92 protein-coding genes, 1 tRNA gene and 1 pseudogene (1 of these 94 only partly in view) are annotated in these 83,341 nt (G+C 60.5%); 41 read left to right on the top strand and 53 right to left on the bottom strand.

Translation table 11 applies throughout. The annotated features are described in order from the left end of the window. The 7 genes and pseudogenes from QD357_RS07405 to tsaD all read right to left on the bottom strand — a co-directional run. Positions 1-187 (bottom strand): annotated as a pseudogene (locus QD357_RS07405) (methyltransferase); the annotation flags it as partial. A 19-nt stretch (positions 188-206) separates the two neighbouring features. Then, positions 207-638 carry an EVE domain-containing protein gene (locus QD357_RS07400; RefSeq protein ID WP_107109598.1) on the bottom strand — a complete coding sequence of 144 codons (432 nt, stop codon included), beginning with the start codon at positions 636-638 and terminating at the stop codon, positions 207-209. 3 nt (positions 639-641) lie between these two features. Then, positions 642-935, bottom strand: a complete 294-nt coding sequence (locus QD357_RS07395; RefSeq protein WP_107109599.1) for a YciI-like protein — start codon at positions 933-935, stop codon at positions 642-644. A 67-nt stretch (positions 936-1,002) separates the two neighbouring features. Further along, positions 1,003-1,437 (bottom strand): type II toxin-antitoxin system VapC family toxin, encoded by a 435-nt coding sequence (locus QD357_RS07390; RefSeq protein ID WP_107109600.1) that lies wholly within the window; start codon positions 1,435-1,437, stop codon positions 1,003-1,005. Further along, positions 1,434-1,733 carry a hypothetical protein gene (locus QD357_RS07385; protein WP_107109601.1) on the bottom strand — a complete coding sequence of 100 codons (300 nt, stop codon included), beginning with the start codon at positions 1,731-1,733 and terminating at the stop codon, positions 1,434-1,436. Before QD357_RS07385 ends, QD357_RS07390 begins: the two co-directional genes overlap by 4 nt. Before the next feature lie 61 nt (positions 1,734-1,794). Continuing rightward, the gene (locus QD357_RS07380; protein WP_107109602.1) at positions 1,795-2,784 is read right to left on the bottom strand and encodes an NAD(P)H-dependent glycerol-3-phosphate dehydrogenase; all 990 of its coding nucleotides are present in this window, start codon (positions 2,782-2,784) and stop codon (positions 1,795-1,797) included. Then, a complete protein-coding gene (gene tsaD, locus QD357_RS07375; protein WP_107109603.1) occupies positions 2,781-3,878 on the bottom strand; it encodes a tRNA (adenosine(37)-N6)-threonylcarbamoyltransferase complex transferase subunit TsaD in 1,098 nt (365 codons plus the stop codon). Before tsaD ends, QD357_RS07380 begins: the two co-directional genes overlap by 4 nt. 84 nt (positions 3,879-3,962) lie before the next feature. Between tsaD and hemC the strand changes: the two genes are divergently transcribed. From hemC to QD357_RS07345, 6 genes are all read left to right on the top strand, one after another. After that, positions 3,963-4,892, top strand: a complete 930-nt coding sequence (hemC, locus tag QD357_RS07370) for a hydroxymethylbilane synthase (RefSeq protein ID WP_107109604.1) — start codon at positions 3,963-3,965, stop codon at positions 4,890-4,892. A 6-nt stretch (positions 4,893-4,898) separates the two neighbouring features. Next, a complete protein-coding gene (locus QD357_RS07365) occupies positions 4,899-5,627 on the top strand; it encodes a uroporphyrinogen-III synthase (protein WP_107109605.1) in 729 nt (242 codons plus the stop codon). 79 nt (positions 5,628-5,706) lie between these two features. Further along, on the top strand, positions 5,707-6,972 hold the full coding sequence (locus QD357_RS07360) for a COG4223 family protein (RefSeq protein WP_107109606.1): 1,266 nt from the start codon (positions 5,707-5,709) through the stop codon (positions 6,970-6,972). A 14-nt stretch (positions 6,973-6,986) separates the two neighbouring features. Beyond that, entirely contained in the window at positions 6,987-8,588 is a 1,602-nt protein-coding gene (locus QD357_RS07355) for a heme biosynthesis protein HemY (protein WP_107109607.1), read from the top strand. Positions 8,589-8,600: 12 nt separating this feature from the next. Beyond that, positions 8,601-9,086, top strand: coding sequence for a TerB family tellurite resistance protein (locus QD357_RS07350; RefSeq protein WP_107109608.1), 486 nt, complete (start codon positions 8,601-8,603; stop codon positions 9,084-9,086). Then, the gene (locus QD357_RS07345) at positions 9,079-9,810 is read left to right on the top strand and encodes a glutamine amidotransferase (RefSeq protein ID WP_107109932.1); all 732 of its coding nucleotides are present in this window, start codon (positions 9,079-9,081) and stop codon (positions 9,808-9,810) included. Before QD357_RS07350 ends, QD357_RS07345 begins: the two co-directional genes overlap by 8 nt. Positions 9,811-9,838: 28 nt before the next feature. On the opposite strand, the gene QD357_RS07340 is transcribed toward QD357_RS07345, so the two are convergent. The 3 genes from QD357_RS07340 to QD357_RS07330 are packed head-to-tail and all read right to left on the bottom strand — an operon-like array spanning position 9,839 to position 13,245. Further along, the gene (locus tag QD357_RS07340) at positions 9,839-10,939 is read right to left on the bottom strand and encodes an FUSC family protein (protein WP_107109609.1); all 1,101 of its coding nucleotides are present in this window, start codon (positions 10,937-10,939) and stop codon (positions 9,839-9,841) included. Further along, a complete protein-coding gene (locus tag QD357_RS07335) occupies positions 10,936-11,940 on the bottom strand; it encodes an HlyD family secretion protein (protein WP_245407522.1) in 1,005 nt (334 codons plus the stop codon). Before QD357_RS07335 ends, QD357_RS07340 begins: the two co-directional genes overlap by 4 nt. Positions 11,941-11,988: 48 nt before the next feature. Then, positions 11,989-13,245 carry an MFS transporter gene (locus QD357_RS07330; RefSeq protein ID WP_107109610.1) on the bottom strand — a complete coding sequence of 419 codons (1,257 nt, stop codon included), beginning with the start codon at positions 13,243-13,245 and terminating at the stop codon, positions 11,989-11,991. 135 nt (positions 13,246-13,380) lie between these two features. Between QD357_RS07330 and QD357_RS07325 the strand changes: the two genes are divergently transcribed. After that, complete coding sequence (locus QD357_RS07325; protein ID WP_107109611.1) at positions 13,381-13,674, top strand: YggT family protein; 294 nt, start codon at positions 13,381-13,383, stop codon at positions 13,672-13,674. After that, positions 13,671-14,039, top strand: a complete 369-nt coding sequence (locus QD357_RS07320) for a DUF167 domain-containing protein (RefSeq protein WP_107109612.1) — start codon at positions 13,671-13,673, stop codon at positions 14,037-14,039. Before QD357_RS07325 ends, QD357_RS07320 begins: the two co-directional genes overlap by 4 nt. On the opposite strand, the gene ppa is transcribed toward QD357_RS07320, so the two are convergent. The 5 genes from ppa to QD357_RS07295 form a co-directional block, all read right to left on the bottom strand. Further along, complete coding sequence (gene ppa, locus QD357_RS07315; RefSeq protein ID WP_028751314.1) at positions 13,964-14,497, bottom strand: inorganic diphosphatase; 534 nt, start codon at positions 14,495-14,497, stop codon at positions 13,964-13,966. The genes QD357_RS07320 and ppa overlap by 76 nt on opposite strands. Before the next feature lie 215 nt (positions 14,498-14,712). Further along, on the bottom strand, positions 14,713-15,219 hold the full coding sequence (locus tag QD357_RS07310) for a GNAT family N-acetyltransferase (RefSeq protein ID WP_104824627.1): 507 nt from the start codon (positions 15,217-15,219) through the stop codon (positions 14,713-14,715). A gap of 207 nt (positions 15,220-15,426) precedes the next feature. Further along, positions 15,427-17,244 (bottom strand): translational GTPase TypA, encoded by a 1,818-nt coding sequence (gene typA / locus QD357_RS07305; protein ID WP_107109613.1) that lies wholly within the window; start codon positions 17,242-17,244, stop codon positions 15,427-15,429. 184 nt (positions 17,245-17,428) lie between these two features. Continuing rightward, on the bottom strand, positions 17,429-19,492 hold the full coding sequence (locus QD357_RS07300; RefSeq protein ID WP_107109614.1) for a M3 family metallopeptidase: 2,064 nt from the start codon (positions 19,490-19,492) through the stop codon (positions 17,429-17,431). Positions 19,493-19,589: 97 nt separating this feature from the next. Continuing rightward, on the bottom strand, positions 19,590-20,231 hold the full coding sequence (locus QD357_RS07295; protein WP_107109615.1) for a LysE family translocator: 642 nt from the start codon (positions 20,229-20,231) through the stop codon (positions 19,590-19,592). A gap of 161 nt (positions 20,232-20,392) precedes the next feature. Between QD357_RS07295 and QD357_RS07290 the strand changes: the two genes are divergently transcribed. Then, positions 20,393-20,875 carry a MarR family winged helix-turn-helix transcriptional regulator gene (locus QD357_RS07290; RefSeq protein ID WP_107109616.1) on the top strand — a complete coding sequence of 161 codons (483 nt, stop codon included), beginning with the start codon at positions 20,393-20,395 and terminating at the stop codon, positions 20,873-20,875. Positions 20,876-20,963: 88 nt separating this feature from the next. On the opposite strand, the gene QD357_RS07285 is transcribed toward QD357_RS07290, so the two are convergent. Beyond that, the gene (locus QD357_RS07285; RefSeq protein ID WP_107109617.1) at positions 20,964-22,187 is read right to left on the bottom strand and encodes an argininosuccinate synthase; all 1,224 of its coding nucleotides are present in this window, start codon (positions 22,185-22,187) and stop codon (positions 20,964-20,966) included. A gap of 236 nt (positions 22,188-22,423) precedes the next feature. Here QD357_RS07285 and QD357_RS07280 point away from each other — a divergent pair, with 236 nt between their 5' ends. The 3 genes from QD357_RS07280 (at position 22,424) to QD357_RS07270 (ending at position 24,460) form a co-directional block, all read left to right on the top strand. Then, the gene (locus QD357_RS07280) at positions 22,424-23,278 is read left to right on the top strand and encodes an SDR family NAD(P)-dependent oxidoreductase (RefSeq protein WP_107109618.1); all 855 of its coding nucleotides are present in this window, start codon (positions 22,424-22,426) and stop codon (positions 23,276-23,278) included. Positions 23,279-23,341: 63 nt separating this feature from the next. Beyond that, entirely contained in the window at positions 23,342-23,983 is a 642-nt protein-coding gene (locus tag QD357_RS07275; protein ID WP_107109934.1) for a LysE family translocator, read from the top strand. 84 nt (positions 23,984-24,067) lie between these two features. Further along, entirely contained in the window at positions 24,068-24,460 is a 393-nt protein-coding gene (locus QD357_RS07270; RefSeq protein ID WP_107109619.1) for a hypothetical protein, read from the top strand. On the opposite strand, the gene QD357_RS07265 is transcribed toward QD357_RS07270, so the two are convergent. The 5 genes from QD357_RS07265 to QD357_RS07245 form a co-directional block, all read right to left on the bottom strand. Then, entirely contained in the window at positions 24,457-24,864 is a 408-nt protein-coding gene (locus QD357_RS07265; RefSeq protein WP_107109620.1) for a hypothetical protein, read from the bottom strand. The genes QD357_RS07270 and QD357_RS07265 overlap by 4 nt on opposite strands. Before the next feature lie 5 nt (positions 24,865-24,869). After that, on the bottom strand, positions 24,870-26,105 hold the full coding sequence (gene rlmN / locus QD357_RS07260) for a 23S rRNA (adenine(2503)-C(2))-methyltransferase RlmN (RefSeq protein ID WP_107109621.1): 1,236 nt from the start codon (positions 26,103-26,105) through the stop codon (positions 24,870-24,872). Positions 26,106-26,369: 264 nt separating this feature from the next. Next, the gene (locus QD357_RS07255; protein ID WP_107109622.1) at positions 26,370-26,933 is read right to left on the bottom strand and encodes an invasion associated locus B family protein; all 564 of its coding nucleotides are present in this window, start codon (positions 26,931-26,933) and stop codon (positions 26,370-26,372) included. A gap of 330 nt (positions 26,934-27,263) precedes the next feature. After that, positions 27,264-27,653, bottom strand: a complete 390-nt coding sequence (locus QD357_RS07250) for a YkvA family protein (RefSeq protein WP_028751329.1) — start codon at positions 27,651-27,653, stop codon at positions 27,264-27,266. A gap of 65 nt (positions 27,654-27,718) precedes the next feature. Beyond that, positions 27,719-28,024 carry a 4a-hydroxytetrahydrobiopterin dehydratase gene (locus QD357_RS07245; RefSeq protein ID WP_107109623.1) on the bottom strand — a complete coding sequence of 102 codons (306 nt, stop codon included), beginning with the start codon at positions 28,022-28,024 and terminating at the stop codon, positions 27,719-27,721. 36 nt (positions 28,025-28,060) lie between these two features. On the opposite strand from QD357_RS07245, the gene QD357_RS07240 reads away from it, so the two are divergent. Further along, positions 28,061-28,543 (top strand): low molecular weight protein-tyrosine-phosphatase, encoded by a 483-nt coding sequence (locus tag QD357_RS07240; RefSeq protein ID WP_414124124.1) that lies wholly within the window; start codon positions 28,061-28,063, stop codon positions 28,541-28,543. Here QD357_RS07240 and thpR read toward each other — a convergent pair. Together thpR and QD357_RS07230 are read right to left on the bottom strand one after the other, a co-directional pair. Beyond that, entirely contained in the window at positions 28,474-29,070 is a 597-nt protein-coding gene (gene thpR, locus QD357_RS07235; protein WP_107109625.1) for an RNA 2',3'-cyclic phosphodiesterase, read from the bottom strand. The two genes, QD357_RS07240 and thpR, sit on opposite strands and share 70 nt — an antisense overlap. Before the next feature lie 68 nt (positions 29,071-29,138). Then, positions 29,139-29,789 carry an arylesterase gene (locus QD357_RS07230; protein WP_107109626.1) on the bottom strand — a complete coding sequence of 217 codons (651 nt, stop codon included), beginning with the start codon at positions 29,787-29,789 and terminating at the stop codon, positions 29,139-29,141. Between the two features lie 74 nt (positions 29,790-29,863). Here QD357_RS07230 and QD357_RS07225 point away from each other — a divergent pair, with 74 nt between their 5' ends. From QD357_RS07225 to QD357_RS07210, 4 genes are all read left to right on the top strand, one after another. Beyond that, positions 29,864-30,574, top strand: coding sequence for an ABC transporter ATP-binding protein (locus tag QD357_RS07225; RefSeq protein WP_107109627.1), 711 nt, complete (start codon positions 29,864-29,866; stop codon positions 30,572-30,574). Further along, positions 30,571-33,117, top strand: a complete 2,547-nt coding sequence (locus tag QD357_RS07220) for an ABC transporter permease (RefSeq protein WP_107109628.1) — start codon at positions 30,571-30,573, stop codon at positions 33,115-33,117. Before QD357_RS07225 ends, QD357_RS07220 begins: the two co-directional genes overlap by 4 nt. Before the next feature lie 245 nt (positions 33,118-33,362). Further along, positions 33,363-34,106 (top strand): Bax inhibitor-1/YccA family protein, encoded by a 744-nt coding sequence (locus QD357_RS07215; protein ID WP_107109629.1) that lies wholly within the window; start codon positions 33,363-33,365, stop codon positions 34,104-34,106. A 121-nt stretch (positions 34,107-34,227) separates the two neighbouring features. Further along, positions 34,228-34,785, top strand: coding sequence for a GNAT family N-acetyltransferase (locus tag QD357_RS07210; protein WP_107109630.1), 558 nt, complete (start codon positions 34,228-34,230; stop codon positions 34,783-34,785). A gap of 40 nt (positions 34,786-34,825) precedes the next feature. On the opposite strand, the gene QD357_RS07205 is transcribed toward QD357_RS07210, so the two are convergent. The 3 genes from QD357_RS07205 to acnA form a co-directional block, all read right to left on the bottom strand. After that, positions 34,826-35,227 carry a DUF2794 domain-containing protein gene (locus tag QD357_RS07205; protein ID WP_107109631.1) on the bottom strand — a complete coding sequence of 134 codons (402 nt, stop codon included), beginning with the start codon at positions 35,225-35,227 and terminating at the stop codon, positions 34,826-34,828. Between the two features lie 334 nt (positions 35,228-35,561). Further along, positions 35,562-36,305 (bottom strand): DUF1223 domain-containing protein, encoded by a 744-nt coding sequence (locus QD357_RS07200; protein WP_107109632.1) that lies wholly within the window; start codon positions 36,303-36,305, stop codon positions 35,562-35,564. 263 nt (positions 36,306-36,568) lie between these two features. Continuing rightward, entirely contained in the window at positions 36,569-39,259 is a 2,691-nt protein-coding gene (gene acnA, locus QD357_RS07195; RefSeq protein ID WP_107109633.1) for an aconitate hydratase AcnA, read from the bottom strand. 263 nt (positions 39,260-39,522) lie between these two features. On the opposite strand from acnA, the gene ccmA reads away from it, so the two are divergent. The 5 genes from ccmA (at position 39,523) to QD357_RS07170 (ending at position 42,494) form a co-directional block, all read left to right on the top strand. Then, on the top strand, positions 39,523-40,170 hold the full coding sequence (gene ccmA / locus QD357_RS07190; RefSeq protein WP_107109634.1) for a heme ABC exporter ATP-binding protein CcmA: 648 nt from the start codon (positions 39,523-39,525) through the stop codon (positions 40,168-40,170). Between the two features lie 61 nt (positions 40,171-40,231). Then, complete coding sequence (gene ccmB, locus QD357_RS07185; RefSeq protein WP_107109635.1) at positions 40,232-40,891, top strand: heme exporter protein CcmB; 660 nt, start codon at positions 40,232-40,234, stop codon at positions 40,889-40,891. A 58-nt stretch (positions 40,892-40,949) separates the two neighbouring features. After that, a complete protein-coding gene (locus tag QD357_RS07180) occupies positions 40,950-41,711 on the top strand; it encodes a heme ABC transporter permease (RefSeq protein ID WP_107109636.1) in 762 nt (253 codons plus the stop codon). 1 nt (position 41,712) lies between these two features. After that, positions 41,713-41,886, top strand: a complete 174-nt coding sequence (gene ccmD, locus QD357_RS07175) for a heme exporter protein CcmD (RefSeq protein ID WP_107109637.1) — start codon at positions 41,713-41,715, stop codon at positions 41,884-41,886. Continuing rightward, the gene (locus QD357_RS07170; RefSeq protein WP_107109638.1) at positions 41,883-42,494 is read left to right on the top strand and encodes a DsbE family thiol:disulfide interchange protein; all 612 of its coding nucleotides are present in this window, start codon (positions 41,883-41,885) and stop codon (positions 42,492-42,494) included. Before ccmD ends, QD357_RS07170 begins: the two co-directional genes overlap by 4 nt. Before the next feature lie 232 nt (positions 42,495-42,726). Here the strand turns inward: QD357_RS07170 and QD357_RS07165 are convergent, their stop codons facing one another. The 5 genes from QD357_RS07165 to dapF are packed head-to-tail and all read right to left on the bottom strand — an operon-like array spanning position 42,727 to position 47,753. Next, on the bottom strand, positions 42,727-43,317 hold the full coding sequence (locus tag QD357_RS07165) for a DUF2585 domain-containing protein (RefSeq protein WP_107109639.1): 591 nt from the start codon (positions 43,315-43,317) through the stop codon (positions 42,727-42,729). Then, a complete protein-coding gene (locus tag QD357_RS07160; RefSeq protein ID WP_245407533.1) occupies positions 43,314-43,991 on the bottom strand; it encodes a septation protein A in 678 nt (225 codons plus the stop codon). The genes QD357_RS07165 and QD357_RS07160 overlap by 4 nt, the downstream gene beginning before the upstream one ends. Positions 43,992-44,047: 56 nt before the next feature. Continuing rightward, positions 44,048-45,553 (bottom strand): signal recognition particle-docking protein FtsY, encoded by a 1,506-nt coding sequence (gene ftsY, locus QD357_RS07155; RefSeq protein ID WP_107109641.1) that lies wholly within the window; start codon positions 45,551-45,553, stop codon positions 44,048-44,050. 23 nt (positions 45,554-45,576) lie between these two features. Continuing rightward, positions 45,577-46,851, bottom strand: a complete 1,275-nt coding sequence (mtaB, locus tag QD357_RS07150) for a tRNA (N(6)-L-threonylcarbamoyladenosine(37)-C(2))-methylthiotransferase MtaB (RefSeq protein ID WP_414124123.1) — start codon at positions 46,849-46,851, stop codon at positions 45,577-45,579. Then, positions 46,848-47,753, bottom strand: a complete 906-nt coding sequence (dapF, locus tag QD357_RS07145) for a diaminopimelate epimerase (RefSeq protein ID WP_107109643.1) — start codon at positions 47,751-47,753, stop codon at positions 46,848-46,850. The genes mtaB and dapF overlap by 4 nt, the downstream gene beginning before the upstream one ends. A gap of 264 nt (positions 47,754-48,017) precedes the next feature. Here dapF and QD357_RS07140 point away from each other — a divergent pair, with 264 nt between their 5' ends. Further along, the gene (locus tag QD357_RS07140; RefSeq protein ID WP_107109644.1) at positions 48,018-48,434 is read left to right on the top strand and encodes a hypothetical protein; all 417 of its coding nucleotides are present in this window, start codon (positions 48,018-48,020) and stop codon (positions 48,432-48,434) included. Positions 48,435-48,602: 168 nt separating this feature from the next. Here QD357_RS07140 and QD357_RS07135 read toward each other — a convergent pair whose 3' ends face one another. After that, positions 48,603-49,622, bottom strand: coding sequence for an MBL fold metallo-hydrolase (locus QD357_RS07135; RefSeq protein WP_107109645.1), 1,020 nt, complete (start codon positions 49,620-49,622; stop codon positions 48,603-48,605). Positions 49,623-49,948: 326 nt separating this feature from the next. Between QD357_RS07135 and ffh the strand changes: the two genes are divergently transcribed. The 6 genes from ffh to QD357_RS07105 all read left to right on the top strand — a co-directional run bounded on the left by ffh (position 49,949) and on the right by QD357_RS07105 (position 54,558). Next, positions 49,949-51,529, top strand: a complete 1,581-nt coding sequence (gene ffh / locus QD357_RS07130; protein WP_107109935.1) for a signal recognition particle protein — start codon at positions 49,949-49,951, stop codon at positions 51,527-51,529. Between the two features lie 17 nt (positions 51,530-51,546). Beyond that, complete coding sequence (locus QD357_RS07125) at positions 51,547-51,849, top strand: chorismate mutase (protein ID WP_034481598.1); 303 nt, start codon at positions 51,547-51,549, stop codon at positions 51,847-51,849. A 115-nt stretch (positions 51,850-51,964) separates the two neighbouring features. Further along, positions 51,965-52,324, top strand: coding sequence for a 30S ribosomal protein S16 (gene rpsP / locus QD357_RS07120; protein WP_107109646.1), 360 nt, complete (start codon positions 51,965-51,967; stop codon positions 52,322-52,324). Positions 52,325-52,446: 122 nt separating this feature from the next. Further along, entirely contained in the window at positions 52,447-53,019 is a 573-nt protein-coding gene (gene rimM, locus QD357_RS07115) for a ribosome maturation factor RimM (protein WP_107109647.1), read from the top strand. A 7-nt stretch (positions 53,020-53,026) separates the two neighbouring features. Beyond that, positions 53,027-53,719, top strand: coding sequence for a tRNA (guanosine(37)-N1)-methyltransferase TrmD (gene trmD / locus QD357_RS07110; RefSeq protein ID WP_107109648.1), 693 nt, complete (start codon positions 53,027-53,029; stop codon positions 53,717-53,719). Positions 53,720-53,910: 191 nt separating this feature from the next. Beyond that, positions 53,911-54,558, top strand: a complete 648-nt coding sequence (locus tag QD357_RS07105) for a VOC family protein (protein ID WP_107109649.1) — start codon at positions 53,911-53,913, stop codon at positions 54,556-54,558. A 95-nt stretch (positions 54,559-54,653) separates the two neighbouring features. Here the strand turns inward: QD357_RS07105 and QD357_RS07100 are convergent, their stop codons facing one another. Further along, entirely contained in the window at positions 54,654-56,108 is a 1,455-nt protein-coding gene (locus QD357_RS07100) for an NCS1 family nucleobase:cation symporter-1 (protein WP_107109650.1), read from the bottom strand. Between the two features lie 348 nt (positions 56,109-56,456). On the opposite strand from QD357_RS07100, the gene rplS reads away from it, so the two are divergent. The 5 genes from rplS to leuC all read left to right on the top strand — a co-directional run bounded on the left by rplS (position 56,457) and on the right by leuC (position 60,548). Next, entirely contained in the window at positions 56,457-56,999 is a 543-nt protein-coding gene (rplS, locus tag QD357_RS07095; protein WP_107109651.1) for a 50S ribosomal protein L19, read from the top strand. A 200-nt stretch (positions 57,000-57,199) separates the two neighbouring features. Beyond that, positions 57,200-57,997, top strand: a complete 798-nt coding sequence (locus QD357_RS07090; RefSeq protein WP_107109652.1) for a basic amino acid ABC transporter substrate-binding protein — start codon at positions 57,200-57,202, stop codon at positions 57,995-57,997. 34 nt (positions 57,998-58,031) lie between these two features. Then, positions 58,032-58,856 (top strand): amino acid ABC transporter permease, encoded by an 825-nt coding sequence (locus tag QD357_RS07085; protein ID WP_107109653.1) that lies wholly within the window; start codon positions 58,032-58,034, stop codon positions 58,854-58,856. Positions 58,857-58,945: 89 nt separating this feature from the next. Next, entirely contained in the window at positions 58,946-59,068 is a 123-nt protein-coding gene (locus QD357_RS07080; protein ID WP_280749438.1) for a hypothetical protein, read from the top strand. A 70-nt stretch (positions 59,069-59,138) separates the two neighbouring features. Then, entirely contained in the window at positions 59,139-60,548 is a 1,410-nt protein-coding gene (gene leuC, locus QD357_RS07075) for a 3-isopropylmalate dehydratase large subunit (protein WP_107109654.1), read from the top strand. Positions 60,549-60,644: 96 nt separating this feature from the next. On the opposite strand, the gene QD357_RS07070 is transcribed toward leuC, so the two are convergent. Then, positions 60,645-61,544 carry an EamA family transporter gene (locus tag QD357_RS07070; RefSeq protein ID WP_107109655.1) on the bottom strand — a complete coding sequence of 300 codons (900 nt, stop codon included), beginning with the start codon at positions 61,542-61,544 and terminating at the stop codon, positions 60,645-60,647. An 81-nt stretch (positions 61,545-61,625) separates the two neighbouring features. Between QD357_RS07070 and QD357_RS07065 the strand changes: the two genes are divergently transcribed. Further along, on the top strand, positions 61,626-62,138 hold the full coding sequence (locus tag QD357_RS07065; protein WP_107109656.1) for a MarR family winged helix-turn-helix transcriptional regulator: 513 nt from the start codon (positions 61,626-61,628) through the stop codon (positions 62,136-62,138). Positions 62,139-62,180: 42 nt separating this feature from the next. On the opposite strand, the gene QD357_RS07060 is transcribed toward QD357_RS07065, so the two are convergent. From QD357_RS07060 to QD357_RS07050, 3 genes are read right to left on the bottom strand one after another with little or no spacing between them, the layout of a single operon-like run. Continuing rightward, positions 62,181-62,894, bottom strand: a complete 714-nt coding sequence (locus QD357_RS07060) for an SDR family oxidoreductase (protein WP_245407523.1) — start codon at positions 62,892-62,894, stop codon at positions 62,181-62,183. Between the two features lie 50 nt (positions 62,895-62,944). Further along, a complete protein-coding gene (locus QD357_RS07055; RefSeq protein WP_107109658.1) occupies positions 62,945-63,934 on the bottom strand; it encodes an aldo/keto reductase in 990 nt (329 codons plus the stop codon). A gap of 13 nt (positions 63,935-63,947) precedes the next feature. Beyond that, a complete protein-coding gene (locus QD357_RS07050; RefSeq protein WP_107109659.1) occupies positions 63,948-64,343 on the bottom strand; it encodes a cupin domain-containing protein in 396 nt (131 codons plus the stop codon). A gap of 123 nt (positions 64,344-64,466) precedes the next feature. Here QD357_RS07050 and QD357_RS07045 point away from each other — a divergent pair, with 123 nt between their 5' ends. After that, positions 64,467-65,360: a LysR family transcriptional regulator gene (locus tag QD357_RS07045; protein ID WP_107109660.1), complete on the top strand. Its 894-nt coding sequence runs from the start codon at positions 64,467-64,469 to the stop codon at positions 65,358-65,360. Between the two features lie 97 nt (positions 65,361-65,457). On the opposite strand, the gene QD357_RS07040 is transcribed toward QD357_RS07045, so the two are convergent. Beyond that, positions 65,458-66,288, bottom strand: coding sequence for an aldo/keto reductase (locus tag QD357_RS07040; RefSeq protein WP_107109661.1), 831 nt, complete (start codon positions 66,286-66,288; stop codon positions 65,458-65,460). 172 nt (positions 66,289-66,460) lie between these two features. Continuing rightward, positions 66,461-67,009 carry a L,D-transpeptidase family protein gene (locus tag QD357_RS07035; protein ID WP_107109662.1) on the bottom strand — a complete coding sequence of 183 codons (549 nt, stop codon included), beginning with the start codon at positions 67,007-67,009 and terminating at the stop codon, positions 66,461-66,463. Positions 67,010-67,157: 148 nt separating this feature from the next. On the opposite strand from QD357_RS07035, the gene QD357_RS07030 reads away from it, so the two are divergent. Continuing rightward, on the top strand, positions 67,158-67,841 hold the full coding sequence (locus QD357_RS07030) for a response regulator transcription factor (protein WP_107109663.1): 684 nt from the start codon (positions 67,158-67,160) through the stop codon (positions 67,839-67,841). A gap of 9 nt (positions 67,842-67,850) precedes the next feature. Next, positions 67,851-68,306 (top strand): cyclic nucleotide-binding domain-containing protein, encoded by a 456-nt coding sequence (locus tag QD357_RS07025; protein WP_107109664.1) that lies wholly within the window; start codon positions 67,851-67,853, stop codon positions 68,304-68,306. 88 nt (positions 68,307-68,394) lie between these two features. Here QD357_RS07025 and QD357_RS07020 read toward each other — a convergent pair whose 3' ends face one another. The 6 genes from QD357_RS07020 to tesB form a co-directional block, all read right to left on the bottom strand. Beyond that, the gene (locus QD357_RS07020) at positions 68,395-69,198 is read right to left on the bottom strand and encodes an exodeoxyribonuclease III (RefSeq protein ID WP_107109665.1); all 804 of its coding nucleotides are present in this window, start codon (positions 69,196-69,198) and stop codon (positions 68,395-68,397) included. Positions 69,199-69,302: 104 nt separating this feature from the next. Then, positions 69,303-69,962: an outer-membrane lipoprotein carrier protein LolA gene (locus tag QD357_RS07015; RefSeq protein WP_107109936.1), complete on the bottom strand. Its 660-nt coding sequence runs from the start codon at positions 69,960-69,962 to the stop codon at positions 69,303-69,305. Between the two features lie 136 nt (positions 69,963-70,098). Next, complete coding sequence (locus QD357_RS07010; RefSeq protein WP_107109666.1) at positions 70,099-72,765, bottom strand: FtsK/SpoIIIE family DNA translocase; 2,667 nt, start codon at positions 72,763-72,765, stop codon at positions 70,099-70,101. A 278-nt stretch (positions 72,766-73,043) separates the two neighbouring features. Next, the gene (locus tag QD357_RS07005) at positions 73,044-74,486 is read right to left on the bottom strand and encodes an ammonium transporter (RefSeq protein WP_107109667.1); all 1,443 of its coding nucleotides are present in this window, start codon (positions 74,484-74,486) and stop codon (positions 73,044-73,046) included. A gap of 28 nt (positions 74,487-74,514) precedes the next feature. Beyond that, positions 74,515-74,865 carry a P-II family nitrogen regulator gene (locus tag QD357_RS07000; protein WP_181316108.1) on the bottom strand — a complete coding sequence of 117 codons (351 nt, stop codon included), beginning with the start codon at positions 74,863-74,865 and terminating at the stop codon, positions 74,515-74,517. A gap of 214 nt (positions 74,866-75,079) precedes the next feature. Then, a complete protein-coding gene (tesB, locus tag QD357_RS06995; protein WP_107109668.1) occupies positions 75,080-75,964 on the bottom strand; it encodes an acyl-CoA thioesterase II in 885 nt (294 codons plus the stop codon). A gap of 83 nt (positions 75,965-76,047) precedes the next feature. On the opposite strand from tesB, the gene QD357_RS06990 reads away from it, so the two are divergent. After that, positions 76,048-77,262, top strand: coding sequence for a ubiquinone biosynthesis hydroxylase (locus QD357_RS06990; RefSeq protein WP_107109669.1), 1,215 nt, complete (start codon positions 76,048-76,050; stop codon positions 77,260-77,262). A gap of 30 nt (positions 77,263-77,292) precedes the next feature. Here the strand turns inward: QD357_RS06990 and QD357_RS06985 are convergent, their stop codons facing one another. From QD357_RS06985 to QD357_RS06970, 4 genes are all read right to left on the bottom strand, one after another. After that, on the bottom strand, positions 77,293-77,481 hold the full coding sequence (locus QD357_RS06985; protein ID WP_107109670.1) for a Trm112 family protein: 189 nt from the start codon (positions 77,479-77,481) through the stop codon (positions 77,293-77,295). A 9-nt stretch (positions 77,482-77,490) separates the two neighbouring features. After that, entirely contained in the window at positions 77,491-78,150 is a 660-nt protein-coding gene (locus tag QD357_RS06980) for an LON peptidase substrate-binding domain-containing protein (RefSeq protein WP_107109671.1), read from the bottom strand. Between the two features lie 239 nt (positions 78,151-78,389). Next, on the bottom strand, positions 78,390-79,367 hold the full coding sequence (gene trxA / locus QD357_RS06975; protein ID WP_107109672.1) for a thioredoxin: 978 nt from the start codon (positions 79,365-79,367) through the stop codon (positions 78,390-78,392). 160 nt (positions 79,368-79,527) lie between these two features. After that, a complete protein-coding gene (locus QD357_RS06970; RefSeq protein WP_414124122.1) occupies positions 79,528-80,037 on the bottom strand; it encodes a prolyl-tRNA synthetase associated domain-containing protein in 510 nt (169 codons plus the stop codon). Between the two features lie 244 nt (positions 80,038-80,281). On the opposite strand from QD357_RS06970, the gene QD357_RS06965 reads away from it, so the two are divergent. Continuing rightward, positions 80,282-80,356 (top strand) — tRNA-Gly (locus QD357_RS06965). Between the two features lie 105 nt (positions 80,357-80,461). Here the strand turns inward: QD357_RS06965 and QD357_RS06960 are convergent. The 4 genes from QD357_RS06960 to QD357_RS06945 all read right to left on the bottom strand — a co-directional run bounded on the left by QD357_RS06960 (position 80,462) and on the right by QD357_RS06945 (position 82,999). After that, positions 80,462-80,746 (bottom strand): acylphosphatase, encoded by a 285-nt coding sequence (locus QD357_RS06960; protein ID WP_107109939.1) that lies wholly within the window; start codon positions 80,744-80,746, stop codon positions 80,462-80,464. A 121-nt stretch (positions 80,747-80,867) separates the two neighbouring features. Beyond that, positions 80,868-82,139, bottom strand: coding sequence for an MgtC/SapB family protein (locus QD357_RS06955; protein ID WP_107109673.1), 1,272 nt, complete (start codon positions 82,137-82,139; stop codon positions 80,868-80,870). A 184-nt stretch (positions 82,140-82,323) separates the two neighbouring features. Then, positions 82,324-82,524, bottom strand: a complete 201-nt coding sequence (locus tag QD357_RS06950) for a hypothetical protein (protein WP_107109674.1) — start codon at positions 82,522-82,524, stop codon at positions 82,324-82,326. A gap of 211 nt (positions 82,525-82,735) precedes the next feature. Next, complete coding sequence (locus QD357_RS06945; protein ID WP_107109675.1) at positions 82,736-82,999, bottom strand: hypothetical protein; 264 nt, start codon at positions 82,997-82,999, stop codon at positions 82,736-82,738. Between the two features lie 166 nt (positions 83,000-83,165). On the opposite strand from QD357_RS06945, the gene QD357_RS06940 reads away from it, so the two are divergent. Further along, positions 83,166-83,341, top strand: the beginning of a protein-coding gene (locus QD357_RS06940; protein WP_245407524.1) for a hypothetical protein. The gene runs 262 nt beyond the window's last position; 176 of the gene's 438 nt are visible here — the first part of the coding sequence; it begins with the start codon at positions 83,166-83,168; the stop codon falls past the right edge of the window.

The following is an 83,341-nucleotide window of genomic DNA, read 5'->3' as shown; positions in this document are numbered from 1 at the left end:
GCCCCTGCCCGCCCGCCCAGGCGAAAGCCCAAAACGGCGGCGGCAGACCGATCGCCTCGAGTTCTTCCTCCGTCTTCAGCCAGAGATCATGGGCTTCGCTTGCCAGATGCAGTCGGATTTCCGGCACATGCGGCGGCGCCATGAGACTGGTGTTCGCACGAATGAAACTTTCCGGATCGGTCTTCAAATCATCCTCGAGCTAAGTGTCAGACGGGCGGATTGTCGAGTTCGCCCATGCGGCAGACTTCGAGATATTCCTCGTCAGTCACCGGCTGCACGGAAAGCCGCATCGACGTGACGAGCGACATCTGCGAAAGTTTCGGATTGGCCTTGATATCCTTCAGCGAGACGGGCTTCGGCATGTCGCAAACGGCGCGGATATCCACGCAATCCCAGCGCGGATCGTCCTTGGCGGTCGAATCCGGATGCGACAGCGCGCAGACCTCGACAATGCCGACGATCTCAAGCCCGTCATTGGAATGATAGAAGAAGCCCTTGTCGCCGATCTGCATCGCCCGCATGTTGTTGCGGGCGAGATAGTTGCGTACGCCGGTCCATTCCGTGCCCTTCTCGCCAGCCTTTTTCTGGGCCTCCCAGGACCAGGAAGACGGCTCGGATTTATACAGCCAATGCGCCATGTTTCATGCCTCCGGATTGTTGAAGACCCAGTTGAACGGCTTGATCTCGACGCTCTCGAACAGGCCGACCTTTGTATAGGGATCGGCATCGGCGATCGCCTTCGCCGCTTCGATCGTTTCGGCGCTGACGATGGCGAGGGTGCCATTCGACTTTCCATCCGCATCGAGGAATGGACCCGCCATCTTCAGCGTACCCTCGGCATTGAGCTTGTTCAGATACTCGAGATGGGCGGGGCGCGTGTCCATGCGGACATTCAGGTGACCGGGCTTGTCCTTGCAGACAAAGGCAAACAGCATGTTTTCATTCTCCTATGGGAATCAGCAGATCATTGATGGTGATGGATGAAGCCTTGCACGCCGCCAGTCATCCTGTCCCTGCGCGAAGGGGGTTGACGATGTCGAGGCCCCAAAAGTCCGCCTCGTTGTCCGTTGCGATAATGCATTCATTCGCAATTGCCACGGAGGCGATCAACATGTCCATGGGGTCACGCTGTCGCCCGGCCGCTCGCCCCTCCGCCATGAGTTGCGCCCATATTAGGGCAGCACTCTCGTCGAAGGGAAGAATGCGTCCGGCAAAATATGCCAACGGTCCCTGTGCGCCAAGAAACCAGGTTTCGAGATCGTCCCGTTTGCGTCCTGCTGGCTTGATCAAAATCCCACGCTGAATCTCGGCGATCGTGGACGCTGCGATGAAGAGGTCATCATCTATCTGTGCTTGAAACCAGCCGGCAAGACTAGGCGCCGGCTCCGGCTTGACCGTATTGCTGATAATATTGGTATCGAGCAAATAACGGGTCAAAGATCGATCTCGCGCACTTCGCCGTGAACCCGTTCAAGATCGAGATCCGCTCCAACAAGCGGCGAACTGCGCAGCCACGCATAAACGCCACCCTTCTTCTTCGGCTCGCCGGCGATCGCCTGGTTCAGGACATTACGGATATGGGCCGCATCGGTCCCCCCTTCCGCCAGACGCCGCGCGAGCGAGCGAATGAGCGCACGATCGCCATCAAGGCCAAGCACCTCGAAACGGGCTAGACCACGTTCTTCAAGACGCGACCGATAATTTTTGATTGCACGCTTTTGGGAACTGCTCATCGCGGCCTCCGACTTATTACCAGTAATATATCCAGTAATCGCCCCACACTCAAGCGCCAAGTCATTCCGTCGTAATCGGCCGCGTCATCAACTGCTCGATTGCCGTCGGGATATCCAGTTTGCCGTCGATGATGGCCGAGACCGCTTCGGCGATCGGCATATCGACCCCAAGCTTGCGTGCCAGCCGCGCCGCGATGGAGGCGGCATAGGCGCCTTCGACGAGATCGCCATGCGATGGGTCCGCCGCCTCGCCGCGGCCGAGCGCGATGCCGAAACGCAGGTTGCGGGATTGGTGGCTGGTCGCGGTCAGCACGAGATCGCCGAGGCCAGAGAGCCCGCGCACCGTTTCCGCCTTGCCGCCCTTGGCGCAGACAAAGCGCGACATTTCCGCCAGACCGCGGCTGATCAGCGCCGCGCGTGCCGAATCGCCGATGCCGCGCCCTTCGACAATGCCGCAGGCAATGGCCAAAACATTCTTCAGCGCGCCGCCAAGCTGCACGCCGACGCGATCGTCGGACGCATAGAGACGGAATGTCGGCCCGGAAATCGCCTGCGCCAGTCGTTCCGCCACCGCCATGTCGCCGGCGGCGATCGCCATTGCCGTCGGCAGGCCCTTGGCAATATCGGTCGCAAAGCCCGGACCGGAGAGAACCGCGATGGCGTGATGCGGCAATTCCCGCTCCAGCATGTCGGTCAAGAGATCGCCGGAGACCTTGTCGATGCCCTTGGCACAGGTAACGACGACGGCATCCTCTGCGAGATAAGGTCCGTAATGACGTGCCGCATCCGCCTGCGCCTGCGACGGCATGGCAAACAGCACGATGCCGGCGTCCGAAACCGCGTCCGGCTCGGCGGAAAATTGCAGCGAATCCGGCAAATCGATACCCGGCAACGCCGCATCATGGATCCGGTCAGCGCTGAGATCGGCCATGACAGCCGCATTGCGCCCGACCAGTGTCACCTGGCTCTTACCGGTCAAGGCGATGACGGAGGCGAGCGCCGTGCCGAAGGCGCCGGCGCCGATCACTGCAATGCGTTCATTGCCGCTCATGCCTTTGCTCCTCGTTTGCCATGCCCCAAAAGAGTCTCCGCCTTCTGATCGAGCGGCCAGCGCGAGCGCGGCTGCACATCGAGGCCGTCGGGTGCCGCGCCTGTCGCCATGCGCTCCAGCCCCGCCCAGGCGATCATCACGGCATTATCGGTGCAGAGCCGCAGCGGCGGCGCGATGAAGCGGAACCCATTGAGATCGCAGAGTTCCTGTAGCGTGCGCCGCAGCTCGAGATTGGCCGCGACCCCGCCGGCAACCACCAGCGCCGGCTTGTCCGCCGTCTTCGGAAATTCCTTCTTGAAGCGCTGCAGGCCGCGCCCGATCCGGTCCTTCAAGGTGCGCGAAATCGCCTTCTGGAAGGAGGCGCAGATGTCGGCGATATCCTGTTCGGTCACCGGCGCGATCGCCGTTGCCGCCTGCCGCACCGCGGTCTTGAGGCCGGAGAAGGAGAAATCAAGGCGGGTCTCGCCGACCAGCGGCCGCGGAAAATCGAATCGATCCGGATTACCGTTCTTCGCCGCCTCTTCGACCGCCGGACCACCGGGATAGGGAAGACCGAGCAGCTTCGCCGTCTTGTCGAAGGCTTCGCCCAGCGCATCGTCGATGGTCGTGCCCCAGCGCTCGTATTCGCCGACGCCGCGCACCAGGATCAATTGCGTATGGCCGCCGGAGACGAGCAGCATCAGATAAGGAAAGGTGAGACCATCCGTCAGCCTTGCCGTCAGCGCATGGCCCTCTAAATGGTTGATAGCGTAGAGCGGCTTGCCGGTCGCCCTCGATATCGCCTTGCCGGTCATCAGCCCGACGAGCAGGCCGCCGATCAGACCGGGACCGGATGTGGCAGCGATGGCATCGACATCGGACAGCGACACATTGGCGCGCTTCAGGGCCTCGTCGATCAACGTATCCAGCGCCTCGACATGGGCCCGCGCAGCAATTTCGGGCACGACGCCGCCATAGGCGCTATGCTCATCCAACTGGCTCAAAACCACGTCGGAGGCAATCGTGGCCGTGCCGTCGTCCCGGCGCTCGACAATGGCCGCGGCGGTTTCGTCGCAGCTTGTTTCGATGCCGAGAATGCGAAGAAATGGCGCCATGGAAGCTGTTCGTTGCCTGTTGGTCGATTGCGATGAAGCGGAAATATGGTTACGGGAACTGTCGGTAACAACGGATCAAAGCGGATGCAAACAAAACCTTTCCGGATCGGCACGCGTGGCAGCCCACTTGCGTTGGCGCAGGCGCACGAGACCCGCGACCGCCTGATGGCGGCGCATGGCTTGCCGGAGGAGATGTTCGAGATCGTCGTTCTGAGCACCAAGGGCGACCGCATTACCGATCGTTCGCTGGCGGCGATCGGCGGCAAAGGCCTGTTCACGGAAGAGCTGGAACAGAAACTGATCACAGGCGAACTCGACTTTGCCGTTCATTCGGCCAAGGACATGGCGACGAAGCTGCCCGAAGGGCTGTCGCTATCTGCCTATCTGCCGCGCGAAGATATCCGCGACTCCTTTATTGGCCGCACCGCGCCGAAGCTGATCGAGCTGCCGCACGGCGCGACCGTCGGCTCTGCGTCGCTGCGCCGCCAGGCGCTGATCCGGCGCCTACGTCCCGATATCAACGTCATTGTCTTCCGCGGCTTGGTCGAAACGCGGCTGCGCAAGCTGGAAGAAGGCCAGGCGGACGCAACCCTCTTGGCGCTTGCCGGCCTGAAGCGGCTCGGCAAGGTGGATGTAATCACCGACATTCTCGACCCGGACGAATTCCCGCCAGCGCCGGCACAAGGTGCGATCTGCATCGAAAGCCGCATCGGTGACGACAGGACGAACGACCTGCTCTCCGCCATCAATGACGGACCGACCTTCGACACCGTTTCGTGCGAGCGCGGTTTCCTGGCAGCGCTCGACGGCTCCTGCCGCACGCCGATTGCCGGCTATGCTGTCTGCGAGGGCGATCACATCAGGTTCTTCGGCATGATCCTGACGCCCGACGGCCAGCAGGTGTACACCACCACCATCGAAGGTCACCGTCGGGATGCCGAGGCGCTCGGCACCAATGCCGGCCAGGCGATCCGCGCCGAAGCAGGCACCACCTTCTTCGAAAACTGGACCTGATACCGGATGCGCGTCGTCGTCACCCGTCCTGAGCATTCGGGTGAACGCACCGCCCGCAGGCTTGCGGAGATGGGGCATGAGGCAGTGCTCCTGCCACTATCAAAGCCTGTCCGCCATGTCGACGCGACCCGACAAGCCCTGTCGAACACCGAGGGCACTGTTGCCGTTACCAGTGCCGAAGCTATCCGCACATTGGGCGCGATAGGCCAGCCCCTCAAGCCTCATCTCAGCCGCCCGCTTTTCGCAGTCGGCAAAGCGACCGCTGACGAGGCTCAAAAACTTGGTTTCATCCATGTTTTCGCATCCGAGGGCAGCGGCGCCGAGCTGGCGGAACTGGTTTCCCGCGAATGGACCGATATTTCTCAAGCCCCGCTGCTCTATCTCGCAGGTTCACCACGCGCCGCAGGTTTCGAAGCAAGATTGAAGGGGCTGAATATCCCGTTCCAGACGGTCGAGTGCTACCGGATGCAGGATATCGTCATCGACGACGCGACCCTTCGCCGGCTCTTTCTCGATGCTTCCGCCGATGCGGTGCTGCTCTATTCGCATCTGACGGCGAAACGATTCTTCAGCCTGCCTTTCCTGCAACGCCACTCGAACCTCCTCACTTCGACAAGATTCCTCTGTCTTAGCGAAGTGATTGCCGAGGCCGTCCCGACTTCGCTGCATTCTCATGTGGATATCGCTAATATGCCGGATGAAGACAGCCTTCTGGCGCTTCTTGCCGCGAAGTGAGGTCGCAATTTTGATCTAAGCTCTTTCCATAATCGACTTGTCTGTCTACTTTCGCTGCAGCGCATGAAAAGAGGACCTCATGGTATCGGGAAATCCGCCAAACCATTCGAAGCCCAACGATGAGCCGATCACGATTGATCTGGAAGCTGAGGAAACCGCTCAAGCCGCGGCTTCCGAAGAGATGACGGAGCGCCATCACAGCGAACCCGGCAGCTCGTCCGCCAATGAGGTGGAAATACCGCCGGAAACGGAAAAGGAGCCGTTAGAGGAGGAGGCCGATCGGCCAGTCGCGGAAACTGCGGCGGAAGATGAAAAGGTCGCAACCGCCCCCGAACCAGAACCCGCGCGTTCCTATGCCGAACAACCCTCCGCGCCCCAGCGGCAGCCCGGCGCAACGTCTGGCCTGATCGCCGCGGGCATTGTCGGCGGCCTGATCTCCCTCATCTGCGTCGGCGCCATCCAATATGCCGGCCTCCTGCCCGGCAGCAGGCCGGCAAAAGATCATTCCGCCGATATTGCCGCGCTTAGCGACGAAATCGACGGCCTGAAGCAGACCGTGTCCAAGCTCGCCGGTGCTCCATCGCCCGACGCCACCCTTACCGCCCGCGTCGCAGCCCTCGAGACAGCGGCCGCCAACAATACGGCCGCAGGCGGATCGTCGGGTACGAGTAGCGGCGATGCCGACCAGAAGATCGCCGCGCTCAGCGCCGAAGTGGATCAATTGAAGGCGAGCCTCGCCCAGGCGACGCAAAGTCAGGCCTCATCCGACGCCGATGTCAGCAAGCGTCTTGAAGACGCTGAAAAGAAGCTGAACGCGCCTAGCCAGGAAAGCGCAGTCGCCCGCGCTATCGCGGCGGCGGCCCTGAAGGCGGCGATCGATCGCGGCGGCCCATTCCAGCCGGAGCTCGATACCTACGCCAATGTCGCACCCAATGACCCCGCAGTTGCTGATCTCAAGGCTTTCGCCCAGACCGGCATTCCTTCGCGCGCCGATCTCATTCGCCGGGTATCCGACGTTGCCACCGCGATCGTCAGCTCGACGCAGCAGGACGATCCCAATCAAAGCTGGAGCGACCGGTTGCTGACCAGTGCCAAATCCCTGGTGCAGGTGCGCCCGGTCGGCAACGTCACCGGCGACAGCGTCGAAGCCATTGCCGCCCGCTTCGAGGACAAGGTGAAGAATGGCGATCTGCCCGGCGCGGTCACCGAATGGAATAGCCTGCCGGACGCCGCCAAATCGGCCTCCGCCGCCTTCAAGCAATCATTGGAAGCTCGCATCCGGGTCGAGGACCTGGTCGGCGACGCGCTGTCGAAGGCGATCGCCGACACCGGAAAACAAAGCTGAGGGCGGGGAAGAGAATGATCAGACTGCTTATTTTCGCCGTTCTCGTCCTGGTGCTTGGCTATGGCTTTTCCTGGCTTGCGGATCGCCCCGGCGATCTTTCGCTGGTCTGGGGCGGCGAACTCTATCAAACCAGGCTTATCGTCGCCGCCGGCATCCTGATCGCGCTGATCGCCGCCGTCATGGTGGTCTGGTGGTTCATCCGCCTGATCTGGACCTCGCCGCATTCCGTCACCCGCTATTTTCGCGCCCGCAAGCGCGACCGCGGCTATCAGGCTTTGTCCACGGGGCTGATCGCCGCCGGCGCTGGCAACGCGTTGCTTGCCCGCAAGATGGCGGCGCGCACGCGCGGCCTCATCCGCGCCGATCAGGAGCCGCTGATCAACCTGCTAGAAGCGCAGGCTGCGCTGATCGAGGGTAAGCATGACGAGGCCCGCCAAAAATTCGAGCTGATGGCCAACGACCCGGAAACCCGCGAACTGGGTCTGCGCGGTCTTTATCTCGAAGCCAAACGTCTCGGCGCGCATGAAGCAGCACGGCACTATGCCGAAAAAGCTGCCGACCAGGCGCCCTATCTGCCTTGGGCAGCACAGGCGACGCTGGAATATCGCAGCCAGGCCGGCGATTGGGACGAAGCCATCAAGCTTCTCGACCAGCAGAAGATCGCCCGTGTCATCGACAAGGACACTGCCAACCGCCAGCGTGCTGTATTGCTGACCGCACGAGCCAATGAAAAGCTCGAAGGCGATCCATCCGGCGCCCGGGACGATGCGCTGGCCGCGCTGAAGCAGTCCCCTGATTTCGTGCCGGCCGCGCTCACCGCCGCCAAGGCATTGTTTCGCGAAGACAAAGTCCGCAAGGCCGCTTCTATTCTTGAACAGGTCTGGAAGGCGGAGCCGCATCCGGAGATCGGCAGAGCCTATGTCCGCGCCCGCAGTGGCGATTCCGTCGCCGATCGCCTGAAGCGTGCCGAGCGACTGGAGGCGATCCGCCCGAACAACGTCGAAGCACTGCTGATCACGGCAAAGGCCGCACTCGACGCCCGTGATTTCGCCAAGGCTCGCACCAAGGCGGAAGCCGCGGCCCGCATCGATGCCCGCGAAGGCGCGTTCCTACTGCTCGCCGACATCGAAGAGGCCGAAACCGGAGATCAGGGCCGCATCCGCCACTGGATGGCGCAGGCATTGCGCGCGCCACGCGATCCGGCCTGGCTAGCCGATGGCGTCGTTTCCGACAAATGGCTGCCGCTGTCGCCGATTACCGGCCGCCTCGACGCCTTCGAATGGAAAGCGCCCTTCGGCCAACTCGAAGGCCCGGTGGAAGAGGGTACGATCGCCTCGGTCGACGCCGCGCTGCGGTCGCTGCCGCCGGTGCGCGAGGCAGCTCCCGCAACCGCCGCGGCGCAACCGACCTCACCAACAGTTGCTTCGCCGGCTGCCGATACATCTGTTATAGAATTGGAGCCGGTCGCAACGAAGCCGGCTCCCGCGCGTCCCGCCAAATTCGAGCCGGCGAAGGAGCCGGAACCAAAGCCCTTCTTCGGCGGTGCGCCGGATGATCCGGGCGTGAAAGATCTCAAGCTTGAACCGGAACCCAAGACACGGCTGAAGCTCTTCTAAGAATGGAATCGAATGTTTGAACGCTTTCAGGAATTCTTCCAAAATCTGACCAGGGAAAACCCCAAGTCCGGTTTTGCTCCCGACGATCCGCGTATCGCGGTTGCCGCGCTCTGTTTCCAGGTGATGGAGGCGGATGGCAAGATCGAGGAAAGCGAGAAGAAGCGGCTTCGCAAGCTGCTGAAGAGCCAATACGGTCTCGACGGCCGCCAGCTCGACGCGCTGATTGCGGCCGGTCAGGAGGCCGAGAGCGAGGCGGTCGATTATTACCGCTTCACTTCCGATCTGAAGCGCCATCTCAACAGCGAACAGCGCCTCGAACTTCTCGGCATCCTCTGGGACATCGTTTATGCGGATGGCGAACGCAGCGAAATGGAGGACCATGCGATCTGGCGCATCGCCGATCTCTTGGGCATTTCCGATCGTGATCGCGTCGTCAAGCGCCAGGAGGCAGCCGCCCGCGCCCCGGGTCCCAGGAAGGAAACCGGGGATGATGATTGAGGCGCCGCGGGGTGGTAGACGCGGCCCCGTATTGATCGTCCTGCATCAGGAACGCTCCAGCGCCGGCCGCGTCGGCCAGATGCTTTTGGACAAGGGCTACGATCTCGACATCCGTCGGCCGGTGCTTGGCGACCGGCTGCCGACAACGCTGGAAGGTCACGCCGGCGCGGTGGTCTTCGGCGGCCCGATGAGCGCCAATGATCCCGACGATTTCGTCAAGGCCGAGATCAATTGGCTCGACGTGCCGCTAAAGGAAAATCGCCCCTATCTCGGCATCTGCCTCGGCGCGCAGATGCTCGCCCGCCACCTCGGCGCCAAGGTCAAAGCCCGCGATGACGGCAAGACCGAAATCGGCTGGTATCCGCTGCAGCCGACGGAAAAAGGCCGGCTTTTGATGCGCCACTGGCCGCAAATGGTCTATCATTTTCACCGTGAAGGTTTCGAACTGCCTCACGGTGCCGATCTGTTGGCGACAGGCGAGACCTATCCCAACCAGGCCTATCGCTACGGCGCCAATGCCTGGGGCCTGCAGTTCCACGCGGAACTGACCCGCGCCATGATGCAGCGCTGGGTCGTACATGGCGAGCACCGCTTCTGCATGCCGAACGCCCAGAAGGGCCGCGAGCATCTGGAGGGCCGGATGATTTTTGACCCACCGCTCAAAGCCTGGCTATCCGAATTCCTCGATCTGATTTTCGAGGGCAAGCAGGCGATCGCGGCCTGATCGGCTCCGCCTCATCCCATCCTTCGCGTCAGCTCTGCTTTTCCTCCGCCGTTGATTGGATGCCGAGCGGCGGACCAACCAACAGGTTGATGAGCACCAAAAGCCCTATGGCTCCAATCATGCCGGCGATGCGGTTCATGGCCGGCAGTAGGCTGTCCGCGGGGCCTGTATCCTGCACAAGCGTCAGGATCAATGCGACGCCCGCCTGCGAACCAACGCCGGCGATGCCATACCGCCCGCTCTGGATCTGCATGGAAAGCCAGGTGCCTGCCATCAGCAACAACAGCCAGGGTACGAAGGATTGGCTGATCGGGAAGAACAGCACCATGGCGCCAAAACAGCCGCCCAGTATGCACCCGGCTATCCGCTGCAACATGCGCTGAGCAATCGCCGATTGGTCCCTTTCCGAAATCCCGGTCAGCGTCGGAACAGCCATGACAGCGCCGATCGAAATCGCCATCTGGCTGAGGTTAGGCAACTCCAGTTGCCGCCAGACCAGTGGCACCGCCGCAACCGCCATCCCCGTTCGCATGGCATGCGACAGCACATGCCAGTTGGGACCGAACAAACTATGCCAACCGGGTGGCGGCGCCACCGCCTCGCCTTCCGCAGGCGCCAGTAGCCGTGTCACCAGAAGCGCCGTGGCAGTACCGAGCACGATCTCGACGGCACGATAGAAAGCGATGGAAAGCGCCAGCGTCGGATCATCCAACGAACCAAGCGTCACCATCATGGCCGTGATCCCACCAAGCAGCCAGGCCTGGCCGTGGGGGCTCAGCAATGAGCCGAGGATGGCAAGCGTACCGGCGGCAAAAAGAAGCAGCACCGTCGCCAAAGGATCATAGACGACCCAGGGTGCAAGGACGAAGCTCAGCGCCGCGCCGACGAGCGTTCCCACCATCCTCATCCCGCCTCTCTGCCAGGATTGCGGATGGCTCGCCTGCACGCACAGGAAGGCGCTGATCCCGGCCCACCAGGGATTGTTGACCCTCAGCATCAAAGCAAGGACGAGCGCGAGTCCGACCGCCAGGGCGGCGATATTGGCTTGCCACACGCGGGGGCCGGAAAGGCTGAGCTCTGCCAGCTCGCCGCGGATCGCATTGACGAGCTCGGCGATAGCCTTCCTCATGGGAAGATCAGTGTGCTGGCATCCGATCCCATATAAAGGGTGAGGTCAGATGGGGGATCGGCCAGCTTCAGCGTTACCGGGAAGCGGCGTCCCAGCCGGATCCAGTCGGTGGTCGGAGCGACATAGGGCAATATTCCATCCTGATTGGGGCCTCTGCTGATGCCGCGCGACACGCCTTCGATACGAGCGCGATAGAGGCGCCACGGATGCGTGTCGAGCCATACCCAGGCTGCCTTGCCGGGCTTAAGGCTCCTGATGTAGTTCTCCTTGTAGTTCGCAACGATGCGCCAGCCCGCCGCATCGACGATGCCGACGAGCGCCTTGCCGGCCGAGGCCGTATCGCCCACGCTGACGGAGAGATTGTTGACCGTGCCGTCGGCGGGCGTGTGGATTTCGGTCTGGCTGAGCTGCCATTCCGCCAAGGCAAGCGCGGCCTTAGCCTGCGCGGCGACAGCGTCCTGATTGACAACCGACTGCGAAGCCTTATCGACCGCCTCGCGGGCGGCCACCTGCTCCCGCTGTTGGGCGGAAACCATGTCGGCAGCCGTCAAGGCCACCTGCTTCTGATCACCGCTGGCCTGTTGTAATGCGGCCGTCGCAGCCGCCAGCCGATCCTGAGCAGCCTTCAGCTCATCGTTGACAAGCTTGTGATTCACAGCCGCTTCCTGAACCGCTGCTTTGCGTTGATCGACGACGAGCTGGAACGGCACCTTATCGATGACAGCCAAAAGATCGCCGCGCCGTACCTCCTGGTCGTTGGCGACGTTGACGCTGACGATCACGCCCGTGACCTGCGGGGCAATCGTCACGAAATTCGTGGTGACATAGGCATCGTCCGTATAGGCGACGAACGACGTCAGAACCTGCCAAACCGCCAATAGCGCCAGCAGGCAGGCTATACCCACGACGAGCCGGAACGCGCGCTGGCGCTCGGTGGACGCAGCCGGCAGCGGAGCAGATGGCTCCGGCTCGATCGGTTCGTTGCTCGTCATGTTGCTCATGGCGACAACATGCGCGCGCACTTGCCATCATGACAAGAAAATTGTGGCTTACGCCACCTGCGGCTCGCCCTCGCGGTCCGGCGCATTCAGGCTATCGATCTTTCGCAGTTGCGGGAAGCCGCTCGCCCAGATGATCGCGACGGCCAAGGTGCCGATGCCGCCGATGACGACGGCAGGGACGGCGCCGAAATAGCGCGCCATAGTGCCGGCGCGGAATTCGCCGAGTTCGTTCGACGCACCGACGAAGACCATGTTCACGGCATTGACGCGGCCGCGTACGTGGTCCGGCGTCCAGAGCGTGATCAGAGTTTCGCGGACGTAGACCGAGATCAGGTCGGAGGCGCCCATGATGGCGAGCGCCGCGATCGATAGCCACGGCGTATGCGAAATGCCGAAGATCAATGTTCCCAAGCCAAACATTGCGACGCCGCTGAACATGTAGATCCCGGCACGATGCCGGATGGGATAGGTCGCCAGAAACAGGCCCATGGCAATGGCGCCGAAGCTTGGCGCGGCGCGCAGCAGGCCGAGGCCCCAGGGACCGAGCGTCAGGATATCGCGCGCATAGACCGGCATCAGCGCCACGGCTCCGCCAAGCAGCACGGCGAAGAGATCGAGCGAGACGGCGCCGAGCACCACCTTTTCCGACCAGATGAAATGGAAGCCTGCGAGGATCTCCTTCAAGCTTCTCGATTCATGCGCAACACGCTGCTGCGGTTTCGGAATGAGGAAAGTCAGCAGCGAACCGGCGGCGAAGAACACGACGGCGACCGTATAGGAAACGCTCGGGCCGACACCGTAGAGCAGACCGCCCGCGACGGGGCCGAGAATGGCGGCCGCATCCCAGGACATGGAATTCCAGGTCACCGCGTTCGGCAAATCCCTCGGCGGAATGAGATTGGGCGCAAGCGACTGCGTCGCCGGCGTCATGAAGGCGCGCTCGATGCCGAAGACGGTAAGGATCGCGAAAACCGGAAGCGGCGCGAAGGTGCCGGAAACCGTCAGAAACAGTAGTGCCGCAGTACAGATCGTGCCGACGAAAATGCAGATGGCGGCCACCATGCGCCTGTTGTAGCGGTCGGCGACGGTGCCGGTCACCAGGATCAGGAGCAGCGAAGGCAGGAACTGCACCAGGCCGATCAGGCCGAGATAGATCGGATTGCCGGTATGGTCATACATCTGCCAGCCGACGGAGACGCTGACCACCTGTGTGGCGAAAGCCGTCAGAAATCGGGCAAAGAAGAAATAGGTGTAGGCGACGTGCCTGAAAGCGGCAAACCGGTCACCGCTCGGAACCGACGACATGAGATGAGGCTTTCCGGCCGGAGCTGTAGAGAACGCTCGGCCTGTTAAACATGATTCAGCGTGCTTCAAAGCATGGGACTTGCCCGTTAAGTCGCCAATGTCTACATGTCTGTCAACCGCGAAATGGAGACGGATATGCTCGCCTTATTTCAAACCATTGATCTGGCTTTGAATCTTTATACTTGGGTACTGATCGCCAGTGCCATTTTTTCATGGCTCTATGCATTCAATGTCATTAATTCGAGCAATCAGTTCGTCAACTCGGTCGGAAGTTTCCTCTATGCGGTCACGGAACCGGCGCTCCGTCCGATCCGGCGCATCCTGCCCGATCTCGGCGGCATCGACATTTCGCCGATCATCCTGCTGCTGATCATCTTCTTCTTCCGTTCCCTGATGTGGAACACGCTTTATCCGCTCGTCGGCCGGTGAGCGATGCCTGGCAGGCTTTTGCCGACCATGTGAGATTGTCCATCCGGCTCACGCCCAATGGCGGGCGTGATGCGATCGACGGGTTCGAGACCGGCGCCGATGGCGAAGCCTATCTCAAGGCGCGTGTCTCCGCCGTGCCGGAAAAGGGCAAGGCCAACAAGGCGCTGATCGCGCTCATCGCCAAGAGCTTCGGCACCTCCAAATCCTCGGTCAGCCTGATTTCCGGTGAGACCGCGCGTAAAAAAATCCTCCGGATCGATGGCGACCCGGAGGATTTGATAAGACCTGATCACTTCGCCTTCTTGGCGCGCTCGATAGCTTCGAGAATGAGTTCGCCGGCTTCCTTCGAGCCTTTCCAGCCGTAGATCTTCACCCACTTGCCGGGCTCCAGATCCTTGTAGTGCTCGAAGAAGTGCTCGATCTGCTTCACCGTGATTTCCGGCAGGTCGGTATATTCCCTAACCTTCTCGTAGCGCAGCGTCAGCTTCGGCGAAGGAACGGCAATGATCTTTTCGTCCTTGCCGGAATTGTCTTCCATCATCAGCACGCCGATCGGGCGGACGTTGATGACGCAGCCCGGAACCAGCGGGCGGGTGCTGGCGATCAGCACGTCGATCGGGTCGCCGTCTTCGGAGAGCGTGTGCGGGACGAAGCCGTAATTGCCCGGATAGGTCATCGGCGTGTAGAGGAAACGGTCGACAACCAGCGTGCCGGCGTCCTTGTCCATTTCATACTTGATCGGATGACCGCCGACCGGAACTTCAACGATGACGTTGACGTCTTCGGGCGGGTTCTTGCCAATGGAAATCGCGTCGATGCGCATGCGTGTCCCCTAATAAGGATGGTTGCTGCCAGCCAAATAATCGGAATCATGACGCAACGCAACAAGGCATTGGGACGGTGCGGGATTTTAATCGATTGTCGCAGCGGGCGTCTTAACGCATGTCCCGCAAAAGTGCGCAACGGTTTTGCGATAACGACATGCGCAATATCAAGAGCCTAGAGCGCAAGGAGCGAGTTTGAAAGATCGCGACCGCTTTAGGGCCAGACGAAGCCGATCTTCTTGAGCTGCTTGCGGTCGAAGGTCTCGATACCCTCGCAGAAATCGGCGCCGCCCTGACCGCGATAGAAGCGGTCGGCATTCTCGTTTTCCTCGAGGCACCAGACGACCAGTCCCTTGCAGCCAAGCGACTTCAGGAGCCGGCGCGCCTCGCCGAAGAGAAGCCGGCCAAGGCCGATGCCCTGATATTCCGGGCGCAGATAGAGTTCGTAGATCTCGCCTTCCTGAGGCAGTGCGCGGGCACGATTGAGACCGAGCGTGGCGTAACCGGCGATCTCGCCGGCGACATCGAGAACCAGAAGCGTTGCCGGGCCACTGGTCGCCTTGCGCCACCAGGCTTCGCCGCGGCGCTCGATCATCTGGCTGAGCGCACGATGCGGAATGATGCCGGTATAGGTGTACTGCCACGACTGGCGGTGCACCTCCGAAATGGCTCGGGCATCATGCGGTTCAGCCCGCCGAACATCAATCGACAACGTCTTCATAACGTCTACTCTGGTCCCGCCAGCGAAAATTAACCATCCACAAATCATGCGGACAGACGATTTGCCCACAGTCTTTACCTGTGGACGGCTACTGAAAATTAACCCCTTTTTAACCTTTGCAACAAGGGCTCAAAAATCGAACACACAAAATAAAACCCCGGCACAGGGGCCGGGGTCAATTCGTCCGAAGCGGTACAAGTCGCTCTATTATGCGTAGCGAGCCTTCTCGAAACGCTTACGCTCGTTCGGATCGAGGTACATTTTACGCAGGCGGATCGACTTCGGCGTGACTTCGACGAGCTCGTCGTCCTGGATCCAGGAGAGTGCGCGGTCGAGCGTCATGCGGATCGGCGGCGTCAGCTTCACGGCTTCGTCCTTGCCGGCGGCGCGGATGTTGGTGAGCTTCTTGCCCTTCAGCACGTTGACTTCGAGGTCGTTGTCGCGGGAGTGGATGCCGATGATCATGCCGGCATAGACCTTCTCGCCGGCGTCGATGATCATCGGGCCGCGGTCTTCCAGGTTGAACAAGGCATAGGCCACGGCTTCGCCGGCTTCGTTGGCGAGCAGCACGCCGTTCACACGGCCGCCGATTTCGCCCTTGTACGGCTGATAGTCATGGAACAGACGGTTCATGACGGCGGTGCCGCGCGTGTCCGTCAGAAGTTCCGACTGGTAGCCGATCAGGCCGCGGGTCGGCGCGAAGAATACGAGGCGAACGCGATTGCCGCCCGACGGACGCAGCTCAGCCATTTCGGCCTTACGCTCCGACATCTTCTGCACGACGATACCGGAATGCTCTTCGTCAACGTCGATGACGACTTCTTCGATCGGCTCTAGAAGCTCACCGCTCTCATCCTTGTGCATGACGACGCGCGGACGCGAAACGGCAAGCTCGAAGCCTTCGCGGCGCATGGTTTCGATCAGGACGGCGAGCTGCAATTCGCCACGACCGGAGACGTAGAACGAGTCCTTGCCTTCGGCTTCTTCGATCTTCAGCGCAACGTTGCCTTCGGCTTCCTTGAACAGACGGTCGCGGATGACGCGCGAGGTGACCTTGTCGCCTTCGGTGCCTGCATAGGGGCTGTCGTTGACGATGAAGGACATGGTGACGGTCGGCGGGTCGATCGGCTGCGCGACGAGCGGCTCGCTGACCTGCGGATCGCAGAAGGTGTCGGCGACCGTGCCCTTGGAAAGGCCGGCGATGGCGACGATATCACCTGCCTGCGCTTCTTCGATCGGCTGACGCTCGATGCCGCGGAAGGCGAGGATCTTGGAGATACGGCCGGTTTCGATGAGGTTGCCGTCAGCGCCCAGAACCTTGACGGCCTGGTTCGGCTTGATCGAGCCGGAATGGATGCGGCCGGTGATGATGCGGCCGAGGAAGGGGTTGGCTTCCAGGATGGTGCCGATCATACGGAACGGGCCTTCGCCGACGGTCGGCTCCGGAACGTGCTTGACGACGAGGTCGAGCAGCGGGCCGAGACCTTCGTCCTTCGGACCTTCCGGCGAATAGTTCATCCAGCCGTTACGGCCGGAACCGTAGAGGATCGGGAAGTCGAGCTGCTCGTCGGTGGCGTCGAGATTGGCGAAGAGATCGAAGACTTCGTTGATGACTTCGTCGGCGCGGGCGTCCGGACGGTCGATCTTGTTGATCGCGACGATCGGGCGAAGACCAACCTTCAGCGCCTTGCCGACGACGAACTTGGTCTGCGGCATCGGGCCTTCGGCAGCGTCGACGAGAACGATCGCGCCGTCCACCATCGACAGGATGCGCTCGACTTCACCGCCGAAGTCGGCGTGGCCGGGGGTGTCGACGATGTTGATGCGTGTATCCTTCCAGACGACCGAGGTCGCCTTGGCGAGAATGGTGATGCCGCGTTCCTTTTCCAGGTCGTTCGAGTCCATGACGCGTTCGGCAACGCGCTGGTTCTCGCGGAAGGAGCCGGACTGCTTCAGAAGCTCGTCAACGAGGGTGGTTTTCCCATGGTCAACGTGCGCGATGATCGCGATGTTGCGAAGTGCCATAATCTTGTATCTCTGAGGCTGGGGCGCGGTATGAAGTGAACACGCCAATTACATTTGGCGCGCTCATACCCTTTTTTTCGCGAATGCGAAAGGGGGGAGGCACGAAAGCGCGCAGCATGCCCGCTTTCGCATATCCCCAACATGTCGATCTTGTCACCGAACCTTCACGTCCGGGGATAAAGGATCAGGCCGCCAGCCCCTTTTTCCTCAGCATCGCGTCCGGGCTCGGCAACTTGCCGCGGAAGGCCTTGTAGGCATCCTCCGGATCGATCGAGCCACCCACGGAATAGATATTGGCCTTCAGCTTTCCAGCCATATCCGGATTGAACGCGTCGCCGGTTTCCTCGAAGGCGGCGAAAGCGTCGGCGTCCAGCACTTCCGACCACATGTAGGAATAATAGCCGGCCGAATAGCCGTCGCCGGAAAACACATGTTGGAAGTGCGGCGTGGCATGGCGCATGACGATCGAATTCGGCATGCCGATTTCCGAAAGCACTTCGGTCTGCACTACCATGGGGTCCTCGACAGCGCCACGGGTATGAAAAGCCATATCGACCAGCGCCGAGGACGTGAATTCCACGGTGTTGAAGCCGGCATTGAAGGTGCGGGCGGCAAGAACCTTGTCGAGCAAAGCTTGCGGCATCGGCGCGCCGGTCTCGTAGTGCACGGCATATTCCTTGAGGATTGTCGGCACGGTCAGCCAGTGTTCGTAAAGCTGCGACGGCAGCTCGACGAAATCGCGGGAAACGCCGGTGCCCGACACCGACGGATAGGTGACGTTGGAGAGCATGCCGTGCAGCGCGTGGCCGAATTCATGGAACAGCGTGCGGGCATCGTCGAGCGACAGTAGCGCCGGCTTGCCTTCGGCGGGCTTGGCGAAATTGCAGACGTTATAGATGATCGGCAGCTCGCCGACATGACCATTCTTCAGCGGCAGTTTATGCTGCGATTGAAACGAGCTCATCCAGGCGCCTGAGCGCTTGGAATTGCGGGCGAAATAATCGCCGAGGAACAGTGCCACCAGCCTGTCCGAGCGATCGCGGATTTCGAAAACACGCACATCGGGGTGATAGGCGGGAACACCCTTCTGCTCGACGGCGCGAATGCCGAAGAGGCGACCGGCAACGTCGAAGCAGGCGGCGATGATCTTTTCGAGCTGCAGATAGGGCTTCAGTTCCGTCTCGGAGAAATCGAACTTCCGCGTCCTGATCTTCTCGGCATAATGCCGCCAATCCCAAGGCATGACCTCGTGATTGCGCCCTTCCTCGGCGATCAGCGCGGCGATATCGCCCTCTTCCTCGCGAGCGCGCTCGATCGCCTTCGCCCAGACCGCCCTCAGCAGTTCGTTCACCGCCTCCGGCGTCTTGGCCATGGTGTTGTCGAGCTTCAATTCGGCAAAGTTGCCGTAGCCGAGCAGCTCGGCCTTCTCGGCTCTCAGCGCCAGCGTCTCTTTGATGATCTTGCGATTGTCCGTTTCGCCGCCGTTGGCGCCACGCGCTACCCATGCCTTGAAAGCCTGCTCACGTAGATCGCGACGCTCGGACGAAGACAGGAACGGCTCGATGATCGAGCGCGACAGCGTGACGACAAATTTGCCTTCTGCGCCATGTTCGCGTGCGGCTGCGGCCATCGCGTCCCTCAGAAAATCGGGAATGCCGGCCAGATCGGATTCTTCGGAGAGGATCAGTACCCAGCCTTTTTCGTCGGCGAGAACATTCTGCCCAAACTGCGCGCCGAGGCCCGCCAATTTCTCATTGATCTCGGCGAGCCGCTCCTGTTCTGCCTTCGCCAGCTTGGCGCCCGACTTCACGAAACCCTTCCAGTGCCGTTCCAGCACGCGAGTTTCTTCCACTGTCAGGCCAAGCTCCTCACGCGCTTCCCATAGCGCATCGATGCGAGCAAACAGCGCGGCGTTCATGCCGATCTTCGAATAATGCCGCGACATCTTCGGCGCGATCTCGCGCTCCAAGGCCTGGATCAGCTCGTTGGTGTGCGCCCCGGCCCTGTTCCAGAACAGAGCGGAGACCCGCGACAGCTCGTCGCCGGCGATTTCGAGCGCGGTAACGGTGTTGGCAAAAGTCGGCGCCTCGCCGTTGTCAGCGATCGCATCGATCTCCGCGTTATGCGCCGCAAGAGCGGCGTCAAAGGCAGGCGCAAAATCGGCGTCTTTCACGGCATCGAAACGCGGTAGGCCCTGATGTCCGGTCCATTCGACGAGCGCTGGGTTGACGGCGGTTTGGGAAGACATGCAAGGCATCCTTTCGGCAGGCATCTGATCGAAGCACGATATAAGACCCTCGCCGCCAAATTGGTATGGCGAGGGTGGAACAAATAATGAGGAAAGGTCAGGCCTTGCGCCAACCGAGCAAGCCGGGCGTCGCATGCCACAAAGCCTGCGCAGCAAAGCCCATGAACAGCACGCCGGAGCAGCGTACGATCAGCCGCTCGTGAGCGCGGTAGAAACGCCTAACGGCGCCAGCGCCGATAACGCCGATGAGGATGATATCGGCGGTGATGAAGCCGACGAAAGAAACGGCGAGCAGCAGCGGCAGCGCGCTGAAGGTCAACGCACCCGCCGAACCTGCCACCAGCGCGGTGAACGTTGCCAGTGCCACCGGATATCCTTTCGGATTGGTGACGCCAAAGATCAGGCCACGCCGGAAGGGACGTTCGACATTCAGCAACGCCTTGCCATCCTTCTTCGGCTTGGCGGTGAACGCATTCCAGCCGATCCAGGCAAGATAGAAGCCGCAGAGCAAGCCGAGCACGTCGAATACGACGGTACCGATAGTTTTTGCGCCGATGATTGCAATCAAAGCGAGTGACGACCAAATGATATCCCCGACCAAATGACCGCTCACGAAGAAGGCGCCAGCCTTGCGCCCCTGCCCCGCGCCGATGCCGAGCAGCGCCAGGAAAGCAGGTCCGGGAATGAGCACATAAAACAGCGCCGCCAAGAAGGCGCCGACGATAAGGGATTGCGTCATATTGGAAGTTCCCGCTGATAATCAGGGCAGATTAGCAACGCTTCGAATCGGGTCAAGCGGGACAAGTCTATTGAAAAAGGAAGAATCCGTTGAATTCGGGGGGCGAAATCAATAAAGATTGGTTGGGGCCTAAAAAACAAAGCGTAAGTAGGGAAGCGCTTATGAGCAGCAGGATAGATACGGATTCGCTTGCCTTTCTCGTGGCGGATTGCGCCCGATTGATGCGAGCGGCCTTCGAGCGGCGCATTATGGTCGCGGGGCTGGGTTTGACGGCGGGTGAAGCGCGCACGCTCATCCAGGTCGCCGCCGTCAATGGCAGCCGTCAATTGGATATTGCCACTCGCATGGGGTTGGAGCCGATGACAGTCAGCGCCTTCCTCGACAAATTGCAGGCGCGCGGCCTGATCGAGCGTCAGCCCGATCCGCTTGACCGTCGCGCCAAGCGCATCGTGCTGTCGGAGGCGGCCGGTGCCAAGCTGAAGCAGATCGGTTGCGAGATCTACGCGGTGGAAAAGGATGCAATGCAGGGCTTCGATCACGGCCTGCAGGATGAACTCCATCATGCGCTCCGCGCCTTCCGCAGCAATCTGCAGAATGCGGAGCTGCCGGCGGAGATCGAACGGGAATTAAGGGCCGCGGAGTAAATCCGGCCCTTTTTTCTATCTAACCATCCAGAAAGAAAAAACCCGCCTCCGGCAACCGGAAGCGGGCTTTTCATCATCTTGATGCCGATTACTTCGACAGATTGCGCTTGCCGAGCGTGCGCAGGCGCAGCGCGTTGAGCTTGATGAAGCCGGCCGCATCCTTCTGGTCGTAGGCGCCCTGGTCGTCTTCGAAGGTCACCAGCTTGTCGGAATAGAGCGACTTCGGGCTTTCGCGGCCGATGACCATGACATTGCCCTTGTAGAGCTTCAGCGTCACTTCGCCCTCGACATGCTCCTGGCTCTTGTCGATCAGCGCCTGCAGCATTTCGCGCTCCGGCGAGAACCAGAAGCCGTAATAGATCAGCTCGGCATAGCGCGGCATCAGCTCGTCCTTGAGGTGAGCTGCACCACGATCGAGCGTGATGGATTCGATGGCGCGGTGGGCGGCGAGCAGGATCGTGCCGCCGGGGGTCTCGTAGACGCCGCGCGACTTCATGCCGACATAGCGGTTCTCGACGAGGTCGAGACGACCGATACCATTGTCACGGCCGTAATTGTTGAGCGTTGCGAGCAGCGTCGCCGGGCTCATGCGCTGGCCGTTGATCGAAACGGCATCACCCTTTTCGAAGCCGACCTTGATGACGGTCGCCTTGTCGGGAGCAGCTTCCGGCGAAATCGTGCGCATGTGCACATATTCCGGTGCTTCCTGCGACGGATCTTCCAGAACCTTGCCCTCGGACGAGGAGTGCAGCAGGTTGGCATCGACGGAGAACGGCGCTTCGCCCTTCTTGTCCTTGGCGACCGGGATCTGATGCGTTTCAGCGAATTCGAGCAGATCGGTGCGGCTCTTGAACGACCAGTCGCGCCAGGGAGCGATGATCTTGATGTCCGGGTTCAGCGCATAGGCCGAAAGCTCGAAACGAACCTGGTCGTTGCCCTTGCCGGTCGCGCCATGCGCGATCGCATCGGCGCCGGTCTTCCTGGCAATATCGATCAGATGCTTGGAGATCAGCGGCCGGGCAATCGACGTGCCGAGCAGGTAGACGCCTTCATAGACGGCATTGGCGCGGAACATCGGGAAGACGAAATCGCGCACGAATTCTTCGCGCACGTCCTCGATATAGATTTCCTTGATGCCGAGCATCTCGGCCTTCTTGCGCGCCGGCTCAAGCTCTTCGCCCTGGCCGAGATCGGCGGTGAAGGTGACGACTTCTGCGCCGAGCTCCGTCTGCAGCCACTTCAGGATAATCGAGGTGTCGAGACCGCCGGAATAGGCGAGAACGACTTTCTTCACGTCTTTATGTGATGCCATGGTGATGAGGTCCGTTTCAATGCGAGCCCGCGGAGACGCCCGCAAACCCTGTGTGGCGGCACTTTTAGCGAGATTATCACGAGGCGCAAGGGGAAGCACTGCCAGTTCGTGTCGCGTTCATGACATGGAGAAGCGGCAAGACCTCTGGTTCATGGACACATGATTTCGATTTGACACATCAAATCGAGGGATCATATCTGCCAGTATCCAAACAAGGCCTAGGGAGGGCAACGCCCGTGACGGATATTCGAGAGATTTTCAAGAAAGCCAATGTGGCCGTCATCACCGGCGGCGCCTCGGGGATCGGCCTTGCGGCGGCGAAATATTTCGCAAAGCTCGGCATGAGCGTCGCCATCGCCGATCTCGGCCGCGACCGGCTGGCCGCTGCACGCGCCGAACTCGTAGCGATCGCCGGCGAGGACCAGGTCATGGCCGTCGAGACCGACGTTGCCCATAAGGAGCAGTTGGAAGCTCTCGAACGTGCCGTCCTGCAGCATTTCGGCCGCGTGCATGTGCTGATGAACAATGCCGGTATCGGGCCGGAAACCTCGATCTTTAGCCCGCAGCCCGGGTGGGACAACATCCTTGGTGTCAATCTTTTGGGGGTCATCAACGGTACGCGCGTTTTCGGACCCGGCATGCTGGCTCATGGAAAACCCGGCCTGATTATCAACACCGGTTCGAAGCAGGGCATCACCACACCGCCCGGCAACCCGGCCTACAACGTCTCCAAGGCGGGCGTGAAGGTCTTCACCGAGGCGCTCCAGCACGAACTGCGCAACACCGCCGGCGCCAGGATCTCCGCGCATCTCCTGATCCCCGGCTTCGTCTTCACCGGCCTCACCAAGGGCGACCGCCAGGAAAAGCCGGCCGGAGCCTGGACGCCGGAACAGACGGTCGATTTCATGGTCGAGAGCCTTGAGCGCGGCGACTTCTATATCCTCTGCCCGGACAATGATGTTGCGCGGCCAACGGACGAGCGCCGCATGCTCTGGGCCGCAGGCGATATCATCGAAAACCGCCCGCCGCTGTCACGCTGGCATCCCGACTATGCCGAAAAGTTCAAGGCATTCCTCGAAAAGAAGGATTGATTGGCAAAGATCAGAAAGCCGGATAAAACCGCTGATCCTTTTGTCCGGCTTTCGGAGCATGCCATGGACTTCATACCCAGCTTGCCGACCCTTCTTGCTTTTTCGGCCGCGAGCCTGCTGCTGGCGGCGACCCCCGGCCCCGACATGACCCTGTCGATCAGCCGTGCATTGGCGCAGGGCAAGAAGGCAGCACTTTTCGTGGTCCTCGGCACCAGCCTCGGTATCGTCGTGCATACGTTCCTGGTGGCTTTTGGCGTTTCGGCGCTGATTACCGCATCGCCGCTGGCCTTCACCATCCTGAAAACCGGTGGCGCTGCCTATCTGCTGTGGTTGGCGATCCAGGCGATCCGCTTCGGCTCCAGCTTGACGGTGAAGAAGGTCGATATCGCAAAAGGCACGCCGCTCGCCAACGTTTCGACCGGCTTTTGGGTCAATCTGCTGAACCCGAAGGTCATCATCTTCTTCATGACCTTCCTGCCGCAGTTCGTCACGGCGGGCGATCCGGCCGTCACGCAAAAGCTCCTGTTCCTGGGTTTCTTCTTCATCATGATCGGCATGCCGGTCAACGCGCTCGTCGTGCTTGCGGCCGACGGCCTGTCGACCTGGCTGCAGAAGAACCGCGGCATCATGCGCGGCCTCGACTATGCCTTTGCGAGCGTCTTTTCAGTCTTCGCGGTGAAGATCTTCCTCACGCATTCCCGTTAAGTGCGGCACGGCTTGAAAAGCGGGCGAACTATCCGCACATATTATGCATGTTTAAGTTGGGAAGCGGTAGCAAACCTTGAAACAATGCATAACGATCCAAAGTCTTCTTTTTGGCTGCGCGTCACCGACACCGAAATAAAGGTAATGCTTGTCGCCCTTGAATTGGCTGGCTTTTTTTTCGTTATGTGGGCAGTGCATGAAGCCAACGTCTGGCGGGTACATCACTTTCCACACGCTGAGGCCACCATTACCCGGATGTGGAACGAAGAGGTGCATCCAAGCAAGGGTGCCCCCTATACCGTGACGTTGGCGGAGATCATCTTCGTAAGAACGCATCTCGGCAAATCATACAACTGTGACGAGACAATCGAAATCGGACGTCCTCCAGTGCACGTTTTAGTAGGCGACCATCTCGACATCGTTCCGAAATCAGGCACCTGCTACAATCCTTTGATTACCAAGGATGTCCTGGGTTAAGGCAGCCCGGCGAACCGGCCGGCGATCCACCAATAGACGGTGCCGCAGACGGCACCAAGGAAGGCAAAACAAACGACGATGGTGATCAGATTGAGGGTCTGTGGTCCTTCCACACTCCCCGAGATCAGCACCGATGCCGCCGCTGACAGCAAGGCGCCGTAGAGGGCGTAACCATACCAGCGGCGCATGCCGCGCCATTCGAAAATCGCAATGACGACGAGCGATGGCAGGATGCTGACGATCATCGCGAGCTTGGTCAGCGCCACGGTGAGCGCGAAGAGTTCGGGGGCCGCCGTTCCCGGCATGGTCCAGGCTGCAACGCAAGCCAGCACGAAACCCATCAGAACACAGGCGCCGAGATAGCCCCACAGGAGCCGCATCGGCCCGCGTAGACCAAGCAGCATCGATCTCAATCCTCGCCGTGGTTGGCGATCATCATGGCTTCGAAAGCGAGCCGTTCAGTCTTGCGCATGCGCTCGGATTCCGACTTCAACTGGCCGCAGGCGGCAAGAATGTCCCGGCCGCGCGGCGTGCGGATCGGCGAGGCATAGCCCGCCGAATTGATGAAATCGGCAAACTTCTCGATCTGCTCCCAGTCAGAACACTGGTAATTCGTGCCCGGCCAAGGATTGAAGGGGATGAGATTGATCTTGGCCGGAATGCCCTTCAGGAGCTGAATCAGGCCTTTCGCATCCTCGAGGCTGTCGTTGACGCCCTTCAGCATCACATATTCGAAGGTGATGCGCCGGGCGTTCGAAAGGCCCGGATAGGCGCGGCAGGCGTCCATCAATTCCTTCAGCGGATATTTCTTGTTGATCGGCACCAGCATGTCGCGCAGATCGTCGCGCACCGCATGCAGCGAAATCGCCAGCATGACGCCGATCTCATCACCTGTCCGATAGATTTCCGGCACGACGCCGGAGGTGGAGAGCGTGATGCGGCGCTTGGAGAGCGACAGGCCGTCACCATCGGAAGCGATCAGCAACGCCGTCTTGACGCTGTCGAAATTGTAGAGCGGCTCGCCCATGCCCATCATCACGATGTTGCTGACCTTGCGGCCTTCGGCGGGCATGATCGTCCCCTGCGGCGCTTCGCGGTCGGGGAAATCGCCCAGCCGATCACGCGCCAAGAGGAGCTGCGACAGGATCTCCTCGGCCGTCAGGTTGCGGACGAGGCGCTGCGTGCCGGTGTGACAGAAGGAACAGGTGAGCGAACAGCCGACCTGGCTGGAAATACAGAGGGTGCCGCGGCCCTCTTCCGGAATATAGACGGTTTCTACTTCGACCGGCCGGCCGGCGCCCCGCGGCGGGAAGCGCAACAGCCATTTGCGGGTGCCATCGTTGGAAACCTGCTCCTCGACGATCTCCGGCCGGGCGATGGTGAAATGCGTCTTCAGCATTTCCCGCATGTCCTTGGAGACATTCGCCATGGCATCGAAATCGGAGACGCCGCGCACATAGATCCAGTTCCAAAGCTGGCTGACGCGCATCTTGATCTGCTTGTCGGCGACGCCCTTTTCCTTCAGTGCCGCCCCCATCTCTTCACGTGTCAGGCCGATCAGCGACGGTTTCGGCGAAAGCTCGACCGGCTGCGACACAGGCATCGGCTTCAGCTTGGATGGGGTCATGACATCGATCGCGGACATAGCATCATTCCAATGGTTCATATCGGCGATGCCCCAAAGCCGGAAAGCTGCGGGCGCGGGCAAGGCACTGAGATCAGAAGGTTCATCTGGTAGCGGGGCAAAAAATTGCAAATACACCGCTCGTCGGCGCGGCCTTTAGCATTAATTTCAGCCCGCGTCATCCCTCTTCAAGAAAGGCAAAAGGCCAGCCATCAAGGCCGGCCTCGTTGCGTCGGTTTCGAGAGAACCTTTGATCACTTTGACGTGATCACGGCATCATCGATCTTATTTGCAGCTTTCGATCTGCTTTAGAGCGGCGGAAACGCCCTTCAGCGAGTAGGTGTAGGAGGTGCCGGTGCCCTTCTTCGAGGTCGCGGTGACCTTCAGCGAATGGCCGGACTTGAGCGCTGCGACGAGCGCCGGCTCCTGCGCGGCATTTTCGACCCAGGCAGCCTTGTCCTTGGTGAACATCACGAAAGTCTTGTTGTCGATGACGACGTCGACCTTGGAATTTTCCTTGAGCGGATAGCCCATCATCGCCTGCGGTTCGTAAGAGATGTTCTGACCCGGACGCTGGGAAACGATGAAGAAGTTGTCGCCATGGTCGATGCCCGAAGCCGGCAACTTTGCCGTCGGCACCGAAAGGACGTAGCAGACCTTGCCCGCGCCGGACTGGTAGGAATAGGCGCCCCAGGCATCGAATTGCTGGATGCGCGTCGGAGCCGCCGGTGCTGCCGCCTGCGCCTGTGGGGCGGGCGCTGCCTGCTTCTTGGTCTTGGTCTGCGCGGACGCGATGCCGGTGCCGGCCAGAACGAGCGAGAGGGCGATTGCGAAGCTTTTTACAAACATGGTTTCCTGCCGATTTCTTGCGGTCCAGAGCTCAAGGCGATTTAAGTAACGCACGCCTATGCTCGTGAGCTGCCCTATTTTGACTTTATTTAGGTTACCAAACCGTCAACGGGGCGGTAATTGCCCCTGATCTGTGCCGTTTCAGCCCAAGTGGGCCGGGCCTGAAACACATCAGGAGGAATTGGAAAACCCGGATGGCGGAACACCACCCTATGGGATCGATTTAAGACAGAAAGATTCGGGCAAGAGTTTGACCTCTCTAAAATCAGGAAGACCGCATAAAGGTCTGGAAACCCGGCAGGAATCCTGCCGGCGTCGATCGGAGGGGGATCAAGCCGTTTTTACGGCCTCGGGTTCGTTGGCCAAGGCCCGGTCGGCGGCGTCATAATGCTCCTGCCGGATGTGGCCTTTGATCATGCCGAAGGCGAGCGTCAGCACGGCAACATCGTCCGAAAAACCGATGACGGCGAAGAAATCCGGGATGATGTCAACCGGCATGACGAAATAGCCGAGCGCGGCCAGCAGAATGCCGCGGACGCGGGTCGGCGTCTGCGGATCGAGCGCGCAATAGAAAGCTGCGACGACATCGCGAGAAAACGGGATATACCGTGCTGCCTTGCGTAAGGTCGGCCAGAACTTGCTGCGCACCGACTTCTCCTGCCGTTCTTGGGTCTCTTCGTCACCAGGCATCAGGATTTCCCCGTACTTGATGTCATCCATTCCGCTCATCCCTTTAGGAAGCCCTTGCTGGGCCGCTTAGACATATGGTGATCGGCACCCGCGATTCAATCAGCTCGCCGAGCCGCAGCCTTTTCCATCGCTTTGGCGAGTTTGATGTCATGGTCCGTCAAGCCTCCGGCGTCATGCGTCGTCAGTTTCACGTCGACGCGGGAATAGACGTTGAACCATTCGGGATGGTGATTGAACTTCTCCGCCGCCAAGGCTGCCTCGGCCATGAAGCCGAAAGCTTCGACGAAATTGCGGAATTTGAAGCTCTTCGACATCGAAAGGCGATCGGCAGCCAATGTCCAGCCGCTAAGGCCAGCCAGGTTTTCATCGATTGCCGCCGGTTCCAGCTTTTCGTATTTCATGGCAAGATTACTCCTCTTTATCGATTGAACGATACTATGGACCGTCACAGAATTCTGTTTGTTTGCGCCGGCAATATCTGCCGTTCCCCGCTTGCCGAAGGTATCTTCCGGCATCTTGCGACCGAAGCCGGGCGAGCTTCCGAGTTCGAGATCGATTCGGCCGGCACCGGCGGCTGGCATCAGGGCGAGAAGCCTGACCGCCGCTCCGTGGAAGTCGCGTCAGGCCACGGCGTCGATATCTCCGCTCAACGCGCACGCCGCATCGAGATAACCGATTTTCATCGGTTCGACCTGATCCTGGCAATGGATCAAGACAATTTGAAGAATTTGAGCAAAATTGCGCCTGCCGATGCACTCGGCAAGCTGCACCTCTTCAACGCCTTCACGCTTGGTAGCCCCAAAGACATCCCAGACCCCTATTATGGAGGCCACGAGGACTTCGAAGCGGTCTATACCATGCTCTTGGCTGGCTGCAGAGCGTTGTTGCCCATGGCGGGGAAAGCGCTGCGAGCCTCGTGAAGCGGGAAAATCTCTTCGGTGAGGTAGGGACCGCCGCCGACCGATTCGCGGGAAGACAGCAGCACGAAGCGTCCAACCGTGAACGGCGCCGTGTGGAAGTTACCGCGGCCGGAGAGATAGTGCACCACATCATCGACCCGCGACGACTTCAGCCGTGCGAGCGTGACATGCGGTGTGAACTTGCGCGGGTCCGGCGGCAGGCCGATACGCTGGCAGATGCGCTCGATTTCGCCCTGCAGCGCGTACATATCGGGCGTCTGCGTGACGCCGGCCCAGACCGAATGCGGTTTCTTCGAGCCGAAGGAGCCGATGCCTTCCAACCGAAGCTGGAATTCCGGCCGATCGATGCGGTCCAGTCGCTCGACGATTTCATCGGCGGTACGACCGTCGACATCGCCAATGAAACGCAAAGTGATGTGATAATTTTCAACGTCGATCCACCGGGCTCCGGGAAGACCGCCGCGCAACAACGAAAGGCTCATGGCCGCGTTGCGCGGAATTTCGAGGGCGGTAAAAAGTCTCGGCATAACGAGCACTCCCCGAATCTCTTGCAGATAACAGCAGGGAATCATGCATTTGCAGTCGGTGCAAGCTCCTATTTCGCGTGTGCGACAATCGTCCCAATGAAACTCGTCGCTACGGGCTGAAAACGTTGCACCATCACATCGACACCCTGCGGGTTCGGATGCATACCGTCGCTCAATTGTAAGTCCGCATGCGTCGCGACGCCATCGAGAAAAAATGGATAGAGCGGCAGTTGATATTTTTCGGCGAGCCGCTTGTAGATCGGGTTGAACTTGGCTGCATAGTCCGGACCCATGTTCGGCGGCGCCAGCATGCCGGCGAGCAGGACGGGAATGTTGCGCTCCTTCAGCCGGCTGATGATGGCGTCGAGGTTCTTTTCCGTTTGTTCGGGCGGAATGCCGCGCAATGCGTCGTTAGCGCCGAGTTCGAGGATCACGCCGTCGGTCCCGTCCGGCACCGACCAGTCGACGCGCGACAGGCCGCCGGAGCTGGTATCGCCGGACACACCGGCATCGGCAATCGCCACATCCAGACCCTTGGCCTTCAGCGCCGCCTGGAGCTTGGCAGGAAATCCATCGCCTGGCGGAAGCTGGTAGCCGGCCATCAGGCTGTCGCCGAGGCCGACCAATTGGATCGTCCGCGCATCGGCGGCACCCGCAACGCCAAAGAAAAGACCGAAAGCAATGACAGCGAAGTGAAACACCGCAACTTTAAAACTCATGATCCATTCCCTAAATTCGCCGTAAGGGCCAAATCGCGCCCGCCACGGTCTCTGACGTATATAGGGCGTTCGCATTGGCAAAAACCATCATCGAGCTGAAGAAGGCGGATTTGACGCTCGGCAACGCTGCCGCCTCCGTCCATGTGTTGAAAGGCATCGACCTCACCGTTGCCGAAGGCGAATCCGTCGGCATCGTCGGCCCCTCCGGCTCCGGCAAGTCGACTTTGCTGATGGTGCTCGCCGGCCTTGAAAAGCTCGATAGCGGCGAATTGTTGATCCGCGACACGCCCCTGCATAGCCTGAGCGAAGATCGCGTTGCCGATTTCCGCGGCCGCAATATCGGCATCGTGTTCCAGTCCTTCCATCTCATCGCCAATATGACCGCGCTGGAAAATGTCGCCGTACCGCTCGAGCTGGCCAATGTCCGCGACGCCTTCGACATCGCCCGGCGCGAATTGCAGGCCGTCGGCCTGGGCGAGCGGCTGAGCCATTATCCCGGTCAGCTTTCGGGTGGCGAGCAGCAACGCGTGGCGATCGCCCGCGCGCTCGCCCCGTCGCCTGCCCTGTTGATCGCCGACGAGCCGACCGGCAATCTCGACACCGACACCGGCCGGCAGATCGCCGACCTGCTTTTCGCCCAGCAGGCCGAACGCGGCACGACGCTGCTGCTCGTCACCCACGATCCGGCGCTTGCCGCCCGCTGCTCCCGCCAGATCCACGTTCGCTCCGGCGAAATCGAGGGCGACAGCGCCCACGCACGGACCAATAAGGCGGCAATGGCATGACTGCGGCGGGAGCGCGTCTGACGCTTGCCTTTCGCCTGGCGCTGCGCGAATTGCGCGGCGGTCTCGGCGGTTTCTATATTTTCCTCGCCTGCATCGCCCTCGGCACCGGCGCAATCGCCGCCGTCAACTCCGTCTCGCGCTCGATCACCGACGCGATCTCGACGCAGGGCCAATCGCTGCTCGCCGGCGACGTCCGCTTCGAGCTCAACAATCGCGAGGCGACGCCGGACGAATTGGCCTATCTCAACAGCCTCGGCCAGCTCTCCCAATCCACCGGCCTGCGCTCCATGGCCCGCCTGCCCGACGGCTCCGATCAGGCGCTGGTCGAAGTCAAGGCAGTTGACGGCGCCTACCCGCTCTACGGCACCTTCGAGGCCGATCCAGATCAGCCGCTATCGACGCTGCTCGCGGCCAAGGAAGGAACCTATGGCGCCGTCGCCGCGCCTCTGCTGCTGGAACGACTGAACCTCAAGATCGGCAGCGAGCTGCTGCTCGGCAATACCAGGCTCCGAATCACCGGCACGGTGAAGACCGAGCCGGATTCGGTATCGGAAGGTTTCGGCTTTGCGCCGCGCTTGCTCACCAGCCGTAACGCGTTGGTCGCCTCGGGCTTGATCACGACCGGAAGTCTGGTCGAGCAGGTTTACAAGATCCGTATGGACGATCCCGCCAACGGCCTGAACAACATCGCCGCCCGCGCCAATACGGCTTTCCCGCAGGCCGGCTGGTCGGTCCGAACGAGCGACCGGGCAGCGCCCGCGCTTGCCGACAACATCACCCGCTTCTCGCAATTCCTGACCCTGGTCGGGCTGACCGCCCTCATCGTCGGCGGTGTCGGGGTCGCCAATGCGGTGCGCGCCTTCCTCGATTCCAAACGCACCACCATCGCCACCTTCAAGTGCCTCGGCGCGCCGGCCTTGGTCGTGGTGATGATCTACCTGATCCAGATCGCCCTGATTGCGCTGGCCGGCATCGCCGTCGGTCTCCTCCTCGGCGCCATCGCGCCGTTGCTCGCCTCGCAATTCATGGCCGAATTTCTGCCGATTTCGACCGCGCCGCGGCTATATCCCGGTCCGCTCACGCTGGCAGCACTCTTCGGCCTGCTGACGACGCTCGCCTTTGCCATCCTACCGCTCGGCCATGCCCGCGAAGTGCCGGCGACAGCGCTGTTCCGCGAGCAAGGCTTCGAGGCCCGCCGGCTGCCAAGCTGGCCCTACCTGCTCGCCGCCTGTCTGCTGATGGCGGCACTTTCGGCGCTTGCGATCTTCACCGCCTATGATCGCTTCATCGCGGTCGTCTTCGTCGTCTCGATCGCCGTCGCCTTCGTCGTGCTGCGTGCCGTCGCCGCCCTGTTGTCGTGGCTTGCCCGCCGCAGCCCACGCGTCCATTCGCCCGCGCTGCGATTGGCGATCGGCAACATCCATCGGCCGGGCGCGCTCACCGCCTCCGTCGTCCTCTCGCTCGGTCTCGGCCTCGCGCTGCTGGTGACCTTGACGCTCATCGACGGCAATATGCGCCGCGAACTCACTGGGCGCATGAGCGAACAGGCGCCGAACTTCTTCTTCGTCGATATCCAGGGCTCGGAGCTCGATGGCTTCCGCAAGGTCGTGCAGGCGCAGGCGCCGCAGGGCAAGCTCGTCGAAGTGCCGATGCTGCGCGGCCGCATCGTCGCCTTCAATGGCGAGGACGTGAGCAAGAGGAAAGTGCCGCCAGCTGGCCAGTGGGTATTGCGCGGCGACCGCGGCATCACCTATGCCGACACCATCCCGGAGAATGCTGCGCTTACCGAAGGGCAATGGTGGGGCAAGGATTACAGCGGCGAACCGCTGGTCTCCTTCTCCGACGAAGAAGGCAAGGCGCTCGGTCTGAAGCTCGGCGATACCGTGACCGTCAACGTGCTCGGCCGCAACTTGACGGCCAAGATCGCCAGCTTCCGCAAGATCCAGTGGCAATCGCTGTCCATCAATTTCGTCATGATCTTTTCGCCCAACGCGTTCAAGGGCGCGCCGCATGCCTGGCTCGCGACCCTCACCGACCCCAGCGCGACGTCGGCGCAGGAAGCCGCCATCCTGAAGAACGTCACCAACACCTATCCGACGATCACCAGCGTCCGCGTCAAGGATGCTCTCGATATCGTCAACACGCTGGTCGGCCAGCTTGCCGCCGCCATCCGCGCTGCGGCGTCCGTGGCGCTGATCGCATCCGTGCTTGTTCTTGCGGGCGCGCTCGCAGCCGGAAATCGCGCACGCACGCATGATGCGGTCGTGCTGAAGACCCTCGGCGCGACGCGAGCCATGCTGATCCGCGCCTTCAGCTACGAATATCTGATGCTGGGTGCAGCGACCGCCGTCTTCGCCCTGCTCGCCGGTTCCGTGGCGGCCTGGTACATCGTCAGCCGCATCATGCACCTGCCGTCGACCTTCCTTCCCGACGTCGCCTTTTCGACCCTCATCATCGCACTGCTGCTGACGGTCGGAATCGGGCTGATCGGCACCTGGCGCATTCTCGGCCAGAAGGCAGCGCCGGTCCTGCGTGAACTCTGAGCACAGAACACGAAAATCGCCGTGGATTTTCGGAAAGGCATGTCCGCTGCCAAGATGCTTGGACGTTAACCGAGCATCCCGAAATTGCTCGATATTACGCCGATTTAACCCTGCCGCCCCCGCTTAGCCCTTGTGCATAGGGCGTGAAAGCCTCATATTCTGTGCAGGCATGCTGGAGCTCCGCAGCGGCGCCTGGGACAAAGTGCCCGACACGCTACTCACATCGGAGCTTGAAAGAGGAAAACATGGCTGACTTCCGCAATTACCAAAACCGGGCGCCCCAGAGCGGTGCGCAGACCGGTGCGATGATAGATGAGGGCCTTCGAGCCTACATGCTCAAGGTCTATAACCTGATGGCGCTGGGTCTGGCGATCACGGGTTTGGCCGCCTATTTCGCATTCACCCTCGCCTTCGCTGACGGGCAGCTCACAACTTTCGGTCAGGCGATCTATCTGAGCCCGCTGCGTTGGGTCGTCATCCTCGCTCCCTTGGCGATGGTGTTCTTCCTGAGCTTCAGGATCAATAGTATGAGCGTTGCCGCCGCGACGACGACCTTCTGGGTCTATGCCGCGTTGGTGGGCCTGTCGCTGTCGTCGATCTTCATCATCTACACCGGCCAGAGCGTCGTGCAGACCTTCTTCGTGACCGCCGCCTCCTTCGGCGCGCTGTCGCTGTTCGGCTACACGACGAAGCGTAACCTGTCCGCGATGGGCTCGTTCATGATGATGGGTCTTTTCGGCCTGATCATCGCCATGCTCGTCAACATTTTCCTGCATTCGTCCGCCCTGCAGTTCGCCATCTCGGCGATCGGCGTGCTGATCTTCGCAGGCCTGACCGCCTGGGATACGCAGCGGATCAAGGAAATGTACTATGAAGCCGACGACGTTGCCGTTGCTGGCCGCAAGGCGATCATGGGCGCGCTGACGCTTTACCTGGACTTCATCAACCTGTTCATGTTCCTGCTGCAATTCATGGGCAACCGCAAATAATTGCTGCGACATGAATGATCGTTCGAAAAGGCGGCTCCGGCCGCCTTTTTTGTTTGCCTTGCAGCTTCACACGCGGCTTTATATCTGCGTTTTGGAATCGCAGATCAGGCAATAAACGCAGATGTCCTTCCGCCTTCGCAACGCCACCTCCGCCGACCTTCCCTTTATCACCGCCATCTACCGCGACTCCGTTTTGAACGGCACGGCAAGCTATGAGATCACCCCGCCGGGCGAAGAGGAAATGGCTGGCCGCTTCCAGGGTATCCGCGACAAAGGCTACCCCTATATCGCCGCAGAAGGCGAAGACGGCGCCTTCTTGGGCTATGCCTACGCTTCCGCGTTCCGCACGCGGCCGGCCTATCGCTGGATGGTGGAGGATTCGATCTATCTCGCGCCTGAAGCGCGCGGCCGCGGCATCGGCAAAGCGCTGCTGGCAGCTCTGGTGGAAAACTGCCAGACCCTCGGCTTCCGCCAAATGATCGCCGTCATCGGCGGCGCCCACCCAGCCTCCGTCGCCCTCCACCGCGCCGCCGGTTTTACGGAGACGGGCCTGTTGAAAGGCACCGGCTACAAGCACGGCCGCTGGCTGGACACGATGCTGATGCAAAAGGCGCTGGGCGAGGGTGTAGAAACCGACCCCGATCCATCGGTCTATCCGGGGACTTTGTTTGGGGGGTAGTATCGCCTTTACCTTCTCCCCGAGGGGAGAAGGAACAACGCTACTTCTCCACCAGCTTGAGCTGCTTATCGAAAACCTTCAGCACCTGGTTCAGGTCGTGGCCACGCTTCAGGATCATGCCGTTGGTATTGATTACGGCAAACGCGCCCTGCTTAGCGGCCAGCTTGGGGTTTTTCTCGATGCGGAAGAGAGGCAGCTCGCCTGCGCGCTTGAAGACCGAGAAAACCGCCTTTTCCCTGAGATGGTCGATGGCGTAGTCACGCCATTCGCCTTCGCCGACCATGCGGCCGTAGATCCATAGGATGGCGTCCAGCTCCCTGCGATGGAAGGTCACCGGCAGCGGGTCCTTGCTCTGTTTGTATTCTCTGAGATCAACGACGACGGAAGAAGTGGTGTCGACGGAACGGCTTTCGCCGTGTCGCAATTCCGGCTGATCAGTCATCAATCCCCCAGGGGTTGCGTCATGACAAGAAGATGACAGTTTGCCTCAGCCACATTAAATTGCAAGACCAAGAGCTACTCACAATTTCTTGCGCTTGAAAGGACGCATCTTGGCGGCGCCGCATTTCAGTCAAAACGACGCCCCATTTACCGGAACTATAGGGCCCGGTTTGGCGCCGCCGCGCTAAACCGAGCCCGGCCGGGGCGTATCGACCGAACCCCAGCCCCGAATGCGCCCTCGCCGGGCACTCCCTCTTTTTGGTGCCAGCCAAAATAGAGAACTTTCGGCAAAAGCCGAAATTGGGACCTTTTCGACTGACGTCGGAAAATGCAGATCAGCCGTCGGTCCCGATCGTCAAGACCGTCGCGCCGATGATCGCCGCCGGGTCGCCCGATGGCGTCGAGGACTGCAATAGAACCGCCAGGCCGCGCCGACCGGCTTTGTCCAATACATTGGCGGGCAGCACGACATTCATGGCCTTGCCGTCCCACATGCCAACGGTTTCGACGTCCGAAACCGCGTGCAGATAGGTGATTTCCTGGCCATTGTTTTCGCCGGCCTTCGGAGCAACCTGCTGCTCCCTGTCGAAATAGGCAACGACGACATTAGCCTTGCCCTGGCCAGCGCCAATCTTGATCTCCAGTTCGTCGCCCTTCATGGCGGCACTGACCGGGACCGTTAGGCCCTTGCCCTGGCGCTGGAAGTCATCGAGCTTGAAATTGATGGCGTTTAGATCGGCACCGTTCAGATGGTCGCGGCCATTGATGATCGCCTGCGGCGTATAGACCCCGCTGCGGCCGAGGGTGCGGGCATAGGCATATTGCCGAGCCGTATTGTCCTTGGACGCCATCGTGTCGTTCCAGCCGAGATAATTCCAATAATCGACGTGATAGGCGAGTGCGACGACATCGCCCTGGCGGATCAGCTTCTGAAACGCAGCATCGGCCGGCGGACAGGAGGCGCAGCCCTGGGACGTGAAGAGTTCGACAACGCCCTTGATTTTGGCAAGCTCCTCCGCATGCAGCGAACTTGCGAGCGCGATGCCTGCTAGAAGTGGAACCAAAAACCGTAAGCGCATGCCGTTATACCTCTTTCTCAGACCTTGAAGGCCTTGTGCTGGCACGAACCCCGAAACCGCGTCGCGCTTTTCAGGATGTCCGTAAGGCCTCATCAAGCCTGATAAATCTGAAACAAGAGATAATAGCTAAGCACGATGACGCAAAGTCACGAAGGGGTGAGACGAAGGCCCGGAGACGTTAGCGTCGTACACATCGGCGTGAAAAACAAGACGCCGCCGGAGAGCTATGCTCCGGCGGCGTGTATAGGCAGTTTTAATGCCAATCAGGCCGCGAGATCGCGCAGAACGGTCTGCAGGATGCCGCCATTGTTGACGTAGGTCACTTCATCCAGCGTATCGATGCGGCAGATGATCGGAACGTCCTTCACGGAGCCGTCGCCATAGGTGATCTTGGCGATCTTGCGCTCGCGTGGCTTGATGTGTTCCAGGCCCTCGATCGTCACGAGTTCGTCACCCTTCAGGCCGAGGCTTGCCCAGGTGGTGCCGTCCTCGAAGACGAAGGGGATGACGCCCATGCCGACCAGGTTCGAGCGATGGATACGCTCGAACGACTGGGCGACGACGGCGCGCACGCCGAGCAGGTTCGTGCCCTTGGCTGCCCAGTCACGCGACGAGCCGTTGCCGTACTCGACACCTGCGAAGATGACGAGCGGAACGCCCTCGGCCTTGTACTGCATGGCCGCATCGTAGATCGACGTCTCTTCCTTGGACGGATAGTGGATGGTGTAGCCACCTTCCTTGCCGTTCGGGCCGAGCATATGGTTGCGGATGCGGATGTTGGCAAAGGTACCGCGCATCATGACTTCATGGTTGCCGCGGCGCGTGCCGTACTGGTTGAAGTCGGCAACGCCGACGCCATGACCGATGAGGTAGGAACCGGCCGGCGAGGCAGCCTTGATCGAACCGGCCGGAGAAATGTGGTCGGTGGTGATCTTGTCGCCGAAGAGGCCGAGAACGCGGGCGCCCTTGATGTCGGAAACGCCGGCGCCGGTCTTGCCCATGCCCACGAAATAAGGCGGGTTCTGCACATAGGTCGAGTTGTCGTCCCAGGCATAGGTCTGGCCCGGAGGAACCTGCACGGCCTGCCAGTTGGCATCGCCTTTGAAGACGTCGGCGTACTTGGTTTCGTAGAGTTCGCGGGTGACGTACTTCAGGATGAATTCCTGCACTTCCTGCGAGGTCGGCCAGATGTCCTTGAGGTAGACCGGCTTGCCGTTCTGGTCTTCGCCGATCGGCTCCTTCGTCAGGTCGAGCTGCACCGTGCCGGCGAGCGCATAGGCGACGACGAGCGGCGGGGACGCCAGGTAGTTCGCCTGGACATCAGGCGAAATGCGGCCTTCGAAGTTACGGTTGCCGGAGAGAACGCCGGAAACGATCAGGCCCTTGTCGTTGATCGTCTTCGAGATCGGCGCCGGCAGCGGGCCGGAGTTGCCGATGCAGGTGGTGCAGCCGAAGCCGACCAGGTTGAAGCCGAGCTTGTCGAGATCGGCCTGCAGGCCGGACTTGGCGAGGTATTCGCCGACAACCTGCGATCCCGGTGCTAGCGAGGTCTTGACCCACGGCTTGCTCTTCAGGCCCTTGGCAACGGCGTTGCGGGCGAGAAGGCCGGCAGCGATCAGCACCGACGGGTTGGAGGTGTTGGTGCAGGAGGTGATGGCGGCGATTGCGACGTCACCATGGCCGATATCGAAATCCGTGCCTTCGACCGCATAGCGGTTGGAGAGCTGGCCGGGCTTCTTGTATTCGGTGTCCATCGATGTGGCGAAACCGGACGCGATGTTTTCCAGCGCGATACGGCCTTCCGGGCGCTTCGGACCGGCCATCGACGGCACGACATCGTTGAGGTCGAGTTCCAGCGTGTCGGTGAAGACGAGGTCGGAACCATCATTGTCGCGCCACATGCCCTGAGCCTTCGAATAGGCTTCGACGAGCGCGATACGATCCTTCGCACGACCGGACATGTTGAGATAGTTCAACGTTTCCTTATCGACCGGGAAGAAGCCGCAGGTCGCGCCGTATTCCGGACCCATGTTGCCGATGGTCGCGCGGTCGGCGAGCGGCATGTTGTCGAGGCCGGGGCCGAAGAATTCGACGAACTTGGAAACGACGCCCTTCTTGCGCAGCATCTGCACGACGGTCAGCACGAGGTCGGTCGCGGTGACGCCTTCCTTGAGCTTGCCGGTGAGCTTGAAGCCGATGACTTCCGGCAGCAGCATGGAGACGGGCTGGCCGAGCATCGCAGCTTCAGCTTCGATACCGCCAACGCCCCAGCCGAGAACGCCGAGACCGTTGATCATGGTCGTGTGCGAGTCGGTGCCGACGCAGGTGTCGGGATAAGCGATTGTTTCGCCGTCCTCTTCCTTCGTCCAGACAGTCTGGCCAAGATATTCGAGGTTCACTTGGTGACAGATGCCGGTGCCGGGAGGAACGACGCGGAAGTTCTGGAATGCCTGCTGACCCCACTTCAGGAAGCGGTAGCGCTCGCCGTTACGCTGATATTCCAGCTCGACGTTCTTGGCAAAAGCCTGCGGCGTGCCGAATTCATCGACGATGACAGAGTGGTCGATGACGAGATCGACGGGAACCAGCGGGTTGATCTTTTCCGGATCGCCGCCGAGCGACACCATCGCGTCGCGCATGGCAGCAAGGTCGACAACGGCCGGAACGCCGGTGAAGTCCTGCATCAGCACGCGCGCCGGGCGATAGGCGATTTCGTTCTCGACGGTACCCTTGTTGGTCAGCCATTCGGCGACGGCAAGGATATGTTCCTTGGTGACCGACTGCCCGTCTTCGAAGCGCAGCAGGTTTTCCAGCAGCACCTTCATCGAATAGGGCAGCTTGGAAACGCCAGGCAGACCATTGGCCTCAGCCTTGGGCAGGCTGAAATAGACGTAGTCTTTCCCGTTCACGGACAGCGTGGAACGACAATTGAAACTGTCAAGAGATTTAGACACGAGATACCCCGTTTCTGATAGCCAACACAGTCGTGCGAACGCCTATGCACTTTATGCACATCAGGATGCGGGTACGGCCATTTCCGCTGTCCGCACGTAAGGCAGAAAACCTTATGTTCGGCGCAAGGATGAAATTCACGCCGACCGCTGGCGTGGTTGCGGGTCTTATAGATAATTTCGTAAAGACTTGCCAGAGTGGCAAAGCGCAAATTCGGACAATTTTTTGCGCGCTGCGATAACGAAAACGGGGAAAGCCTGAGCAGATGCATCTAAGCGCTGAAAACCTGGCGGCAAGGCGGGGTGAAGACCTGATTTTCGTAAATGTTTCCTTTAGCTTGAGCAATGGCGAGGCCCTGATCCTGACAGGCCGCAACGGCTCAGGAAAATCGACGCTTCTGCGTGTTGTCGCGGGCCTCTTAAAGCAGGAAAAAGGCCGCGTCGTTTTCACCGATTCCAAGGGCGAATCAGACCGCCCGGCATACGAGGCCAGCCACTATCTCGGCCATCGCAATGCGATGAAATCCGAGCTCACCGTGGCCGAAAATCTGTCCTTCTGGAAAACCTTCCTGGACGACATGCCAGGCGGCTTCGGTGTGGATGTCGATGAAGCGGCCGATGCCGTCGGCCTTGCCGGCATCACCCACCTGCCCTTCGGCTATCTCTCCGCCGGCCAGCAACGCCGAATAGCCTTCGCAAAACTGCTGGTCGCCTATCGCCCGATCTGGATCCTCGATGAACCGACGGCAGCATTGGACGCGGCAGCAGACCGGCTGCTTGCGCAGCTCATCACAGCCCATCAGAAGAATGGCGGCATTATCCTTGCCGCAACGCATCAACCTCTGGGCTTGGAGAATGTGCAGGAAATGCGGATGACGGGGTTTGCCGGAGTGAGCGAAGGGGTGTGGGGATGAGTTCGACAATGCAGAGTCTGCCGAACCTGCGATACCCCCCTCACCACGGCAGGATATCCCCATGACCGCCCTCTTCCTCCGAGACTTAAAACTTTCAGTCCGCGCCGGCGGTGGCGCGCTCATCGGCATCCTCTTCTTTCTGACCGTCGTCGCCGTCATTCCCTTCGGCGTCGGCCCCGACTTGAAGCTTTTGTCGCGCATCGGTCCGGCCATCGTCTGGATCGGCGCGCTTCTGTCCGCCCTGCTCGGTCTCGACCGCCTGTTTCAGGCCGAACGCGATGACGGATCGCTCGATCTGCTGGTCATGCAGGAAACGCCGCTGGTGCTGACCGTGCTCACCAAATGCGCCGCACATTGGACGGCGACCGGCCTGCCGCTGGTCATCGCCTCGCCGTTGCTCGGCCTCTTCATGAACATGAACGAGATGGCGATCGGCGCGACGGCGCTGACTTTGCTTGTCGGCTCGCCGGCTATCACCTTCATCGGCGCGGTCGGCGCCGCCGTTGCCGTTGCCTTGCCGCGTGGCGGACTGCTGGTATCGATCCTGGTGCTACCGCTGACCATTCCCGTGCTGATCTTCGGCGTCAGCGCCACCTATGCCGTGGTCGAAGGTCCGCAGCCCTTCCTGCCGCCCTTCCTGATCCTGATTGCACTTACCCTGTTCTTTGCCGTGCTCGGCCCGGCCGCAGCAGCTCTCGCCTTGCGCAACACGACGGATTGATAGGCCTGAGACAATGCGATCGATTGCCGTAAAAGCGATATCGGTTTAAACAGGCGACATGAGCGATATCAGCCCCGCGATCAGCCGATTTTCCGACCTCGCCAACCCGACACGGTTCCTGGCGCTTTCGGCGCGTCTTATTCCCTGGTTGGCGGCCATATCAGCCGTGCTCTTCGCGATCGGCCTCTATCTCGCCTTTTCGACCGAAGGCGACTACCAGCAGGGCGATACCGTCCGCATCATGTATATCCACGTGCCGGCCGCATGGCTGTCGATGATGTGCTATACGATCATGAGCATGTCGGCGATCGGTACGCTGGTCTGGCGCCATCCGCTGGCCGATGTCTCCGCCAAGGCCGCAGCACCACTCGGCGCCGCCTTTACCCTCGTCGCCCTCGTCACCGGCTCGCTCTGGGGCAAACCGATGTGGGGCACCTATTGGGTCTGGGATGCCCGGCTCACTTCGGTCTTCATCCTCTTCCTGATGTATCTCGGGCTGATTGCGCTCAATCGCGCCATGGACGATCCGTCGAAGGCAGCGCGCGTCAGCGCCGTGCTGGTCCTCGTCGGCTTCATCAACATTCCGATCATCAAGTTCTCGGTCGACTGGTGGAACACGCTGCATCAGTCCGAAAGCATCATGCGCCTGGATGGCCCGACCATCGATGCACAATTCCTGTGGCCGCTCTTCGTCATGGCGCTTGCCTTCACGCTGCTGTTCTTCACGCTGCATTTGATGGCGATCCGCAACGAGATTTGGCGTCGCCGCATCGCCGCGCAGCGTCGTCTCGCCGCCCGCATGGCCGCCCGGGAGGAATAGCATGACGCATCCTTTCTACGTCTACGGCTCCTATGGTTTTACCGCCGCCATGATCATCGCCGTCATCGCCTGGACATGGATCGACGGACATTTGCGGCGCAAGGAAATCGCGGCGCTCGAAGCCTCCGGCATCCGCCGCCGGTCACAGCGCACCCCGGAAAGCAAGACGAAATGAGCCTGGGAACTGAAGAAGGCAACAAGCCGAAGTCCGGCAATACCGGTCGCTACCTGCTGGCGCTCATTCCACTGATCGTCTTTGCCTGCATTGCCCTTGCCGTCGGCAAGGTGATGTACGACCAGGAAGTCCACGGCACCGATATTTCCGCCATCCCCTCGGCCCTGATCGGCACGAAAGCTCCGACCCTGGCGTTGACACCGCTCGAGGGCTCCAATCTGCCGGCGCTGACCGACGATGCCATCAAAGGCAAGCTGACGCTCGTCAACGTCTTCGCCTCCTGGTGCCTTCCCTGCCGTGAAGAACACCCTGTCTTGAAGCAACTCGCCAAAGACGGCCGGCTGAACATCGTCGCCATCAACTACAAGGATACGAGCGAAAACGCCCTGCGTTTCCTCGGCGAACTCGGCAATCCCTATAGCGCCATCGGCATCGATCCGAACGGTTCGGCCGCGATCGACTGGGGCGTCTACGGTATTCCCGAATCCTACCTCGTCGGCCCCGACGGCACGATCCTCTACAAGCAGGTCGGGCCGTTTACCGCGAACAGCCTCAAAGAGGGGCTGTATCCGGCGATAGAGAAAGCTCAGGGGAAATCTGCGTCTTAAACGCCGCGCCCGCGTCGAGAAACGACGACAGCGATAACCACCCGCCCTCGTGGTTCGAGGCTCCAGCCCCCCTTCGGCAGGCTCAGGGCACTTCCGCACCTCACCAGGAGGGCTGATCTTCGCCGCCCTGCGCAAGAGGCACTCCACCTCATGGTGAGGTGCTCTGTTGCCGAAGCCTTGGCGCAGGCAATAGGGCCTCGAACCACGAGGTGGCCACGGGTTCAAAGTTCTCTTAAAGCCCACCCTGCCAGGTCTTGATCGCATCGATCGGCCAGACCAGCATGATGATGTTCAGCGTGAGATTGTCGCGGATCAGCCAGCCGGTGAGCAGCTCGAAGAAGATGGCGATCACGATGGTCAGCGCCACCGGCGCGCGCCATGCGAACAGGAAGCCGACGACCATGAACACCGCGTCCATCGCCGAGTTCAGGATGCTGTCGCCGAAATAGTCGAGCGAGATCGTCGCCGTGCGGTAGCGGTTGATGATGATCGGCGAGTTCTCGAGCAGCTCCCAGCCGGATTCGATCAACATGGCGACGAACAGGCGCATCGACAGCGGCTTGCGGCGCATGATTAGATGCGTCAGCCCGAAGAACAGGAAGCCGTGAATGATGTGCGACGGCGTATACCAGTCGGCGATATGCTGCGAATTGCCGCTGGATTTCACGACGGGTTCGAAGAGCTTGACATAGCCGCAGGTGCAGATCGGCACCCGGCCCATCATATATTCCGCAACGATCTGGACTAGCAGGACCATCGCGCAGGCAATGAACCAGAAGCTTTGCTGCCGATAGCGATTTTCGGCGTCCGTAAGCGTCGTCATTCTTCGGTTTCCGCCGGCGGATTGACCGTGTGCTTCATGATCAGCGGCATCTGCGACAAGGTGAAGATGATGGTGATCGGCATCGTGCCCCAGACCTTGAAGAGCACCCAGAGATTATCCGCGGCTTTCACATCGGGCAGATAGTACCAGTTCGATCCACGCCAGACGACTTCGTTAAGCACGGCGAGAAACAGGAAGAAGATGCCCCAGCGCAGTGTGAGCTTGCGCCAGCCTTCGCTATCCAACTGGAAGGCAGCATTGAAGACATAGCCGAGCAGCGATCTGCCGAAGGCGAGCCCGCCGAGCAGCACCACGCCGAACAGGGCGTTGATGATGGTCGGCTTCATCTTGATGAAGGTCTCGTTCTGCAGATAGATGCCGAGCGCGCCGAAGGTGACGACGACGATGCCGGAGACGAATGGCATCAGCGGCAGATGGCCGAGCATGATCTTCGAGACGACGAGCGAGGTCACAGTCGCCGCCATGAACAGGGCGGTTGCGACGAAGAGCGGACCGCCCAGCGCCGAGAGCGCCGGGAAATGCTGCACCAGCCAGTCGCCACGCAGATTGCCGAAGAAGAAGACGAGCAGCGGCCCGAGTTCCAGCACCAGCTTCAGCAGCGGATGATGCTTGTCGGCAGCACTTGGGGTCAGATCACTGTCGCTGGTCGTCATTGCGGCACTCTCACTGTCATCGGATTTGGCACTGTCATCGAATTTGGTCTTGTCGTTCATTGACCGATCCCGGCGATGGCATGGGCAAAATCCTCAGCCTCGAACGGCTCGAGATCGTCTACACCCTCGCCGACGCCGATGAAATAGACCGGCAGCTTGTGCTTGGCCGAGATGGCTACGAGGATACCGCCGCGCGCCGTACCGTCGAGCTTGGTCATGATCAGGCCGTTGACCCCTGCGACATTGCGGAAGATTTCCACCTGATTCAACGCATTCTGGCCGGTGGTCGCATCCAGCGTTTGCAGAACGGTATGCGGCGCGTCGGGATCGAGCTTGCCGAGCACGCGGACGATCTTTTCCAGCTCCGCCATCAGCTCCGCCTTGTTCTGCAGGCGGCCGGCGGTGTCGATGATCAGCACGTCGCTCTTGTTGGCCTTGGCCTGCTGGAAGGCATCGAAGGCAAGACCGGCGGCATCGGCGCCGAGCTTGGTGCCGATGAATTCCGACTTGGTGCGGTCGGCCCAGATCTTCAACTGCTCGATGGCCGCGGCGCGGAACGTATCGCCGGCGGCCACCATGACCTTCAAGCCCGCACCAGAAAGCTTCGCCGCCAGCTTGCCGATCGTCGTCGTCTTGCCGGTGCCGTTAACGCCGACGATCAGGATGACATGCGGCTTATGACCGAGATCGAGCTGCAATGGCTTGGCGACCGGCTTCAGCACCTTGGCGATTTCCTGCGCCATGATCCGGCTGACATCCTCGCCGGTCACATCCTTGCCGTAGCGTTCCGAAGCCAGCGTATCGGTGACCCGCATGGCGGTCTCGACGCCAAGATCGGCCTGGATCAACAGATCCTCCAAATCCTGCAGCGTCTGATCGTCCAGCTTGCGCTTGGTGAAAAGCGCCGTGATCTGGCCAGAGAGCTGTGACGAAGTGCGCGCAAGACCGGCGCGGAGGCGCTGGAACCACGAAAGCTTCTGCTTGGGGGCTTCCGGAATGGGAGCTGGAGCGGGCGCGGCGGTGGAGAAGCCTTTAGGGAGGATGGGGGATTCGGTGTTTTCCGATGGAGGTTGCGAGTCTGTTGGAGATTCTGTGCTTTCCGACGAGAACTCCGAGTTTGTCGAGCCTGCGTCACCCCCCTCCGTCCTATTGGACATCTCTCCCTTAAGGGGGGAGATCGTTTCGGAGGCGGTCTCGTCAGACTCATCACCAACTTCAGTCGCCACAGGATACTCTGCCGTAGCAGCTTTCTCAGCCTCGATCACCTGAGCATTCAACGAAATGCGCAAGTCGTCTTCTGCTTGCGTATCGGCCCGCTCGTCTTGTTCGGAAGGCGCATCACTCTCCAAACGATCTCCCCCCTTGAGGGGGAGATGTCCCGAAGGGACAGAGGGGGGTGACGCAGGCTCGACAAACTCGGAATGAACGGAAGGCTCCGCAGCAGGCGCCTCTTGCTCCGGAACGGGCGTTTCAACCTTCGTCGAATCCTCGACGGGCGCCTGTTCTTCCGTCGGCTTTTCGCGGCCGAAGGTGAAGACTTTTTTGATGAAATTGAGCGCCATGAAAATTCCGTGAGCGAGTAGGATCAGGCCGCGTCGGCGGCCGCAAGTTGCATGTCGAGATGCTTGCCATTGTGGCCGGTGATCGCCACCTGCACAAGGTCGCGCGGCCTGAGGCTTGGGGCTGCGACAAGCGTGAAGTTTTCCGTATGCGCCAGCCCGTTATTCTCCACAAGCAGCCATTGCCGCGTGCCGACCATGGAGTCGAGATGGGACTGATGCAGCTTTTGTCCAGCCAAGCGCAGCCGTGCAGCGCGTTGCTTGATCAACGCGCGGTCGAGCTGCGGCATCCGAGCGGCCGGCGTACCGGGACGCGGGCTGTAGGGAAAGACATGCAGATGCGCAATGCCAACCTCTTCCGCCAGACTGACGGCGTTTTCGAACATCGCGTCCGTTTCGGTCGGAAAACCGGCGATCATATCGGCGCCAAAGCTCATCTCCGACCGAAGACGGCGAGCATCCTCGATAAAACGGATAGCATCGGCGCGTGAATGCCGCCGCTTCATCCGCTTCAGGATCATGTCGTCGCCATGCTGCAGCGACAGATGCAGATGCGGCATGAAGCGCGGCTCGTCGGCGATCAGATCCATCAGATGTTGGTCGGCCTCGATGCTGTCGATCGAGGATAGCCGCAGGCGGCGGATCTCGGGAACCTGCTTCAGCAGCGTCTTTGCCAAGAGGCCGAGCGTCGGCGTTCCCGGCAGGTCGGCGCCGTAACTGGTGGCATCGACGCCGGTCAGAACGATCTCGCGGTAACCGCTTTCGACGAGATTGCGCGCTTGGCTCACCACCGCACCCATCGGCACGGATCGCGAATTGCCGCGGCCATAGGGGATGATGCAGAAGGTGCAGCGATGGTCGCAACCGTTCTGTACCTGAATGAAGGCGCGTACGTGCCCGTCGATATGCCTGATCATCTGCGGCGCGGTCGCGCGCACGCTCATGATGTCGTTGACGCGCAGCTTCTCTTCGGCTGAAACGCCGAAATCCGGCACGGAACGATAGGAAGCACTCGTCAGCTTCTCCTCGTTGCCGAGCACGGCATCCACTTCAGCCATTTCGGCGAAAGCATGTTTTTCTGTCTGCGCGGCGCAGCCGGTGACGATGATGCGAGCATGCGGATTGTCGCGCCGCGCGCGGCGGATCGCCTGGCGCGCCTGTCGCACGGCCTCGCCGGTGACGGCGCAGGTATTGACCAGGATGGCATTATTGAGCCCCGCGGCTTCCGCCTGCGACCTCATCACTTCGGATTCATAGGTGTTGAGACGGCAGCCGAAGGTGATGACCTCGACCCCGCTCACCGCGCCTGAGCCCCCTGCTCCTGATCGCGTGCCCAGCTCCCCGTTACGGGATCGACGACACCAGACCATTCCCATTCCGCCGGACCGGTCATGACGACGTGATCGTCACTTTCCCGCCATTCGATGGTGAGCTGGCTCGGCGCAGGAGCAGAGGCGACGTCGATCGTCACCTTGCGGCCGGTGCGGCCGGTGCGCGCCGAACTGACGGCGGCCGAACAGGCGGCCGAGCCGCAAGCAAGCGTCAGCCCCGCGCCGCGCTCCCAGGTGCGCGTGCGCAGCGTGGTCGGCGAAAGCACCTGCGCCAAGGTGATATTGGCGCGCTCGGGAAACATCGGATGGTTTTCGAGCAGCGGTCCAAAGCGGGCGAGATCGTAAGACATCGGGTCCTTGTCGACCCAGAAGATCGCATGCGGATTGCCCATCGACATGGCCGAAGGCGAATGCAGGACAGGATTGTCGATCGGCCCGATCTGCAGCTCGATACGGCGCGTATCGGCGAATTCCTCGGCGAGCGGGATCTTGTCCCAGGCGAAGACCGGCTTACCCATATCGACCGAAATCGTGCCGTCCTCGTGCTCGACGGCATTCAGAATGCCGGCGACCGTTTGGAAGGTGAATATCTTCTTGCCGGTCTCGGCGGCCAGCGCCTGCACGACGCAGCGCGTACCATTGCCGCAGGCCTGCGCCTTGGTGCCATCGGAATTCAGAATATCGATCCAGGCGTCGGTGCCTTGCGCCTTCGGGTCGTGGATCGCCATGATCTGATCGAACTCAGTGGCCGGATCGGCATTCAGCGCAATCGCCGCCGCCGCTGTCACCACATCTTTCCGGCCACGCATGTCGACAACCAGGATCTTGTTGCCAAGCCCGTTCATCCGCGCGAATTCGACCGTATTGCTCATGCTGGTATGTCCGTCAGTGTTTTCGAGCTGTATATGGCGGAAATGCGGGGGAATTACCAGTGGCATGATGACTCCCTCTGCCCATCTGCGAGGAGAGGGCCCACACATTGGCGCAAAGTGCAAGAGACGGCCTTGTCTGGCTGGCAATGTTTCGCCTTCCACCACCACGGGCCGCAACGCAAGCTGCACGAGACCTCCTTTTCTCCTTTACTTACTTAAATTACTATTTTAACTTTCAATTGCGGACTATCAAAGGAGGCCTGCATGACAGAACTGCGGACTATTGAAATTGACTTCGACGTGCATAAACGGATCGAGCTAGCGCGACAAAGTTTTGCTGAAACGCCTAACACCGTGCTTCGGCGCCTGCTCCAAATCGAAGGCCAAGCGCATGCCACCCAAGTCACACCTAGTGGAAGCCGTCCTTGGGCAAGCAAAGGCGTCACACTACCACACGGCACCGAACTACGGATGGAATACAATGGCCGCGTTCATACGGGCATCATTCAAAACGGGGCATGGATGGTCGAAGGGGATCGGTACACCAGCCCTTCTGCGGCGGCCGGCGGTGTCGCTCTAACAAAAGACGATAAGCGAACTAACCTTGACGGTTGGAAGTACTGGCACATAAGGCGGCCGGAAGAAGCAAAGTGGATCGCTATCAGCTCACTCCGACGCTAAGCAGCTTCGAAGGCAAGGAGCATCGAGATATCTCGTTTTGGCGAACTCGCGTCACTGATAAAGAATACAAAGCTCCTATCTGCTGGCACTACAGTGATGATCTAAACGGTTGGGCAGGCGATCGTTCCAATCCAACTCCTCCCCACATCACTGTCAAAGTGTTTGGTCTTAAACCATCGGCACATCGAACACTTCCCCCGCTCTCAGCGGTCGGAACCGATCCGCTTCCACGCCCTCGGCCTTCAGGGCCGCGTCCAGCGCGTGAACCGGCGCATCGATCGCCTCGTCGGTGAGCTGGAAGGTCGCGAAATGGTGGCCGGCGACGTGGGCGGCGTTGCAGAGCTTCATGCCCTTGACCGCTTCTTCCGGATTCTGATGCTGGCCCTTCATGAACCAGCGCGGTTCGTAGGCGCCGAAAGGCAGGATGGCGAGGCGGAAGCTGCCGTGTTTTTGCCGCGCGGCCTCATAATTCAAGCCGCCATGAAAGCCGGTATCGCCAATATGGTAGATCTTGCCGGCAGGCGTCGTGATGACGAAAGCGGCCCAGAGCGCCATGCGACGGTCGCCGGCGCCACGCGCCGACCAGTGATGGCAAGGCTCGGCATCGACCGTCACCTTGTCGGCAATGGCGATGCGATCGCCCCAATCCATTGTCGTGATCTGGGCACCGGGCGCCCCACGGCGGATAACGGCATCGTTGCCGAGCGGCGTGAGGATTTTTGGCGCGTGCGTCTCGTGCAGCCGCTTCAGCGTCGCGAGATCGAGATGATCATAGTGATTGTGCGAGACCAGCACGAGATCGATCGGCGGCAGGTCTTCGAAGCGGATACCGGGCGGAACCGCCCGTTTGGGGCCGATGAAGGTGAAAGGGCTCACGCGTTCCGACCACACAGGATCGGTCAATATATTGAGACCGGCCGCCTGGATCAGCATCGAGGCATGGCCGATCATGGTGACCCGCAAGACGTCGCCGAAAACACGCCTGTCGGGCCTGGCCGGCGGAAACAGGCTGACGACCGGACGAGGCCAACGCGCCCGCCCGCCGCCAAGTTTCCATTTCAACAGGTCACTAAGACCACCCGGTTCCACGCCGCCCGGATTAAAGAAGCGTAGCCCGTCGAAGTGATCGGAGATTGGACCTTGATAATAGGGGTTCGATGTCTTCCTGGAACCGGATCTATCTGTCATGAATACGCCGATGGATTTTTCTCTTGGCTGAGATGTGGGTTAAACATCAGGGTTTTGAAAGCCTTTCCGCCCTCTCGGCTTGACTTTCCCACCCGTTTCCTGTTTATCCCCACCAATCTGCGACGAGCACAAGCCTCCGAGCCACCGACCGGGACCCGTTAAGGTATAAAGAGATCCCGGAGGTCAACACCCGACAGCGCGATGCGCCCTCGGGTGCTTTTTGGCTTTGCGTCTTGTTTTCGTCATGGAAAAGCACGACGTTTTCGGGCGAGGAACCGCGCAAGTTGCGCAAGTCCAAATCCCAAGCGATCGATAAGGAAGAACTGATGTTTGAAAACCTCCAGGACCGTCTTGGTTCCATTCTGAATGGACTGACTGGCCGCGGCGCGCTTTCGGAAGCCGATGTTTCCGCAGCACTTCGCGAGGTTCGCCGCGCGCTGTTGGAAGCCGACGTGGCGCTGGATGTCGTACGCTCCTTTACCGATCGCGTCCGTGAAAAGGCCGTAGGCGCCGAGATCCTGAAGTCGATCAAGCCCGGCCAGATGGTCGTCAAGATCGTCCATGACGAACTGATCGAAATGCTTGGCGGCGAAGGCGTCGGCATCGACCTCAACGCGCCGGCCCCGGTCGTCGTCATGATGGTCGGTCTGCAGGGCTCCGGTAAGACCACTACGACCGCCAAGATCGCCAGCCGCATGACGAGCCGCGACCGCAAGAAGGTCCTGATGGCCTCGCTCGACACGCGCCGTCCGGCCGCGCAGGAGCAGTTGCGCCAGCTCGGTGTTCAGACGCGCGTCGACACCCTGCCGATCATCGCCGGCCAGTCGCCGACCGATATCGCAGCGCGCGCCGTGCAGGCCGCCAAGCTCGGCGGTCATGACATCGTCATCCTCGACACCGCCGGCCGTACGCATATCGACGAGCCGCTCATGGTCGAGATGGCGGATATCAAGAAGAAGTCCAATCCGCACGAAATCCTCCTGGTCGCCGATAGCTTGACCGGTCAGGACGCTGTCAATCTCGCCCGCAATTTCGACGAGCGCGTCGGCATCACCGGCCTCGTGCTGACCCGTATGGACGGCGACGGCCGCGGCGGTGCCGCCCTTTCGATGCGCGCTGTCACCGGCAAACCGATCAAGCTGATCGGTGTCGGCGAAAAGATGGGCGAGCTGGAAGAATTCCATCCCCGCCGTATCGCCGACCGTATCCTCGGCATGGGCGACATCGTCTCGCTGGTCGAGAAGGCGGCGGAGAATATCGACGCCGAGAAGGCGGCCGCCATGGCCGCCAAGATGGCCAAGGGCAAGTTCGATCTGAACGACCTGGCCGACCAGCTCAGGCAGATGCAGAAGATGGGCGGCATGGGCGGCATTATGGGCATGATGCCCGGCATGGCCGGCATGAAGGACAAGATGGCCGCTGCAGGCCTCAACGACAAGCTCTTCGGCCGCCAGCTTGCCATCATCTCCTCGATGACCAAGGCCGAGCGCGCCAATCCGGACCTCTTGAAGCATTCCCGCAAGAAGCGCATCGCTAGCGGCTCCGGCACCGATGCCGCCGACATCAACAAGCTTCTGAAGATGCACCGCCAGATGGCGGACATGATGAAGATGATGGGCGGCAAGGGCAAAGGCGGCATGATGAAGCAGCTTATGGGCGGCCTTGCCGGCAAGATGGGCCTCGGCGGCGGCATGGGCGGCATGCCTGACCTGTCGAACATCGATCCCAAGCAGTTGGAAGCCCTGCAGAAGCAGGCGGAAGCCGCTGGTCTCGGACGTCCCGGCGGTATGCCGGGCGGATTGTCCGGTCTTGGCGGCGGTGGCGGTTTGCCGGGTCTCGGCGGCGCCAAGCTCCCCGGCCTCGGCGGTGGTTTGCCGGGACTGCCCGGTTTGCCGAAGAAGAAGTGAGAAGGATCGCAGACCCCATGATTGATCCAGACGTCAAAGCCCAACTGGGCAACTACCGCCAGTCGATCGACAATATCGATGCCGCACTGGTGCATATGCTGGCCGAACGCTTCCGCTGCACAAAGGAAGTCGGTGTGCTGAAGGCCAAATACAATCTGCCGCCGGCCGACCCGGCGCGCGAGGAATACCAGATCGAACGCCTGCGCCACCTGGCAAAGGACGCAAATCTGGACCCGGATTTCGCCGAGAAGTTCCTGAACTTCGTCATCAAGGAAGTCATCCGGCATCATGAACAGATCGCTGCTGATCTCAAAGCATGATCCCGAAAAGTGTGAAGCGGTTTTCGGAAGAGATCATGCGACACGCAAAACAGCAGCGCGAAGTAACCATACCGCCAAAACGAAGCGGTCAAGAAAAGCCTAAGGAGTAAAGAACATGGCACTGAAAATTCGTCTCGCCCGCGGTGGCTCCAAGAAGCGCCCGTATTACCACGTCGTCGTAGCCGACGCCCGTTCGCCCCGCGACGGCCGTTTCCTGGAGACCCTCGGCTCCTGGAACCCGATGCTTGCCAAGGACGACGCCAAGCGCGTTGAACTCAAGGCCGAGCGCATCAAGCATTGGCTCGACCACGGCGCCCAGCCGACCGACCGCGTTCTGCGCTTCCTCAACGAAGCCGGCATCGCAACGCGCGAAGCCAAGAACAACCCGGAAAAGGCAAAGCCGGGCAAGCGCGCTCAGGAACGCGCTGCTGAAAAGGCACAGAAGGCTGCCGACGCCGCCGCTGCTGCTGAATAATCAGCCGCAACGACCATTTGAAACGGGTGGCATGGCGACATGCCGCCCGTTTTTTGTTCCCATCGGCGAGCGTTCATCCTATGAGAGAACGCAATCGATCCTCTGGCAGTCGGCACAGGACCATGACGAAACTTGAAAATCCGGTATTGATGGCCACTATCGGCGCCGCACAGGGCCTGAGAGGCGAAGTGCGCGCCCGCGCATTTACCTCCGATCCCGCAGCACTGGGCGATTACGGCCATCTGCACAGCCTCGACGGCCGCAGCTTCGAGGTGTTGGAAATCCGCGAAGCCAAGAACGTGGTGATCGTCCGCTTTCGCGGCGTTAACGACCGCAATGCTGCCGAGGCGCTGAACGGGCTGGAACTCTATATCGAGCGCGACAACCTGCCCGACGACGAGCTGGAGGACGACGAATTCTTCTATGCCGATCTCGAAGGCCTGGAAGCGGTCGACGACAAGGGCACCGGCTACGGCACGGTCAGTGGCATCTATGATTTCGGCGCCGGCGATCTCCTGGAGCTGAAGGGGCCGGGTAAACGCCCGGTGCTCATCCCATTCTCTGAGGCTGCCGTGCTGGAAATCGACTTGGAAGGCGGCAAGATTCTCATCGATCCGATGGCTGCCGGCCTGATCGACAACCCCGATGATTTCACCGGCAAGCCACCGAAGCGGCCCGGTAAAGCAAAGAAGTGACCCGGCCATGAGTTTCCGGGCAACCATCCTGACCCTGTACCCCGAGATGTTTCCTGGCCATCTCGGCGCGTCCCTCGCCGGCAAGGCGATGGAGCGCGGGCAATGGTCGCTGGACACAGTGCAGATTCGCGATTTCGCCACCGACAAACACCGAACCGTCGATGACACGCCGGCTGGCGGTGGCGCCGGCATGGTGCTGAAGCCCGACGTTCTCGCCCGCGCCATCGACCATGCGAGCGAAAACGACGATCGCCCGCGCCTGCTGATGAGCCCCCGTGGAAAACCGCTGACGCAGAAGCGCGTTCGGGAACTTGCTGCCGGCGACGGCGTCATCATCGTCTGCGGCCGTTTCGAAGGCGTCGACCAGCGGGTGATCGACGGGCGCAATCTCGAAGAAGTCTCGATCGGCGATTACATCCTTTCCGGCGGCGAGCCGGCGGCGCTGATCCTGCTCGACGCCATCGTCCGCATTCTGCCCGGCGTCATGGGCAACGATCTTTCCGGCCTGCACGAAAGTTTTGAAGGCGGCCTGCTCGAACATCCGCAGTATACGCGGCCGCAGATCTGGGAAGGCCGCGAAATCCCCGCGGTACTCACATCAGGCAATCACGGCGCCATCGCCAAATGGCAGAGGCAAGAGGCGGAGAAGCTGACGAAAGAACGCCGGCCGGATTTGCTTGATCAAACGCCCAGGGAATAGCGGATCGAAGGCGATGGGGCGCTTGCCAAAACCTCATTGATCAATCGAAATTTTACACAATCCCGGGTAGCGCATTCTCCCGCTAATACCTCAGGGTAATTGATCTGGCTGCGTGCCATCCCTATTATCCGCCTGCTTGAATTTGAACATGTGTCATTCCTCTCAAGGCACCCAAACCTAAGGAGCTGAGCATGAGCAATTCCCTTGATATGAAATTCGAGATTGTCGTCATCCCAGTTTCGGATGTCGATCGCGCCAAGCGCTTTTACGATGGGCTGGGTTGGAGGCTCGACGCCGATTTCGCCTCTGACGATGGCGGCTACCGCGTCATCCAGTTTACGCCGCCGGGTTCCGGCTGCTCTGTTATCTTCGGCAAGAACGTCACTGGAGCAGCACCCGGCTCCGCAAAGGGCCTATACCTGATTGTCTCCGACATCGAAGCCGCCCGCAAGGAGCTGCGCAGCCGCGGCGCCGAGATCAGCGAGGTGTTCCACGACGCCAGCGGCGTTTACGCTGGCGCGGACGAACCCTACCTGTTCGGGCGTGTCCGGGTCAGCGGTCGAGATCCCGATCAACGCAGCTACCGCTCCTTCGCATCGTTCAACGATCCGGATGGCAACGGCTGGCTATTGCAGGAGATCACAGGAAGATTGCCCGGACGCGTGGACGCGAGCGCGACGACATTCACCTCGCCGACCGATCTCGCAAGCGCGCTCCGCCGTGCTGAGATGGCCCATGGCGAGCACGAGAAGCGGACCGGCCAGCGCGATGAGGAATGGCCGACGTGGTATGCCGAGTACATGGTCAGCGAGCAGGCGGGCAAACCGCTGCCGTTATAAACTGCACGGCTGGATTTGCTTGATCCGCCACTTCAGAAGTGGCGGATCAAAGCTTCTTGGCAGAAAGGCCCGACCGAAGAAGCCGGGCTCAGATGTTACTTCTGCAAAGCGGCAGCGGCCGGCGCGGCGCGCATCCTGAGCACGTAATAGACCCCGCCGCCGATGGCGACGCCGAAGAACCAGCCGTAGGTTCCCCACCAATCCGGCAGGATGCTGGTGAAGGTCGGCAGGATCGACGAGAACAGGCCGCCAATGACGAAGGCGATCAAAGCGTTGAGGTGCCAACCGCTCTGGAATTCGAACTCGCCGTTCTCATGATAAAGCCCCTCGACGTTTAGCTGACCTTTTCGGATCAGATAGTAGTCGACCATCATGATACCGAAGATCGGACCCATGGTGGAACCGATGAAGTTGACGAAATGCGCGGCACCCGTCTCCCATGGCGCAAAGGGATAAAGCACCAGCGCAATCAACGCCGCGATCAAGCCACCGCGCTTGAAGCTGATATGCTTCGGGAAGACATTGGCGAAGTCGAAGGCCGGCGAGACGAAATTCGCCACGACGTTGATACCGAGCGTCGCCACCGCGAAGGTGAGCGCCGCCAGCAAGGCCAGGAACCAACTGTCGAATTTTGCCGAGATCGCTTCCGGATGCAGCAGCACTTCGCCATAGACGGCATATGCCGCCGTCGTCGTCACGCCCGCAACGAGGCAGAACGCCAGAAGATTGATCGGCAGACCCCAGAGATTGCCCTTGCGCAGGGTTTTCGTGTCCGTGGCGTAGCGCGAGAAATCGCAGAAGTTCAGATAGAGCGCTGCGAAATAGGTGATCCAGGTGGCGGCGACTGCGGCAAGCGCGGCAAAGCTGCCGGGTTCACCCGGCACGCCGGCATCCTTGGTCTTTTCGAGCAGCACGTCCCGCGGAATTTCGGAACCGAAGGAGAAGGTGCCGGACTTCACAATCAGATAGACCGCGAGGAAAAGCATCATCACCCAGACCGCAGGACCGGCCAAATCCTGGAACTTGCGCACCGTCTCCATGCCATGCTGAATGATCAGCAACTGCAGGCCCCATACGACGACGTAGCAAATGACTTCCAGGGTGGAATGGCCGAGCAAATGGCTATTCTGATGGAAGGCAAGAAGACTGTCGTTGCGGATCAGCAGCGCGACGATCGCGCCCGAGGCGGCGGCCGTCTGCGCGCCATACCAGAAGCAGGCAACGACGGCGCGCACCAGCGCCGGCAGATTGGCGCCGAACGTGCCGAACGAAGCACGCGCCAGCACCGGGAAGGGCACGCCGGTCTTTACGCCGGCATTGCCCACGAGGCTCATGAAAAAGAAAATCACCAGCGAGCCGATGCCGATGGCGATGACGAAATTGATGAAACTGCCGCAGAGCAGAAAAAGGCTCGCGGCCAGATAATAGCCCCACAGGCTGTGGACGTCTGAGGTCCAGACGTTGAAAATGCTGAAAGCCCCCCACTTTCGTTCTTCGGCTGGCGCCAGATCCACGTTATAAAGCGAGGGCGATGGATTATTCACTGTCATAGCTGCCTCTTTTTTAGTTCCCCTGACGATTAAGTGTGCAGCACGACTTGAGTTTTGACAATTATTTAAACGCTTCCGATATCGGCTTATTTTTTAGCCAGTAAAAGGAGCGAGTCCTCGCAAAAGCGGACGTTTCGCGCATGAAATTGCCTCGCAAGGGGTGACAAAGCCGCGACAATAGGATATGTGCGCGCCCGGCATGGGAAATTTCCCATCAACCACCAAAGAAAAGCAGACGTATTCGCTCCTGCCTTTGCGGGCATATATCCAAGGCGAGACTTCAGGGTCCGACCAAAGATAGATTGTTCAGGGCGCTCTGGCTGTTGAACCAACAAAGAGGTTGATAACATGAACATCATTCAGCAGTTGGAAGCCGAACAGGCCGCCAAGATCGAAGCCAAGCGTACCCTTCCCGAGTTCTCGGCCGGCGACACCGTCCGCGTCAACGTGAAGGTCACGGAAGGCAACCGTACCCGCGTTCAGGCCTATGAAGGCGTCTGCATCGCTCGCTCCGGCGGCGGTCTGCAGGAAAACTTCACGGTCCGCAAGATCTCCTACGGCGAAGGCGTCGAGCGCGTATTCCCGGTTTACTCCCCGATGATCGAAAGCGTCGAAGTCGTTCGCCGCGGTAAGGTCCGTCGCGCCAAGCTCTACTACCTGCGCGATCTGCGCGGCAAGGCTGCCCGTATCGTTGAAAACACCGGCACGCGCGCCCGCAAGCTCAACGATTCCGAGCGCCAGGCCATTGCCGAGGAAAAGGCTCGCGTCGAGGCTGAAAAGGTTGCCGCAGCTCAGGCTCTCGCAGCCGAAAAGGCAGCAGCGGAAGCCGCCGAAGCAAAGGCAGCAGCAGAAGCCGCTGCAGCCGCCGCCGCGGAACCGGCAGCAGAATAAGCTTTCCCCTGGGATTGCAGAGATCAAGGCGGCCTTCGGGTCGCCTTTTTTGTTGCGAGGAAAAAGACGAAGGAAAATTCTCCACAGACCACAAGCTTTGGAGCGGCTTTTCTGTTTTTATCATCGCCATCATGGCAATAGCCTTGCCATCCGCTTTCTAAATATGACAATTTTCCATCACGCTATCCGGGGAGATTTCCATGGCATTCCGTCGTTCGTTCCTTGTGGGCCTCACCGCCCTCGTGCTTGCACCCTTTGCCTCCTTCGCCGCCGACCTGCCGAATCTGAACGGCAAGACTGTGGTCGTCGTCACCGAGAATGCCTATCCGCCCCTGCAATTCGTAGACCCCAAGTCCGGCAAGGCGATCGGTTGGGAATATGACGCGATGAACGAGATCGCCAAGCGGCTGAACTTCAAGGTCGAGTACCAGAACACGAGCTGGGACGCGATGATCCAGGCCGTCTCCGAAAACCAATACAACATCGGCATGACCGGCATCACGATCAAGGAAGATCGCAAGCAGAAGGTCGACTTCTCCGATCCATATATGCGCTCGCAGCAGTTCATGCTGGTGCGTAGCGATGAAAAGCGTTTTACCGACGCCAAGAGCTTCGCCTCCTTCAAGGAAGGCCTGGTCGGCGCGCAGCCGGGCACGACGCCCTTCTACACCGCCGTCTATGAAGTGCTCGACGGCAATGAGCAGAACCCGCGCATCAAGCTGTTCGAGACCTTCGGCGCGACCGTGCAGGCTCTGAAGACAGGCGATGTCGACGTGGTTCTGACCGACGGCACCGCCGGCAAGGGTTATGTCGACGCTTCGAACGGCGCACTGAAGCTGACCGGCGATCCGCTCGGCACCGAGGATTTCGGCTTCATCTTCCCGAAGGGCTCCGATCTCGTTGCTCCGGTCAACGCCGCCATCGCCAGCCTGAAGGCGGACGGCACCTTCGACGCCCTGAACAAGAAGTGGTTCCTCGATTACAAGATGGGCCAGTAAGCCGCATGCTGACTAAAGCTGGAAGCCCGCTCTGATGGTGCAGCAAGCAGGCCCGGGCGGGCACCATAGCAAGGACGACTTTCCCTGGTGGCTGGTCGTCCTTGTTCTTATCGGCATAGTCATTGCAATCGCCATCGTCACCAGCGATCTCTACGCGCAGGTCTTCACGACCGTCGTCCGAGGCATCGGTACGACGATCTTCGTCACGATCGTCGCCTTCACGTTGGCGATGGCGCTCGGCCTCGGCGTCGCGCTGCTCGGTCTTACGGACAGCCTGATCCTGCGCCAGACCTCCCGCTTCTATGTCGAAGTCATTCGCGGCATCCCGATCCTGGTGCTGCTGTCCTATATTGCCTTCGTCGGCGCGCCGGCCTTCGTCGCGCTCTACAATACGGTCACATCGCCGCTTGCCGCAGCCGGCTGGACCGAGCCGCTTCTGGTGCGCGACGTGCCGTTGATGTGGCGAGCGATCGTCGCCTTGATGATCGCCTATGCCGCCTTCATCGCCGAAGTCTTCCGTGCCGGCATCCAGGCCGTCGATAACGGTCAGATCGAGGCGGCGAAGGCACTTGGCCTGTCGCGCTACCGGCGTTTCCGCCATGTCGTCGCGCCGCAGGCCTTTCGCGTCATTTTCCCGCCGCTCTCCAACGATTTCATTGCGATGGTGAAGGACAGCTCGCTGGTTTCCGTACTCGGCGTCGCCGACATCACCCAGCTTGCCAAGATCTACTCCTCCGGTTCCTTTCGCTATTTTGAAAGCTACTCGATCCTCGCCTATATCTACCTGATCCTGACGGTCGGCCTGTCGCTGGTGCTGCGCAGGTTCGAGAAACGGATGCGCGAACGGCATAGACGGTGACGTTGGATCGACTTCGCGGTTTTGTGCGACAGAATGCTGTCACATCGCCACCATTGCCGAAGGTTTTGAAAATTGGTATGAGCATCGGCATGAATAAGATCATGAGCAAAGACGGACAAGTCGTCACGGCTTTCGTGCTGCAGGACCACAAGCGCCTGCCGGCCCGATTCTTTGCGATGATTTCGGGCGCGCTCAACAGCCGACTTCGCTGATCACTCCCGAGGCCGACGGTCCTGATCCGTCACCCCCCATTTTCGACAATGCCAATATGGATTTGTAGCCATGAGCGCTCCACGCACCCTTTACGACAAAATCTGGGATGACCATCTCGTTGACGCCCAAGACGATGGCACCTGTCTTCTCTACATCGACCGTCACCTCGTTCACGAAGTGACGTCGCCGCAAGCCTTCGAAGGCCTGCGCATGACTGGCCGCAAGGTCCGCGCGCCGGAAAAGACGCTCGCCGTCGTCGACCATAACGTCCCCACCTCGCCCGATCGCCATCTCGGCATCAAGAACGAGGAAAGCCGCATCCAGGTCGAGGCGCTCGCCAAGAACGCCGCCGAATTCGGTGTCGAATACTACTCCGAGAACGACAAGCGCCAGGGTATCGTCCACATCATCGGCCCCGAGCAGGGCTTCACCCTGCCCGGCATGACCATCGTCTGCGGCGACAGCCACACCTCGACCCACGGCGCCTTCGGCTCGCTGGCGCACGGCATCGGCACGTCCGAAGTGGAGCATGTTCTGGCGACCCAGACGCTGATCCAGAAGAAGGCGAAGAACATGCTGGTGCAGGTCGACGGTCAGCTTCCGCCCGGCGTCACCGCCAAGGACATCATCCTCGCCATCATCGGCGAGATCGGCACCGCCGGCGGTACCGGCTACGTCATCGAATATGCCGGCGAAGCCATTCGCGCGCTGTCGATGGAAGGCCGCATGACCATCTGCAACATGTCGATCGAAGGCGGCGCCCGCGCCGGCCTGATCGCGCCGGATGAGACCACCTTCGAATACATCAAGGGCAAGCCGCGCGCGCCGAAGGGCGAAGCACTGGAACAGGCAGTCGCCTACTGGAAGACGCTGAAGTCGGACGAAGGCGCGCATTACGACCGCGTCGTCAAGCTCGATGCCGCAAGCCTGCCGCCGATCGTCTCCTGGGGCTCTTCGCCGGAAGACGTCGTCTCCGTGCAGGGCATCGTTCCGAACCCAGACGAGATCCAGGACGAGACCAAACGTGCCTCCAAGTGGCGTGCGCTCGACTATATGGGCCTGAAGCCGGGCACGCCGATGACCGAGATCAATATCGACCGCGTCTTCATCGGCTCCTGCACCAACGGCCGCATCGAAGACCTGCGCGCTGTCGCCAAGGTCGTCGAAGGCAAGACGGTGGCCTCGACCGTCAACGCCATGATCGTTCCGGGCTCCGGCCTGGTGAAGGAACAGGCGGAAGCCGAAGGCCTCGACAAGATCTTCAAGGCTGCCGGTTTCGACTGGCGCGAGCCGGGCTGTTCCATGTGCCTCGCCATGAACGACGACCGCCTGAAGCCGGGTGAGCGCTGCGCTTCGACCTCGAACCGCAACTTCGAAGGCCGCCAGGGCTTCAAAGGCCGCACGCATCTGGTGTCGCCCGCCATGGCCGCAGCCGCCGCGATCGCCGGCCACTTCGTCGATATCCGCGAATGGAACTGATCGGTTTTAGATAACCAATGGAAAAGGCGGCTTTCGGGCCGCCTTTTTTGTTTGGCTCAATGGAGAGAGCACTGATCAGCTCCCCACCTCGCTACTCTATCGTTCCGACGCGATTGCCGGATCGGCGGGCGCTGATTTCCTGACGGAAGGAAGCTGCTGCGCGCGTTGACTGAGCCAGACACTGCCGAGCACGATGGCAATGCCCAGGATCTGAATCGGGCTGAGTTGCTGGTCCAGCACCCACCAGCCGAGGATCACCGCGGTCATCGGACTGAGAAAGCCGAGCGGCGAGACGACGGATGGCTCCAGCCGCGACAGGCCGCGAAACCAGAGAATATAGGTGAGCGCCGCTCCAATGAGGCCGAGATAGGCAAAACCCAAGATATTGGCGGCAGTTGGAAAGGGAAGCGGCGGTTCCATCATCAGGGCGAAAGGCAGCAACAGCAAGCCGCCTGACGTCAATTGCCAAGCGGTGAAGGTGAGTGGCGAGACATCCGGCCGCCAGCGCCGGCTGAGCACAGTGCCGGTCGCCATGGAGACGGCACCGCCAACCCCAGCCGCAATGCCGAGAGGATCGAGCGCCGCCCGCGGCGTAAGGATCAGGAAGGCGACGCCGACAATGCCTGCAAGGGCCGCCACAATGGAAAGGCCGCGGATCGGCGAGCCGAGCAAGAGCCGCGCGAGCACGATGACGATCAACGGCTGTATGGCGCCGACGGTCGCCGCCACTCCGCCCGGCAACCGATAGGCCGAGATAAACAGCATCCACCAGAAGACGGAGAAATTCAGCGCCCCGAGGGCGAGCGACCTCGCCCACCAGATGCCATGCGGCAATCGCCGGACAATGGCGAGCAGAAGCAGCCCGGCGGGCAACGCACGCAACAAGGCGACCGTCAGTGGATAGCCGGCCGGCAGAAGTTCCGTCGTTACCAGATAGGTGCTGCCCCATATTGCCGGCGAGACGGCGGTCAGTAACAGGTCGGAATTGCGCGTCATGTCATACGTCCGAATTTATCTTGACCTCAAGGTAATTCAAAATATCTTGACGTCAAGATTTTTCCATGGCGATGTCTCGGCATGGATCGCATCGACAAGATTCTTGCCCAATGGAAAAGGGAACGGCCCGATCTCGACACCACTCCGATGGGATTGATCGGCCGCCTCGGAAACGTCGCCCACCATCTCGGCCGCGAGATGGAGAGGACTTTCGCGCAATTCGACTTGAATCGCGCAACCTTCGACGTGCTGGCGACCTTGCGCCGCTCGGGAGCGCCCTATGCTCTCTCACCCAGCGATCTCATGGCCGCCATGATGGTTACCTCCGGCACCATGACCAACCGCATTGATCAACTGGAAAAAGCAGGTCTCGTTGCCCGTAGTACGAACCCCGAAGACGGCCGCAGCTTTCTGGTATCGCTGACCGAAAAAGGATTTGCGCTGATCGACAGCGCAGTGGCGGCCCATGTCGAGACACAGGCCCGTCTTGTCGCAGGTCTGTCAGAGGAAGAGAGAGCAGCGCTGAACGCTTTGCTCGGCAAATATTTGGCCGACCTCGAAACCCCTGCGCTGGAGAACTCCGCCGCAAACTGAACCTCCGAAAAGTGGCCCGCAGATCACGGGCCACTTTCACGCTCAATATTCTTGTCGGGTCGGCCTGAACAGGATCTCGTTGATGTCAACGTCTTCCGGCTGGCTCATGGCAAACGCAACCATGCTCGCAAAGGAATCGGCGGGAATAGCAAGTTCATAGACCTTCCGGACACGCTCGGCGACGTCGGCTTCGGTGATGCTGTCGGGAAGTTCGGTTGCGACCGCACCGGGCGAGATAATGGTTGTCCGGATGTTGTAAGGTTTGACCTCCTGCCGCAGCCCCTCGGAGATCACCCGCACACCATGCTTCGTTGCGGCATAGACCGCTCCTCCCGGATTGACCTTGTGGCCGGCCACCGAGGACACGTTGATGATGTGACCGCTCTTCTGCGCCTTCATGTGGGGCAGCGCCGCGCCGATGCCGTAAAGTACGCCCTTGAGATTCACATCGATCATGCGATCCCAATCCTCAATCCTGCAGCGCTCCAGAGGGGAGTGCGGCATCAGCCCGGCATTGTTGATGATGACGTCGATGCGGCCGTGGAGCTTCACTGCATGATCGACGAGACGCTTGACCTGCTCGAACTGCGTCACATCAGTCTGCAGAACGGCTTGAGGATCCAGCGAAAGCTCTTCGGCAAGAGTCTTCAAGCGATCGAGACGACGAGCGCCGAGCGCCAGTTTCGCTCCGTCTTTCGCCAGACGGCGGGCAGCCGCCTCGCCGAGGCCACTGCTTGCTCCGGTGATGACAACCACCTTGTCCGTGATGCCTTTGTCATGGCTTTTCCTTTCCGGGCGGCTTGCCCTTAGCGGTTGACCCTTGCTTGCAGATGCGGAGGATAACGGTCCCCCTGCACAGCGATCTGCGAAAGGGCATTTTCGATATTGCGGAGATCGTCGGTGGTAAGCGTGACATCAGCCGCTCCGATGTTCTCCTCAAGCCTGTGCATCTTGGTGGTGCCGGGGATCGGAACGATCCAGGGCTTTTGCGCGAGCAGCCAGGCAAGGGCGATCTGAGCCGATGTTGCCCGCTTCTGCACCGCGATCGTGCCAAGCAGATCGACAAGGGCTTGGTTGGCTTTTCGGGCTTCCGGCGTGAAGCGCGGCACGATGTTGCGGAAGTCCTTGCTGTCGAATGTGGTGTTTTCGCTGATCGCGCCAGTGAGGAAGCCTTTCCCCAACGGGCTGAAGGGAACGAAGCCGATGCCAAGTTCTTCGAGTGTCGGCAGAACCTCTTGTTCCGGCTCTCTCCACCAGAGCGAATATTCGCTCTGAAGGGCTGCGACCGGTTGGACCGCGTGAGCACGCCGGATCGTCTGCGCGCCGGCCTCCGACAATCCGAAATGCTTGACCTTGCCTTCCCGGAACAGATCCCTCACCGCACCGGCGACATCCTCGATCGGGACATTCGGATCGACGCGATGTTGATAGAACAGGTCGATGACGTCGGTCTTCAGGCGTTTCAGGGCGGCTTCGGCAACGCTGCGGATGTGTTCCGGCCGGCTGTTCATGCCGCTCTGGCCGCCATTCGCATCGAATTCGAAACCAAACTTCGTTGCGATCACGACCTTTTCCCGAATGGGCGCCAAGGCTTCGCCCAGAAGCTCCTCATTCTTGTAGGGGCCGTAGGCTTCGGCGGTGTCGAAGAAGGTGACGCCGCGTTCGAAGGCCGAGCGGATCAGCTTGATTGCCTCCTGCGTGTCCGTTGCCGGGCCATAGCCATAGCTCAAGCCCATGCAGCCGAGACCGAGGGCTGAGACTTCGAGACCGTTGTTTCCAAGTTTGCGCATCTGCATGGCTTCTTCTCCCTCAGGCTTGATATTGCTCGTCGCTGACATGCTCCATCCACTCGACGACCTTGCCGTCGCGGTGTTCCTGGATGGCGATATGAGTCATGGCCGTGGTGGAAGAAGCGCCGTGCCAATGCTTCTCGCCCGGAGCGAACCAGACAATATCCCCTGGCCGTATCTCTTCGATCGGGCCACCCTCGCGCTGCACCCGGCCGAGCCCGGCCGTCACGATCAGGGTTTGGCCGACGGGGTGGGTATGCCATGCCGTGCGAGCGCCCGGCTCGAATGTGACGCTGGCAGCGGCCGCACGCGTGGAATCATGGGGTTGGAACAGCGGATCTATACGCACCGTTCCCGTGAACCAGTCGGCCGGTCCCTTGCCCGATGGCTGCGAACCGTTTCGTTTGATGTCCATGATCTTTGTCCTTTATCGAAAGGCAGCACGATGAAGTCGGCTGCTGATGCTCGGAATTTAGGACGTGCGATTAGTCTCGATTAGATGGTAGAAGTGGCAAAGGCTTATGAGAAAGATTCATGAATGCCGCGTCAGCCCATCAATGACCTGATTGCGTTCCTCGCCGTGGCGCGGGAACAGAGTTTCACCAAAGCAGCCGCAAAACTCGGGGTTTCGCAATCGGCGCTCAGCCATACCATCCGGGGACTTGAGGCTCGTCTGGGGCTGAGGCTGCTAACGCGCACCACCCGCAGCGTCTCGCCGACCGAAGCAGGCGAGCGATTGCTGGTGACCATAGGTCCCCGCTTCGACGAGATCGAAAATGAACTGGCCGCCCTCAGCGAATTTCGCGAAAAGCCGGCGGGCACCATTCGCATCACCGCCGGCGAGCACGCGGCCGAAACCATCCTTTGGCCGGCCCTGGAACCATTGCTGCCGCAATACCCTGATGTCCATGTGGAGATTATCGTCGACTATGGCCTGACCGATATCGTCGCCGAACGGTATGATGCCGGCGTTCGGCTGGGCGAACAGGTGGCGAGAGACATGATCGCGGTTCGCATCGGCCCGGACATGCGCATGGCCGCCGTCGGCGCTCCCGCATATTTTGAGAACAGGCCGAAACCCCTGACACCGCAGGATCTGACCGGTCACAATTGCATCAATCTGCGCCTGCCGACCTATGGCGGCATCTACGCTTGGGAATTCGAGAAGGAAGGACGGGAGTTGAAGGTGCGGGTCGAAGGCCAGCTCGTGTTCAACAATATCGCGCTCCGCCTGAATGCGGCCTTGGCAGGTTTGGGGTTGGCATATCTTCCAGAGGATGTCGTGCAGCCCTATCTTCACGACGGGCGGCTCGTCAGGGTTCTCGAGGATTGGTGCCCGCCATTTACCGGATACCACCTCTACTATCCAAGCAGGCGGCAGGCCTCACCGGCCTTCGCCCTGGTGGTCAATGCACTCCGCCGCCGCATTTGAAGAGGTCGCGACTGCAAAGACGCAGAGCGGCCCGGAGTATTCGCTCCGGGCCTCCGAATATCAGGCGAAGAGGTAATCCCTCCACGAACTCCGACGATCAGAACGCTGCCTTCATCGGGTCCGGCCCGATGCGTCCGCCAGCCGAATCCAGCTTGGCGATTTCGGCGAGATCATCCGCATCAAGCTTGAAGTCGAACACCTTGAGGTTTTCTTCGATGCGGCTCGGTGTCACCGATTTCGGGATGACGATCAGCCCGTTGTCTATGTGCCATCGGATGATGATCTGAGCCGGCGTGCGGCCATGCTTGGCGGCGACCTTGCCGATGACGGCATTGCCGAGAAGCTGGCCCTGGCCGAGCGGGCTCCAGGACTCCGTCTTGATGCCGAGCTTGTCGTGCACCTCGCGCAGGGCTTTCTGCTGGAAGGTCGGATGTAGCTCGATCTGGTTCAACACCGGGGTGACGCCGGTCTCGCCGATGATGCGGTCCAGATGTTCCTTGCCGAAATTGGAAACGCCGATCGAGCGGGCACGGCCTTCTTCCTTGATGCGCAGGAAAGCCTTCCAGCTATCGAGATAGCGACCACGATGCGGCGACGGCCAATGGATGAGATAGAGATCGACATAGTCGGTGCCGAGGCGCTTCAGGCTTTCATCGAATGCCCTCAGGGTCGAGTCGAAACCCTGGGCTTCGTTCCAGAGCTTGGTGGTCAGGAAGATATCCTTGCGGGCAACGCCGGACTGGCGCATGCCTTCGCCGACGCCATCTTCATTGGCATAGATGGCAGCCGTGTCGACATGGCGATAGCCGGCCTTCAGGGCCGTGCTGACAGCCATGGGCGCTACGTTTTCCGGCGTCTGCCAGACGCCAAGGCCGACCTGCGGAATGGCATTGCCGTCATTGAACGTGATTGTCGGTTGCGTGGTCACGATAAGTCTCCAAGGAATGAGAGGTGGGTGGAGTGAAGGCGTGATTTAAATTCGCAAAGAAAAGGTTCCGGCCTCAGCCCGCGCGGGCGCACCGGTCGCAAACCTATATAGTGGGGAATGTCGGTATTTTAACCCCAGCCCACTACCCAGAATTTTAATCCCAGCCCACCGCTCAGAGAACCCGGATGATCGTCCCCTTGCGAAGCAGCGGAAGGATTCGCTGCATGTCGCGAAGATTGACTGCGACGCAGCCCGCCGTCGGCTCGTAGCCAGGCCTGATCAGATGAAAGAAGATTGCCGAGCCGCGATGGCGCCGGCGCGAGCGGATGTTCCAATCGAGCACGACGCAAATGTCGTAGAGCCCGTCACGCCGCAGCATCTCTTCATGGCTTGGCTTGAACGGCGCTTTGACGAGCCGGTTATAATTGGCGTCCTCTGGTTGGTCGCACCAGAGCATGTCCTTGCGAATACGCCGCATCTGCAAAGGCGTCTGAAGGAAGGGGATATGGTCGCCACGAATAAAGCCATAAAGCAGCTTCATCGCCGCAATCGGCGTTGCGCCATCCCCTTCCCGCTTAAGCACGCTGCGCCCCGATCGGCCGATCGCCGCCGGCACCGTCAGCGGCCCGATCTGCACCAAAGCGCGCGTGGGTTTCCCCGGCGCCGGACGGACGACGATTGTGGAAACGGCCCGCCTGCCGCCCGCCCTTGCTTTTTGCATTTTCCTCACATGTTTTTGCTTTGCGTGTGATTTCGTTTGAAATCATAGCAGTTTCAATTGGACGACCAAGCCTGGGCTGCCTCACGACTTGCTAAAAATGCAATTTGGCGTAGGACTTAAGAGGCAATAGAACGAGGACCGCAACCGCATGACCGCACGCACCATTCTGCTGGTGGATGATGACAACGACCTGCGTGAAATGCTGGTCGAGCAACTGTCCCTTTATGAGGAGTTCACGGTTCTGCAGGAGGCGACCGCCGGAAAGGGCGTCCAGGCCGCCCGTGGCGCTCCCGTCGATCTGTTGATCATGGATGTCGGCCTGCCCGATATGGATGGCCGCGAAGCTGTGAAGCTGCTGCGCAAGAACGGCTTCAAGGCTCCGATTATCATGCTCACGGGCCACGACACCGATTCCGACACCATTCTCGGCCTTGAAGCCGGCGCCAACGACTATGTCACCAAGCCCTTCCGTTTCGCCGTGCTGCTCGCCCGCATCCGCGCGCAACTGCGCCAGCACGAGCAGAGCGAGGACGCGACTTTCACGGTCGGCCGCTATCTCTTCAAGCCGAGCCAGAAGCTGCTGACCACGGAAGACGGCCAGAAGATCCGCCTGACGGAGAAGGAAGCGGCGATCATCCGCTATCTCTACCGCGCCGACCAGAAGGTCGTCACCCGCGACATCCTTCTCGAGGAGGTCTGGGGCTACAATTCCGGCGTCACCACCCACACGCTGGAAACCCATGTCTATCGCCTGCGCCAGAAGATCGAGCGCGATCCCTCCAACGCCGAAATCCTGGTGACGGAAAACGGCGGCTACAAGATCATTCCGTAGGCGATAGAGATGGCGCTCAACGACGATATCCGTCTGCTGTCGCAATTGCCGCTGTTCCACGGCATGGGCGATGAGCCATTGCGGTTGATCGCCTTCGGCGCCGACCGCCGTCATGTCACGACCGGGCTTACTCTGTTCCGCGAAAAATCGCCGGCCGAATGCGCCTATGTCATCGCCCACGGCAGTTTCGAGCTGAGCACCCTTGATGCTGACGGGCAACCGCATGTCGAGGCCACCGTGCACGCCGGTGCCATGCTCTCCGAGCTGGCGCTGGTGACGCTGGTGGAGCGCAAATATACCGCCGTGGCGCTGGAGGACTCCGATGTCATCCGCATCACACGCGCGCTGTTTCACCGGCTGATCGAGGAATATCCCGACGCCGGTCTGCTCATCCAAAACCGCGTCCGCGAAAATTTCGCCGTTCTCGCCAAGCAGGCCGCGGCGTTACTGCATCGCTTTTCCTGAGACTCCGGCCTCGGCGATTGCGGAACCGGAGGCCGACCCTCGTGGTTCGAGACTCCGGCCTTTGGCCTGGCAGCTCTTGAATTCAGTCTCAGAGATTGAAATGCGCGGTCACCGGCACATGGTCGGACGGGCGGTCCCAGCCGCGCGCCGCTTTCAGGATTTCGATGCGCTGCAGATGCGGGCCGAGATCGGATGACGACCAGATGTGGTCGAGACGGCGACCGCGATCGGCCGCTTCCCAATCCTTGGCGCGGTAGCTCCACCACGTATAGAGCTTCTCGTGCTCCGGTACCTGCTGGCGCATCAGATCGAGCCAGGCGCCGCGCTTCATCACCTCGATCAACCCGTCGGTTTCAACCGGCGTATGGCTGACGATCTTCAGCAATTGCTTGTGCGACCAGACGTCGTGTTCGAGCGGCGCAATGTTGAGATCGCCGACAAGGATCGCGGAGGTGTTTGGCTCGGCATTGGCATGCAGCCGCTTCATCTCCTCGATGAAGTCGAGCTTATGGCCGAATTTCGGATTGATCGTCCGATCCGGCTCGTCGCCGCCGGCCGGAACGTAGAAATTATGCAGCCGGATACGCCGGCCGCCGCGTTCGAAGATCGCTGAGATATGTCTGCTATCGCCGACATTGCAATAATCCTGCCGATGATCCTCGGTCAGCGGGAAGCGTGAGGCGATGGCGACGCCGTGATAGCCCTTCTGGCCATGGACGATGATATGCTCATAGCCGAGCGCCCGCAGAGGCGACAGCGGGAAGAGCTCGTTCGGAACCTTCGTTTCCTGCAGGCAGAGAATATCGGGGCGGGTCTGCATCACGAACTGCTCGACGATCGGCATGCGCAGCCGCACCGAGTTGATGTTCCAAGTCGCAATCGAAAATCCCATGCCCAAACCCTTATCTCTAATCAGGCTAGGGATTTAGACCGGCAGGGAGAGAAAAGGAAGATCATTCAATCTCTTCTCCCCGCCCCATCATGGATGGCAGGACATCACCGGTTCGCGCCGGAATAATCGATCCGGAAAACGCTGTCGTCGAAGGACAGATTGGTCTTCACATTGTTGATGATGACATCGGTCGTCTTGCCTTGGGGGTCGATGACGGTCCATTGGCGCAGGTCGTAGGTCTTGGAATCGAAGATCATGGCGATGGTCGAATCACCGAAGACGGTGCGATTGCCGAGCGTGATCTTGGTCAGGTCCGGCTGCGCGTCGACATTGCGCACCATGTCGGCGGAAAGGTCGATCTTGTTGGCGAGCAGCAGGCTCAGCGGCGTCTTCGAGAGCTGATACATGTTGTTCGTGTGCGTCTGGTCGTTGATGACCTGCACGTTGTTGCCGTCGCAGATAACGCGCATGCGGGACGGCGGGTCATAGTTGAAGCGCATCTTGCCGGGGCGCTGAATGAAAAAGGAGCCGCTCAACTGGTCGCCACGCGGCCCGATCTGCAGGAAGCCGCCCTTCATCGTCTTAATGGACGAGAAATGATCGGCGATCGCCTGTGCAATGCCGGGATTGAGACCTGCAGCCTGCGCCTGCGCAAAGGCCGCAACGGGTGCCGCGCCTGCCGCACCCGCCGCCAGCACAGCGCCGAGGAAGTGACGGCGGGTGAGGTTCAGGCGGGTCGAGGGCTGTGCATCGGTCTTTTTCATCGAATTCTCCTTCAATGCTTTGTCCATGGCGCGCAAAATCGGCGTCTTCATGGCGCTGCGGCCCATGCTCGATCACGAGCCGCGATCAAATCTCCGAAAGCATATTCGGGATATGTGACATGGGGCTCGCGAACCCTTAGCGATCGAGAACATCCGCTTCGGTCGGCACGAGAATCTCGCGCTTGCCGGCGTGGTTGGCCGGGCCGATCAGGCCTTCCTGCTCCATGCGCTCGATCAGCGAAGCGGCACGGTTATAACCGATGCCGAGGCGGCGCTGGATGTAGGAGGTGGATGCCTTGCCATCGCGCAGCACGATCGCCACGGCCTGGTCATAGGGATCCTCCGAGTCGGAAAGGTTGGCCGTACCCGCCGGACCGTGACCATCGTCGTCGTCATCGTCGTCGGCAGTGATCGCATCGAGATATTGGGGAGAGCCCTGCGTTTTCAAGTAGGAGACGATGTCTTCCACTTCGCCATCGGCGACGAACGGACCGTGGACACGCTGGATGCGTCCACCGCCGGCCATATAGAGCATGTCGCCCATGCCGAGGAGCTGTTCGGCGCCCTGTTCGCCGAGAATCGTACGGCTGTCGATCTTCGAGGTCACTTGGAAAGAGATGCGGGTCGGGAAGTTCGCCTTGATCGTTCCGGTGATGACGTCGACGGACGGACGCTGCGTCGCCATGATGACATGGATGCCGGCGGCGCGGGCCATCTGTGCCAGACGCTGCACGGCGCCTTCGATATCCTTGCCGGCGACCATCATCAGGTCGGCCATCTCGTCGATGATGACGACGATGTACGGCATCGGCTTCAGATCGAATTCCTCGGTCTCGTAGATCGCCTCGCCGGTCTGGCGGTCAAAGCCGGTCTGCACGGTCCGGCTGATTGCCTCGCCCTTCGCAACGGCCTGCTCGACGCGAGTGTTGAAGCCGTCGATGTTGCGCACGCCGATCTTCGACATCTTCTTGTAGCGCTCTTCCATCTCACGGACGGTCCATTTGAGAGCGACTACGGCCTTCTTTGGATCGGTAACGACGGGCGAGAGCAGATGCGGGATGCCGTCATAGACGGAGAGTTCGAGCATCTTCGGATCAATCATGATCAGGCGGCATTGCTCTGGCGTCATCCGATAGAGCAGCGACAGGATCATGGTGTTGATGGCGACGGATTTACCCGAACCGGTGGTGCCGGCAACGAGCAGATGCGGCATCTTGGCGAGATCGGCGATGACGGGCTCGCCGCCGATCGTCTTGCCGAGCGCCATGGCAAGCTTGGCCTTCGAGCTTTCAAAATCGCGGCTGGCGATGAGTTCGCGCAGGTAGACGGTCTCGCGCGTGGAATTTGGCAGTTCGATGCCGATGGCATTGCGGCCGGGGACGACGGCGACGCGAGCGGCAATCGCGCTCATCGAGCGAGCGATATCGTCGGCAAGACCGATGACGCGCGAAGACTTGATGCCTGGTGCAGGCTCGAGTTCATAAAGCGTCACGACCGGGCCGGGACGGACGTGGATGATCTCGCCCTTGACGCCGAAGTCTTCGAGCACGCCTTCGAGCATGCGGGCATTCTGCTCCAGAGCATCGGAAGACAGCGTTGCGTCCCGCACGATCGTCTTCGGCTCGGCGAGCAGATGCACGGCCGGAAGCTGGAAACCGTATTGGCGGATGAAGGAGGTCTGCGCCTCGCGCTCGGCGCGGATGCCGGGTTTCGGGCGGGCGGCGGCAGGAACGACGCGGTGGCCGGCATGGCCGCCGGGAACTTTCGGCGAAGCGGCACGCAGCGCCCACTCGTCCTCCTCATCATCCGGCAGAATGCCGGCCGGGCGTGGCAGCTCGCGCTCGTAGGACGGATCATCGTCCTCATCCTCGTCATCGTCGATGCTCATCGATGGCGGAGAAACGACGCGGCGCGGCGCCGGACCGTCCATCGAAGGTTCGACGCGTTCGCCGCGGACAACAGGCGCCTTGGCGCGCACCGGCTCGTTCAGCGTGCCGAACTCGTCGTCGTTGAAGTCGTAAGGCGCATCGAAGGCGTGGTCGCGGCGCTTGCGCGGACCCATGCCGAACAGGCGACGAAGACGCGCCTGCGTATTGTACCAGGCATGCATGAGAGCGCCGAAGGCCAGGAAGCCGCCGCGATCGTCGTCTTCATCGTCATCACCGACGTTGCGCGCACGGCTCTGCGTGTTTTCATATTCCTCTTCATCCTCCTCGTCTTCCGGCAGGCTGCGGCCGAGAACGCCGGCAGCAAACAGCATGAGCCAGGCGGCCGGAATCGCGAGAATGGAGCCGAAGACGGTGGCGAAGACGCCGCTTGGATAGGTGCCGATGAAAAGAGCAGGGAAGCGCAGAAGGATGTCGCCGATGACGCCGCCGATACCGTTCGGGATCGGCCACGTCGGAGGCGCCGGGAAGCAGGCGATGGAACCGGCGGCAACGATAGCCCCGCCGACCCAGGCGCCGAGACGAGCCGGTACGCGATGGATTCGCCGGTTGGAAATCAACGCGAAAGCCCAGGCGACGACCGGCAGCAGCGCGACGACGGAGGCAAGCCCGAGCGCCTGCATCATGATGTCGGCAAAGGCAGCTCCGGAAAAACCCAGTATGTTCGTCGGCGTATTGCTCGTGGCATAGGAATAGCTGGGGTCCATGACGTTCCATGTCGCCAGTGCCGCAACGGCAAGCGCCAGCAGGAACAGCAGCGCGAAGCCGCTGAGGCCCCTCACCTGCCGCCAAACCACTCCCGAAAGCGAGAGACGGCCGGAAGGACCGCCCAACGCTGCCGAATTGCTTCTGCCCATATTATCCAGCCCGTTCTTTGTCGAAAGCACCCGCGAATCGGCCTCATGGCCGTTCACAAAATACGTCAGCTCTAGCTAATCAGAGGAGGGTTAATGCCATGTTAACCATGCGCGTGCGGCGGGCGAATCAATGAAATATGGGCGCGTGGCAGGCGATCGCGCGAACAAAAAAAGCCCGAACCGAGGTCCGGGCCAAGAGCGGCTCATCCTTGATAAATGAACCGCGACGGGATGTTCAGCGGCGCCGGAAACTTTGTTCCGGCGCCGCAAGCTCCAAATTAGGAATTGTGATAAGCGGCTTCGCCGTGGGAGGCGAGGTCGAGACCTTCGCGCTCGGCTTCCGGCGACACGCGCAGGCCGACGATCATATCGACGATCTTGTAGAGGATCGCAGAGCCGACGCCTGACCAGACCAGCGTGGTGAGAACGCCCTTCAACTGAGCGAGCAACTGGGTTGCGGTGCCCGGATAGGAGGCTGCGAAGTCGGCCGTCGAATAGTCGACGATGCCCGCACCACCAAGAGCCGGGTTAACCAGGATACCGGTTGCCAAAGCGCCGAAAATACCACCAACGCAGTGGACACCGAAGACGTCAAGGCTGTCGTCGTAGTTGAACTTGTTCTTCACGACATCGACGAAGAAGTAGCAGATCGGCGAAACCAGCAGGCCGAGGACGATGGAGCCCATCGGGCCGGCAAAGCCGGCAGCCGGCGTGACGGCGACGAGACCAGCGACGGCACCCGAAGCTGCACCGAGCATCGAAGCCTTGCCGCGGGTGAAGGTTTCAACGACGCACCACGAAAGAGCGGCGGCAGCGGTGGCGACGAAGGTGTTGATCATCGCAAGCGAAGCATAAGCGTTGGCTTCGAGGTTCGAGCCGGCGTTGAAGCCGAACCAGCCGACCCACAGCAGCGAAGCGCCGACCATGGTGAGCGTCATCGAATGCGGAGCCATAATCTCCTTCTTGTAGCCGGTGCGCTTGCCAAGCATGATCGCGCCAACCAGACCGGCGATACCGGCGTTGATGTGAACGACCGTACCGCCAGCGAAATCGATCGCGCCGAAGCCGAAGACCATGCCCGTCGGAGCCGTGTAAGAGCTCGGACCGCCCCAGAACCAGACCATATGAGCGATCGGGAAGTAGATGACGGTAACCCACAGGAAGACGAAGAGCATGACGGCCGAGAACTTGATGCGCTCGGCAAAGGCGCCGACGATCAGGGCCGGCGTGATGCAGGCAAAGGTCATCTGGAAGCAGACATAGGTGAGCTCAGGAATACCGACGCCCTTGGTGAAGGTTTCGACGAGATCCTTCGGATCGGTGCTGACGCCGGCAAGGAAAGCCTTGGAGAAGCCGCCAACGAAGCTGTTCAGCGAACCGCCGTCGGTGAAGGCGAGCGAGTAGCCGTAGACGCACCAGATGATCATGACCATCGCGGTGATCATGAAGACCTGCATCAGGACGGACAGCATGTTCTTGGCGCGGACGAGACCGCCGTAGAACAGCGCCAGGCCGGGAATGGTCATCAGGAGAACGAGAACCGTGGAAACCAGCATCCAGGTGTTGTCACCCTTGTCCATGGTCATTGCCGGCGCTGCGGCAGCGGCGGCCGGGGCTGCGGCCGTCGTGGCTTGCTGCGCAAAGGCAACTGCCGGCGCGAGCAAAGCCGCAGAAAGCGCGCCTACCCGTGCGAGAGTGGAGGAAAGCTTTGTAGATGTCATTGCAAATAACTCCCTGATCGGCCGTTTCTTACAGCGCTTCTGAATCGGTTTCGCCCGTACGGATGCGCACGGCATGGTCAATCGAGTAGACAAAAATCTTGCCGTCGCCGATCTGTCCGGTCTTGGCGGACGCGGCGATGGCTTCCACTGCCTTGTCGACGATTTCAGTTGCGACCGCGACTTCGATCTTCAGCTTCGGCAGGAAGCTGACGGCATATTCCGTGCCACGATAGATTTCGGTATGTCCCTTCTGACGCCCGTAACCCTTCACTTCGGTCACAGTCAGGCCTTGGATGCCGACAGCCGTGAGAGCCTCACGGACCTCATCGAGCTTGAACGGCTTGATAATGGCCATCACAATTTTCATCTGGTTTCCCATCCTTTGTTTACCCTCGGCACGGAGCCGATTCTCCTTGCCGCTGACGACTGTTTCAGCAGCGACCGAAGGTACACATTCAAGGGACGTGCCAGATTCGTGACACTATTGTAATTTATTGAAATTTAAGGTGTTTTCGTAAGACACCTAATAAAGCGGCAGATCGCGGCAAAGCTCACGCACAAATAATATGCAAATTTGTAAAATTGCCCATCAATTAATCATTTGCCTTTTTACGAATCAACCCTTCCTGGGCCACCGACGCAACCAGGACACCAGACCGCGTAAAAAGACTACCACGGGCCAAGCCGCGCCCGCCCGAAGCACTCGGGCTGTCCTGAGTGTAAAGCAACCAGTCATCAAGCTGGAACGGCCGGTGAAACCACATGGCATGATCGAGGCTCGCGACCTGCAGGCCCTGATCGAAAACCGAGGTGCCATGCGCATGCAGCGCTGCGTCGATGAGCGTCATGTCCGAGAGATAGGCAAGCACGGCATTCCGATAGAGCCGGTCATCCGGCACCGGTCCGGTCAGGCGAACCCAAATATCCTGCCGCTGACTGGGCTCGGTACGGGAGAAATAATGATCGAGTGATACCGGCCGGATTTCGATCGCGCGTTTCCGCTCCCAATAGCGGCGCACATTCTCCGGTGCGTTGGCGATATAGCGTTCCTTGATCTGTTGTTCGTCCATAAGCTCTTCCGGAGCCGGCACCTGCGGCATCTCGCTTTGATGCTCGAAACCGGGCTCGTCGACCTGGAAGGACGCCGTCATCGCGAAGATCGCCTTGCCGTGCTGGATCGCCAGCACGCGGCGCGTATTGAAACTCGAGCCGTCCCGCAGCCGGTCAACCTGGTAGAGGATCGGGACGGCGGGATCGCCGGGGAGCATGAAATAGGCATGTAGCGAATGCACGAAGCGCTCGCCCGCCACCGTCCGCTGTGCTGCCATCAAGGCTTGGCCGATCACCTGCCCGCCGAAGACGCGCTGCCACCCGACCTGCGGACTGTTGCCGCGAAACAGGTTCATCTCGATCGTTTCCAGATCGAGCGTCGCGAGCACGACTTCCATGGCGGTCTGTTTCTCGTTCTCGCGCGACATTTTGATTGAACTCCGACGGTAGGAACCACGAATGGGATGCTCTATATAGAACAGGAAATGACAGTAGGACACGGGGAAGCGCTATGTTGGACATGCTGGTAGTGGGTGGCGGTTATGTGGGTCTCGCCGCCGCAGTCGCCGTCAAGCAGGCAGCGCCCCATCTTGACGTCATGGTCATAGAGGCCGCCCCGGAAACCGCCTGGAAGAAGGACATGCGCGCTTCGGCGATCATCGCCGCCGCCTCGAAGATGCTGGAGGTTTTCGGCATCTGGGACGAGATCAAGCCGGAAGCGGAACCGATCACCCGCATGATCGTCACCGATTCGCGCACCGGCGATCCCGTGCGCCCGGTCTTTCTCACCTTCGACGGGGAAGTGGCGGAAGGGCAGCCCTTCGCGCATATGGTCCCGAACCTCGCCATGGTCGGCGCGCTGCGTGGCGCCTGCGAACGCCTGGGGATTACGATTCGCCACGGCGTCAGCGCCACGGACTTCAAGACCGGCGACGCAAGCGTTACGCTGACGCTCTCGGACGGCAGCACACTGGAAGCAAAGCTGCTGGTCGCCTGCGACGGCGTGCGCTCCAAACTTCGCGACATGGCTGGAATCAAGACCGTAAACTGGGACTATGGCCAGTCCGGCATCGTCGTGACCGTCGAGCACGAGCGGCCGCACAATGGCTGTGCCGAGGAGCATTTCCTGCCTTCCGGCCCCTTCGCCATCCTGCCGCTGAAGAACAATCGCGCCTCGCTCGTCTGGACCGAGCGCACATCCGACGCCGACCGGCTGGTCGCCGCCGACGATCTGGTGTTCGAGGAGGAGTTGGAGCGCCGTTTCGGCCACAAGCTCGGCGCACTGCACACCGTCGGTGACCGCCGCGCCTTCCCGCTTGGCCTGACGCTCGCCCGCGCCTTCGTCGCGCCGCGCTTTGCGCTCGCCGGCGATGCCGCCCACGGCATCCACCCGATCTCCGGCCAGGGCCTCAATCTCGGCTTCAAGGATGTTGCGGCATTGGCGGAAACCGTCGTCGAAGCAGACCGCCTTGGCCTTGATATCGGCTCGATCAACATTCTCGAACGCTACCAGACCTGGCGGCGCTTCGACACCTTCCGCATGGGGGTGACCACCGACGTGCTGAACCGACTATTCTCCAACGACATCACGCCATTGCGCGTCGCCCGCGATTTCGGCCTCGGCCTCGTCGACCGGCTGCCGCAACTCAAATCCTTCTTTATCGGCCAAGCCGCCGGCACCGTTGCCAGGGATAATCCGCGGCTGCTGGCGGGCGAGGCTATCTGAGGTCCTTTTACCTTTGCCGGTAACGCCGCCTCAATCCTCTAAGCGCCGCGCCTCCGAGATCAGCATGATCGGAATGCCGTCACGGATGGGATAGGCGAGCCGTGCCTTTTCCGACACCAGCTCGTTCTTTTCGCGATCGTAGCTCAGCCGTCCCTTGGTAAGGGGGCAGACGAGGAGATCGAGCAGTTTTGGGTCCACTTTGCTGACGGTGATGTCCATCGCACCCCCTTACTGCATGACCGAATCGGTATCGCCGAAGCGGGCGAGGACGATTTCGATGATGGCGATGAAAGTTTCCGCCCGCGTCTTCAGGTCGGGCGCCTCCAGCAGCGCCTGCTTCTCGGCGGGATCGAAGGGCGCCATCATCGCCAGCGAATTCACCAGCGTCATATTGCTGGCGCGCTCCACGCTCTCCCAATCCGCCTCCAGCTTGTTGGCATCGAGATAAGCCCGGAAGGCCGACAGCAGCGACGACCGATCGACGCTGTCCTCTTCGTCGCGCGACTTGAGGTCGGAAATGAAGGGGGTGATGCGGAAGCTGCGGTATGGATGGTGGCCGGTGATCTCGTCCATCAGCCGGAAACGGCAGATGCCGGTCAGCGAGGTGATATAGCGGCCATCGCCCGTCTCGGCGAAGGATGTGATGCGCCCAAGGCAGCCGACATGCGAAAGATGCGGCGTTTCCGGCGGCTCACCGAGCGCCGGCTGCACGACGCCGACCAGCCGGTTGCCGGCCATCGCGGCATCGAACATCGAAAGATAGCGCGGCTCGAAGATATTGAGCGGCAATTGCCCGGTCGGCAGAAGTAGAGCGCCGGACAGAGGAAAGACAACCACCGATTCCGGCAGATCGCTTGGCTTCAAATATCTGGCATTGCCGACTTGCATGATTTTCGTCCCGCTACTCACTACGCCGCTCGTTTTGAGATGCGTAAGAACGATACCCAACGGACATTGTTCCGTCACACGCCACGCCACAGGACAATGTGAGCCCCTCTCCCGAAAACACAAGAGGATTTCCGGGCAAAACGCCGAAGCATTCCGCTTTCCTGTTCAAGCGAGGCAGGCGCTGCGCACCGGATAGAGCACCCGGTTTTCTCCCGGACACTCCCTCGAACGCACAACGCTTAGGAAAACAGGATCGACGAAAGCTTGCGGCGCGCGGCAATGGTCGCCGGGTCCTTCGGACCCCAAACTTCGAAGAACTGCAGCAACTGACGGCGCGCGCCATCGTCGTCAAAAGCTCGGTCGCGGCGCATGATCGTCAGCAGATGCTCGGCGGCCTCATCACGCTTGCCCTCGACATTGCGGATCTTGGCGAGTTTGACCCGCTGCTCGTGATTGTCGGGATTGAGCACCAATTCCTGCTCGAGCGTCACGGGATCGCCGAGCTTGCGGGCTTCCTCGATCTGATCGAGCTTCTTCACCACGGCCTGGATGCCGGCATCGTTGGCAAGCGTTTCCGGCAGATCGGTCAGCGCTTCGCGCGCCCTTTGGCTCTGGCCGGCGGCAATCATGCACTCGGCCATGCCGGCCAGCGCCTTGGCATTTTCCGGATCGGCCTGCAGCACCGCGCCGAACAGCTCGGCGGCGCCATTGATATCGCCGCCAGCGAGAAGGCCGGCCGCCTCTTCCAGAATCGCTTCGATCTCCGCCGCCTGATCGCCGGCGCCGTCAGCCGGACCGCCGAGGCGATCGATGAACTGGCGAACCTGGCTTTCGGGGACAGCGCCCATGAAACCGTCGGCCGGGCGGCCGTTGACGAAGGCGATGACCGCCGGGATCGACTGGATGCCGAGCTGACCGGGAATGGCCGGATGATCGTCGATGTTCATCTTGACCAGCTTGACGCGGCCCTTGCCCTCGTTGACGACCTTTTCCAGAACCGGCGTGAGCTGCTTGCACGGGCCGCACCAGGGCGCCCAGAAATCCACCAGAACCGGCTGGTTGCGCGATTCCTCGATAACGTCCCGCGCGAAATTCGCCGTCGTGGTGTCCTTGATGGGCGAAGCGCCGCCGGATGCGACAGGTGCGGCACCATAGGACGCCGAAGCCGACATCTGGCCGCCGAAGGAAGCGTTATAGGGATTGTTTGAACCGCTCATGAGTGTCTCCCGCCTGCCGGTATCCTGGACCTTTTAAAGCATGATTCCAAAAGGAAAGAAGAAGCTTTCGGATAAAATCACGCCCAATGGAATAGCCTGAGCGACAGGACAATTCGAAGATTAAGTCATCTCGCTCTAATCGTAGCGCTAAAATCGTATGTCAGCCCGTCACTTTCAAGACTAGCGGCGTATGACCCGTCGCTTCCATGAAGCGCACGAGATCGCCGCTGCCAAGCGAGGTCGTCGCATCGTTCGACAACGGATGGCAATTGATGATGTCATGTTCCATCAATTCGGCATCGATCACAAAGGTGACGTTGTTGCCCGTATCGTTGATCGCCCCGAAGGCCGTCACCGCGCCGGGAATGACGCCCAGATATTCTAACAGCTTTTCCGGTTTACCGAAGGAGACTTTGCTGGCCGCACCGATCAGCGTGTGCACCGTCTTCAAATCGACGTTCGCATTCTCCTCGACCGTCAGCAGGAAGAAATTGTCCTTCTTGTCCTTTACGAACAGGTTCTTCGTATGCCCGCCTGGGATTTCGTCGCGCAGCGACACCGATTCGGCAACGGTGAACACCGGCGGATGATCCTTGGTGCTATGGGCAATGCCGAGGCCATCCAGGAAACGGAGAAGATCGTCGCGGGTTTTCGGGCTGTTGTCGGTCATGGGGGGTCTCGCAATAAAAATGACCCGCCCCTGATACGTCGCCCGCAAATCCATTGCAATCTTCCAGACGACAAAGCCAGGCGTTCCGGGGCTTTCCGGCAGGCGACGAAAAAAATACAGATTTTTCTTCGCGACCTCGTCATTTCCCTGTTGCATTTGAAAAATGGTTAGGCCATATAGCGCCCGTCGCCGCAAGACGACGCCCAGCGGTCCAACACACTACCCCGGACGGTTGCGGATATGAGCGGGTGTAGCTCAGGGGTAGAGCACAACCTTGCCAAGGTTGGGGTCGAGGGTTCGAATCCCTTCGCCCGCTCCAGTTTTACAAAAAATCGGTTAGTTTGGAATGGCCTTTTGGGGCCATTTGGCGTTTGCCGCGAGGCTGGTCGCTTTTCGGCAAGCGGCTTGCAGGCTGCGAATTCATTCAGCCGGTGATGCGAAACCCTGTTGGCATCTCCGCGAGCGTAGTCGGTTGTTTCTCCACGCTAGAAACCGATGCGCCGGGAGGTCCATGCCAGAAATGCTCCATCATGGTCGAAATCGCGGCATCAGGTCCGGCAATCAAAGCGGCGACGGACCCGTCCGATTCGTTGCGGACCCAGCCTGCCAAACCGAGCCTCAACGCCTCGTTTCGCGTCCAAACACGGAAACTGACGCCCTGTACCCGACCGGTTATCCGCACCAGGGCAGTCTCATAATCATCGGACATAGCGACACCCATCTGGCAACAGCATTAGAATGCCAATCCGCGAAGCAGTGCGCAAGAGATGTCCAATGCCCACGAAAGCCGTCTCCGGCCGATGTCGGCGGGCCTCCTGATGGTCATCGCATCAATCGGGTATGAAACTGCGCAGCGCGAAATAAGCGACTGCTCCGGTGACGATCGCAATCGCCGACGCCTGCGCCAAGGCCATGCCGTATTCCCGCGTGCCGGATGAGAAGGCCAGCGCCGCCTTCGTCACCACATTGATGACGACGGCAATGAGGATGACGTCGGCAGCTGTCTTGACGTCGATCGCCGAACCCGCAAGCCGCGCGGTTGAAAGCGTGATCGCGTCCACATCCACCAGCCCGGAGATTGCCGCCACCACGAAAAGTGCCGATGTGCCGATATAGGCAATCGTCATTTTCGATATGAGGCTGATCAGCCCGAGCAATGCGGCGAATGAAAACACCATGCTCAATTCGAACGGGTTCTTCAGCGTAATTTCCGGCACATCCGTTGCAGCGCTGGAACGCCAGACCCAGAGGAAACCGGCAATCAGGAAGCCGATAATCGCCGGCACCAAGCCGGATGCCAGTGGCACGAGCAGGTTGAAGGAAAGGGCACTGCCGACGACCAAAACGCGGGCGAAGGACAAGGCGCCGGCAATGGCCGCCCCAGCGGCCAGATGTGCCGAGCCCTGCGGTGCCTCCTTAGAATGGCGAGCGAAGGAAAGCGTCAGCGCCGTCGAGGAGACCATTCCTCCGGCAGCACCGGCCAGCAACACGCCGCGGCTCGTGCCCGTCACCTTGATGGCAACGTAGCCAGCAAAGGAGAGGGCGGCGATGGTAATGGTCAGCAGCCATAGAGAGAACGGGTTGAGCGCTCCCCAAGGATCAAGCGCCCTGTCCGGCAGCAACGGCAGCGCAATCACAGTCATCGCCAGCAGCACCAGCGCCGAACGCAGTTCCGGCCAGGTCAGCCCTTTAAGAAAGCCATGTAGGCTATAGCGTGCGGCAAGAATTACCGTCGTAGCGACGCCGCCGGCTGCCGCAGTCACGATGTCGCCAACGGCAGCCAGAACCCCCAGACCGAAAACGACGAGCGCGGCAACGACCGAGGTGATGCTGTAATCCTCATCCTCCTTCGTTTCCTGCCACTTGCCGGCGATGTAGATGAGGCCGAGCAGGACGGCGATCGTGGCCGGCAGCAATGGGCCAATCATGGACTGCAATATGCCGGCTATTCCGCCAAGAAAGCCGGTGAGGCCGAACGTGCGGATGCCGGCCGTTCTGCCGCCTGCCCGAACGTCACGCTCCTGCCAGCCTCGCTCGACGCCGACGAGCAGGCCAATCGCAAGCGCTACGCCCAGGCGTTGGAAGATTTCGGTGTGTTCCATGGCATAACGATAGGCCAGTTACGCCCGCGCGCAATCCATCTTTGAAGAGACAACCTCGGCATAGCCATCGCCGCCCGGCGGCTAAGCATGTCGCGCAAAAGTGCGCAGCGGTTTTGCGATAACGACATGCGCAAAATCAAAGACCTAAAGCGCAAGGAGCGAATCCTAGAGATCGCGATGCGCTTTAGAAAAACAGCCGTTTCAAACTCGCTTCGTTTTTCACGCCGTGTTGATAGAAATCGATGATGGATGCGGCAAGCTCCTCGCACCGTTCGTCATCCTTGATGCCCTTTTCAACGCAGATCTGGTCGAACACGCGCTGGCAGATTTCGATATCGTCATTCTGCAACGGGATCTTACTTGCCAACACCAAACCGCGGATCATGAACTGCCCCTTAGTCGTCATAACCAAAAAGCGCCCCGCCTGAGGAGCCTCTGGCAGGGCAATGAAGGAAATGCATGAGACTTGTTGAGTTTAGCGCAGACATGATGCGAATCAAGAAAACCGCGCGTTTAGCTTCGCAGTCGCGACAATGTGAAGAGCCGGGGTTTCGACGAACCCCGGATGTCGATCCTGCTCAAATCATGGATATGCGTCAGATTTCATGCAACGCGCGGGTCAAATGGCTGCGGCAATCCGACAATTTATGTGCCTTGAGGGAATCCGTTGCCAGCGTCAATTGTCTCAATGCGATTTTCTTATGGGCCGCATCGGGGATCGCGTCGGCCTTCGTCTGCGTGTCCGCGATCGTGGCCGCATTGCATTCAGCCCCTGGCTTGCTCATGGGCGAACTCGCAGCATAGAGCGGTGCAACGCTTGCTGCGAGGAAGAGGGCTGTGGCTAAAGCTGGTTTCAGCATTTTGCTATCCTCAGGGACGGAATGTCCCGGCGACAAACGTGGCTGGCCGGTCGGTGTTCCAATGCAACGATGCGTAAAAACATCGCACCGTTCCTCGGTGGGGCGCTCCGAAGCGGGCTCCGGTGCGACAAAGTCCGGCTGCATTTTTGGGCCATGGAAACAAATGATGAAACCCAGGGAAACCAAGCGCGTTGTTTTCGATACCATCTACACGCAAAGGGCAGCGACGGACCCGGTCATGAATTCTTGGGCGAAACCTCTTCTCCTCTTCGAAGTCACGCTCTTTGCCGCCGCCTCGCTTGTCCACTCCGGCGTGCTCCTTGGCAGCTATTATGCCCACAC

The organism is Rhizobium sp. BR 317 (assembly GCF_047445835.1).
Taxonomy (GTDB): domain Bacteria; phylum Pseudomonadota; class Alphaproteobacteria; order Rhizobiales; family Rhizobiaceae; genus Rhizobium; species Rhizobium paranaense.
This window is presented reverse-complemented; position numbering and strand designations above follow the sequence as displayed.

Bases quoted from the DNA above. Each gene is read 5' to 3' on its own strand.
- QD357_RS07265 (WP_107109620.1), bottom strand. From the start codon at position 24,864: ATGCTGCTTGGTCTACGCGGGCCGATGCGGCTCCTGTGGGGCTATCTC.
- QD357_RS07275 (WP_107109934.1), top strand. From the start codon at position 23,342: ATGGACTTCATACCCAGCTTGCCGACCCTTCTTGCTTTTTCGGCCGCG.
- QD357_RS06950 (WP_107109674.1), bottom strand. From the start codon at position 82,524: ATGATCCGCGGTTTGGTGTTGGCAAGTAAGATCCCGTTGCAGAATGAC.
- QD357_RS07050 (WP_107109659.1), bottom strand. From the start codon at position 64,343: ATGGACATCAAACGAAACGGTTCGCAGCCATCGGGCAAGGGACCGGCC.
- QD357_RS07220 (WP_107109628.1), top strand. From the start codon at position 30,571: ATGACTGCGGCGGGAGCGCGTCTGACGCTTGCCTTTCGCCTGGCGCTG.
- trxA (WP_107109672.1), bottom strand. From the start codon at position 79,367: ATGAGCGGTTCAAACAATCCCTATAACGCTTCCTTCGGCGGCCAGATG.
- QD357_RS06980 (WP_107109671.1), bottom strand. From the start codon at position 78,150: ATGCAAGTCGGCAATGCCAGATATTTGAAGCCAAGCGATCTGCCGGAA.
- QD357_RS07080 (WP_280749438.1), top strand. From the start codon at position 58,946: ATGAATAAGATCATGAGCAAAGACGGACAAGTCGTCACGGCTTTCGTG.
- rlmN (WP_107109621.1), bottom strand. From the start codon at position 26,105: ATGTCCGCGATCGATGTCATGACCCCATCCAAGCTGAAGCCGATGCCT.
- QD357_RS07360 (WP_107109606.1), top strand. From the start codon at position 5,707: ATGGTATCGGGAAATCCGCCAAACCATTCGAAGCCCAACGATGAGCCG.
- rimM (WP_107109647.1), top strand. From the start codon at position 52,447: ATGACGAAACTTGAAAATCCGGTATTGATGGCCACTATCGGCGCCGCA.
- QD357_RS06985 (WP_107109670.1), bottom strand. From the start codon at position 77,481: ATGGACATCACCGTCAGCAAAGTGGACCCAAAACTGCTCGATCTCCTC.
- QD357_RS07365 (WP_107109605.1), top strand. From the start codon at position 4,899: ATGCGCGTCGTCGTCACCCGTCCTGAGCATTCGGGTGAACGCACCGCC.
- QD357_RS07325 (WP_107109611.1), top strand. From the start codon at position 13,381: ATGCTCGCCTTATTTCAAACCATTGATCTGGCTTTGAATCTTTATACT.
- QD357_RS07100 (WP_107109650.1), bottom strand. From the start codon at position 56,108: ATGACAGTGAATAATCCATCGCCCTCGCTTTATAACGTGGATCTGGCG.
- QD357_RS07270 (WP_107109619.1), top strand. From the start codon at position 24,068: ATGCATAACGATCCAAAGTCTTCTTTTTGGCTGCGCGTCACCGACACC.
- QD357_RS07070 (WP_107109655.1), bottom strand. From the start codon at position 61,544: ATGACGCGCAATTCCGACCTGTTACTGACCGCCGTCTCGCCGGCAATA.
- QD357_RS07000 (WP_181316108.1), bottom strand. From the start codon at position 74,865: ATGGGAAACCAGATGAAAATTGTGATGGCCATTATCAAGCCGTTCAAG.
- ccmB (WP_107109635.1), top strand. From the start codon at position 40,232: ATGACCGCCCTCTTCCTCCGAGACTTAAAACTTTCAGTCCGCGCCGGC.
- QD357_RS06990 (WP_107109669.1), top strand. From the start codon at position 76,048: ATGTTGGACATGCTGGTAGTGGGTGGCGGTTATGTGGGTCTCGCCGCC.
- ccmA (WP_107109634.1), top strand. From the start codon at position 39,523: ATGCATCTAAGCGCTGAAAACCTGGCGGCAAGGCGGGGTGAAGACCTG.
- QD357_RS07025 (WP_107109664.1), top strand. From the start codon at position 67,851: ATGGCGCTCAACGACGATATCCGTCTGCTGTCGCAATTGCCGCTGTTC.
- ppa (WP_028751314.1), bottom strand. From the start codon at position 14,497: ATGCGCATCGACGCGATTTCCATTGGCAAGAACCCGCCCGAAGACGTC.
- QD357_RS06955 (WP_107109673.1), bottom strand. From the start codon at position 82,139: ATGGAACACACCGAAATCTTCCAACGCCTGGGCGTAGCGCTTGCGATT.
- QD357_RS07005 (WP_107109667.1), bottom strand. From the start codon at position 74,486: ATGACATCTACAAAGCTTTCCTCCACTCTCGCACGGGTAGGCGCGCTT.
- QD357_RS07015 (WP_107109936.1), bottom strand. From the start codon at position 69,962: ATGAAAAAGACCGATGCACAGCCCTCGACCCGCCTGAACCTCACCCGC.
- QD357_RS07215 (WP_107109629.1), top strand. From the start codon at position 33,363: ATGGCTGACTTCCGCAATTACCAAAACCGGGCGCCCCAGAGCGGTGCG.
- dapF (WP_107109643.1), bottom strand. From the start codon at position 47,753: ATGAGCAATACGGTCGAATTCGCGCGGATGAACGGGCTTGGCAACAAG.
- QD357_RS07010 (WP_107109666.1), bottom strand. From the start codon at position 72,765: ATGGGCAGAAGCAATTCGGCAGCGTTGGGCGGTCCTTCCGGCCGTCTC.
- QD357_RS07135 (WP_107109645.1), bottom strand. From the start codon at position 49,622: ATGACAGATAGATCCGGTTCCAGGAAGACATCGAACCCCTATTATCAA.
- QD357_RS07255 (WP_107109622.1), bottom strand. From the start codon at position 26,933: ATGTTTGTAAAAAGCTTCGCAATCGCCCTCTCGCTCGTTCTGGCCGGC.
- QD357_RS07340 (WP_107109609.1), bottom strand. From the start codon at position 10,939: ATGAGGAAGGCTATCGCCGAGCTCGTCAATGCGATCCGCGGCGAGCTG.
- ccmD (WP_107109637.1), top strand. From the start codon at position 41,713: ATGACGCATCCTTTCTACGTCTACGGCTCCTATGGTTTTACCGCCGCC.
- QD357_RS06960 (WP_107109939.1), bottom strand. From the start codon at position 80,746: ATGTCCGATGATTATGAGACTGCCCTGGTGCGGATAACCGGTCGGGTA.
- QD357_RS07090 (WP_107109652.1), top strand. From the start codon at position 57,200: ATGGCATTCCGTCGTTCGTTCCTTGTGGGCCTCACCGCCCTCGTGCTT.
- QD357_RS07020 (WP_107109665.1), bottom strand. From the start codon at position 69,198: ATGGGATTTTCGATTGCGACTTGGAACATCAACTCGGTGCGGCTGCGC.
- rpsP (WP_107109646.1), top strand. From the start codon at position 51,965: ATGGCACTGAAAATTCGTCTCGCCCGCGGTGGCTCCAAGAAGCGCCCG.
- QD357_RS07035 (WP_107109662.1), bottom strand. From the start codon at position 67,009: ATGCAAAAAGCAAGGGCGGGCGGCAGGCGGGCCGTTTCCACAATCGTC.
- QD357_RS07055 (WP_107109658.1), bottom strand. From the start codon at position 63,934: ATGCAGATGCGCAAACTTGGAAACAACGGTCTCGAAGTCTCAGCCCTC.
- ftsY (WP_107109641.1), bottom strand. From the start codon at position 45,553: ATGGCGCTCAATTTCATCAAAAAAGTCTTCACCTTCGGCCGCGAAAAG.
- QD357_RS07300 (WP_107109614.1), bottom strand. From the start codon at position 19,492: ATGTCTTCCCAAACCGCCGTCAACCCAGCGCTCGTCGAATGGACCGGA.
- QD357_RS07105 (WP_107109649.1), top strand. From the start codon at position 53,911: ATGAGCAATTCCCTTGATATGAAATTCGAGATTGTCGTCATCCCAGTT.
- rplS (WP_107109651.1), top strand. From the start codon at position 56,457: ATGAACATCATTCAGCAGTTGGAAGCCGAACAGGCCGCCAAGATCGAA.
- QD357_RS07170 (WP_107109638.1), top strand. From the start codon at position 41,883: ATGAGCCTGGGAACTGAAGAAGGCAACAAGCCGAAGTCCGGCAATACC.
- QD357_RS07355 (WP_107109607.1), top strand. From the start codon at position 6,987: ATGATCAGACTGCTTATTTTCGCCGTTCTCGTCCTGGTGCTTGGCTAT.
- QD357_RS07310 (WP_104824627.1), bottom strand. From the start codon at position 15,219: ATGAAGACGTTGTCGATTGATGTTCGGCGGGCTGAACCGCATGATGCC.
- QD357_RS07385 (WP_107109601.1), bottom strand. From the start codon at position 1,733: ATGAGCAGTTCCCAAAAGCGTGCAATCAAAAATTATCGGTCGCGTCTT.
- trmD (WP_107109648.1), top strand. From the start codon at position 53,027: ATGAGTTTCCGGGCAACCATCCTGACCCTGTACCCCGAGATGTTTCCT.
- QD357_RS07200 (WP_107109632.1), bottom strand. From the start codon at position 36,305: ATGCGCTTACGGTTTTTGGTTCCACTTCTAGCAGGCATCGCGCTCGCA.
- QD357_RS07290 (WP_107109616.1), top strand. From the start codon at position 20,393: ATGAGCAGCAGGATAGATACGGATTCGCTTGCCTTTCTCGTGGCGGAT.
- QD357_RS07030 (WP_107109663.1), top strand. From the start codon at position 67,158: ATGACCGCACGCACCATTCTGCTGGTGGATGATGACAACGACCTGCGT.
- QD357_RS07165 (WP_107109639.1), bottom strand. From the start codon at position 43,317: ATGACGACGCTTACGGACGCCGAAAATCGCTATCGGCAGCAAAGCTTC.
- QD357_RS07335 (WP_245407522.1), bottom strand. From the start codon at position 11,940: ATGAGCAACATGACGAGCAACGAACCGATCGAGCCGGAGCCATCTGCT.
- QD357_RS07210 (WP_107109630.1), top strand. From the start codon at position 34,228: ATGTCCTTCCGCCTTCGCAACGCCACCTCCGCCGACCTTCCCTTTATC.
- QD357_RS07205 (WP_107109631.1), bottom strand. From the start codon at position 35,227: ATGACTGATCAGCCGGAATTGCGACACGGCGAAAGCCGTTCCGTCGAC.
- QD357_RS07380 (WP_107109602.1), bottom strand. From the start codon at position 2,784: ATGAGCGGCAATGAACGCATTGCAGTGATCGGCGCCGGCGCCTTCGGC.
- QD357_RS07345 (WP_107109932.1), top strand. From the start codon at position 9,079: ATGATTGAGGCGCCGCGGGGTGGTAGACGCGGCCCCGTATTGATCGTC.
- QD357_RS07045 (WP_107109660.1), top strand. From the start codon at position 64,467: ATGCCGCGTCAGCCCATCAATGACCTGATTGCGTTCCTCGCCGTGGCG.
- tsaD (WP_107109603.1), bottom strand. From the start codon at position 3,878: ATGGCGCCATTTCTTCGCATTCTCGGCATCGAAACAAGCTGCGACGAA.
- QD357_RS07330 (WP_107109610.1), bottom strand. From the start codon at position 13,245: ATGTCGTCGGTTCCGAGCGGTGACCGGTTTGCCGCTTTCAGGCACGTC.
- QD357_RS07400 (WP_107109598.1), bottom strand. From the start codon at position 638: ATGGCGCATTGGCTGTATAAATCCGAGCCGTCTTCCTGGTCCTGGGAG.
- QD357_RS07295 (WP_107109615.1), bottom strand. From the start codon at position 20,231: ATGACGCAATCCCTTATCGTCGGCGCCTTCTTGGCGGCGCTGTTTTAT.
- QD357_RS07180 (WP_107109636.1), top strand. From the start codon at position 40,950: ATGAGCGATATCAGCCCCGCGATCAGCCGATTTTCCGACCTCGCCAAC.
- QD357_RS07350 (WP_107109608.1), top strand. From the start codon at position 8,601: ATGTTTGAACGCTTTCAGGAATTCTTCCAAAATCTGACCAGGGAAAAC.
- QD357_RS06945 (WP_107109675.1), bottom strand. From the start codon at position 82,999: ATGCTGAAACCAGCTTTAGCCACAGCCCTCTTCCTCGCAGCAAGCGTT.
- QD357_RS07395 (WP_107109599.1), bottom strand. From the start codon at position 935: ATGCTGTTTGCCTTTGTCTGCAAGGACAAGCCCGGTCACCTGAATGTC.
- QD357_RS07125 (WP_034481598.1), top strand. From the start codon at position 51,547: ATGATTGATCCAGACGTCAAAGCCCAACTGGGCAACTACCGCCAGTCG.
- QD357_RS07250 (WP_028751329.1), bottom strand. From the start codon at position 27,653: ATGGATGACATCAAGTACGGGGAAATCCTGATGCCTGGTGACGAAGAG.
- QD357_RS07245 (WP_107109623.1), bottom strand. From the start codon at position 28,024: ATGAAATACGAAAAGCTGGAACCGGCGGCAATCGATGAAAACCTGGCT.
- typA (WP_107109613.1), bottom strand. From the start codon at position 17,244: ATGGCACTTCGCAACATCGCGATCATCGCGCACGTTGACCATGGGAAA.
- QD357_RS07140 (WP_107109644.1), top strand. From the start codon at position 48,018: ATGACAGAACTGCGGACTATTGAAATTGACTTCGACGTGCATAAACGG.
- QD357_RS07160 (WP_245407533.1), bottom strand. From the start codon at position 43,991: ATGACGACCAGCGACAGTGATCTGACCCCAAGTGCTGCCGACAAGCAT.
- QD357_RS06970 (WP_414124122.1), bottom strand. From the start codon at position 80,037: ATGACCGACAACAGCCCGAAAACCCGCGACGATCTTCTCCGTTTCCTG.
- QD357_RS07085 (WP_107109653.1), top strand. From the start codon at position 58,032: ATGGTGCAGCAAGCAGGCCCGGGCGGGCACCATAGCAAGGACGACTTT.
- hemC (WP_107109604.1), top strand. From the start codon at position 3,963: ATGCAAACAAAACCTTTCCGGATCGGCACGCGTGGCAGCCCACTTGCG.
- thpR (WP_107109625.1), bottom strand. From the start codon at position 29,070: ATGCCGAGACTTTTTACCGCCCTCGAAATTCCGCGCAACGCGGCCATG.
- QD357_RS07065 (WP_107109656.1), top strand. From the start codon at position 61,626: ATGGATCGCATCGACAAGATTCTTGCCCAATGGAAAAGGGAACGGCCC.
- ffh (WP_107109935.1), top strand. From the start codon at position 49,949: ATGTTTGAAAACCTCCAGGACCGTCTTGGTTCCATTCTGAATGGACTG.
- QD357_RS07230 (WP_107109626.1), bottom strand. From the start codon at position 29,789: ATGAGTTTTAAAGTTGCGGTGTTTCACTTCGCTGTCATTGCTTTCGGT.
- QD357_RS07285 (WP_107109617.1), bottom strand. From the start codon at position 22,187: ATGGCATCACATAAAGACGTGAAGAAAGTCGTTCTCGCCTATTCCGGC.
- leuC (WP_107109654.1), top strand. From the start codon at position 59,139: ATGAGCGCTCCACGCACCCTTTACGACAAAATCTGGGATGACCATCTC.
- QD357_RS07240 (WP_414124124.1), top strand. From the start codon at position 28,061: ATGGACCGTCACAGAATTCTGTTTGTTTGCGCCGGCAATATCTGCCGT.
- tesB (WP_107109668.1), bottom strand. From the start codon at position 75,964: ATGTCGCGCGAGAACGAGAAACAGACCGCCATGGAAGTCGTGCTCGCG.